Genomic DNA, 109,809 nt, shown 5'->3' on the forward strand with positions numbered 1-109,809 from the left:
CTTGCCTTTGTTGCCTGAGCGCATCGCGGTCAATGCTGGCGGCGAGTAGCTCCATGTCTGATGCGCTGACACGCTGTGCTGCGAAGTGCGCAGCCCATTGGTCAACGGTGGTGGCCACCTGCCGCACCAGCTCAACGGCGCGGGGCATTTTGATACCGTATTCGTTGATTTGGGTGAGGGCGTTGTCAATGCTGGACTCTGCGCCCATGGTGCCGACGATCAGTTGTTGATAGCCAAGGTTTTGCAGGCTGGGCACAACGTCATACGCAGGGGTGAGGTCGTAGTAGCCGTCTGCCAGGTTCAGGCTGATGCTGTGGTTGCGCTCGTGGTCGTCGGTGTTGTCCATGAGGATGTTGAAGACCATGCGTTTGAACAGTTCTTCGCGCATGGCGGCTTGCCGGTCTGGGTGGCCCAGGCGCAGCAAGATGGTGGCCAGGTTGCTGTAGCTTTGCTCCAGCCCGGCAGCGCGCAGGGCGGTGTGGGCAGACTGGCAGTGCACACGGTAAGGGCCAAGGCGGTCAAACCGCTCAATGGTGAGGGCATGGCGCAATTTGCCGTGGCGCATGGGCAGCGGCAGCACGGCAGTGTTGGCGACGTACAGGCCAGCTTGGGCAGCCAGCGTCATGGTGGCGTGCTCAATGAGCGGGGTGTCTACGGGGTCGTCAACCTCACTGAATTTGATGACGCAGGGGCCGTTGTCAGTTTGCAGCAGCGCCTTGGGGCGTGCGCCGCCCAGTGAGACGCCGGGCTGAATCAGCCGTAGTATTTCTGCGGTGATCGGGGTTTGGCTTTGCACGTCTTCGACTGCGCTGGCCAGTTGTGCCAGATCCGCAAGCTGCGGGTAGGGGCTGAAATAGCGCGGCGTGTAGTCCTCTGCCGAGGTGGAGATGCCCAGCGCGCCAAAGCGGTCGTCGCCGGCGAAGAGCAGCATTTCCAGTATGGACAGGCGCGCGGGGCGGTCGATGTGGCGGATGATGCGCTCGCCCCAGCGGTCAGGGCGGGCATCGTCAATGGCGCCGGGGGCGGTGTTTTTCTGGCCGGTGGTGAAGGTTTGCCCTTGGATAAGGGGCAGGTCTTCGCTGAGGGCAAAGTTCCACCACTCCGGCGCGTAGGTGAAGGTGGCGCAATCAGAGACGAGCTGCGACAGGCCTACCTCGCCCACCAAAGTGGGCGCAGCAGGGTTGACCATGGCCCATACGTAGAGCCGGTCTTGGGGCACATAGGTGCGGGGCGATACGGTGTTGGGTTGGGTCATTTCTTTTTAGGGTCTGACTTGGCGAGGAGGGCGGCTAGGCCTGCGGAGTTTTTATGCATTTCCGCGATCTGCCGCCCTGTCGGTGAATTTTGGAAGTCCATTACGGCCTTCACGCCGGGGGGGAGGGCTCTGCCAAGCTGAACGGCAGGCATCCTTGCTATCGCTTGTCCAAGTTGCAAAGCAGGCAAGTTCTTCATAACGTTGTCTACCTGGACGCTAGGCATTCTTTGCACGACAGGCAGCGCATGCTCAGTGGAAATTGCAGGAGCTTGCGTGGACTTTGCTGGTAAGACCTCAGGCTTTTTCTTTGTTCGCACCTTGGCCACTTCCTTCTCCAGCGCCGCATGGTCGTGCTGCGGTGCGATCAGGTCGGCCAGTCCGCCAGCTTGGTTGATGAGCCACATGCACATTACGTACGAAGCCATGGCCACGGATGGATCACCCCGCTCAATGCGCGCCATGGTGGGTTGCGAGATGCCTAGCTTTTTGGCCCATTGCGCCTGCGACTCTCCACGCCGTTTGCGGGCGATGACGATGTTTTGCGCCAGCTGCTCAATTTGCTGGAGCACGGCTTGTGGGTAGTCGGCAGGTGATGTGTTTTGTCGTGGCATGCATAGATGTTAGTGTTTTATCAAAAACATGCAAATCTATGAATTATTTATTGTTGTGATGCACGTTGATGCTTCGGCTTTAAGTTGAAATTAAATTCATAGATGTATTGGTATTTCATAAATAAATTCATCTATGAATAAAACTATTAAGCGCTTATGCCTTCAGTGGCATGGTGGCCGTAGCGTTGCAACTCATGCCAGTGGGTTAGCACCAGGTGCTGCAGGTGGCCCACGTCTGCAATGTTGTGCAGGTTGAGGTCGGCTTGGATTTGCAGGTGCTCGGTGCTGGTGGCGTGGGTGGTGTGCTGTTCGTGGCCGGGGCGTTCGATGCGCCAGATGGTGCCGCCCAGGCTACGTATCAATGCTGCCTCGTTGTGCTTGTACACATCGGCCAGCACGATGGGGCGGCGGCAGTTGTGGGTGCGGTAGTGGTTGATACGCTGCTGGGTGTGTTTGACCCAGTAAGCGGGGTCTTGCGCACGGCGGTATTCGCTGCCCCACCATTCCAGAATTTGACGTGGGGTGCGGGGTGTTTGCAGGTCGCCTTCTGCGTGGGCTTGCACGCATTGCACAAAGTCTTTGTCTGCACAGTGTTGCAGGGCCAGCATGCGCTGGGGTTGGGTTTTGCCAAGGCGGCTGGCCAAGTCCAGGATGCTGCAGCCAAAGGCTTGGGCTACTTCGGCATAGATGCCGTCGCTGAACGCCATGGCGCGGGCGGCTGCGTGCGTTTCCAGCAGTTGGGCCACGGTAGTTTTGCCGGTGTTGTGGTGGCCGGTAATACCAAGAACGATGGGGCGTTGGGCAGTGCTATTGGGCATGGTGTTGTCTGAATTTGTGAGCACGTTGTGTGCGTTGGTGCTCGACTTCGAAGTAGTTCTGGATGGAAGTGCTTGCACCAAAAGCGCTAGCAGCTCTTTTTTCAATAGCGTTCAGCACGGCGCTGCGGCGGCGGTCCTGGCGGGCCATGGCGGCCAGCACCTCATCCAGCGCGGTGGGTGTGGAGGGGCTTGGTGCTGACGCTGCGGGCCCAGGGGTAGATCCTGAGGGCGTAGGTGGCTGCGGCCGCGCCGTTGCGCTGCTGGGTGGTGAAGCGGGTGTGCTTGCCGCCGTCGAGAACGGTGACTTGGTAGGTGCGCAATGTGCGGGCCATGGCGTTGCTCCTGCGGGTGTTGCGGTGGGGGTGGACGGGTTCATAGGCTGGGCAGCACCAGGGGCTGCCCCAGGCCGGCGCGCACGCGGCGCGGTGGGGCTGGGGGCACGCCGGGCAGTGCGGGTTGGGCCTGGGCTGCGGTCAGCCGCTGCTGCAGTGCCTCTTGCGCCTGCAGGTGCCGGGCGCGCTGCAGGGTGGTGCGTATGTCGGTGGCGGTACTGTTGGTGTAGACAAAGGCCCGGTCCGTCAGCCAAACGCGGGGCAGGGTCAGGCGGCCGGGTGGGTGCTGGTGCATGTCGAGGCTCCGGTGCGTGGACGAAAGAAAGCCCGCTCGGCGGCGGGCTGGCGGGAAGAAAAAGCCGGTGCCTTGCGGCGCGCTGGGGGAAGCGGTTGAGGGAGGGAGGAGAAGCCCCCAGGCCCGGCTGGAAAGTGGTGCATGCAAACCCAAACACCCTGCGGCCAGGGTGCTTGGGTTTTCCCTCTGCTGTCGTACAGAGGGCCACGCCGCTTACGCGGTGGGATTTGCTGATCTTGGCAACCCGGTTTGCCTCACCCTTTGACCGTGTACGCACTTTGGCGGCTGGATACAGCGGGACACTGCGCGGAGCACCCGCCTTGCCGGGTGACGCTATGAAGCCGGACGAACCCCAAACTTTGGCTGGGGAGCAACATCGGCGGTGCAGGGCGAGAGTGGATAGGGAAGGGTGCGCGCTAGGTAGGCGGTAAGGGTGGGTGGAGTCCGCTCTCTGCAATACATTTGAGGTTCCAACTTCACAAACTTCTCGCAGGAGGGACTCCATGACTATGAGCACGCAGCGGCCAGAACCTTTTACCCAAGTGCCTTTGCACCGGCCGCCGCCACCGCCACAACCTTCCAAGTAATAAGGGGTAAGCATGGAGCGCTATCAGATTGAATACGACGTCCACTTTGGCTACTGGTACAACGTGCTGTGCGAGAAGTTCTATGCACGGTGCGATTTGGTCTTCAATCTGATTCAACTGGTTGGAGGCAGCGCAGCGGCTGCAGGCGTCGTCGCCGCCAAACCAGTGTTGATCACTGCCAGCGGCATCATGCTGGCCGTTGCTGCTGCTTTCTCTTTGGCGTGGCAACCGGGCATCAAGGCGGAGCGGCACCGTCAGGCCAAAGATTGCTGGTTGGACCTGAAAGCTGAAATGCTGGAATTGACAGACAAACAGCTTGTCGCCGCATGCGCCCGTTTACAAAAGCATGAAACGGGGATGACTTCCTTGAACCTGCCAGCGGCCAATGCCGCCATACGTTCGCTGGGGCATAAGGATGGCTTTGCAGAGCTGACAGCATGGCAGCGCTTTGTGCAGCGCTTGGCCATGTAACCCTTCCCTATCCACTCTCTTGTTAAAGACCGGGGGCCAAGCCCCGGTCAATGCCGTGGCGCCCATCGCGGGTGCACCTTGCTGCGCGCCGTGGGGCGCTAGACCTTCCTCTTGCATCGATTCGGTACGGGGCGGATCGCTTCCCCAGGGTCATGTCGCGTGGTGCTGCGATGGATGTATTAAACATTGTGTTTATCGATGTGTCAAACATTTTGTTTAAACAAAGTGTTGTAGGTTGCGCAGTGTTGCCGCTCATCCGACAAGCGGAATGATGGGATTGGGCTACAACTCTGAGAGGAGGTCACAGCCATGCAGATGCAACCCAGAGAAACCCGCAAGGAGCAAGAACCCAAGCCCGAGCCAATTGACCCGCCGAGCGATGCTCCGCCGGTTGAGCTACCGGGTGATCCGATGGATAAGCCAAATATTTAGGCGTAAAAAAGCCCGCTTAGTAACGGGCTTTACTTGTGAAATAGTGTGCTATTTAGGAGTCTGTGCTGCTTGCAGTTGCTTGATGAGATCAGCCATTTCTTTGTTCCACGTTGTACCAATCGTTTCAAGTTGGCCGTTGCCATTCGTTAGAGAAATTATGATTTGTTTTGCTAGTTCAGCAAGGCCTAAAGTCGGTAAAACAATTTCAGTAGCTATAAAGTGCGTGACCTCAGAACCATCCGCAGAATGTTGAGAAGGCTGGCTATTAAAAATTAAACGCGAGACTGGGTAGCCCACTGCAATTTGGGACAAGCCTTCACAAAAAACGGGCTGATGGCTTGGCGCAGTGAATTTATGGATTGGTTGAACAGAATGTGTAGAAGGCTGCTTCTGTTCGGTCTGGGATTTTTGGGCGGTCATTGAGCTTATCTCTTATGTCAGCAGTGTTGATGGTATGGAGGTATTGACGTTGCTGAAAATGGCTTTCTGCAATAACGTTGGAAGTCAAAACCCGTGTACTGTTTGACTGGAGTGTCTTTGCTTGCACTGTCAGTGTGTTTTCGGTATCTCTGCGCTGTATAGGGGTGTAGAACACAACATCCCTTGCTTCATCTTCAAAGCTAGATACGTGACGTGCTGCCTCATCAGGCTTATAGGTAGCAGCTAGCATCGTTAGTGTAGAAACAAACTCTACGCGCAGCCCCGTATCAAAAGCGCGGCTCAGCTTGAACAAAGTCTGCAGGCTCAACTGTCCATAGCTAGGGTCTTCCAGGCGCGAGATTGCAGCCTGGGTGGTTTTCATTTGCTTAGCCAGTTCGGATTGACTAAGGTTGCGATCCATGCGAATGGCGCGGATTTGGTGTGCAAGCGCAGTGGTGATCTCTGCTTCTACATAGGCGTCGCGTACTTCCTTATTCCTCTTCATCTTCAGGAAAGTCCTCTCCATCAATTTGGAGAGGGCGACTGGATGCTTGCCCTTCTTTGTGCGCTTTGAAACGCTCGAAGGCGATGTCGAAGGCGTTAGCTGGGTCATAGATCTTTTGCTTATGGTTGCAGATAAGGAGGATGACAAATGTGCTTTTTCCTTCAGGGAAGTAGCCAAAAGCTCTTTCGGCACGGTTATTTGCTTTGTAGCGGATTTCATAGAGTTTGAAGACTGCCGATTTGTACTTGTTGTCGCTTGGTGTGACGTCTTTGGCCTGTGGCTCATTCCATTGAATTCGTGGTGTTACAGCAAGGTGCTCTACCGCACGTTCGAAAGTCATATTGTCTTTTGTGTTGTAGCCATCTATAGCTTTTTGGCTATCGCAACGACCGCTTGCACTTACGAAAACTTCAAACTTCCAAAGCATCATATCAATTTTGCGATATTTATTTGTAGTGATTAACCTGATGTATTGCTTTGGAGAAGGTCTTGCTGCAAGTCGCGCTTACAACTTCTTCCCATTCCACGCCCAAACAACACGCCCCAGTACGTTCAGCTGGTGATCGCCGTTGAGGACGTCCACGGTCTTGATGTTGATGTTGTCTGAACTGACTTCCATAGCCCCATCCATACGGATGCGCACACGCTTGATGTAAAGCTGGCTGCGCACCTCCAGTACGTACACGCCTTCAATGCTGGATGGGTCGCGTGAGCCTATGTCCACCAGCAGCACATCACCATCACTGAAGGTGGGTGCCATGCTTTCGCCGTGAGCGTGGATGAATTTCAGCTCTCGAATATTGCTGGGCCTGATGTGCTGGTTGATCCAGTGCGAGGACAGTGCCAAGTCGCCCACCACATAGTCTGCATCCAGCGCGTCATTGCCCGGGCCCATGCTGCCGCAGTTGGCCAGCAGAGGGATTCGGATCAGGTCTTCAGACTCCGTCATTGCTTGTGTCTGGCGGATAACGGCTGGAGTAGGCGAGCCCGCAGTCATTGAACCTTCGCCCGTGAGTAGCCAAGCAGCGCGAACGCCAATCACGGTTTCTGCAGTCATGGCCCCGGCGCGCGAAACGCCGCGTGTTTCCCAATTTTTCACCGTCTGAGGCGATTCGTTGAGAAGACGAGCAACCGCCGACTGGCCGGAGACGTCTCGCATTTGCTTGGCTGCTTGGTACAGCCGTTCAGTAGAAGCGTGCATGTGTGAAATTTTCTGTTTAGTAAACAAAATGTTGTTAAACGAAATGTTTGACTTTTGTTTAAACTGAATGTTTAATTTGCGCATGCATCAAGACGAACAACTCATCTCTCGGCTCGGCGGCGTAGTGAAGTTCGCAACGCGCTTGGGTCTCGACCCCAAAAAAGGCGGCGCCCAGCGCGTCCAGAACTGGAAGAGCCGTGGCATCCCCGCAGCTATCGAGCGCGATAACCCGTGGATTGCTCAAGAGCGCTGCTTGATGCGCAGCAGTGCCTACCTGCGCGATGCCCCCTTGCCCCAAGCGATGCAGGAGGTGGCGCATGGGCTGGGTTGATCCTCAAAAAGAAAAAGAAGCCTGGGGCTCGCTGATTGCTGGTGGATTCAGCTTGTCACCTCAGACAGCCATTTGCGCATGTGCTCTATCCCAATCAGGCGGCTCTCAGGTACTGCCTCGTGAAGAAGTGCGGTCTCAACGGATTGAAGACGGGCCAATCCAGCTTCACGGAACTGATGTTTGTCCATCGTGCTGCCAGCCACTGCAAGCACAAGTGCAGTTAGCGCATCAATCTGACCGTGGAGGTAGTGAATGTCTTCGTTAAGTGGCTTCTCAGTTGACATGGTCGCTCCTTTTATTTGGGGAATAGATATGAGTGAGAAGAAAGCTGGCGTGCGTATTTATGCCCTGTTGGGCGATGCCCCCTCGCCCCAAGCGATGCAGGAGGTGGCGCATGGCTAACAAGACCACAGCAGCCCAGCGCAGAAAGCGGTTTGCCCTGTCTGTGCCCGATGTGTGGGTGCTGCGTCCGCCTTATCCCAACCAGTTTCTTGCACTGCGGCTGAAACGTGGCCGCAAGGTGATGCAGCGCACGCTGTCGAAAGACGAAGTGGATTTTTTGGTGTGGCAGTTGGGCGGCCTGCTCTGGATGGACGTGCCGGGTGCTGCAGATGAAAAAGAAGCATTGCAGCAAGCCTGTGACCGTTGCTGGAACAAAGCGCTTGGGCGTTAAGGCAGGGGTGATCGCCATGCATTTATTGCGTTTGATTTTTCAGGGTGTCTACGCGTTCACGGATGCCTTTGAGCGGGCTGTAGCGCATTTCTCGCATAACGCCTTCGGCGCCGCCCTGTGCGGTTTGGTGTCTGCGCTCACTGAAGTAGATGGCAGCGCGGGTGGTCAGTTTGTTGGCTTGGTCGGTGATGTAGCTGTCTTGTCCGGCCATTCGCAGAGCGATAGCTCGTACTTGCTGGAGCTTGCTGGGGTCTGCACCGGGTGCGGCGGTGCGCAGCAGTTCTTCGACTTTGTCGCAGTTCGAAAGGATGGTTTGCAGTGACTGAGGCATATCTGACTCCAAGTTCTGTGCGTGTGGAAGAGGTGGTACTGGTGCAAATATGGCGTGGCGGTGGCGATTTGTTTCGCCCGGTGTTGCGTGTGTATTCCAAGTCGGGCGAGTTTCTGGCCGAGCACGATGGCGTGCACCGTGACCCGGAGTACGCCTCGTACTACCTGCGTGATCACGCCCGACATGATTGGTTGGTGCAGCAAGAGCGCGAGCCAGATCCTGCCCAAGCGATGCAGGAGGTGGGGCATGGCTGAAGCTTTGTCAGTTCACCTTGCAGGGCTTGAGCAGCTGCAAGCTGATTTGCAGTTGCTAGCGCAGGCCGCCCAGCGATCGCTTGAGATCCGCCAAGCTCTTGTCGATTGCTTTGGCGCTGGCGTCGAGACTTCGGGCGTCGATATCCAGCGCAGCTCCACATCCACGGCAAATGAGCTTTGGATTGAGGCGAAGCTTTGCGATCGTCTCGCTGCTTTTGTGGCTGCACTTCGGGCAGGGAATGTCGATGCGCTGTGAGTCGAGGATGCCCATGGTTTGGTCCGCCCTTCTTGGTGATGTTGGCTGTGTGAGAGCGTCCATCGTAGCCAAGCCACGGGCGGGCCCCCTTAGCAAGGTGACGGGCGGTGCGCATGCCGGTTACCCCACCACGATGCGCTGCAGTCTGCGCAGGGCTTGCACCTCTTCGAGCGTGGCGCTTTTGGTCATTTGCATTTTGGCAGTGGTCATGTCCAGCCAGGCGTTCATGCGGTCAGCGGTAAAGCCTCTGCGCTCGCACTCAAGGATGGTGGCCATCTGGGCCAAGAACTCTTCCAGAGCAGTGACACGCAGTTTGAGGATGGTGAATTCTTCGGCGGTGGGTGCTGGTGCTTGGTTATGCATGCGGGCTCCTGAACAGGGGGTGTGGCAGTGACGGGGTTCAGTTTCTCAGCCGCTGCTTTCCCTGGCTATGGCGAAAAGCATGCGCACGCCGACATTGCCCGCGGCATGGATGTTTTGGATGCAGCATTTCTGATTGCGCAAGAGACGCCGGGTGGTGTGCAGGTGCTGGCGAACAGGATGGGCGTGTCTCCAAACACGTTGCAGCACAAGTTGAACCCCAACAACGTTTCGCACCATTTGTCTTTGAAAGAGGCGGTGGCTTTGCAGACGGTGTCTGGCTTGCCATATGTGCTGTATGCGATGTCTGCAGCCCTTGACCATGTTTGCCTGCGCTCTCGACCTGATGTAGCGGAGGGCGATGCCTGGGAGGCTTTCCGCTTTTTGCAGCAGTCAATGGGTGAATTGACGGCAGCAGCTGCAGATGCATTGCGTGGTGATGGCGCTGTGAGTGCCAATGCGCAGCGCCGTGTAGAGCATCAGGCCAATGAGTTGATTGCGGGTGTAAGTGCCTTGGTGAATGCCGTGGCAGCCCGCTCACCCAAGCGAGAGGCCTGAGATGCACATTCATTTGAGCGCCAGCGTCATAAATCAGGCCGAGGTGCTTAAGCAGTTGCACGGACTGACTGGCCAGCAGGCTGCACGTGCCTACGCCAAGGCACTAAATGACACGGGGTTTGAAATCCGCCGCGCTATGCAGGAGGAGATGCGGACCGTGTTTGACCGGCCCACCAACTACATCTTGCGCAGTCCGCGTGTACGTATGGCCAAGCCCGATAAGTTGAGCGTGACGATTGAGCCGGCCTACATGGGTGGCAAGGGTATTGATCCGCAAAAGATTCTGGATGCGCAGGCCTGGGGCGGCCGCCGGCGTGACAAGCGCAGTGAGGTGGCTTTGCGCCGTGCGGGTTATCTGCCCAATGGATACCAGACCGCCATACCGGATGAAGCCCGAGGCGGGCCGTACCCCGGCAGTGATGACGGCAAAGGCAATTTGCGCGGGGCATTTCTTGTGCAACTGCTGAGTTACTTCAAAGCGTTTGGAGAGCAGGGCTACAAGGCCAACATGACTTCCAAGGGCTATCAGCGTATGCACCGTGGAACAAAAAAGCAGACAGGCCGGCGCTACTTCGTGGCGTATGGCGCTTTGCGCGGTGGCAACAGGTTGACCGCAAAGGGTGAGGTTGATGAGCGCACATCCCATTTGCAGCCCGGTATCTGGGCCGTCACCGGCACTGGAGGGGCTGATCTGCGCCCTGTGCTGCTGTTTGTCAAGCAAGGCACGTACCAGCCACGGCTGGACATGGACAAGGTGGCCCAAAGGGCCGATGCCGAGGCGTATCTGTCGCGGCGCATTCGTTACCGCTTGCGGGAGGCCGCTGGCGTGTAGCCGGCGCCTGCCCAGATATCGAGAGGAGATTAACTATGCAACACACCACTGTGACAGGGCGTGACACCAGCGCTGCAGCGTTTGCCGCGCTTGGCAACGAAGGGCGTCGCCGCCTGAATGAGCGGCTTTACGAATCCCTGCGCCATGCCCACCAGTACGGCACACGTGACATGAGCCGCCGTGAGCTGCGCGAGTACCACCACAAGCAGACCGGGGAGTGGCTGGAGCTGTCTAGCGTGGCCAGCACCGTCAACGCTTTGCTGGCCGCAGGCAAGTTGGAAGAGGGCGAGGTGCGCATGTGCAGCTTGTCTACCCGCCAGCGAGAGATCAAGCCCGTGCGCTGCAAGGCGCGACAGACCCGGCTGGACTGATATCGAAAGCGATAGCTATGAGCACCATCATCATGTCGGCCTGTTGGCCGCTGCAGGGTATGTCGCCCTCGCAAAAAGCAGTTCTGATATCGCTAGCCGATCAGGCCAATGACGACGGCTATTGCTGGCCTTCCATCAAGACCATTGGCATCCGTACGTGCCTGTCTGACCGGGCTGTGCAAGGTGCTATCAAGTGGCTGATTGCTGCCCGGTTGCTGCGCACAAGTACGCGCAGCGGCACGTCCACCGTCTACCAGTTGACCCCCGCAGCATATGCACCCCCGCAGGAAATGCGCCCCGCAGATGCTGCACCCAGGGGTGCAGGAAATGCACCCCCACCCCCGCAGCTCCTGCACCCCACCCCCGCAGATGCTGCACCCAAACCATCAATGAACCGTAATTTGAACCATCAAGGAACCAAACCTCCGCGACGGCGCGCGGAGCCCGTTCCCAAACCCGACGACGTGAACGAGCAGGTCTGGAGCGACTGGCAGCAGCTGCGCAAGGCCAAACGGGCACCGGTGACGGACACGGTGGTGCATGGCGCAAGGGCTGAAGCGGACAAGGCCGGCATGGCGCTGGAGGCCTTCCTGCAGCTGTGGTGCATTCGTGGCTCGCAAGGGCTGCAGGCGGAATGGCTCAAGCCCTCGGAACTGCCGCAGGGCAAGCGCTTGCCTGTGGCAAACACCCACAAGCACGCTGCTGCGGCAGCTACGATTTTTGATGGAGTTTGGGATGCATAACGTGGCAACGTTGACGGCTGAGGCCATCCAGCAAGCACAGGCTCGGGCTGCGGATCCGGGTATGGATACGGCAGCAGAGGGCATGCAGATCAGCACCGTGGTGCGCAAGCTGTTCGTGCTGCTGCAGGGCAGCTACGGCAGCCTGTTCGTGAGCAAGTTCGCCACCGGGCTGAAGGACGGGCAGGGCCGTGACAAGGGCATGCGTGCAGCCATGTCGGTCTGGCAATCGCGCTTGGGCCACTTCCCTGCCGATGTGGTGGAAACCGCAGCCTACCGAGTCGTGGCAGAGAACCCCAATTTTCCGCCCAACCTGCCGCAGATCGAGGCAGTGTGCCAAGCCGTCATGCCACGCCAGTCCTATGCGCAGGAGCAGGGGCTCACAGCGTTGCCACCACCTGCACCAGCCAAGCCCGTGCAAGTCAGCCTGCAACAGCGCAACGATGGCAAAGACTGGGCACGCCGCATCCTGGCACGTCTGAAGAACGGCGACACCAGCATCTCCCGCTATGCCGCCATGTCCGCACGCATGGCGCTGGGTATGGAGGCCAAGCTGTGATGGGTGTCGGCTGCATCCATCAGCCTGTGTGCCGCAGTGCTTGCGGGTCCTTCCCAGCCAGTCCAGAAGCGGGTAATTCGAGCCGCGATGTTGGACTGTTCAGTGAGTTTCATAAGGGGGTTGTATTGTGATGAACGTGCTAGATAGCAAGCCTACGCAACAAGAGTTTGCTATGGTAGTTGGAGTGACGCAGCAGAATATCAGCGCGTTGACTGCTGAGGGTAAGCTGCCCAAAGACGCCACATTGCGTGAGCTGCTCAAGGCCTATTGCGCGCAACTGCGCAGGGCTGCAAGTGGTCAGGCCACGTCGCCAGAAAAGGTGGAGCTGGATCGCCAGAAAACCCTGCTGGTCAGAGCTCAGACCGAAGCCCAAGACCTCAAAAACGCCGTCGCCCGTGGCGAATACGCCCCCATCGGCATCCTGGCTGATGTGCTGGCGCTGGCCAGCTCTGCCATCGTTGATCGGCTGGACCAGCTCGAAGGCCAGTTGCGCAAAGCCTGCCCAGACCTGCCCGAAGAAGCGCGCATGGTCATCCTCCGTGTGATTGCCGATGCGCGCAACGAGTGGATCCGCTCCACCTCCAAGCTGGTGGCCGACTCGTTAGACCGCATGGCCCAGTCAGAGGCAGATGAGGCCGACGCACTTGATATCAGCGAAGGTGCAGTTTGACCGTATCGTTCCCGCCAGAAGCTATGGCCGCCATGCAAACCGCCGCAGAGCTGGGCCTCTCCAGCCTGCGCGCTGAAGTGCCGCAAACCCTCAGCGAGTGGGCGGCTGCGCACTTCATCCTGGCGGGCGAATCCAGCCACCAAAAGGGCGGCTGGGTGGGCTGGCCCTTTCAGCAAGGCATTCTGGACTTCATGAGTGACGACCGCATCGAAGAGCTGGCCGTCAAAAAGTCCAAGCGCGTGGGCTACACCAAAATGATCACCGCCTTCGTCGCCTACAACATCGCCCACCGCCGCCGCAAACAAGCCTTGTGGCAGCCCACCGATGACGACCGCGACAGCTACGTCAAAAGCGAGATTGAGCCGGTGCTGGATGGCGTGGCCGCCGTGCAAGCCGCCCGCCGCCAAGGCAAAGGTGTGGAAGACACCATCAAATACAAACCCTTTCGCGACAGCGTGCTGCACCTGCTGGGCGGCAAGGCAGCGCGCGCGTACCGGCGCATCACCGTGGCCGTGTCCATTCTTGATGAGTGGAGTGCCTTTGACCAGACCATTGAAAAGTCCGGCGACCCCGGCACCCTCGCCAAAGGCCGCCTGGAAGGCGCGCCGTACCCCAAGTTTGTGGGCGGCAGCACACCCCGCGTCAAAGGCCTGTGCCACGTAGAGCGTGCGTGTGAAGAGTCAGACGCCAGCGTGCAATATCACATCGACTGCCCGCACTGCGGTGCAGACCACCCGCTGGTGTGGGGCGGCCAGCACCTGCCCTACGGCTTCAAATGGCAAAAGGGCAGGCCAGACACCGTGCACCACATCTGCCCCCACTGCCACCAAAGCATCACGCAGGCAGACTACCTGCCCGGCGGCTGGCCCCTCACCGGCACATGGGTGTGCAAAAAAACCGGCATGCGCTACGGCACAGACCGCATCTGGCGCAACGCCACGGCCCAGCCCTGCAAACCACCCCGCACACTGGGCGTACACGTCTGGGCCGCCTACAGCCCCCAGCGCACATGGGCAAGCATTGTTGATGAGTTTGAGAAAGCCCACCGCGCCCTGCAAGCCGGTGACATGGCCCCCATGACCGGCTTCACCAACGAAACGCTGGGCGACACGTGGGAGGTGAAGGGCGACAGCAGCGACGAACACGCCCTGCAAGCTCGGGCAGAAGACTACCGCCTCGGCATCGTCCCCCAGGGCGCGCTGCTGCTCACCGCAGGGGTGGACGTACAGCGCGACCGTTGGGAAGTCACCGTCTGGGGCTGGGCCCGTGGGCTGGAAAGCTGGGTGGTGGCGCACGAAGTGCTCTACGGCAACCCCGCCAGCGATGCCGACTGGCAGCCGCTGGAGCAATACCTCCTCCAGCGCTTCCCCCAGGCGTGGCACGGCGGCAGCCTGGGCATCAGCGCCGTCAGCATCGACTCATCCGACCAAACCCAAAGCGTCTACAACTGGGTGCGCAGCGCCCAAACACGCATCCCCGGCCTGCGCGCCATCAAGGGCGACAACAACGACAGCCGCGCCATCGTCGGCCCCAGCAGCCTGCAAGAAGTCAACCACCGTGGCCGCAAAATCAAACACGGCATCAAGCTCTGGCTGGTGGGTGTAGACAACGCCAAAGACCTGCTGCTAGGCCAGCTTGCCATTACTGAGGCTGGCCCCGGCTACGTGCACACCAGCACAGACCTCAAGCGCGAGTGGTACGAACAGCTCACCGCAGAGCAACGCATCCTCACCAAACTCAACGGCAAAGACACCTACAAATGGGTCAAGCGGCGCCCGCGCAACGAAGTGTTGGACTGCCGCAACTACTCCCTGCACGCCGCCATGTGCCTTGGCATCCACAAATGGCCCGAATCCAAATGGCTGCAACTGGAGCAAACCGTGCAGCCCCCGCAAGACCTGTTCAGCACACCGCCAGCGCAAGAGCATGGCGCACCACCATCAACGCCCGCCGCCCCCGCACCGCTTGCCGTGGCGCAGTCAGCCACCACGGCAGAAGACGACATATTTGCCCCAATCAGCCTGCAATGACCGCCACACCTGCGCAACCAGCTATCAAAACAATGAACACCCGCACCAGCACTATGAATAACGCAACCCCCACCCCCTCAGTTTCCAGCAACAAGCTAGACCCCATTGCCGTGCTGCGCGAAGAACTGGCCGCCGCTGCCGTGTGCCACGGCGTAGAGCGGGTGGAGGATTTGACCGAGGCACTGGTCACCCGCGTGGTGCAGAGGCTGGGTGGCACCACGGTTTATGTGCGCAACCCCCGGGTGATGGAGCGTGAGCGCTTGGCGCAAGAAGTCCGCGCCAAGTTCAATGGCCGCAACACCCGCGCCCTGGCGCGAGAGTACGGGGTGAGCGTGCGGTGGGTGCAGAGGTTGTTGGAGGCGTAAGTTGGTGTTAACACTAATTAAAGATCTTGTAGATTGAATAAAAGCACATGCTATGTTACAAGAAGTGTTTTTGGAGGGGTTATGAAAAGAAAAGCACTTCTTATTGGTAATAGCAGAGGTTTGCAGGGTGTGCCGTCCGATTTACTGCAAACTAGAAAATTTTTACAATCGTCTCTTGGCGGTGAGTGGTATTCGAGCGAAATCGAGCAACTCCTTAACCCTAGAAAATCAGATTTACTTAATAAGTTAGATGACCTGAAAAGACAAAAAAATGATTTCTCATTTGTTTTATTCACTGGTCATGGAGCACATTTAAGAAATACTATATTGGAGCTTAATTCCCAAGAGACAATTTCTGAAAATGACTTAATTGGCTTGTCTGAGAGGCAGATTTCAATCTTTGATTGTTGTCGAAATATCGTTCAAGACGAAATTGTTAAATCCTATGCTGTTGCAATGGATTCATTTCGTGAGTCATTTTCAACAGTTCGAAGTAGATACAACAATAGAATTATGCAGTCGATTCCCCAGCAAGCAAAACTTTATTCTTGTGCAATTGGTGAAAGCTCGTATGACGACAATGGGGCAGTATATTTAGGTAATTTACTGAGTTGCGCGAAAAATATTGGCTACGCTAAGGATTTTAAATTATTGTCTGAAGCGCATACTGAAGCGGCAGTGCTTACTAGTAGGCATGTACTAGATAAGTTTAAGAGCCATCAGAGTCCAATTGCTTCTTTGCCAAAATGCTTGGCATCACAAGAGTTAATTATTTCAATAAGATAGTGAAAATTCTAAAAGATTTTAAAAGTCTTTTATTTCCTTCTTGCAGAGAGCACTACTCTTTGAGGGAAGGAGATTTTGACGCGGAATTGAATAAAAAAGTAGAGGTTTTAATAATCAATGATGATAATTTTATAATATATCTTGATGATTTATATGACATTCAGTGGAGGTGTAATGATGACTTTGTAGAAGCTGGCCATTGCGGTGAGATCTTAAGCAGTGTTGCGATTTTGCAAGCTAAGTCTAATTTCATTGAAAATAAGAAGATTCTAAGATTTATAAGGCTTCAAATAGCTGAAGCACTGGCTCGTTGTTTTGCGGGGCAATCCATAGAAAGTTCAAGAGAAATACTGAAAGAAGTTGAAAATCAAATTGCTGCAAGAAATTACGAAGTAGCGTGGCGATGGTATTTTTGTTCAGCTCTTGAGTGGGCAGCTTATATATTGGCGCCAGTCTTATTGTGTTGGATATTTAAAAATGAACTTTCAGTAATAATTGGTGAGAAATGTACTGAAATTATTTGGGTGGCTGGCGCTGGTGTTTTAGGTGCGTTATCCTCAGTGCGATTGCGTGCAAATAGGATTGTGATGGATGCAAACGCTGGAAAAGATATTCATGAATTAGAAGGTTTTTCTAGAGTTTTGGCAGGGCTAATTGCTGCAATTCTTGCCGCTGTAATTTATAAGAGTGAAATTTTCTCAGCTGTATTGAAGAGTACTAATAATGAATTATTGTTTTTAATTGTTATTGGTTTCTTTGCTGGTTTGAGCGAGAGATTTATCCCATCGCTTGTTAGTGCAATAGATGAGAAAAATTCATCTTCTTGATATTTCTGGGTTTTGCAAAAACATTGAACTTGGCATAGAATCTGTGCATCACGCCAGTAAGCGTGATCTGGGCTTGGTCGCCCGGTAACCAAGGCGCAGCAGCCGCGCCCATACAAACATGGTTGCGGCTTTTTTGCTTGCATAAGCATGCCTGCGCGCACATGGCACCGTTTTACGATGGGCCGTGTGGGGACACCCGCAAGGGTGTGCCGGCTCCTTGGTCCGGTCGACCAACCCTGCACGGTCCATCACCTTCTCTTGGTCGGGGAGGAGATGGCTCTCATCTTCGTCACCAAGGAGCCTGTCATGGCTGGCATTTCTACTGCTTCGTCTTCTGTTGTCGTATCAGCTCAACCTGAGCTTTCTGTTCACGACGGCCACGTCACTACCACCAGCTTGCAAGTCGCGCAGTTTTTCAATAAGCGCCATCGCGACGTAATGCGTGCAATCAAAAACTTGCTCGCTGAGCTACCTGAGTCAGATGCGCGCAATTTTGCGCAGACCAGCGTAGAAACCAAAATCGAAGGTGCTGCGAATACGCAGGGTGCAAAGCGGCAAGACCCTGCATACCGCATGACCCGCGAAGGCTTCATGCTCCTCGCCATGGGCTTCACCGGCAAAGAGGCGCTGCGCTGGAAGCTGGCCTTCATCGCCGCCTTCAACCGCATGGAGGCCGAGCTGCAAAAGCCCGCCTACGACCCCGCCCGCATCCAGCTGGCCCACAGCCTGGCCGCCCAGGCCGCCGCGCAAGTCACCCAGACCGTGTTCGATGCCATCGCCTCCGGCCGCGACAGCGACTGGCGCCGCGTGCGCTACCTGCTCAGCTTCGGCTACGACCGCGACGGCCAGCCCACCATTCCCCAGGCGCAGGTGGTGGGGGACGACCAGATGGTCACCTCCCTGAACGCGCTCGTCCAGCACATCACCAAGCACGACGTCATCCCCTCCGACGCGCAACTGGCCGCGCTGGTCACCGCCTGCGCCCAGCAACTCTCCGAACGCGCCCAGGTGCGCGAGTTGCGCTCTGCCGCTAAGGCCAACGCCGCAGCTCCCGCAACCACCGCCGTTGCAGCTCCCATACCACCCCACATCGGCACCGATGGCAAGCCGCTGCCCCCCGGTACCTTCCGCGCCGTGTTTGTGTGAGTGCGCCGCAAGCAGTTACGGTTTTGATAGCTGCTAGCGCTTGATGGGTAAGCGCTAGCGGGTGATTTGGCTTGAAATTGAGGGGGTGGAGAAATGCTGACTGAACCAAAGCATGTGCTGGACGTTTCCTGCGGCAGCCGCATGATGTGGCTAGACAAGCAAGACCCGCGCGCGGTGTTTGCGGATTGCAGGGCTGAAACGATCACGGTGACGGACAACTCGCGCGGAAATCGATCTGGCCAGCGTGTGCTGATGATTGAGCCAGACTTTGTGATGGACTTCCGCGCGCTGCCGTTTCCGGATGGTGCGTTCAAGCTGGTGGCGTTTGACCCGCCTCATCTTGTGCATGCGGGGCCGCGATCTTGGTTGGCCGCCAAGTACGGCAGGCTTGGGCCTGATTGGCGAGAGGATTTGCGCCAAGGGTTTGCAGAGTGCTTCCGCGTGCTGGAGGCGGGCGGTACGCTGGTGTTCAAGTGGAACGAAACCCAGGTGAAGCTGAAAGAGGTTTTGGCGCTGACACCTGAGAAGCCGCTATTCGGTCAGGTCAGTGGCCGCAACGGGCTGACGCATTGGCTGGTGTTTATGAAGCGTGCAGCTTTGGTCGCATAGTTGCAAAAAAGCCCCTGCTGGCGTTGGCTGGCAGGGGCTTTTTGATTGACGCATTGCTTATTGGTTGAGTGCATTTGGTCGTTGGCGCACAGCCGCTGCACGTAGGCGCCGTGGTTCAGTTTTGACAGGTTCGTGTAGATCGACTAATGCATTGACCATGTAGTTAAGCGCAAGCTTCTCAGCTGCTTTGCTCCAACCGAGCCTGAGTAGCCATTCCATGACCTTGCCGCTGAGCACGCGGTAAGCGAGGCGGCAGATGTAAACTGAAAAGTGAAAAAGTGCTGCGATGAAAGCGCATAGGAAGAGTAGAAAGGGTAGGTGGCCTGATGCGACCAGATCGAAGAAGGCTGTGTTGCCTACGGAGTTGGCAATCAGCGCACCGATCAAGCCAATTGCTCCTAGCAAGATTGCTATCAAGCGAGACTTTGAGTCTGGGTGAAAGATGCTGCTCCAGAATCCAAGATCAGGCTGTGCAAATAATTTTTTAGTTGCCCGAAGCTCTGCAATTTCTTGAGCTACGGCTAGGAAGTTGGATGCCCGTTGCCCGAGTAGATCCTCAAGCTCTTTGCGTTTGGCATGTTGAAGCTGCTCTGTAACGTCTGGGCCTTTGAGCTTGAAGCGTTGGTTTTGGTTTTTATTTTTGTAGTCATCAATTGCATTATTGGTGACTAAAAAGCCTATTTCTGCGGCGAGCATCAATCCGCCAAAGAAGAATGACCAGCCATGTGAAGTAGTTGTACCAACGACGTACAAAAACACGCCAGCAGCGGCGATGAAGTCGAGCGCGTAGGCCACCCAAGCAACCCAGATCCAGCTTTTTAGGTTGGGGTAAAGGTCTGCACCCTCGAAGCGAGAATGGAATTTTTTGGCGATATTTGTGTACTTGAGCACGTTGACGTTGTTGTGAGGTTTACTTCTGCTTTTTCAAAGTTAGCTAACTAGAGAACGGGGCCATAAAGACCCTGTTTCTGCTCATACAAACTTAGCCTTTGATCGATCGTGGATCTGAACCGTGGCTGTCTTTCTGTGCGATGCGGCCATCCTTGTTGTGGATGAGAAGCTCAGAGCCTTGGTTGCGGCTAATCGTGCGCGCAACGCTGACGGCTTCTTGCTTAGTGGGTGTGTGCTTGATGGCTCGTTCTCCGCCGCCAACTTTGACATTCCAGCCGCCGCCGGCGGCAGGCACAACGTGATGTGTTTTGGCCATGGTTATGGCTCCTATAAAGCTTAGGTTTAAAAATCTGAGCGCGTTGTGCGCCCAGACTCAACCCCGCCGAGTAGGGCGGGCACCAGCTTTTCAGCCGGGCAGACTACAGGTGCAAGCGTGCTTAGAACAGCTCAGCTTGACCTGGGGACGAGCGCCAGTGCGAGCACACAAACTCCAGGCGACCCTTGCGGGTGCGCACGTATGAGCACACATGGACGTCCTTATGGCGGCGATATGTCATGGCCGACCTCCGAAACGTTTTCTCCCGCCGCTAATCCAGGCGGCCAGGAGTAGTTAAAGGGTTTTTGGTTGCCCTACACGTTCCGGAGTGGTAGTCTTCCGGCGTCCTAGACAGACAAACGTGGAGGTGGAGAGGTATACCCTTGTCACCTTCCCCAAAGGCTCTCAAAGTGTTGGTACCACTTTGGGAGCTTTTTTCTTAAAGCTCGCCATGTTTTCGCAGCTCCGATAAGCGTCGGTTCGCAGCTGCATTTGAAACTCCGAAGAACTTTGAAATTGCTTCTACAGTGCGCAGTCCGTGTTGGTGAATATCTAGCAATGGCATGATGAGTTCTGCCGAAAAGGTATCCGCTTGCCATTCACTATTGCAGTAAATCGGAACGTCTTTGGTCAGGCGATTCAACGTCCGTTGATGTGCCAGCAAAGCATGCCCGAGTTCATGTCCCATGGTGAAACCAGCTCTTTGACCTCCGACAGCTAATTGTTCGAACACGCTGTCTCTGATGTAAATAGTCATATCAGCAGGGACAAAGCAAGCTTCAACTTCCATTGGTACTGGAGCTGAGAACTTGTCAAAAATGTCGTAATGGATGCCGTATTTAGCGGAGAGTAAATCTAGCAGTAGCAGCCATTTCAACTTTCCTGCAGGAAGACTCAGAACCTCTCGTGCGTTTTGAGCTGCTGCGCGGATATGCACCCGTTTTCTTGGCGCTACGGGGAAGCCTTCGTGCAGTGGCATGGTTATTCAGGTTCTTTCTTCTTGATGCTAGAGAGTAGTTGTTGGAATCGGGTCAACTCTGAATCTGACATGTTGACTCGGGCAAACCCTGCGACCAGCATTTGCTGGGCGGGGTCGAGGCCGTCTAGATTGACGGATTTGTTGGCGACATCTGCAAACTCACGCAAGCGAACGCTGACGCCTTTACGGGCGAAGTAACTTTCAATGTTCGATACCCACGCATCTGGTATTTTTTTTCGGCCCATTTCCATCGCACTAAGAAAACTTGGCGTGGTTTGAAGCTCTTCGGCCATCGATGCGAGAGTTACGTCGGCATCGATTCGAGCCTTACGAACTGCCTTTCCGAACTCTGTGATTGCCATGTGGGGACTCCTAGTGATGCTGATAACTTACAAACTAGAGTGAATTCTATCAGCGGTTCAAATAATGAACCATTTTGGTTGTGATTGCAATAGGAGATTGGTGTTGGTTTTTTTGAAAACTAGTCTTTGTTGTCGGTTTGCTACTAAATTGATTGCCCGCTTCATTGCTGCATAAGCCCTAGCAGCCTGCGACAAAATTTAGAGAACTAGTTCGTCTGGTTTGTTCGCAGCACCCCGCCGACCATCGGCGCATGGGTATTTACAGCCACCTCACCACCGAACAGCTCCAAGCCAAGCGCGACACCTACTTGGCCGCGCTGGAAGCGCGCCTGACGCTGCCCACCACGGCCAGTGGGGAAGGGCGCTCGGTTCAGTTTGGCCAAGCCCCTGCAGACATTGAGCGGCAATTGCGTGCCGTGAATGAAGAGTTGGCACGCCGCTCTGGCGGTGTCACCCGTGGCCCCATTTACCTGGCGTAAGCACATGGGGCGCAACAGCAAACAACACCACCGCCGCCAGCGTGCCGCTGCGTCTGTTACCGCAGGTGCAGGCATGACGGCGTACCAGGGCGCATCGCACTCTGACCTGGCGTTGCGTGACTGGCAGCCGTTTGCGGGCAGCCCTGATGCTGATTTGCTGCCCGAGCTGGACACGCTGACAAGCCGCAGCCGTGATCTGGCCCGCAACGATGGGCTGATGGCCGGTGGCCTGCAAACCCACCGCGACAACATTGTGGGCGCGGTGCTGCGCCTGTCGGCCGTGCCTGATTACCGTCTGCTGGGCTGGTCGCCCGAGCAAGCCCGGGAATGGGGCAACAAGGTAGAGGCGCACTTTCGCAGCTGGGCCGACACGACGGATTGCGATGCCGCCCGCACGTTGGATTTGCTGGGCCTCACGGTGCTGGCCCTGGGCGGCGAGATGGTGAACGGCGATGCCGTAGCCATTCCCAAATGGTTGCCGCGCCCAGACAGCCCTTGGGCTACGCGCCTGAGCCTGATGGAGTCTGACCGCCTGCAAACGCCCCCGTACTTGGAGGGCATGGCCCGCATTCGCCGTGGCGTGGAGTTTGACCGCGATGGCGCGCCGCTGGCTTACCACTTTCAGGCCGCGCACCCCGGTGATGCGCTGTACCTGCGTGGTGATGAGGTGCAAGACCTGAACCGCTGGGAGCGTGTGCCCGCCTTTACGCCATGGGGGCGCCGCCGCGTGATTCACCTGCACGCCAAAGAGCGCACGGGCCAAACCCGTGGCCGCCCGATTGTGAGCGCGGTGATGCGTGAGTTCCACATGGCGGGCAAGTACGCGCAAAACGAGTTGCAGGCCAGCTTGGCCAATTCGCTGGTAGCGGCGTTTTTGGAGTCGGATTTAGACCCGGAATCTGCATCAGCCTTGTTTGGTGCGGAGCCACGTGATGCGTGGTCTAAGTCCGTCAAGCAGGCACAAAACATTGGCAAGTTGCAGGGGGCAGCAGTTATCCCGCTGCCCGTGGGGGCGCGCATGAACAGCTTTACGCCGGGCCGCCCCAATGTGGCGTTTGACGCCTTCATGCTGGCGGTGGAGCGGCGCATTGCTGCTGGCATGAACCTGCCGTATGAGCTATTTGCCAAAGACTTTAGCCGCGTCAACTACAGCAGCGCCCGTGCGGCACTGCTTGAGGCGTGGCGCTACTTTCATGGCCGCCGCCGCTGGCTAACAGCCAACTGGCTCAAGCCCATTTATGAGCTGTGGCTGGAAGAGGCCGTAAACGCAGGCGTGATTGACGCCCCCGGCTTTTACGCCAACCGCTACGCCTACACGCGCTGCCGCTTTGTGTTTGGTGGCAAGGGTTGGGTAGACCCGGTGAAAGAAATCACTGCCGCCAAGCTGCGGCTGGAGATTGGTGTCTCCACCCTGGAGCAAGAGTGCGCAGAGCAGGGCTTGGACTGGGAAGAGGTGCTGCACCAGCAGCGCATCGAAGCGCAACGCCGTGCAGAGCTGGGCCTGCAAGCACCCGCGCAGGCCGCATGGGTGGTAAGCCCCAACGCACCGGATGCGCCCGACCAAGACGATCAAGACAACAAAGAGCGCCGCGATAGCGGTGCAGGCGCAAAGGGCCAAGCATGAGCAGCCGCACCTATCCCCACTTGGCAGACCGTCTGCTGAACACGCCGCTGCTGCTGCACCCGCAAAAGCTGGACGCCATCATTGCCGGGCTGGGTGGCCGCCTGCTGGGTGTGGATGGTTTGCAGATCGATGCGGCTGAGTTGAGTGCCCGCGCCGCGTTGCCTGCTGAGATGTTTACCACCCGCCGTGGCGAGCGCACTGAGCGCGGCTACCGCGTGGTGGATGGCGTGGCGGTGATTAGTGCCATGGGCGGGCTGGTGCACCGCACCAAGCTGGCCGCCGACAGCAGTCTGCTGATTGGCTACAACGACCTGGCCGCAGACGTGGAAGACGCGCTGGGCAAAAGCGACGTGCACGCCATTGCCCTGGTGATGGACAGCCCCGGCGGTGAAGTGGCTGGCGCGTTTGAGCTGGCCGAGCGCATTTACGCCGCCCGTGGCCGCAAATCCATTGTGGCCGTGGCCGACGGCATGGCCGCCAGCGCTGCCTACCTGGCTGCAAGTGCGGCAGATGAGGTGGTACTTACCAACACCTCATACGTCGGCTCCATTGGCGTGGTCATGCGGCATGTGGACTTTAGCCGTGCGCTGGCCAATGACGGCATCACCGTATCGCACATCTTTGCTGGCGAACACAAGATCGACGGCAACCCCTACCAGCCCTTGCCAGATGCCGTGCGCGCTGCGCTGCAGGCAGACATTGAGGGGCTGTACCAAATGTTTGTTCAAACCGTGGCCAAGCACCGCGGCATGAGCGAGCAAGCCGTGCGCGACACCCGCGCCGGCGTTTACCGGGGCGTAGCCGCTGTGGCTGCGCGTTTGGCTGACCGCATTGGCACTGTCGATGCGGTGGTGGCTGAACTGGCGGCCCGGCGTAACTCCGCAGTAGCAACTGCTGCGGGCTTTTCACTCCAACCTTGGGAAACCTCCATGTCTGAAGCATCCGCGAATGCAGCGGCCGCAGCTCCTGCTGCGCCCGCTGGTGCCACCACCACCGCTGCCACCACCACGGCAGCAGCCACTACGCAGGCCGATCTGGATAAGGCGCATGCAGAGGGCGCTGCCGCCGAGCGTGCCCGCGTCACGGCCATTACCAGCCATGCCAATGCGTCAGCCAACCCGGCCATTACCCAGCAATGCATTGCCACAGGCCTGAGTGCAGAGCAGGCCAAAGGCTTTTTGGATGCCGCGCCTGCCGCTGGGGCTGCTGCGTCTGCCGTCAGCAACCAGTTCGCGGCTGCCATGGCCGCTATGGGCAACCCCAACGTCTCAGGCGTAGAAGCCGCAGCCCCGCAAGGCGGCGCAGCCGAAGCGCAAGCCAGCGGCGCGGGTTGGGACAAGGCCTTTGGCGTGTCTAGCCACTAAAGCACACCTCGTTCAAAAGGAGCGCAAATCATGGATCAACAACAACCCGGCACGGCTTGCTACCTGGTGAGCGAAGCCAATGGCACACGCTCGCGCGATGTGGTCACGCTAGCTGAAGGCGTAGTACGCAACCCCGGCACGGTGCTGGGCAAGGTCACGGCCACCGGCAAATACGTGCCCGTGGATCCAACCAATGGATCAGGCCAAGGCGAAACACCTGACGGCAGCCAGATCGCCGTGGCCGTGCTGTTTGCTGCGGTGGATGCCACTGCAGGTGACAAGCCCGCCGTCATCACAGCCCGTGATGCCGAAGTGGAGGCCGCAGCCCTGATCTGGCCCGCAGCTATCACCACCAACCAAAAAACCGCAGCACTGGGCCAGTTGGCAGCAGTGGGCATCGTGGCGCGCTGATTGCGCCGGAAAGACAAAAGGTACACCACATGGCAGACCTCGCACTCTTGGCATCGCACGCCGCTTTCAGTATGACGTCACTGTCTGCGGCCATTCAAAAAGCACCTTATGTGCCGCAACTTTTGGGGCAGATGAACATCTTCACCCCAGACCGTTCACGCACCACCACCATTGCGGTGGAGGAAAAAGGCGGCGTGCTGTCGCTGATTCCCATCAGCGAACGTGGTGCACCGCTGGAAGAAGGCAAGGGTGAGCAGCGCACCATCAAGCACTTTGCCACCAACCGCATTGCGCGTGGCAAGACCTTGTATGCCCACGAACTGCAGAACATTCGCGCCTTTGGCGAAACCAGCGAACTGCAGGGTGTGCAGAACCAGATTGCCGACATGATGAACGGCACAACGGGCTTGCGCGCTGCGGTAGAGCTGACGCATGAGCACATGCGCCTGGGTGCCGTGCAGGGCAAGGTGATGGACGCTGCAGGTAATGAGCTGCATGACTGGTTTGCCGAGTTTGGTATTGCCCGCCCAGCCACCATCGATTTCGACTTTGCGAGCGCTGATGACAAGCAGGGCAAGGTGCGTGTGAAGTGCAATGAAGTGATCCGCACCATGATGCGCGGCAGCCATGGCGCTTGGTTGCCCGGTATGACCCGTGCCGTGGCTCTGTGCGGTGACAAGTTCTTTGACGACTTGGTCAGCAATGCAGAAACACGCAGCACTTACCTGCAGCAGCAAGGTGCTAGTGAACTGCGCAACGATGTGGGTCAGGCGTTTGGCAGCTTTCGATACGGCAACATTGACTTCATCAACTACCGGGGCACGGACGATAAGAGCACCGTAGCTATCAATGACGACGAGTGCCAGTTCTTCCCAGTGGGTGCGCCGGATGCATTCAAGGTGGGTTTCTCGCCGGCAGAGTTTCTGCCCTTTGTGAACACCCCCGGCCAGGACGTGTACGCCATGGTGGTGGTTGATAAAGACCGCCAAGCCTGGGCGCGTCCTGAGGTGTACAGCTACCCGCTGTTCATGTGCACCCGCCCCGGGATGCTGCAACGCGGCAAGCGCAAGGCCTAAGCGAGCAGGCACTTCATGACGCACAACCTTGCTCCCTTTGCTGCGGTTGAGGCCCTGATTAATCAGGGCGTGAGCCAGCTGCTGTCTAACGCCACGGCAACGTGGCAAGGCGGTGGCCATGCCTTTGGCGTGATCTTTAAGCGCGGCGCAGATGAGGGCTACATGCCTGAGGCGGTGACTGCAATCACGCACACCGTCTCCATGTGCATAGCCAACGCGCCTGGCATTGCAGAGGGGAGTAAGGGGCTGTGCATCAACGGCCAGCACTGTGAAGTGAGTGGGCCTGTAGTGCCCGACGCCTCGGGTTGGGCCACTTTCCCCATCTTCTTTGGGCAGGCTGTCTGATGCTGGCGCTTGAGCAAGTCATCCAAGAAAGGCTGCGCGCCTTGCCTGCCTTTACGGGTTGGCAAGTGCGTGGTGCCACGGTCTCCGCTGATAGACGCGGCGTCCCTGCGGTGGACGTACGCATGGCGGGTGCCAGCGTGCCACAGGTGCGAAAGCCTGCAGTGACGTTGCAGCCTGAGTGGTCAGTCACGTTGGTCGTGCAGCGCGGGGATGCGGCAGCAGGTCAGCTGGATGCCGCACTGGATGCCGTCATTGGAAGTCTGCACAACTGGCGCCCTGTGCATGCAACGCGCAGCTGGACTGAGCTGCAGGTAGGCCGTGTGTCCGAAGCCGCATTCAGCGAAGCTGGCTTGGTCGGCTACGAAATCACTTTCACCACGGCGGCTGTCTTTGACGGTCAGCCATAACCATCTTTCTGGAGCACCGCGATGCCCATTCTTCACGAAAAAAGCCAGTACCTGATCGCACGTGGCCGTGTGTACTTTGATCCCTATGACGCCAGCGAGCAGCTGACCGGCGAAATTGATTTGGGCAACTGCCCGGGGGTAACCCTCACCATCAACACCGAGAAGGCTGAGCACTTCTCCAGCCAGGGTGGCCTGCGTGAAAAAGATGGTGCTTGGGTAGTTCAAGTGGACCGCACGGGCACGCTGACCTGCGACAACTTCAGCCCCAAGAATGCTGCGCTGTGGCTGTCTGGCGTGCATGAAGTCAAGTCTCAAGCCGCAACTCCTGTAGTTGACGAAGAGCGCAAGGTGTTGCCTGGCCGTCAGTACCAGTTGGGTGCAACAGCCTCTAACCCCTTGGGTGTACGCAATGTGTCGGCCGTAACGGCGAAATTGAAAACGGGTGGCACAGCGTTGGTGGCTGGTACCGATTTCAACGTGGAGCTGGCCACAGGGCGCGTGCAGATTCTGGAAGGTGCTGCCATCACTGCTTCCACTGAGGTGCTGTTTGGCTATACGCCTGTGGCTGGTTCGTATGAGGCGGTCAAGTCTGGCGCCTCTGCAGAGTTGACCGGCGCGCTGCGCATCGTGTCCGACAACGCAGCCGGTGGTGACCGCGACTGGTACCTGCCCAAGGTAACGCTGACCCCCAACGGTGATTTGCCACTGATTGCCGAGGGCACCGATGTGGTGGCGATGGAGTTTGGACTGGAAGCGCTCAAGCCTGCCAATGGCGAAGCCATCTACTGCAACGGTCGCCCCGTAGCCCCTTAATCCACCCCTTGCACAACCGCCCGGCATGGCCGGGGCGGTTTGCCCTGTGGCCGTTATGGCTGCAGCGCAAACCGTAAGTCATCACTTGCTACCAAACACATGGCCTTCAAACCTATTCAGATTGTCATCAACGCCAAGGACAACGCGTCTGCGGTGTTTGGCCGCTTAGAAGGCAAGATCAAAGCCGTAGGGATTGCCGTTGCGGGGTACTTTGGCATCAAGGCATTTGCGGGTGGCATTCAGGGCGCTGCAGAGTTTGAAGCCGCCATGAGCCGTGTAAAGGCGGCCACTGACGGCACGGCTGAGGAAATGCAGCTGCTGACCAAGGCTGCGCAAGGTGCTGGCACTAATACTAAGTACACCAGCGTAGAGGCAGCGGGCGCGCTGGAGAATCTTGCCAAGGCCGGCCTGAGTGCGGGTGACTCCATCAAGGCGCTGCCTGCTGTATTGGCGCTGGCGCAGGCTGGTGATGTGGAGCTGGCAACTGCAAGCGAGTATGTGACCAAGGCCGTTATGGGTATGGGCTTGGCCTTCGATGATGCCGGGCGCGTAGCGGACGTGCTGGCCAAGGGTGCCAACGCTACCAACACCAGCGTGGAAGGACTGGCGCAGGCGCTGAGCTACGCCGCACCTGTGGCCAATTCGCTGGGCTTGAGCCTGGAGAGCACGGTCGCCATGATGGGCAAGCTGGCTGATGCTGGCATTGATGCCAGCCGTGCAGGTACGGCGCTCAACAGCGTCTTGAGCCAGTTTCAAAACCCGGCCACCAAGTTCCGGCAAGAGCTTGGTGCACTTGGTATCGTCACCAATAACTTCGATGATGCGTTGCGTCAGCTGGCTTTGAAGGGGCCCGCAGGGGCTAAGGCCATCAATGCGGTGGGTCTGGAGGCGGGGCCTGCATTGCGCGCCTTGCTCAACCAGGGCATGGGTGCGCTCGATGAGCTGACCGAAAAGTTGCGCAATGCTGAGGGTAGTGCGGCCGCTGCAGCCAAGACCATGCAAGACAACTTCAGTGGCTCGGTGCTGGGGCTCAAAAGTGTCTGGCAGTCTGCGGTGGAAGTGCTCAACACCCCTGTGCTGCCTGTGCTACGCAAAGGGGTGGATGAGCTGACGGCTGCCATCCGCCGGGGGCTTGAAGATGGCACGGTAGCGAAGTTTGGCCAGATACTGGCTACGGCATTTGAGACGGGCATCAAAGCCTTCCGCGAGTTTGTTGCGACTTTTGATGTGAACGTCATTGTGCAGCGTGCGCAGGTCATGGCCAGCGACGTGGGCGGCGCCTTCGAGCGCATTGCGGCAGCAGCACGGCAGGCAGGCTTCGGTGTGCAGACGGCCTGGGGGATCATGTCGGCGGGTGCCAGTGGCGTGTTGACCGTGATCTACGGTCTGGGTAGCGCAGTCACTGCGGTATTCAGTGGTATCCAGCATGGGCTGGCTTTGCTGTATGAGGGGCTTAGCAAGATCACTTTCGGTGAAATCTCGCGGGCCTATGCGCAAGCCGCCAATGATGTACGGGTGTCTGCAGAGGCCACGTGGGCAGCGGCTGAGGCCCTGGTGGAGAAATCCAATCAGTCCATTGGTGCCATGGCTGAGTCGGCAGAATCGGCACGTGCAGGCTGGGCAGGGCTGACCGAGGCAGCGCAGGAGTCAGAGCAGCAGCTGACAAAAACGGTGGGCGCGGTGGGGCAGCTGGGAGAGGCAACGCGGCAAGAGGCTGAGGCTGCTTTCCTTGCGATAGAAGCGCAGGACAAAAAACGCGAGAGCGATGAGGCTGCCGCCAAGTCTGCAGAGGATGCCAAAGCCGCCGTGGCAAAACTCAAGCAAGAGTATGAAGCGCTCATGCAATCCGGCAGCCTGCATGACGCTGCCCAGAAGCTGCAGGAGATTGACCGTGCCCAGCAGGCGCTGTCCAAGTCCGGTGTGCAGGCCGCAGATGCAGCAGCGCTGCTGGAGCAGGCCTACAAGGACCTGGGCCTGAAAACCAATGCCGAGCTGCAAGAGGCCGCTGACAAAGCCCGCAGTGCTTTTGAACAGCTGGCCAAAGATGGCACCCAGCCCCCGCAGCGCATTGCCGAGGCCTGGAAGGTCATGGCTGAACGTGTGATTGCAGCCAACGGTGATATTGCCCCGACGTGGCTAAAGACGGAGGCTGCTGTCAAGGGCTACGAAATCTCTTTGGACCGTGCCGGCAAAGCTGTGGTGAATACGGAAAAGGCCACTGCGCGTGCAGCAGGGCGCATGGTCAATGACTTTGACAAAGTGGGGCGTGCAGCAGACCGGGCAGGAAAGCGTATTGCTGGCATGCATAGCGCGGTTGACTATCGCGGCCCCGGAGATCAAGGACGTTCTGCTTTTGGCTCGCCCAATATTGCCCAAAGAGGAACTACCAGTCCCATTCAAAACTTGGTGCCCGTTTTTCAGACGGAAGAAGAGCTGGATGGCTGGTGGAAGGAATGGCAGCGTCAGTACAAAGAGCAAAACCCCTTTGACACCAAGAGCCGTGGTCAGCTTGGCAACTACCAATATGACACCACCAAGTTTGCGATGGAGGGGGCACGCAAGCAAATCAAGCTGAAACAAGCAGCCAATGCTGGCAAGCAACCGTCGCCACGAGCAGAGGTGCAGTCCCCACAGGAGACCACGGCGCAGCAGCTGGTAACGCAGGTTCACCGCCATGAGATCTCTATAGGTGGGCGTGAGTTAGGTGCAATCAAAACGGATGAAGTAGGCAGCAATGTGCTGCAGCAGCTGATGGGTGAGCTGGAGCGCAGCGCCAAATTAACTGGAGCAGCGTTCTGATGGCATCTCACTTCTTGAATGGTATTGCTTTGCCCAGCGGCATGCTGTGGGTGGATGAATTCGTCTGGGTATCGGCGCAGCGCAGCGTAGAGCGCAGTATCACCGGCGCACAAATTATTGATCTCGCGCCCAAGGTGGGTGGTCGTCCCATCACCTTGCAAGGCGCCCAGGATCAGGGGTGGATTCGCCGCGCCACTTTGCTAGCTGTGCGTGAGCTCGCGGACGATCCAGAAGGCCGTTATGAGCTGACGCTTGCTACGGGCGAACAGTTCTTGGTGATGTTTGCGCCAGAGGACGCCATCGAGGCCCAGCCTATTAGCAGGCCTGAGTTGCCTGCTCATACCAACCCTTATGTCGCCACGCTGCGACTGATTACGGTTTAAGAACGAGGACAGGCGTGCAATGACCAGCATTCAAGATGGCGATATCAAGCTGCTCAAATCTAAAGTCATGGATGACGTGCCAGAGGGCGGCGGCGGCCCCTCTGGGAACGTCATTGGATGGGGGCAGAGTAATGACGTTTTTGAAGACATCACTGAAGTAGCGCGTGCTGGTGGGCAGGTCAGTATTCGCCAACTGTTTGGTGCTGTACAGACTGGCAATACAGATCCGCTGATGGATGCCAACATCATCATCGACCAGCCTGCCACCGACACCAATGTCAGTGTCACTATTGCAGCGTGTGGCCCCTTTGCCAAGCGCAGCGAGATTGCCTCTGCCATTGCCAACTATCTCATTGCAGGTACCGAATGGAATGGCATCTTGCTGGGCAACCATGTGCTGGGCCAGGGGAACATTCAGATCTTCCACCGCGTAGGTACGTCTGCGCCGCCTATTGGTCGCACGCTGGTGTTGGTGCAGGACGAAGGGAAATCGACGGAAAAGCGCCAGTTTGTGCGTATCACACGCTCGGAGACTGAAGAGCGCACGTTCTCTTACTCTTCTGGCTCTGGTGAGGTCAAAGACTTTCAGGCCATGGTCACCACTTGCGAAATTGGTAGCCGCCTTGCCAATGCGTTCATTGGCAGTGAGCCCAATCGTATGTTCGCGCGCACTGCAGGTGCCACCATGATCCGTGACACCACTGTGGCTGATGCCATCCAGTTTTACGGTGCATCCCCCATGACAGCGGCATACACCTTGGGTGACCCGTTGCGACAGGTAAAAGTGTCCAGCATCTACACCCAATTGGTGCCCAGCAGCCGCACTGAACGCGTCAGCCTGGATCAGCGCCCTGCTGCCATGCGCAGCATCACGCTGGCAACAGGGCCGCGTGAGGTGACAGTGCCCATCACGCCACATACCTACCGTTTCAAGGTGGGCCAAGAAAACAGGGGGTATAGCTGGACGGCCATCTTGCGCCCTTTCCCCAGCCCTGGCACGGTGGTGGTGAGCTTCATGGTGCTGGGTACCTGGTACACCTGCCAAGACAATGGTGCAGGCGAGTTGGTTGGTGATGCCGTGGGCACCATCAACTACACCAATGGCTCTATAGCTATCACGTTGCCTGCGTTGCCTGATGTGGGCTCAGCCATCTTGTTTCAGTGGGGCGAGACCACAGGCTTTGTCAATCGCAGCAGTACCTTGCTGCAAGTGCGTCAGCCTGAATACATGCTGCAGTTAGATCATGCAGGTATCAAACCCGGCACGCTGCAGATTCAGTGGGAAAGTAGCGGCCAGCTTAAAACTGCGACTGACACTCTGGGTGTGCTGACCGGTGATGCTGCTGGTGAGATCAACTACGCCAGCGGAGAGCTGTTGATCAAGCCAGTGCTGGCGGCCTGGATCGATGCGCAAGGCGAATTCAGCATCACTTACCAGTACGCCACCATCATTACCAAGAATGTGGTGGCCAGCACCGATGCGGCAGGCTTCGCCACCATCGGACTGGACAGCGTGCCCGCAGCGGGCAGCGTCATGGTGCAGTGGGTGACGGCACGTAATGTCACCGCCAGCAGTGGTGGCAGTAGCACGGGGGCATCTGCGGGCAAAGGAAGTGGCAAGCACATTGGGGCTTTGGCCCAAGGCAGTGGCGGTTTTAAGCCCTTGGTGCGCCAGTACGGCATTCCTAACGGAGTCAGTCAGCAGGCGGTCTACAGCACCAGCACGGTGGCCAGCAGCAAAACGCAAGAGCTGCAGACGCATTCGCTCACCGATGATGCAGCGGGCAGCTTTGGGCCGCGCGGAACCATCAACTACGCGGGCAAGAGCTTGACGTTGAAGCTGGTTGATCTAGATGCCAGCACCGATGGCTATCAGAGCAGCTACGAAAACAGTACAGACTTTGAAAACGCCACCATGAACGGCGGCAGTGTCAGCAACAGCTCCGCACAAAAAGGTGGGCAAAGCACCACCGTGACCGTGTCTGAGCAGGTACTGGCAGCCAGTACGGTACAAGTCACGTATGCAGAAAGCTTTGCCAGTCCGCTCACGGCCGTGCAGTCGTGGCAGCCGCCTGCGGTGAGTATTGACCTGTGTCCCTACACCAGCCAGTACGTGGTTCCCGGCAGCGTGCAGTTCACCTGGATGGGCCACAGCTATATGGATGTGGATGGAGACATCATTCGAGACCGCACCTCTAGCAACCCCGGCACAGTTGCGGGGCGTATGGACTATGCCGCAGGCATTGCCTATTTGAATGACTATGTCGTCACGACTGCAGCCCCGCTGGTGTTGGATAGCCTTTGGACCAGCCGCAAGGACTGGACGGCAGGCAGTGTGTTCTTTCGCACCCCGGCTGCGCCTGTGGCTGTGCAGGGCATCACGCTGAACCTGTCTGATGCACAAGGCAACGCACTCACCCTTACACCGGATCTGGAGGGCTACTTCAATACCTCGCAAAGCCGTGGCCGGATTGACTACCAGGCAGGACTGACGGAAATCCAGTTTGGTGCTTTTGTGGATGTCGCCACGCTCACTGATGCCGAGCGTGCCGAGTGGTGGTTCGACCAGGCGGACGTGGGTGCTGTGCAAGCGGGCAAGATCTGGAAGCCGCTGCCCGTTGACCCAACCACACTGCGATTTAACAGTGTGACCTATGTGTACCTGCCACTGGATGCAGACATCATTGGCATGGACCCCGTGCGCCTGCCCAGCGATGGGCGTGTGCCGGTGTTTCGCAACGGCTACTACGTGGTGGTCGGTCATACTGGTGTGCTGCCTGCCGCCAGTTTGAGCAATGGCCAGACTATTGACTGCGCCCGAACACGCTTGAGTCGGGTATGGATCGTGGGGGCAGACGGCAAAAAAATCCAGAGCGGCTGGAGCGTTGATCTGGATGCTGGGCTGGTCAGCATTGCAGATGTGAGCGACTGGGTCCAGCCCGTGCGTGTGCACCATCGCATCGAAGAGATGGCACGGGTATCAGACGTGCAGATCAACGGCACGCTCACGCTGACCAAGGCGTTGAGTCACCACTTCCCCGCAGGCAGTGTGGTCAGCAGTGCGCTGTACACCGGCACCATCCGTGCTCGTGTGAGCCATCTGTTTGACCAAGCCACCATTGATGCTGTCACCTGGTCTGACACCGTGGTGGGCAACCAGGCTGCTGCGCAATACAACGACACGGCTTTCCCTGTGGTGGTGACCAATGCAGGGGCATTGTCTGAGCGCTGGCTGCTCAAGTTCACCAACGCCAACACTGTGGAGGTTGTTGGTGAGCACGTGGGCAATCTGGGCACCTTCCCCATTTCGGCAGACATTGCACCCATCAACCCCAACACCAAGACAGAGAGCTTTGCGGGTGTGCCTTATTTCACAGTCAAAGCTGGTGGCTGGGGCGCGGGCTGGGCTGTAGGCAACGGTCTGCGCATCAACACAGTGGGTGCCATGCAGCCCTTTGCCTGCATTCGCACCGTGCAGCCCAGCGAGGCGGCGGGCACTGACTACACCTTTGGCCTGACAGTGCGCGGCGATATTGACCGCGTTTCACAACCTTGATCAGAAGAGGAAATATGCAATCTTCTCGCAGTCCTAAAGACACCAGCGTCAAGCTCTTTACCAGCGAAATGGTTGGTGCGCCTAGCTTGACTCAGGCGGCAGGTACTTTGATTGACGTGTTGTCCGCATGCCTGGTCAATGGGTTCGGCATGCAGCAAGTCAGCAGCTTTGTAGTGACACAAGGCGTGGGTCAAATCACAGTGCCTGTTGCCACTGGTTGGGAGCCGATGTGCGTCATTGATGTCGCCGGTTGTACCGACACCAGCTACAACGGCGAATACAAGCTGACAGAAGTTTCTGCTGACGGTCTGCGTGTGAGCTTTCCTATCGACGCACCTGACAGCGTAGTGTTGGGGGCGACCATCACGGTCAAACTGGCACCGGCGGGATGGCTGCTGCGTTTTGCTGATCCTGCAACCAACAAGGCGGTGTACATGCCGAGCACCCCTCAGTGGGCTGGGCATTGTTTGAAGGTTGAGGATTTGGCAGGCACTCACGCCTATGTGCGTGGGTACGAGTCAATGTCGGGTGTCGACGCAGGCCTAGGTGAGTTCCCCTCGCAGTCGCAAGCTGCCCAAGCAACTTGGGGTAAAGCATTTGGCACCGCTAGACCAAGTAAGTGGATCTTTTGTGCTGACCATAAACTCCTTTATGCAGGCATAGCAGCAGGGTATTCGTCAGCGGAGGGACAAATCTCGTATCTGATGCGTTGGTTTGGTGCATTTAACGCACTCACGCCACAGGATCAGCATGCGATTTCTATATCAATCCAAGTTGGGGTAACTATTACAACTGCCGTCTCTGTGGTCAGTGGCTGTGTAAGTCTTTCCACAGGCAGTGTTCAGACAAACATTTATGCGTCGCGGTCTGCAGATGGCGGTGTCATATCTGTGGCCGGCTTTATCGGCCCTCTGTACCCATACGCGGCAGATAGCGGAAGCGATGGGGGTTGCGGTCCGGCTGTTGGCTTAGGTATTGGGGAACTGGTTTTCGCACAGAAGTTTCTTCGCCACTCGACTGCTTCATACCCGAGAGCGCTAGTTCCCGGAGTTTTGCATTGCATGCATACGAATGCGAGCGGTGTACTCGGGTCCGGAGTCCGAGGACAAATTGGAAATCGCTCGCACCGGTTATTTTTTGGACCTGCGAGCGGTGGATCGAGAGCTGCTGATTACGTGTGCGCATTGGATGCAGAGGGGCCGTGGTCATGATTTGGCAGCCTATTTTCAGTCAGGACCTTCGCGGCGGCCGCGCGATGCTGGGTACACCACGCGGTGTGATCCATGGCACCGTTCAAGCCCAGCAAGGCGAGCTGCTGCAGCACGTGTGGCGGCGTGTGTGCCTGTTCATCCAGCGCGATGGGATGTTTGTTGGTCAGACATGGAGTGACAAGACCACGGGCCAATACCGCTTTGAACGTCTGGACGCTGCAGAAACCTACTTTGTCATTGCCTTTGACCACACGGGAATGCACCGTGCGGTGGCGGCCAATGACTTGTTGCCTGAGGTATCCGCATGAGTGCCGCAGATCCTATCTGGCGGGTGGCCCCGGCATTGCTGCTTGCCCAGCTGCAAGCCACGCTGGTGCGGCTTGATGCTCTTGAGGGGAATGCCAGCATTCGTCTCTACAGCACAGCACGCCCTAGTGAACTGGGGCAAGGCGGCACACCCATGGCCCAGGTGCAACTGGCACGGCCTGCGGGCGTGATAACGGAGGCGGGGCTGTTGCAGCTCACACCGGCAGACCCATCGGGCAGCATGGTGCTGGAATCTGGCACACCCCGCTGGGGTGAGTTGGTGGCCGCTGACGGGGCAGTACTGGCTGACGGTAATGTTACCGACTCGGCGAACGGCGGCTGCTTTCAGGTCAGCGGCGGGCAAACGCCAGAGGGTGATGATGCCCCAGTGTTCTATGCAGGCGGTTTGATCTCGCTGGCTGCAACTGCGCTGGGCTAGGGCAGCACATGGCAGGCACCCCACTTGTCTTTAAACAACAGCGACAAGGCACTGGTAACCCCGTGCAGCTGGTGCTGGGGGCAGATGAAGGCGCGCCCCAGCCAAAGTACTCGCTGGCAGCTGCTGGGCGCATTACGGTGGGTGTGGGCAGTGCGGTGCACGTGGCCACGGTGCAGCGTGTTGCAGCGGTGGGCCGTATCACTGGTGGTCTTCGCGGCAACGTTGCCGTGGGCTGGCATGTGAACGTCTCCCGCCCCAATGCGGCAATGGCTAGTGATTCAGCCCAGCCTGCACAGCCCCTGCGCGCGGGAATGCACGGCGTCTGGCAGCAATCGCAGCGCCAGCAAAGCAATGTGCAGCAGATTTGGAAAGACGCACGCCATGTGTCCGCCCAGGTGCGCAGCCTGTGGCAGCAGACGCAACCGTTGCGTGGCGCGGTGGCCGATGTCATGCAACAAGCCAGCACCGTGCGACACGCAGTGCAAAGCGGGTTTGAGCAGTCCTTGCGCCGCCAAAGCGCTGCTTTGGACACCATGCAAGACGCGCAGGCCATACGTGCCGCTGCCTTGGTGGTCTTGGAACAATCCCTGCGCCTGCGTGGTGACTTGCAAAACCACATGCAGCAAGGTGTTCCATCTGCGGGCCACTGGCTCACCGACTTTAGCCATGGCTTGCCATTGCGGGTGGATTTTGGTGATCGGTACCAAGACGCCACAAATCCAAGCCCCGGCCAGTGGGTGTGGCCACTGCCGCCCAACCCCCAGCCTTGCTATGTACCCGGTTTGCCTGCGGCCTTGGTGTTTGACCAAGCCTTCGCACACGGCCTGCCTGCTGGGCTGGTGTTTCGCTGCCGCAGCAAGACACCCGATCCGCAGCCTACGCCGCACTACGTTATCCCCTTACTGCCAGCCTATATGCAAGTTCACAACCTCACTGCACATCTACTGCCGGGCATGGAACCAGTGCCACTTACAGGCGTGGCCTTGGCTGCGGACGATGATGGATACGGCTGGAGCCTGACTGCCAACGGCCCTGAGCACCTGATGGAGCAGCTGGCACCTGTGGCCGGGTTGCCAGCCCGAGTACGGGTGGAAGTCAACGGAATTGCATTTGTGTTTGCAATTACCAGCACTGCGCGCAGCCGTAGTTTTGAGCGCAAGCGCGTGGCGGTTCAGGGAGTCAGCGTCACGGCCTTGCTGGGCGCACCCTATATGCCTCAGCAAAGCTGGCTCAGTACGGCAGACGCTACTGCGCAGCAGCTTGCAGTGCAGACACTGCAGTTCACTGGCGTAGGCTTGGACTGGCAGATTGCCGACTGGCTGGTCCCTGCAGGCGCATGGAGTTTCCAGGGCACACCCTTGCAAGCAGTGCTGCGTGTGGCTGAAAGCGTGGGCGCCGTTGTGCGAAGCCATCCCACGTCTGAGCAGCTCATCATTGCGCCGCGCTACCCCGTGTTGCCCTGGCACTGGACAGAGGCTGTGCCTGATGTGCAAATGCCTGCTGACGTCATCGTCACCGATGAGCTGAGGCCTGAGCCACGGCCCAACTACAACGCCATCTACGTTACTGGTGGCAGCGTAGGGGGCGTGCAAGGTCACGTGGTGCGCACCTTGAGTGCCCGTGACAAGTTGGCCCCATCGGTCCAAGACGACCTTATCACCCATGCAGATGCTGCCCGCATGCGCGGTCAGTGGGCACTTGCAGCCAGTGGCAACAAGCTGCTGCAAACCATCAGCATGCCCGTACTCACTGGTGGTACCAACCCCGGCATTGTTCGCCCCGGCCAGTTGCTGGAGGTTGCTGATACAGACGGCACCTGGCGTGGACTGGTGCGCGGGGTCAACGTCAGCGCAGCCCTACCCAAAGTGCGCCAGCAACTCACCGTAGAAAGAGTGGTCGTTGCATGAGCACCAACCTTTACAAGCGCCTCAAGAACCTGCTGCCAGATGCCCCAGTACTGACAGGCACCGTCAATGTGATGTTCGCAGATGGCACTGCAGAAATTGCCCAGGACGGTGGCAACGGTCTGCTGCGACTGCGTAACCCATTCCTGCTGGCTAGCGGTGAGCGGGTGTATGTGCAGGGTGGTGCAATCACTGGCCCAGCGCCTGACTTGCCCTACGTATTGATCGAAGTTTGAGCAACGCAAAGCAAACAGTACAGAAAGAGAGGCGCGCATGGACGACTGGGGCGACGAGTTACCGGTGATCAATATTGAGCAAGTCAATCAGCGTTTTGACAAAGGCAGTGAGCGCATGGCCGCCATTGAACGCGGCCTTGATGACACCTCACGTGAACTGGTGCAGAGCACCACTGAACTCGCCAGAGCGCGGCAAGAGCTGCATGAGCTGAAGCTGCAGCTGGCTGACCTGCTGGAATTCTTTGGTGCCATGAAAGGTGCATTCAAAGTCTTGCGCTGGCTGGGCATGCTGGCCAAACCAATGGCTGCCATCGTTGCGCTGGGTGTTGCCCTTGTTGGCGCGTGGAACGCAGCAAAAGGTATCTACCCCAAATGAACTTCAAGCAAAAACTCATCGCAGCCATCGGCACCGCTGCGGCTGTGGCTGTCGTGCCGCTGGTTGCCAAGTACGAAGGCACCGTGCTGCGCAGCTACCGTGACCCCATTGGCATCATCACCGCCTGCACCGGTCACACCGGACCAGAGCTGCGCATGGAGCAAACCTTCACGCGCCAGCAGTGTGAAGAAATGCTCTACCAGGACTTGGCCCTGCACGCCAATGCGTTGCTGTGCATCAGCCAGCCGCTCACTGATGGGCAGCGCGCCGCCTTCCTCAGCTTTGCCTTCAACGTGGGGGAGGGGGCCTTTTGCAAATCAACGCTGGTGCGCAAAGCCAATGCGGGCGACATGCAGGGTGCGTGCGCAGAACTCAGCCGCTGGACGTATGCAGCTGGCCAGCAACTACCCGGCTTGGTTAAACGCCGCGCTGTAGAGCGCCAACTGTGCGAAGGGGGCTTGGCATGAAAACCGCCGCTATCGCACTGGCCGTGGGCTTGGCAGTGGGCAGTAGCGGCGCATGGTGGGTGCAAAGTCTGCGTGCCAATGCCGCTATGGCCAATGCTTTAAACCAACAGTCAAAACAGGATTTAGCCCAGTCAGAGCAAAGGCAAGTAGCTACTGAAAATAAAGCAGTCGTGCTATTGCAACACGCTGCACAGCAACAGGACAACACCCATGCATACACCCAAGAAATTCAGCGGCTGGAAGCTGGCCGCACTGCTGATGCTGCCCGCATTGCAAGCCTGCAGCACAACCTGCGCACCACCGCCACCCAGCACGCCCAGGCTGCAAGCAACGCCGCTGCCTGCAGAGATCTTGCAGATCAACAACAGCAACTCGCAACCAGCCTTGCTGAGGGCGCGGGCGTGGTTGGAGAGCTTGTGGGCCTTGTCCAGCAGCGAGACGCCCAAGTTAACGCCCTGATGGGGCAGGTGCAGCTAGAGAGACGATTGTTGAGAGTGGAATAAAAGAATCCCACATTGCGTGGGATTCTTTCTTTGAGTAAATCTCTTTACCAGCGTGTGGTGTACATCAATCGCAGACCACGCTGAAAGCTGTGGCTGCTGCGTGTGAATTGCATTTCTGCCGCAAACGTACCCATGCGCGACTGAAGCCTGCTACCAAACCCCACCTGTACGCGGTTGCGCCCCATCGTGGTGCTGCTGATGCTGTAGCTTTGTGCAGGCCCGGCCAAGTCCGCATACCCAAGGCGCATATCGGACTGGTGGTCAAAGTCATGTTGCAGCTCCAGGCGGCCAAATGGCAACAGCGTACCCCAGCGGGTGTCATGGCTGATTTCGCCGCGTAAGCCCAGCGATGCAGATGTGCTTGTGATGTTTTGCTTTTCAAAGCGCAGCGCATGCCAGCCTGCTCCTGTTTCCGTGTATGCATCCAGACTGCTGCGGGCAAATTGCAAACGGCCGTAGGGTGAAAGCATCCACTGCTCAGTGCGCCATTCATAGCCAGCAGACAGGGCTGCAAACCACTGAGAGCCATCACGCTCGCCCTGGGCAAACTCTCCTGCATCGGCCGCCCAGCGGCGGGTCTCATAACTCATGCGGCTGTAACCCAGCACGCCGTCCACGAAATAAGCAGGTGCTGGGTTCCAACTGCCATACAGGGCGGTACTCACCCCTTTGCTGCGGTTACTGCTGCCTTCGCTGCCAATCTTTGTGCGGTCATAGGCAAAACCAATGCCCATACCCACCGTCCATTCTTTGCTCAGCAAATAGTCCATACCCATGGTGACGCCGCTGGTGGTAAAGCGCAACCCATCATCTTGACCGGCAGTGGCATCTGCAAAACCCCAATCCACCATGCCAGATGTCCAGTAGGCCAAACGAGGGCGTGTTGCGCTGCCCGGCTCGGCGATGGGGGTGTCTACTGCTTGCAGAGCTGTCATCTGCGCATGCTCAGGTGCCGCCTTCGCCATAAGTTGCTGTGCCACAGACGCAGAGCGGTTGCCGCTGGCAGCACCACCTGCCTCAGAAGGCGGTACATCTTGACCAAATACCTGAGCGCTGGAGGCAAAAGCCCGCTCTGTATTCAAGCCTTGCGCAGCCGCTGCTGCATTGTGCTGCGCGGCGCGGCTCCATCCTGGTGCCAGACTGCCACGCTCCATGCGGCCCTGGTTGGTGACGCACTCTTGCTGCTCCAGCAAACTGGTGGCTCCTCGGCAGTTGCGCACCTGGGTGTTCACCGCCCGGGGCATGGCCAGCTGCAATCCGTTCGTGAATGTGCTGCGCTGAGGGTTGCGCAAGTGTTCCAGCCGCTGGGAGAAGTTCATCAACTGTGTGCCCGCAAAACGCACGGCCGCTTGCTGTTGCGATGTGGTGACACCGCGCACATTCGCATCCGTTGTGGGGTCAGGGCGCGATTGCACCGCAAAGGTGACGAAGCTGGTGCCGGTGCTGCCGCTGGCGGCCAGCAGGCTAAAGCTCACCACCGCGCTGCCGCTGAAGGCCGCAGCCGGGGCAAAGCTCATGGTGAATGGGCCGGCCATGCGGGCGGTGCCCGCCGACGGTGGGCTCACCGACAGCAACGTGGCTGAGGTAAATGGGCCGCCAGTGGCACCGCGGGTCAGATCGACCGTAGCAGTCTGACCCGGCACCACGGTTTCATTGCTTGAAGGCACAACCACCCCCTGGCTCTGCACTTCGAGGCTGTAGAACTTGCTGCCGGTGGCGTTGTGGGCGTCGGTTGAGGAGATCGTGAAATTGAAGGTGCCGACTGTGCTCGGGGTGCCGCTCAGAACGCCGTTGGCCAGGGTCAGCCCGGTCGGCAGTGCACCGCTGGTGTGCAAGTAGCTGTATGGCCCAGTACCGTTAGCAGTGCTCAAGGTCTGGCTGTAGGCGTTGTTGGCGGTCGCGTTGGGCAGCGTGGTCGGGGTGATCGTCAGGCTCGGCGCCGATACGGTGATGGTCACGGTCGCAGGCGCCGAGGTGCCGCTGGCGTTGGAGGCGGTGTAGGTGAAGCTGTCGGAGCCGGAGTACCCGGCGGTCGGGGTGTAGGTAATGCTGGTGCCGCTGGCGGTGGCGGTGCCATGGCTTGCCGCGCTGGCCACGGCGACGCTGGTGGCCGCGCCGCCGCTGATGTTCAGGGTGATCGGCTGGGCGCTGCTGTTGGCGGCGATGGTAGCACTCACGGCGTTGGTCACAGGCGCCTGGGCGTAAATGGTGATTGAGTAGGCTTGGGAGCCGGTGGTGTTGTGGACGTCGGTTGAGGTGATCGTGAAACTGAAGGTGCCGACTGTGCTCGGGGTGCCGCTCAGAACGCCGTTGGCCAGGGTCAGCCCGGTCGGCAGTACACCGCTGGTGTGCAAGTAGCTGTATGGCCCAGTACCGTTAGCAGTGCTCAAGGTCTGGCTGTAGGCGTTGTTGGCGGTCGCGTTGGGCAGCGTGGTCGGGGTGATCGTCAGGCTCGGCGCCGATACGATGATGGACACGGTCGCAGGCGCCGAGGTGCCGCTGGCGTTGCTAGCGGTATAGGTGAAGCTGTCGGAGCCGGAGAACCCGGCGGTCGGTGTGTAGGTAATGCTGGTGCCGCTGGCGGTGGCGGTGCCATGGCTTGCCGCGCTGGCCACGGCGACGCTGGTGGCCGCGCCGCCGCTGATGTTCAGGGTGATCGGCTGGGCGCTGCTGTTGGCGGCGATGGTAGCACTCACGGCGTTGGTCACAGGCGCCTGGGCGACAATGGTGATTGAGTAGGCTCGGGAGCCGGTGGCGCCGTTAGCGTCAGTGGCGGTGACCGTCAGGTTGCGGGTGCCACTGGCGATCGGCGAGCCGCTGATCATGCCAGTGCTGGTATTCAGAAACAGGCCGCTCAGCAGGCTGCCGGCGGTGATGTTGTAGGTGTAGGGCGCGGTGCCGCCGGAGGCGCTGAGGGTTGCGCTATAGGCCATCCCGACGGTGCCGTTGCTCAGGGACCCGGGGATCAGGACGATGCTCGGCGCACTGACGGTGATGCTCACTGTGGCCGGGCTGGACGTGCCGCTGGCGTTGGAGGCGGTGTAGGTGAAGCTGTCGGAGCCGGAGAACCCGGCGGTCGGGGTGTAGGTAATGCTGGTGCCGCTGGCGGTGGCGGTGCCATGGCTTGCCGCGCTGGCCGGGGCGTGAAAGGCCCACAACAGGCATAGCACTGCCAGCGCTTGCAGCAGCTGATGGCCGCAGGCATACAGACAGTCACTGACTAAATGCCTCTTGGCAGGTAAAGGGTGGGAAGCAGCGCCCAGAAGCAGGCCAAGAGGATGAGACATGCAAATTCAGAACAAGATGAATAAAAAAAGCCTGTGGTCGCACAGGCAGTAGCCACTTTTTGTACAGAGAAGCAGTGGCATTTGCCGAGATGCTAGTAACAAAATATCACTTTGGAAATAACTGATTTCAGGTATTTTTCAAAATTTGTATGAACTTTGAGTAGCGGTATTTACAACGTGCGCTAGTTCATATAGACGCAGTTAAGGTAAGCCTGTGTATGGCTGTGCCAGCAGTACCTTCACGCATTCATGCAACCCCTGCCAGTGCAAACCGGCAGGGGTTTTGTGCATAAAAAATGAATGAAATATGCCTCTAGCGCTTACCCGGTAAGCGCTGGTAGCTATTAAATTCAAATATTTAATTACCCGCACATCACACAAACACCGCCCGGAACGTACCGGGGGGCAGGGGCTTGCCGTCGTGGCCAATGTGGGGTGGTAGGGCGACTGTCGTGGTTGACCTGACGGCGGTGGATAGCGGCGCGGCAGGCGTGGTGGCGGGCACCATCGTCACCGCAGTAGCTGCGCAGCGCTCACGGATCTGGGCGCGCTCGGTCAGGCGTTGGGTGCAGGCAGAGGCAAGGGCTGCCAGCTGCGTGTCGCTGGGCATGATGTCGGCTTTGGCAATGTACTGCGTCAGCTCGGGCAGGCTGGCAATCATTTGCCCGTCGGCCACCTCTTTGGTCATGGGCAGGCTGGGCTGGCCGCTTTGGTCGTAACCAAAACTCAGCAAGTAGCGGGCGCGGCGCCAGTCGGCGTTGCTGCCGCTCATCACCGCATCAAACACCGCTTGCATCACTTGCGCACCGGCTTGGCTGGCCAGCGTTTGGGCCAGTTGCAGGCGCTGGGCGTCTTGAGCGGGTTGACTTAACTCTGCCTCCATGCGGTTGAAGGCAGTCAGGTAAGCCACTTTCCACGCCGCAGCCTCTTTGCCGGTGAAGCCCATGGCCAAGAAAACAAAGCCATCACGGGTGATGCGGTAGGCCGGGTCTTGGCGGGTGCGGCCAACTCCCAAATCGGTGATGTTTTGTATGGGTGCAAAATTGCACCCATAGAAATCTGCATCCACCGTGTTGCGCAAATTGCGAATGGCGCGCATCACAATTTTGTGCTCTTTGCCGAAGTGTTTGGCAATCTGGTTGCTGGTGGTGGTGACGTGGCCTTCAAAGACTTGAAGGCTAGGGGCTGCGATGGCAACGGACGTGCCTGTGCTGACTTGCGACATGACTTGCTCCTGTGTGAGACTTTTTAGTGCCTGCCGCAGCGTTCTTACGCACTGCAGTAGGCGGCCGGGAGGTTAAGAACTCGTACACAGCCGAGCGGACTTCTTCCCCTTGCGGGTGTTGTATCCGTCGCCCTCCCGGCCATAAATCAAACATCTGCCAAAGTACAGATGTGCAATGTCCGGACGCAAAAAAACCGCCAAGCTATCGGGTGCGGTTCTTCCGCTGTGTAAAAGGAGTTCTTACGCTCCATCTCTTTCGAGACCGCGCCAGTATAGCGCGAGTGCTTTGGATGGCAAGTGTTGGATTTTGTATCTGTGCACAGCTAATATCCCGTCCTAATAAAACAAGTTTGATAAGAGGGTGGGAACGATGGAGACAGAGAAGCCTCAACAGCCGAAAAAGCCGTTTGGCCGCAGTTTGAGGGATTTTGGGCAGCTAAAGGCTAGTGAGCAAAAGCTGCTGAAAGCGTGCAGGGTGGGTGCGGTGGCAGTGTTCGGTTCCACAGTGCCTGATAAAGCAACCGTTGAGAACTGTATTCGCGCAGAGTTTCTGCGCTTCTTGCTCTTGGGTGGGGATGAGCGGGCACCTGTGCATGAGTGCGGTGTGCAGCTACAAGGTGCTTATGTTGAGAACCAACTTGATTTGAGTGGTTGTAATGTTCCTAGTGCTTTGCGCTTGCATCTATGCAATTTTCCTGAGTTGATTAATTTTAGTGGCGCAAAGGTTGGCGGTGTTTTCTCTTTAATAGGGAGCTTTTTGGCGAAAGGTCTCAGAGCTGAACGCTTGAAATGTACGGAAAGTGTGTTTTTGTGTGGTGGTTTCAAGTCTCACGGAGAAGTGCAGTTACTAAGTGCGCAGATAGATGACAACCTAAGTTGTACCGACGGTAAGTTCGAACATGTCGGTTTTGCATTAAGTGCTGACGGGGCGAAGATTAGGGGTAATTTAAATCTTAATAATGGATTTGAGGCATTAGGTGTTGTGCGGCTTTTGGGGGCGGAGATAGGGGGGGATCTAAACGGTGAAGGTGGTAGTTTCTTGGCTTGCAACAGTTGGTCTTTAAATTTGGAGGGTGCTGTTGTCAAGAGCCGCTTTCTTTTTCGTAGATTATCTCAGCCGGTATGTGTTTGTGCATCACACATGAATGTTGAGGTGCTGATGGACGACGTTAAGGCGTGGAAAAAGGGCAGCGCCTTAGATGGCTTGCGCTACGGTACGTTCGGTGGTGAAGCACAAACTAATGGTGCGGACAGGATTGCATGGTTGGGAATACAGCACGATGATTACCTCGATGTAAATGAATTTCGACCTCAACCATGGCGTCAATTGCAACGTGTGCTGCGCGAAATTGGACATATAGAAGATGCCAAGCAGGTGGGGATTGCCTATGAGAAGCTTCAGCGCAAGATTGGGCGTGTGGGACTTTCTTCAAAAGGTGAAAATCGAATCGTTGCCTTGTGGAGGCGCGTAACCACACGAAGCGCGCACGGAGTATTTGGTCTGCTGGCGGGGTATGGCTATAGACCTATGCGCTTGTTTACTTGGATGCTTGGTATCTGGTTAGGTTGTGCAGGCCTGTATTGGCTATTGGCTCAACAGCCATTTAACGCGGTCGCACCTTCTGACCCATTGGTGTTTCAAAGCTCAAGTTACGAGCAGTGCCGGCCAAATCAGCTACAACCAGTACAAACTGAAGGGTTGGGTAATTGGCCATCGTGCAGCTTGATGCCGGGTGAATATTCCACTTTCAGCCCATTGGCCTATTCGCTTGATCTGCTGTTGCCAGTGGTTAATTTGGGCTTGGAAGATACTTGGGGCGCATACATACCCTCGGAGGATGAAGGCGAATTTCTTAATATGCGCTGGGGCTACGTGGTGCGGTTTATTGCATGGTTTGAAATCTTGTTTGGTTGGATCAGCAGTCTGCTTTTGGTTGCAACGATCTCTGGTTTTTCGCGTCGCAATGATGAGAGCTGAGTCGGGGTATCTGCAAATCTACAACGCACCCAAATTTCTCATGTTCACGTAGTTGGGCGGGTGCAGTGCTTGCCATAAGGGCGCATTGGCACTATCGAGCCCTTGTGCCTGATGGCTGAAACGCAATCACCAAAGAGTCAGGCAATCCGCTTGAAATGGAATTTCAAATGAAAAAAAGACAGCATTAGCTGTCTTTTTGCGCTCCGCAAACGGAGATTGGAAAACGATGGCATGCGGGCTGGATGCCTGTTTAAACATCCAGTAAAGCGGAGCAGAGCACCCCGCAAACCCGCATCAATACTCACTTGCTTGGTGAGCTTAGAAGGCTGTTGCTCTATCCAACTGAGCTAACGCCACCACATAGTGCGCACATTGCCACAAGGCTGATTGCCTGCCTGCAATGTGTGTAGCCCCGAATCATACCGTGCATTGGCCATGCCTCGGGGCTTGCGATGACTTACTCTTCTTCAAAAACGATCTGGGGTGGGGCCACCACACGGGCCGTTTCGTTCAGGTGGCTCAGGATGCCGTGGCTGTAGAAGCTGTAAGGCGTATCGGGCTCCAGTGCTGCTGCGGCCAGGAATGCCAGTGGCTGGTTCATGCTGACGTAGTAGCTGCCAGGTGCGGCTTCAAAGCTGCTGCGCTGCAGGCTGACCTTGGTGGCCTTGCGCTCGGCCTCGGTGCTGGCTCTGTGGTAGGTCTCCGCATCCATGGACGAGAGTTCGGCCACGCGCTGCACATTGACGCCCATCATGCCCAGGCGCTCTGTGGCTTGAACGGCGTTGGCCGAAAGCCAGTATCCGCAGGCATTGCTGCGTGTGCGCGGTGTGCCAATGCTCAGCGCACTGGTCCAGGCCGTGGTTTTTTGCACCAGCTGTGCACTGGGTACATCCACCAGGGTGACGCTGTGCTGCTCTGTGCCTGGCTGGGCTTGCACGACCAGTGGGCTGCGGCAGGCGTGGGAGGCCACATCGCGTGTCACAAAGGTGTTGACCTGGCGCAGGTCGGCTGCGCGGTGGGCGGCGGTCTCCAGTACGGTGGTCATGGCTTTGACGTGGCTGTGCACACGGCGCTGCAAGTGCGTGCGGCCCAGGTCGCTGCCGCGGCTGACAGCCTCCAGGCTCACCACGTTTTTCAAGGCAGCGGTGTTGCGCAGCGTGGTGGGCTCGGTGGTGCCCATGGCAAAGCCGCTTTCGGCGTTGTTGCCGGTGGCTTCAAAGGCCCAGTCCACCCGCATGCCAGCCTGGCTGAGTGCCTGGCTGACGGGCTGGTGCAGCCATTCGCGGGCGGCCTTGGCGACAAACTCGTGGCCATTGGGGGTGACCGCATATTGCAGTCCCATGTCATTGGCGCGCACGGCGTTAAAGCGCTGCAGCGTGGGCTGGATGGCATCGAATTCACCCGCATCCAGCAGCACGCCGGGGCGGTAGTCACGTGCCAGTTTGGCCAGAAAACGCGCTTCCGGTGTCTGAAGCAGCAGGTGGTCAAAGCGCAGGTCGGTGCCATCCGCGGTGGTGGCAACGCCCTTGGCGAATCCATCCGGGTTGGCGCGGGGCACAAAAATGATGTTGATTTTGTCGAGCAGAGGTTCCAGCAAACCGCCTTGCCCCAGCTCTTTGGCCAGCACCAGCACGGCTTCGGTGGCTGCGGTGTCGGTGCCTTGCTGGCCGGCAACGATCATTACGTTGGGGCGGCCGCTTTCATCCAGCGCCAATGGCGTGATGGCCTTGGCTTTGGTGGCAATCAAGGCGTAGATGGGGGTGCCGCTTTGCGCGCTGCCGCTGTTCAGCACGCCCAGGCGTGGTGAGCCGTTCAGGCTTTGCTGGCTCAGTGCGCGCAGCAACTCAGCCAGCTCGCTGTTGGTGGTGAGGCTGCGGCGCCCGTCGGACAGGCCTGGGGTGCTGTAACGCTCGTTGGGGTCTGGGAACAGTGCCGCAATCGCCGCGCTGTACGGCAGCACTTCCAGGTGTGTGTTGGGGGCGACAGGCGTGACGCTGGCGGTAGTGCCTGTCACGGGGGTGCTGCCCGATGGCGCGCGCTGCGGTGTGGGTGCAGGGGCCGACGAAGAAGCGGGCCATTGCGGCAGCGGGGTGCTGGAGCAGGCCGCCAGTGCCAGTGCCGAGCTGATCAGCAGCCAGCGCGCGGAGCGTGCAGTGGGGGCGTAGCCTGGGTGATCCAGATACGGCGCGAAGACAGGGGCGTTGGGCTTTGTCATAGGGCAGTACATCGCAGAAAACCAAGTGGAGATGATGCCTGGTGTGGCGGGCATATCGGGAGCATCAAGCAAAAGTAGCGGTGATGGTAAGCTGCCGCGTTGCTGGATGCTGTCAGCGCAGGGCGCTAGCCTTCTCGGTGCGAGAGGCCAGCGCCGCAGCGCTGGATCAACGGCGCTTAGCGGTTAAAACCACCGCTACCGCCGCGGCGATTGCCGCCGCCGTTACCACCGTTGCCGCCGCGGAAACCGCCGCCATTGCTGCCGCCGCCATTACCACCGCGGAAGCCGCCACCGCCGTTGCGGCGTGGGCGTTCCATCATCAGGTCGATGCTGGTGCGGGTTGGATCAGGCTGGCCGCCGCTGTTGCCACGCGGTGCGCGCGAAACCGGGGTGCCCAGCTGGGTGCCCAGGTGGGCATTGGCGCGTGGCGGCTGATCGTCAAAACGGCTGTGGCCTTCGCCACCGTAAGAGGCGCGTGGCTCACGCGGTTGGCGAGGCTCGCGGGGCTCACGGGGTGGGCGAGGTGCCTGCTGGCCTTCGCTGCCCATGGCGCTAGGGCCACGGTTGGACTCACGCGAAGGGCGCTGACGCGAACGGTTGTAGCCTTGGCCGCTGCGGCGGTTGGCAGCGTCCTGGTCGGGGCGTCCTGCGCGTTCACCGCGCTCTGCACGGTCCATGTTCGGGGCATCGCCACCATCGCGCATCTCAAAGGAGGCTGCTTGTGCATTGCCACGGGGGGCAAAGCCCTGGCGTGCGGGGCGTCGTGGGCCACCGCGGCGGGGGCCTTGGCCGTCCGCTTCAGGGGCTGCACCTTCTGCACGTGGAGCGCGTTGTGGGCGACCACCGCTGCGCTCACCTTGGGTGGCCTTGGTGGTGCGAATGCGGTCCATCATTTCCTGGCGCGCGGCGCGGGCAGCTGCCTGCATCACGTCACGGCTTGGTGGCTTGCCAGCACCGCCCCAGATGGTTTGGCGGCCCATGGCAATGGGCTCTGCCTTTTCACCTTCGTCGGGGCCAAATTCAGGCATGGGCACCACGGGGATTTCCTGCTTGGTGAAGCGTTCAATCTCCATCATGAAGCCTTCTTCGTCCATGCACACCAAGCTGACGGCATGGCCTTCGCGGCCAGCACGGCCGGTACGGCCAATGCGGTGCACATAGTCTTCGGGCACGTTTGGAATTTCGTAGTTCACCACGTGTGGCAACTCGTCGATGTCGATGCCGCGGGCAGCGATGTCGGTCGCCACCAGTGCGCGCAGCTCGCCGGTCTTGAAGCCGGCCAGCGCCTGGGTACGGGCGCTTTGGCTCTTGTTGCCGTGCAGCGCCATGGCGGTCACGCCGTTTTTGGTCAGAAATTCAGCCACATGGTTGGCGCCGAACTTGGTGCGTGTGAACACCAGCACCTGGTTCCACTGGTTCTCATTGATGATGTGCAGCAACACCTGCTTTTTCTTGGCGCGGCCCACGGGGTGGATCACTTGCTTGATGCGTTGCACCGTGGTGTTGCGGGGGGTGACCTGAATGCTCTCGGGGTTCTTGAGCAGGCTGTTGGCCAGGGTGCGAATTTCGTCGCTGAAGGTGGCCGAGAACAGCAGGCTTTGCTTGTCCGAAGGCACCAGTGCCAGCACCTTCTTCACATCATGGATGAAGCCCATGTCCAGCATGCGGTCGGCTTCGTCCAGCACCAGCATTTCAACCTGGGACAGATCCATGAAGCCTTGCTGCTGCAGATCCAGCAGGCGGCCAGGGGTGGCCACCAGAATGTCCACACCCTTGTTGATGCGGTCAATCTGGGGCTTCATGCCCACGCCGCCGAAGATGACCGTGGTGGTCACGTCCAGGTACTTTGCGTAGGAGCGAATGTTTTCTTCAATCTGCGCGGCCAGCTCACGGGTGGGAGTGAGGATCAGGGCGCGGATGCCGCCAGCGGGGGCTTGCGTGCCGCCCTGGGTCAGGCGGTGCAGCATGGGCAGCGAGAACGCCGCCGTCTTGCCGGTGCCGGTCTGTGCGCCAGCCAGCAGGTCTTTGCCGGTCAGCACGGCGGGAATGGCCTGTGCCTGAATGGGCGTAGGGTTTACGTATCCCTGTTCCAGCACCGCTTTCACGATGGCGGGTGCCAAGTTCAATTCTTCAAATGTCATTGTTGTCGATACGCCCATCCGGGCGCGGGGTATCAGCCTGTCGCAGCAACTTATCGTGTTGCCAAGCCAGTCGTAGGCAGATGAGATTCACAGGATTTGGGAGCCGGAATCGCTTGGGTTGGCGAGTCTTTGTCCCCAGCTGAATGCTGATGCCAAGGGGAAACTGGAGCCCCTGACTATGGATATTGTCGCATGCGGAGATAATCAGTGGTTGGGGCGCCTTGAACTGTGCGCCAAATTTTTATTTTTCTACAAGAATTTGCTGACAAACACATGGCTCAATACGTCTTTTCGATGAACCACCTGACCAAGACTGTGCCCCCAAAGCGCCAGATCTTGAAGGACATTTCGCTGAGTTTTTTCCCGGGCGCCAAGATCGGTGTGCTGGGTCTGAACGGCTCGGGTAAGTCTTCGCTGCTGAAAATCATGGCGGGCGTGGACAAGGAGTTCGAAGGCGAAGCCATCCCCATGCAGGGCCTGTCGATTGGCTACCTGCCCCAGGAACCCCAGCTGAACAACGAACACACCGTGCGCCAGGCTGTGGAAGAAGCCATGGCCGAAGTGAACAATGCCAAGGCCCGCCTGGAAGAGGTCTACGCTGCCTACGCCGAAGAAGATGCAGACTTTGATGCCCTGGCTGCCGAGCAAGGCGAGTTGGAAGCCATCATTGCCGCTGCTGGCACTGACTCCGAGCACCAGCTGGAAATCGCGGCCGATGCGCTGCGCCTGCCCGCATGGGATGCCGTGATCGGCAAGCTGTCCGGTGGTGAAAAGCGCCGCGTGGCCCTGTGCAAGCTGCTGCTGTCCAAGCCCGACATGCTGCTGCTGGATGAGCCCACCAACCACTTGGACGCTGAATCTGTGGATTGGTTGGAGCAGTTCCTGCACCGCTTCTCGGGCACCGTGGTGGCCATTACCCACGATCGCTACTTCCTGGACAACGCTGCCGAGTGGATTTTGGAACTGGACCGTGGCCACGGCATTCCCTACAAGGGCAACTACTCCGACTGGCTGACCCAAAAGGGCAACCGTCTGGAAGCCGAACAAAAGGGCGAAGAAGCCCGTGCCAAGGCCTTGAAGAAGGAATTGGAATGGGTGCGCCAGAACGCCAAGGGTCGCCAAGCCAAGTCCAAGGCTCGTATTGCCCGTTTCGAGGAACTGAGCGATTACGAATACCAACAGCGCAACGAAACGCAGGAAATTTTCATTCCTGTGGCCGAGCGTCTGGGCTCCAAGGTTATTGAGTTCAACAACGTCTCCAAGGCTTTTGGCGACCGTCTGCTGATCGACAACCTGTCCATGAACGTGCCTGCGGGCGCGATCGTCGGCATCATCGGCCCCAACGGCGCCGGTAAGTCGACCCTGTTCAAGCTGATCGCTGGCAAGGAACAACCCGATTCCGGTACCGTGGATATCGGTTCGACCGTGAAGATGGCCTTTGTGGACCAGCACCGCGATGCACTGTCCGACGAAAAGACCGTCTGGGAAGACATCTCCGGTGGTCTGGACATGATCAACGTGGGCAAGTTCACCATGGCCTCGCGTGCCTACGCCGGCCGCTTCAACTTCAACGGCCAAGACCAGCAAAAGAAGGTCGGCATGCTCTCCGGTGGTGAGCGCGGCCGTCTGCACTTGGCCAAGACCCTGATTCAGGGCGGCAACGTGCTGCTGCTGGACGAACCCTCGAACGACTTGGACGTGGAAACCTTGCGCGCGCTGGAAGATGCGCTGCTGGAATACGCGGGTACCGTGATGGTGATCTCGCACGATCGCTGGTTCCTGGACCGTATCGCCACGCACATCCTGGCTGCCGAAGGCGATTCGCAGTGGGTGTTCTTCGACGGTAACTACCAAGAGTACGAAGCCGACAAGAAGAAGCGCCTGGGCGAAGAGGGCGCTGCGCCCAAGCGCTTCCGCTACAAGGCCCTCAAGTAATTGCAGCGGCTTGCGTGAAAAGGCTCCTTTGGGAGCCTTTTTTGTTTCTGGTGTTGATTTGGTGCAGCTTTGTTGCGTGTTGGCGGGGTGAGGCATCGCACTCGGTGTGCACTTCGGCGGGGTAAACCCCCTCGGACCAGCCCGGGGTGGATTTGTATAAACGTAGTCCTTGATCTGGGTCACGCCTGCCAGGAGAGCGGCGCGCCCAGCCCCCCGATGTTTAGGAGAGATTCCCATGCGCTTTGCTTTTTCACCGTCCCGCCGTTGGTACGCTTCACTGGGTGTGGGGGCACTGGCGTGTGCCACCTTGGGCAGCAGCTGGGCATCGGGCTACCCCAGCAAGCCCGTGCGCGTGGTGGTGGGCTTTTCGGCGGGCGGCACCACCGACGTGGTGGCGCGCATCATGGCCAAAGAGCTGACAGAAGCCCTGGGCCAGAGCTTTGTGGTGGACAACCGTGCGGGCGGCGGCAGCAATATTGCCACCGAAGCCGTCAAGGCCGCGCCGGCCGATGGCTACACGCTGCTGTTTGTGGCGGTCACCAGCGCCATCAACCAGTCGCTGTACCCCAAAATCAAGTTTGACCTGATGCGCGACTTTGACGCGGTGGCGCTGGGCGCCAAAGTGCCCAATATTTTGGTGGTACACCCCAGCGTGCCAGCCAAGAACGTCAAGGAATTCATTGAATGGGCGCGCGCCAACAATGACCAGATTTCCTACGCCTCGTCGGGCAGCGGCACTTCGATTCACATGGCGGGCGAGATGTTCAAGGTGCGCACAGGCCTGCAAACCCAGCACGTACCCTACAAGGGCAGCGCGCCAGCGGTGACGGATCTGATTGGTGGCCAGGTGCAGTTCATGTTCGACAACATGCCCGCCTCGTGGCCGCATGTGCAGTCGGGCAAGCTCAAGGCGCTGGCCGTCACCACCAAGACGCGCTCGCCCTCGGCCCCCGATGTGCCCACGCTGGAGGAAAGCGGTGTGGCCCCGTTCGATGTGACTTCGTGGTTTGGCCTGATCGCACCCAAGGGCACGCCCAAGGATGTCATCGACAAGCTCAACAAGGCCATGAATGCGGCGTTTGACAAGCCCGAGGTGCAGCAGGCCTATGCCAAGCTGGGCGCGGTGTCGCAGAAGAACACGCCGCAGGATTTCAGCAACTTCATCCGCCAAGAGGTGCAGACCTGGGCACCGGTGGTCAAGGCCTCGGGCGCCACGGTCGATTGAACTTGCCGCACTGATTGCTGAAAAAATAGGAGCTGCCAGCGACTGATATGCCTAGGATTGCGATGTAAAACCATCGCAGTCCGAGGGCAGATAGGCGCAGGCAGCTCACTTTTTTTGGATCTACGTCTGCCATGCCGTTTCCTTCTTCTGCACCGTCCGATGTGGCAGCGCCGCCCAAGCCAACCGCTGCTGCGGATGGGCCGCCGGCAGACCCGCTTTCTCCGCAGGGCTTGACGACTGCCGAGCAGGACTTGCTGCGGCGCTACCAGCAGCTCGATGCCACGCCGCGCCGTAGCGCGCAGTTGTTGGCTGTGGAACTGCTGCCGCCGCTGGCTTTGGTAGCCCTGTGGGCCTGGAGCGGGCACGCCGTGTTTTTGCTGGCGCTGATCACCGTGCAAGTGGGCTTTAACGTGCTGCGGGTGCTGCGCCAGCGCCGCAGCTTGCGGCAGTTGCAGCGCATTGCCAGCAAGACGCTGCCACCCTAGCCGTTGCTGCCGGCGCGGGCACAAACCTCAGCGCTGTTGCTGCCAGTCGCTCCAGCTGGGCAGCCGGTCTTGCCCGGCCACTTCCACCGACTGCGCCAGCAGCACGGCCCGCGCCGTAGCAATGGCCACAGCTTCGGCAGCCAAGGTGCTCAGCGTCATCATGCCCAGCGTTTTGCCGGCTTGGCCGGTACCCAGCGCGAACAGCGTGTCGCCATCGCTCAGGGTGTGCACGGGGTTGATGGCGCGTGCCAGCCCGTCGTGCGCCGTCACGGCCAGGCGGTGGGCCTGGGCCTTGGTGATCTGTGCGTCGGTGGCTACCACGCCAATCGTGGTGTTGCTGCCCGCCAAAATGCTGCTGGCGTTGTCACCGCGCAGCAGTGCATCCCGGGCGTTCAGCAAGGTGCGGCTGTCGGCGCTGCGCGCTCCGGCCAGCAGCGTGCCGGTGTACGGGTCGTAGACATCGCCCAGCGCATTGCAAGCCACCAGCGCGCCCACGGTCACGCCCTGCACGGTGATGCTGGCCGTGCCAATGCCGCCTTTCATGGCGCGCTGCCAGCCAAACAGCTTGCCGATCACCGCGCCTGCACCAGCCCCCACGCTGCCTTCGGCTGGGCGCTGGGCGCTGGCGGCCTGGCATGCGGTGTAGCCAGCCGCGGCATCAGGGCGGATACGCATATCCCCCAGCATCACATCAAACAGCACGGCCGCTGGCACCAGCGGAATACGGCCTACACCAATGTCCAGGCCCGCGCCTTGCTCTTCCAGCCAGCGCACCGCACCAGTGGCCGCATCCAGCCCCCAGGCGCTGCCGCCCGCCAGCACGATGCCGTGTACCTGCTGCACCAGATTGCTGGGGTGCAGCAGATCGGTCTCGCGCGTGCCGGGGGCGGCGCCGCGCACGTCCACCCCGGCCATGGCCCCTTCGGGGCACAGCACCACCGAGCAGCCGGTAGGGCGGCGCGTGTCGGTGCAATGCCCTACGCGAATGCCTTGCACCAGGCCGATGTGCCCGGTGTGTGCCAGAAGTTGCTTATGCATGCATTGCCTTTGCTGGGTTGTTTCTTATGCTGAATTTGAATAAACAGCTGTCGAAATGATATTTAGGGTATGCCCTGAAAGCGCGCATACTGCTGTCCGATCAACGGTACTGCCCGTGCCACCGCCGCATTGTGGCGCAGTGCCCTCACCCCCTATTTTTCCAGGAGCCTTCATGTCCGATCGCATTTCTTTCCAGGCCGGCCGCCGTGCCGTTGTTGCCACTGCTGTGCTGGCCCTCGCTGGCGTGATGGCGGCACCTGTCATGGCCCAGGACGCGGCCAAGAAAACGCTGAAGATTGGTGCCACCGCTGGCTCCAACTACGACCTGCTGCAAGAAGGCATCGTGCCCCAGCTCAAGGCCAAGGGCTACACCGTCAAGCTCATCGAATTCAACGACTACGTACAGCCCAACCTGGCGCTGGACGATGGCTCGCTGGATGCCAACTTCTTCCAGCACCGTGCCTACTTTGACCAGTTCACCAAAGACCGCAAGCTGGCGCTGAGCGCCATTGCTCAAGGCCCTGTGGCGCCCATGGGCGTGTACTCCAAGAAGTTCAAGAGCGTCAACGACCTCAAGAACGGTGCCCGCGTGGCTTTGCCCAACGACCCCAGTAACCTGGCGCGCGCACTGCTGGTGCTGCAGCAGGCTGGCCTCATCAAGATCAAGGACGGCGTGAGCCCCGCCCGCGTGTCTGAGCTGGATCTGGCCGAAAACAAGCACAAGCTCAAATTCCTGCCCCTGGATGCTGCACACCTGCCCCGTGCCCTGGAAGATGCCGACTTTGTGGTGGTCAACGGCAACTTCGCCATGTCTTCGGGCCTGAAGCTGACGGAAGCCGTGGTGCTGGAAAAAACCCCCGACCTGTATCTGAACGTGGTGGCGGTCAAGAGCAGCAACGAAGCCACGCAATGGGCCAAGGATTTGGCAGCGGCCTACCGCTCGGCAGAGTTCAAGCACGTAGTGGACACCAAGTTTGTCGGTTACGTGAAGCCTGCTTTCCTGCAGTAAACACTGCAGCGGTCCCCCAGCGCCCAGCGCTGGCGGGCCAGCATCCTCTGCGAAGGGCTGCCACAGGGCAGCCCTTTTTGGTGGCGGCAGTGACTGCCTCCCTGCGCGCAGCCCATGCTCTGCATATAAGAAGAAATTTATAAGCAGAACATTTTTTATTATTTTGAGCTTGATGTGCTTGTCGGGATACTGGCTGCACCAACACGGCAGCCATAAGCCGTGTGATGCCTTTCTAACCCGGAGACAAGCACCATGCACCGCATCACCCCCCGCCGCCGCCTGCTGGCCGCGGCACTCACCCTGTCGCTGGCCAGCTGGGCCGCCGTACCTGCGCTGGCCCAAGACGCCAGCAAACCGCAGCTGACCATTGGCGGCACCGCAGGCTCCAACATTGACCAGCTGCAAGCAGGCATCGTGCCGCTGCTCAAGGCCAAGGGCTACAAAGTCAAGCTGGTGGAGTTCAACGACTATGTGCAGCCCAACCTGGCGCTGGCCGATGGCTCACTGGACGCCAACTTCTTCCAGCACGAGGTCTACTTCAACCACTTCAAGGGCGACCGCAAGCTGGACCTGAAAGCCCTGGTGCAAGGTCCCATCGCGCCGATGGGCGTGTACTCCAAACAGCGCAAAAGCCTGGCCGAGCTGAAAGAGGGCGACCGCGTGGCCTTGCCCAACGACGCCAGCAACCTGGCGCGCGGCCTGCTTTTGCTGCAGCAGGCGGGGCTGGTCAAGCTCAAGCCGGGTGTGAACCCGCTGCGCGTGTCAGAGCTGGACCTGGCCGAGAACCCCAAGAAGATCAAGCTGGTGCCGCTGGATGCAGCCCACCTGCCGCGCTCCCTCGATGACGTGCAGTACGCCATCATCAATGGCAACTTTGCCATCTCATCGGGCCTGAAACTGAGCGAAGCCGTACTGCTGGAGAAAACCCCCGACCATTACCTGAACATCGTGGCCGTCAAAACCAAGGACCAGGGCGCGCAATGGGCCAAAGACCTGGAGAGCGCTTTCCGCTCGGCAGCGTTCAAGCAGGTGGTGGACAGCCAGTTTGCTGGCTACGCCAAACCAGCGTTCTTGCAGTAAGCCTGTCGCGTGCACCGCGCACGCCACGCTGGCCCGCACAAGCAGCCCATGGGCTGCTTTTTTGTGTGCCAGCGTTTCGTGCCAGAGGGCTCCTGCGGTGCGGTCGCTCGATCCCTACCGCTATTCCTGCCGGTGTAAGTGGGTCAGGAGCTTTAGAGGAAATAGCCAGTTATCGCCGATGCAGCCAGTGCTTGGTGCTACTAAAAAATAAGCAACCCCGCGCAGACGGGTGGCTGTACAGCGTAGCGCCCTGCGTTGCTAGGGAATAGTTGGCTGTTTGTTGCAAGGTGTAAATATTGGATACCATTGGCACAACCGTTCGTCAGGGTTGAGGGTGGCCGATGAGCGGTTTCTGCGGCCTCGCGCGCTTTTTCGCAGATTGTTTGATATGAACCGCATCTACCACCACATTTGGAACGCCACGCTGGGAACTTGGGTGGCCGCGCCAGAAACCGCGCGCGCCGGGAGGGCTGGCCAGCGCAGGGTGCGCCCGTCGCGGCGCTGCCTGGCATGTGGGGGGGCAGGCGGGGCACCGCTGGCTGTCGCCATGGCGCTGGGGCTGGCAAGCTCGGGGGCCATGGCCTACTCGCCGCCCTCTATCAATGTGGCGGCGGAGGTGAGCGAGTCCATGAGCAATTTGACCTACCCCGTCAATACTTTCTCCGGTGGGGAGATCGCTGCGAATGGAACGCTGGACATCACCTCCAGCTATATCCTGAACAATAACTGGGGCACCCTGAATAACCGGGGCACGCTGAACAACGCGGGCACCCTGAATAACCTGAGCACCCTGAATAACCTGAGCACCCTGGTGAACGGCAATTTCAGCATGCTGAAAAACAGCGGGGCCTTGAACAACGCCCTTGCGCTGGACAATTACGGCACGCTGAACAATGACCAGAGCGGTGTTTTGAACAACAGCAGACAGTTGGTTAACTATGGCAAGCTGACCAACGCGGGGGCATTGCTCAACTTTGGCACCCTCGGCAATTCCAGCGAATCACAGCTCAACCCGGATGACGGTCTGACGAATGCGGGCAGCTTGCACAACTATGGTGTGCTGAACAATGACAGCCGCAGTGTTTTGACGAACCTGGCCGGGGCCGAGCTGGTCAACGAAGTGAATGGTGTGCTGAATAACTGGGGGATGTTGGTCAACAACGGGACGTTGATCAACAAGGGCACGCTGCAGATGGGGACTGGTGGTATGGCCGGGACTTTGCAGGGCAACCTCACCAATGATGGCCTCCTGGAGTTTATGCACCAAGATACATCGCGCTTTGAAGGCCAAATCACCGGTACTGGAAGTGTGAACAAAAAAGGCAGTGGCACCTTGGTTCTGAGTGGGAACAGCAGCAGCTTTGCTGGCAACACGCTGGTTGCTGCAGGGACTTTGGTGCTCAATGGCTCAGCCAAGCTGGGCGGGCGGGTGACCGTTAGCAGTGGCGGCACGCTGGCCGGGACGGGCAGTGTAGGCAGCGCCGGCATCACCACCACCGTGTTGGGGGGGGGCACCATTGCGACGGGGCTGATGACCACGGCCGGGACACCCTACGGCACGCTGCGCGTGCTGGGAGATTTGGTGATGTCTGCAGGCTCCACCTACCAGGTCCAGGCCGACCCCAATTCCACCACCAGCAGTCTGATCAAGGTGGCGGGCAAGGCCACGTTGGCGGGCAGTGTGGTGCATGTGGGCGTCTCATCGAATGCGGCGACGGACTTTCAGCTGGGCCAGCGCTACACCATCTTGGAGGCCAGCCAGATCGAGGGTCAGTTTGATACACAGGCCACGCGCTATGCCTACCTGAATGCCTTGCTGCACTACACCGACCACGCGGTGATGCTGGAGTTGACGCGCAAGGCCAGCATCGGTTTTGCCGATCTGTCCGCCAGCCCTAACCAGGCTGCCGTGGCCCGTGTGATCGAGCAACTGCCTGCCAGCAGTGCGCTCTACCAATTCGTGCAGTCGCTGCCAGCGGGCACACCAGCGGCCGTGTTTGCCAGCCTTTCAGGAGATACCCAAGCCAGCGTGGTGGGCAGTCTGGCGGGGCTGGGGGCTTTGGCGCCCAGCATCAGCCAGCAGCACCTGCGCAGCAATATGACGGCTGGCTGGCGTGCTGGTGCACCGATTGCGCAAAGCGATGGTCCGTTGCCCGCTTCGGCCTGGCCTTCGTCCAAGGCCTTGCCGGCATGGGCTGAGGTGGTGGGTCATTGGCAAAGCTACGACGGTGATGGCAATGCCGCGCGCTTGAAACAGCGCACCACGGGCCTGTTTCTGGGGATGGACGAGGAAGTGGGTGAGCGTGGCTGGCGCGTGGGGGGCTCGCTGGGTTACACCCAGGCCGACGGCCAGGTGGCGGACCGATCTTCTGCATCCGATGTGAGTAGTTACAGCGCCGCCGTGTATGGCGGCAAGACCTTGGGGTCCGGAACGGGGCCGCGCATTAATCTGCTGGGGGGGCTGGCCTACACCTGGCACCACATCGAGACGCGCCGCAGCGTGGCCAGCCTGAACCAGACACTGCAGGCCAACTACAGCGCCAACACCGCCCAGATGTTTGCCGAAGTGGGCTATGCCATCGGTCAATACGATGCGGTGGGTTTTGAGCCCTTTGTGGGCGTGAGTCTGGGCGAACTGCGCACCCGCAGCTTCCAGGAGCGCGGCGGTTTTGCCGCACTGCATAGCGCGTCCAGCCGTGGCAGCATGGCCAGCACCACACTGGGCCTGCGGGCGCACCGCGATGTCAGCGTGGCAGGCAAGGAAGGCTGCGTGCGTGCCACATTTGGCTGGCGCCATGCGCTGGGTGATGTGACCACCAGCAAGACGATGGCGTTTGAAGGCGGGCAGAACTTCACCGTGGCCGGTGTGCCACTGGCGCGCAACACGGCGCTGCTGGGGCTGGAAGGAGAGCTGGCCTTGCACCGTGGTGCAGCCGTGGTGCTGGGCTACCAAGGCGAGCTGGGCAGCGGTCAGCACGACCATGCCGTGAATGTGAAGCTGCGCTGGGCGTTCTGAGTCCCGCCCACGCGCTGCGACAAAGCCCTGCCCGTGTGAACGGGCAGGGCTTTTATTTTTGGGTGAAAAAGGCTGCTAGCCCTTTGTTGGAAAGCGCTGGCAGCTATGGAAATAAAAGTGCGCCCGGTGTGTTCACCCGGGCGCACGCACGCCGGCGGCGCAAAAGGCCTTGTCCGCCTAGCGGTAGCTGGTGAATACCGTGGTGCTGACGCCGCTGCCCATCAGGTGCTTGGTGACCAGCAGCACGTCATATGGGTCTTTGCGCCCGCCATACACCGCACCGTCCATGCCGGGGCTGCCAATGGGCATGCCGGGCACGGTAATGCCCAAGGCTTTGGGTTTGGCTTGCAGCAGCTTGCGCACATCGGTGGCTGGCACATGGCCTTCCACCACATAGCCACCCACCAACGCGGTGTGGCACGAACCCAGCGCGACCGGCAGGCCCAGCCGGGCGCGCACGGCGGCATTGCCACCGTTGTGCACCTGCACGCTAAAGCCGTTGGCTTGCATGTGGTCGATCCAGTCCTGGCAGCAGCCGCAGCTGGCGTCTTTCCAGACTTCCACGGCCATGCTGGCGGGGCCAGGCGCGACTGCCGGGCTGGCCGCCCAGAGGGCGGGTGGGGTGCCCAGTACGGCGGCACTGGCGCCCAGGCGCAGCAGGGCGGTGCGGCGGGACAGGGTGGGGGTGGTGGAAGCGGTGGTCATGGTGCAATCCTGGTGGTGGCGCTGGCTGGGGCGGTGCTGGCGGGGGTGACAGTGATGCTGCCGCGCATGCCCGCCTGGTAGTGCCCGGCAATCAGGCAGGCAAAGTCAAAGGTGCCGGGGCGGTTGAAGGTCCAGATCAGCTCGCCCTGGCGCTGGGGCTGCACGTGGGCCATGAAGGCGTCGCCGTGCTGCATGTCGGCGTGCTGGAGCATGGCCTGGGCATGCGCATCCAGCGTGGCGGCGGTGCCCAGCACAATTTCATGCAGGATCTGGCCCGCATTTTCCACGCGCAGGCGCACGGTCTCGCCTTGCGCCACGGTCAGCTGGCTGGGGGTAAAGCGCATGTCATCGCTCATGCGCAAGGTGATGGTGCGCGTGACGGCGGCGGGCTGGCCCGCGATGCCCCATGGCTGTTGCACGGGCGCAGCCGGTGCCGACGGGTGCGTGCCGTGGTGGCCAGGCATGGTGTGTCCGGCGTGGTGATCGGCTTCGGGTGTATGCGCAAAAACGGCGCTAGCGCTTAACAGTAAAGCGCTGGCAGCTATGAATTGTGAAATGCTTTTCATGACAAAGAGGTCCATTGAGCGGAGCATAGGCCTGCCTGTGGTGGGGCAGCTGCAAGGGAGGAATACGCCGCAAGGGCGTCAGCGCTCAGGCAATGGGGGGCTTGATGGGGCTGCGCAGCGGTGCGCTGGCCAGTGCAACGGCCTGCTCAGCCGGGCGTGTGCCGGGGGCTGCGGCCGGGATGGGGGGCAGCATGTGGGTGGTGCAGCCCGGGGTGTGGCACATCAGGCAACTGCTGCAGGCGCTGTCGTCCGCAGTGTGGCTGCCGTCGTCGGGCAGGGTAGCGTCAGCGTTGGCGCAGTGGGCACTGGCGGGGTGCGCCGTGATCGCTGTGGCCGCAGCAGGTGCTGCAGCCATCTGCGTGCCGGTCTGGCCCCTGGCGTGGGGGGCAGCCTGGTGGGGTGAATGGGCGATATGGGCGCTCTGGCTGACGGCGGCCACCACGGGCGGTGGCAGCAGCTCCATGGCCATGGCATCGCCCAGCAGGCCGCGCAGGGCCAGCAGTGCCACCATGAACCAGGATAAATAAGAACGCATCACTGCATGATGCCGCGATGGGGGCAGAAGTTCCCCGGTCAGGTGGGCGATGCCCTGCAGCCAGATCAAGCTTTGTGCGTGCTGGCGGGTGTCAGCCACCGTAGCGGCCGGGGCGGTGGTTCATGGACAGCACCTGGTTGAGTGTGAGGGCGGCCAGAATCGACCACAGCGCGCGCTCCACATCCACAATGAAGAAGGCGCTCAGCAGGATCAGGCAGTCCAGCGCCATCTGCACATAACCGGCACGCCAGCCGTAGCGCTGCTGCAGGTACAGCGCGGCAATGCCCAGCCCGCCCATGGAGCAGCGGTGGCGAAACAGCACCAGCATGCCCACGCCCATGAGCATGCCGCCGACGACAGCCGCGTAGGGCGCCTGGATGGTGGCCAGCTGGAAAAAGCGCGGCTGCAGCTCTGTCACCAGCGACAGCAGGCCCACGGTGCAGAAGGTTTTGAGGGTGAAGGCCCAGCCCATTTTGCGGATGGCCAGCCAGTAAAACGGCAGGTTCAGCAAGAAGAACCACACGCCAAAGCCGATGCCGGTGGCGTAGTACAGGGCAAAGCCCAGACCGGCCATGCCGCCGGTAACCAGCCCCGCCTGCTTGAAAAATGCCACGCCCACCGACACCAGCAGCACGCCGGTGATGATGGCGGCCACGTCTTCGAGGGTGGTGTGTGGTGGGGGGGCGGGGGGCTGGCGGTGGGCGGGGGAAGGAGAACTCATGAAGGGCAATCGGTGCGCGGGCAATGCGAAGCGCACCGATTATGCAGCGCCATCTTTCAGGAAGCTGATTTTTTGCGGACGCCGCTGCGCAGACGCAGCCCATTGGCGACGACCAGCAGGCTCACCCCCATATCGGCCAGCACGGCCAGCCACATGCTGGCGGTACCGGTGATGGCCAGGCCAAAAAACGCAGCCTTGATGCCCAGCGCCAACGCAATGTTCTGCCACAGCACGCGGTGGGCGCGCTGCGACAGACGGATGGTGTCGGGGATGCGGCGCAGGTCATCGTGCATGAGCACCACATCGGCTGTCTCCATGGCCATGCCGGTGCTGTGTGCACCGCCCATGGCAAAGCCCATGTCGGCCTGGGCCAGGGCGGGCGCATCGTTGATGCCGTCACCCACCATGCCGACGGGACCCTGCGCTTGCAGCTGGTGCAGGCGCTGGAGCTTGTCTTCGGGCAGCAGCCCGCCTTCGGCCTGGGTGATGCCCGCTTGCGCGGCCATGGCGCGCGCAGCGTCGGGGTGGTCGCCGCTGAGCATGACGGGCGTCACGCCCATGGCTTGCAGCTGCTGCACGGCTTCGCGGGCGTGGGAGCGCAATGTATCGGCCACGGCAAACACGGCCAGCACCTGCTGCGCCGTGGCCAGCAGGCTGACGCTGCGGCCCTGGCTGCTGTGGGCCAGCACGGCCGCTTGCACACTGGCGCTGTCCAGCTGCTGCTCCTGCGCCCAGCGCAGATTGACCAGAAAGTAGCGGGTACCATCAATTTCTGCCTGCACGCCCCGCCCAGGCAAAGCCTGCAGATCCTGGGCCTGGGCAGCGCCATCGGTGCCGGCCAGGGCTTGCACCTCGGCCTGCAGACCCTGGGCAATGGCATGCGAGACCGGGTGGTTAGAGCGCACGGCAATCTGCCAGGCCAGCAGGGCTGCTGTGTGGGGTGCCAGGGCGTTGCCCTGCACCTGCCAATCCACCAGTACGGGCTGGCCTGTGGTGAGGGTGCCGGTCTTGTCCAGCGCCACACTGCGCAGATGGCGTGCCCCTTCCAGTGCGCTGCCGCCTTTGAGCAGCACGCCCTGGCGCGCTGCCGCCGTCAAGGCGCTGACCACGGTGACGGGCGTAGACAGCACCAGCGCGCAGGGGCAGGCAATGACCAGCAGCGCCAGCGCTTGGTAGAGCGCATCCATCCAGGCCCAGCCCAGCAGCAGCGGGGCCAGCACGGCCAGCGCAATGGCCAGCACCATGACGATGGGGGTGTAGATGGCGGCAAAGCGGTCGACAAAGCGTTGCGTGGGCGCTTTGTGCGCTTGCGCCTGTTCCACCGCCTGAACGATGCGGGCGAGCATGGAGTCGGCGGTGGCCGCGCTGACTTGCAGCTGCAGCTCGGACTGCTGGTTGATGCTGCCGGCCCAGACGGTATCGCCCGGGGCTTTGTCGACGGGCACGCTTTCGCCGGTGATGGGGGCCTGGTTCACGCTGCTGTGGCCAGCAGTGATGCGCCCGTCCAGTGGAATGCGTGCGCCTGGGGCCACGCGCACGGTGGCACCGGTGGGCACCTCGGCCGTGGGCATGGTGGCGCTGCTGCCGTCGGCTTGCAGCACCTGGGCGGTGTCGGGCGCCAGGCTGAGCAACTGGCGAATGGCCAGGCGCGCGCGGTCCATGGCCTGGTCTTCAATGCGTTCGGCCGCAGCGTACAGCGCCATGACCATGGCGGCCTCGGGCCACTGGCCAATCAGGAAAGCGCCGGTGACGGCCATGGCCATCAGCGCATGAATGCCCAGCTGCAGCTGCAACAGGTTTTTCAGCCCGGCCTTGTAGACACCCAGGCCGGACAGGGCAATCGCCGCGACGGCCAGCGCCATGCCCACATACTCCAGTGCAGGGTATTGCGGGGTGAACCAGTGGGCGGCCTCCGCCAGCAGGGCCAGCACCAGCGCCGCGCTGATGCGCGGCCAGCCGGGCAGCACGCCGTGGTCATGGCCGTGGTCGTGACCAGCGTCGTGTTCGCCATCGGCATGGTTGTGCGCGCCATGGTCGTGGCTGCTGTGGTCGTCCTGCGCGGAGTGTGCAGGCGCATGGGTGGCGGAGGGCGGTGTGCAGCAAGGGCTGTGCGTGTGTCGGGTGTCCATGTCATGATTGGAAAGCTGAAAGTAACTTCAAGGTCAAGCCCATGACAGCCTTGCGCATCGGCGAGGCAGCCCAACGCACTGGCGTGTTGGCTGCCAATATTCGCTACTACGAAAAAGAAGGCCTGCTCAGCCCTGCGCTGCGCCAGGACAACGACTACCGCCTCTACACCGAGAGCGATTTGCACCGGCTGCGCTTTATCCGCATGTGCCGGGCGATGGACATGTCGCTGGGCGAGGTGCGCACCCTGCTGGCGCTGGACTGGCAAAACCCGGCCGATTGCCATGCGGCTACCAGCACCATCGATGCGCATTTGCAGCATGTGCGCCAGCGCCTCAAAGAGCTGCGCGCGCTGGAGCGGGAGCTGCAATCGCTCAAAGCGCTGTGTGATGGCCACCACGCGCCGTGCAACCTGATTGCGGCGCTGCATGCCCAGGCTGATGCCAGCCTGCCGCCAGCGCCGGGCACGCAGGTCAAGCGCCATGTCTGAAAAAAAGAGAGCGCTTAGCGTAGATTGTGAAAGGATTTCACTGCTAAAAGCATGTGATGACGAGCAAGTACGCACGCAAGCAGCTCCTTTTTTTGGAACAGCTGAACGCTCGGCCTTGCGGTGCCGCCCAGCAATCATGTGCGCTGTGCCCGCACAATGGAGGCCATGGCCTGGATGAAAGACGGAATGCAGACAATGGACTGGGGCGGCGTGCGCGCCATGGTGTTTGATATGGACGGTACCTTGCTCAACACCGAGCAGGTGATTGTGCAAGCGGCCAACGAGACGCTGGTGCACCTGGGCCACGCCAGCCTGCCGGCGGGCTACCACATGCCCAATATGTTTGGCACGGCGGCCGACTTGATGGTCGATGTGCTCAAAGACCGCGGCCTGCCCGTGCCGCCCGGTGGACGCGCCGCGACCGGTGCGCTGTTTGAGCGTTTTTACGCCATGCAGCCTGCGGGCGTCGCCCCTTTGTATGAAGGCGTGACGGACTGGCTGCACGCCGCCCATGCGCGCGGCATTCGGCTGGGGGTGTGTACCAACAAGCCGCATGCGCTGGCCCTCAAAGGGCTGGAGGCGGCAGGTATTCTGGAGCTGTTCAGCGCCGTCACTGGGCGCGACAGCTGCGGTGTGGCCAAGCCCGCGCCCGAGCCGCTGTTTCACACGCTGTCGCACTTGCAGGTGGCGGCTGGCGATGCGGTGTTCTTTGGCGACACGCATGTGGATGCCGCCTGCGCCCAGGCCGCTGGTGTGCGCTTTGCGTGGTTCACTTCTGGTTTTGGTACGCCACGGGTGCGAGAGTTTGCGCAGGCGCTGTCGTTTGCACAGTACAGCGAGCTGGCATTGGCTTCTGCATAAGTCGTACCAAGGCTCTGGGGGAGCCTGCGGTTCTGGCCTTTCCGGCTGGCGTTTAGAACCGGAAGGTGGCCCCCAGTAGAGGCCCACCTTGGCTGAAGTCCAGCTGTTTGCCTTGGTCGCGGTAGTTGACCTGGAGGTGGCGGTAGCCGAGCGAGAAGTGAATGTTTTCTCGCCATTGGTAATTGATAGTGCCCAGCATTTGCCATGTGGACTTTGAGCCCACGCCCCAGCCGCCCGTATCGACATACACCAGCGAAGACCACCGGGGGGCAAAGTCATAGCGCCAACGCAGCGCGATGACGGGGTCAACGAACGAGGTGTTGGACTGCGCGGCGGCGATGCCCGGGATGGCGACCGCAGCATTGATATCCCACCAGCGTGCGCCTGCCAAAAGGTCGATGCTGGATTGCGGGCCTGCTTGCCAGTTGTAGCCCCCTGTCAATGTCACCGAGGTTTGCCGCACCTTGGCACGGGCTGCAAGGCCCAGCGGTAGCGCCGCAGACTTTGAGGTCGAGGTGTGGCTGGCATCGCCATGCAGCACCCAGTGCCCGTGGCGCGCCGTGCCTGCAAGGAAGAAGGCTGCGTCCAGGTTCTCCAAAATTTCGGAAAAGGATGGGTTGACGTGTACCTTGGGGGCACTGCGGAAAGGCCGGATATGGCCATCCAGCCCCGTCATCCAGACATAAGGGGTGAGCTGAAAGCGCCATGCTTCATTGGGTTTCGTTTGCGCAGCGGCGAAGCTGTGCCCAACGAGCGCTGCAGCGCAGAGCGCAGTTTTTCCAAGGGGCGAGAAAAAGGGCAACAGCTGATTTTTCATGGCAACAATGAATAATGGGCTGTCGCTATATTAGCCATGGCGCGTCCTGCACAGCACCTGACATTCCCGTGTCAATGCGGCTGGGCAGCTCGGTTTCCCATTCATTGGAGGATGTCGGATGAACATGACTTTCCCGCGTATTCGCCCCCAGCTGGCGGCAATGTTGCTCACTATCTCGGGGGTGGCAGCCGCCTCCAGTGCCTGGGCGTGTACCCGGTTGGTTTTTCATGACGCCGATGGACAGGTGGTGACGGCACGCTCCATGGATTGGAAGAGTGACATCGTCAGCAATCTGTGGGTGCTGCCGCGCGGTATGGCGCGCACGGGCCAAACCGGGGTGCACACGATTCGCTGGACTTCCAAGTACGGCAGCGTGGTGACCTCGGGTTATGACATTTCGACGACCGATGGCGTCAATGAGGCCGGGCTCAACGCCAATTTGCTGTGGTTGGTGGAGTCGGAATATCCCGCCTTTGATGCCAGCAGCAAGCCGGGCTTGACGATTGCGGCGTGGGCACAGTACGTGCTGGACAACTTTGCCACCGTGCAAGAAGCGGTTGATGCGCTGAAAACGCAGCCCTTCACCATCGTTTCCGACAATGTGCCGGGTGAAAACCGGCTGACCACTTTGCACCTGTCCATGTCTGACGCCAGCGGGGACAGCGCCATCGTGGAATACATAGGCGGCAAGCAGGTGATTCACCACAGCCGTGACTACCAAGTCATGACCAACTCTCCGATCTTTGAGGAACAGCTGGCGCTCAATACCTATTGGCAGCAGATCGGGGGAACGACCATGCTGCCGGGCACCAACCGTGCTGCAGATCGCTTCGCGCGGGCATCCTTTTATGTGAATGCCATTCCCAAAGATCAGAGCCTCAATAAAAATCTGGCCAGCGTCTTCAGTGTGATTCGCAATGTCTCCGTGCCTTATGGCATCAGCACACCAGGGCAGCCGAATATTTCATCCACCCGCTGGCGTACGGTGTTTGACCACCAGCGCAAGCTGTATTTTTTTGAGTCGGCACTGACTCCGAATACTTTCTGGGTGGACCTCAAAGAGATTGATTTCAGCCCGCAAAGTGGCAAGGTGCTCAAGCTTGATCTGGGAGCAGATCAAAACCACACCTACGCGGGCAATGCCACGCAGGCCTTCAAGCCTGCCGCGCCGTTCCAGTTCTTGGGTATTTAACTGCGGCCTTCTTGTAGCAAAGCGTTCAGCTTTCTTCTAAGGGTTGAACGGGCGGCGGTGGTTTGAAAACAGCACAGCCCGCGCAAGGCGGGCTGTGGCTGGGGTGAGGGCAGTCTGGGCTGCTTACCGTGTGACCGGGGCTGCACCGCGAAAGCCCAGGGCCTGCGAAATCTCGTAGGCCGTGTTTTGCAGCTTGGGCAGCCAGCCTTCGTCCAGGCGATCGGCCGGGGCGGAGATGGAGAGCGCCGCAATCAGCTTGGCCTGGTCGTCATAAATGCCGGCGGCCATGCAGCGCACGCCCAGTTCTAGCTCTTCGTTGTCGTAGGCTACACCGGTCTCGCGTGCCTTGGTCAGCTCGCGCTCCAGCAAGGGCAGCTGGGTCAGGCTGTTGTGGGTGTTGCCTGCCAGTCCGGTACGCATGGCGTAGGCGCGCACGCGCTGGGGTTCGTCGGCCGCCAGAAACAGCTTGCCGTTGGAGGTCAGGTGCAGGGGAGCGTGGCCGCCAATGGCGCGTACCACCTGCATGCCCGAGCGCTCGCTGTAGGCGCGTTCCACATAGACAATTTCATCGCCTTGGCGCACGCTCAAATTCACGGGTTGCTGAATCTGCTTGTGCAGCAGGCGCATGGCGGGCAGCGCGGTTTCGCGCACGCTCAGTCGGGCTTTGACCAGGTTGCCCAGCTCCAGCAAACGCATGCCCAGGCGGTAGCTGCCAGACTCGGGGCGATCCACAAAACGGCCTGCCGCCAGGTCGTTCAAGATGCGGTGGGCGGTGGAGGGGTGCAAACCCGTTTTTTCGCTGATTTCTTTGAGCGAAACGGCTTCTTCGCGAGAGGCCAGCACGTCGATCAGGACAAACATGCGCTCCAGCACCTGCACACTGGGTTTAGCGGGTACGTCGTGATCGTTCTTCTTCATGGGGAATCCAGTGCCGTAGATGGCCGGATTCTAGCCGCCACTGATCCGTGCTTTGCACATCTTTGGCGCTGAGGGGCACCTTCAGTGGCTCTGGTTAACTTTTGTCGACACGATGCCACAAGTTGTCGCGCAAAACCTCATGCGGATGGAACTGGGCCTTGTAGTGCATTTTGGGTGAGGGCTCGATCCAGTAGCCCAGGTACACATACGGCAACCCCATGCTGCGGGCAAAGGCGATTTGCCACATCACATTGAACGTGCCGTAGCTGGTGTGCGGTGTGGGCTCGTAGAAGGTGTAGACGGCGGACAGCCCGTCTTCCAGGAAGTCAATGATGGAGACCATGCGCAAGGCGTTGCCGTCTTGCGGGTCGCGGAACTCCACCAGGCGCGACTCCACACGGCTTTGCAGCAGGAACTGGGTGTATTGCTCAACGTTGTCCTGGTCCATGCCGCCGCCGCTGTGGCGCGCGTGCTGGTAGCGCTGGTACAGGTCGTAGTGTTCCTGCGAAAAATGCAGGCGCTGCACGCTGATTTCAAGTGCGCCGTGCTGCTTGGCTGCGCGCCGCTGGCTGCGTGTAGGCTGGTAGGTGCCGGTCAGCACGCGCAAGGGCTGGCAGGCTTTGCACTGGCTGCAATAAGGCCGGTAGGTGAACAGGCCACTGCGGCGAAAGCCCTGCGTGACCAAGGCCGAATACACCTCGGCCTGAATCAAATGACTGGGGGCGGCGACCTGCGAGCGCGCTTCCTGCTGCGGCAGGTAGCTGCAGGGGTAGGGGGCAGTGGCATAAAACTGCAAGCTGTAGTGCGGCAGGTCGTTGAGCTGTGTCATGCAGTGAAGGCCTTCAGCAAAGCGAGTCCCAGTATACGGGCTGGAAATTCCAGTCCATCGCCGGGTGTTGCTGCTGGATGGCGGCCTCGGCCAGGAAGTCCGCGCGTGGTTGTTCACGCGCACCCAGGGATGCCAGGTGGGCGGTCGCCTGCTGACAGTCGATTTGGCTGGCCCCGTGGTGGCGGCACAGCGCCACCAGCGCCGCGAGCGCAACTTTGGAGGCGTCGGTAGCGTGGGCAAACATGGACTCGCCATAGACCGCGCGGCCCAAGGCCACGCAGTACAGCCCGCCCACCAGCTTGCCATCCACCCAGGTCTCAACGCTGTGTGCTAGGCCCTGCGCGTGGAGGGCGCAGTAGGCGTCGATGATGCTCGGCACAATCCAGGTGCCGTTTTGTCCAGCACGTGGGGTGTGGGCGCAGTGCTCCATCACCTGGCGAAACTGGGTGTCGATGCGCACGTCGTAGCCGGGTATGCGCATGAACTTGCGCAGCGTCTTGCGCAACGACGGGTGTAGGCGAAAGTCTGTGGTCTTGAGCACCATACGGGGGTCGGGCGACCACCACAAATTGGGCTGTCCCGGACTGAACCAGGGAAAGATGCCGCGCTGGTAGGCTGCTTGCAAATGTGCAGCATCCAGTGCTGCACCGGCAGCCAGCAGTCCGGGCATGGGCGTGTCCGCACCCCAGGCCAGGCTGACGGGGGGGAAATCATCATCAGATTCCAGCCAGATCAAGGTTGGCTCTTGCATTTTTGCTATTGAAACAGTCGTTTTGGTGGGCTTACAGGGCGTCATCATCGGATTGGCGCGTGTGGCAGGGTGCTCCTACACCTATCGCGGCCCTATGGGGACACACGCCGCGATGGTGTGGCGCTATGGTTGCACCAGTACCTGCGAAGGCATTATGTGATGTGGTTTCGGCAGGTGCGGATGAAGGAGGTCGAATCATGTTGTCTATGAGCCTTTTTGGCAGGGAGCCCCGCTACATCCGCCGTGCGCGTGCTTATTTGCAGGAAGCACGCATGGCGATGCTGGAGCACACGATTGCGGCCGAGCATTACCAGGCGTCTGCGGAAATGTATGCCGAGCGTGCCCGGCGCCTGGAAGAGGAAATCGCCAGCTGGGAAGCGGTGAAGAATGGCGTCGAGGTGATGGAGCCTGTGCACGACAGCGCACCTGCAGGCAAGCGCGCAGAGCATGGGCGTCTGGAATCCAACAAGCATGCGATGCACAAAGGCAAGTCTGCCGTGGGGATTGTGCGAGCGGCATGATGGGTGGCCGCCCACGGCGGTAAGCATGCATACCCACGGGCTTCAAGCGAAGCCCGTTTTTTATGCCAGCGCTTGGCTTGGTGGATGCTTTGAACGCGAGATGTAGCGCCCAAGAAAAAAGCCAAGCATTTGCATGCTTGGCTTTGATCTGGCTCCCCGACCTGGGCTCGAACCAGGGACCTGCGGATTAACAGTCCGTCGCTCTACCGACTGAGCTATCAGGGAATAACCGGTATGACCTTGTTGTTTGAAATTGCAAGGCGGCAATTGATGGCTCCCCGACCTGGGCTCGAACCAGGGACCTGCGGATTAACAGTCCGTCGCTCTACCGACTGAGCTATCAGGGAATAACCGGTAAGTTTTGCATGTGCAAAACCAGTAAATCTTGTTGGCTCCCCGACCTGGGCTCGAACCAGGGACCTGCGGATTAACAGTCCGTCGCTCTACCGACTGAGCTATCAGGGAACAAGACCTAGATTATATACATGGATTTTTGGCGCTTTCAGAAGTTGCCGCAAAAAAGTGAAGCGGGGTGCTTATGCGGGCTCAGGGCGCAGCCACAGCCAGGTCAGAACGCCTGCCATGCAGCTGCACGCCAGAATGCGCACCCACATGGGTGTGGGGGTGAACCACAGGATGGCGGCGCACACGGCCATCATGATGCTGGCGCTGCGTTTGGCGCGGCGGCTGACGCAGCCGCCTGCGGCCCAGTTTTGCAGCATGGGGCCGAACAGCCGGTGTTCCCACAGCCACGTGTGCATGCGGGGGGAGCTGCGCATGGCAGCCCAGCCTGCAATCAAGACAAAGACGGTGGTGGGCAGCCCGGGAATGAAAACGCCTGCAATGCCCAACGCCAGCGCGGCGACGGCCAGGGCGCGCAGCAGCCAGCGGGTATACCAGTGGCGGGCGACGACGGCCGCAGGCGGTGGTGCGGGGTGTGGCGCTGGGGTTTCAGGCTGGGCAGGCGAGGACATGGGGTGATTGTGCCTGTACGGCAGGCTGTCTCAGGGCTGGCGTGGGTGGATGCTTTGAAAAGAAGAGCTTCTTGCGCTCGCAGCTCCTTGGGTTCAGTGCATTTGTATATTGAATGGCTTATATATAGAGCGCTACCAGCTATCTTCTTTAAAGAAAGGCTGTGCGGTGCACAAGGAGCGGTGTGTGCAGCGGGCATGAAAAAGGCCTGCGGATGCAGGCCTGAAGCAGGATTCGCGCGTGGACCCGCCTAATGCTTGGTGCTGGTTGCCTGAGATGGCTTGCGGCTGTCGGGGCTGCTTTTGCTGATCTTGCCCATGAAGAGGACTGTGAAGTAAATCCACATGGCGATAACGATCAAGATCACGATCAGGCTCATCAGCCCGTAGTCGGTAGAGATCAAATCGGTGAGCATCTTCATGGCAAACATCCTCCGCAATCAGTCATGGGTTAGTAATGCCTGCACTATCAGGGGCAGGGGGCTGGTGGCGTTTGCGGCACATCAAAGGCGCGGGCTGTACGATTTGCGCTAAAGCAAGGGTCTGGCCGGGCGGGTGGGCCAGGTTTTTGCATACCATCGATGTACAGCCGATGAGCGGCTGAAACCCTTGTTTTCCATGGATAACGACAGATGATCGACCCCTCCAGCGTGACGCACAGCGTGCAATTGGCCGTTGCACCGGTTTTCTTTTTAACGGCAGTGGCCGGCATGATCAGTGCGGTGGCCGGGCGGCTGGCGCGCATCATCGACCGGGCGCGGGTGATGGAGGACCGCGTGCGGGCCAGCACGGATGATGAATTCATTCGCCGCGGCCTGCTGGAGCTGAATTACCTGCGCACACGCGGGCGCATTGCCAACGGGTCGATCGGGTTGCTGACGCTGTGCGGCTTTCTGATTGGTCTGACGATTGTGTTCTTGTTCGTGGGCCAGGCTTGGGTGGCGCAGCAGGGGCACCAGTGGGCGGTGTTCTCGTTCCTGGCCGGAGTGGTGTCATTCATCGCAGCGCTGGCGTGCTTTATGTGGGAGACGGTGCTGGCCACCGATCTGCTCAATTTCAATGTGCTGGAGACGGGGCGGCAAATGCGGCATTGAGGGCGCCTCGACAGTCACCATCCAAAAAAGGAGCCTCAGGCTCCTTTTTTTTGTGATGTGGCTCTTTACCCCTTGGGGTCGATGGGGTCCAGCCACGCCTGGGCAGCGTTGATCACGCATTGCGTCAGGCGCTCCAGCCCTGTTTGGGCGTTGCGTGCATGGGCCCAGTACAGGGGCACGGAGATGCCGCTGTCAGGCACCAGCTCCACCAGCGTGCCGTCAGCCAGGTGTTTCTTGATGAGTACGGTGGGGTGCATGCCCCAGGCCATGCCTTCCAGACTGGCGCGCACAAAGGCGTGCGCAGACGGCACCCAGTGGCGTGGGGGCAGATGGCGCGCATTCACGCCTTGCTGCAGCAGCCACTTGTCTTGCATGGCGTCTTTGCGGTCGTACGTCAGCATGGGCGCTTGCGACAGCGTTTGGGGCGTAATGCCCGCTTCCCCAAAGTGGCGCGCCATGAATGCGGGGCTGGCGGCGGCCACGTAATGCATATTGGCCAGCGGCCAGATGTTGCAGCCCGTGATGTGGCTCGACGATGCCGTGACGGCGGCCATCACATCGCCTTCCTTGATGCGCTTGGCGGTGTGGTCCTGGTCGTCGATGCTGATGTCCAGCAGCTCATTGCCGCCCTGGGTGAAGGCGGCCATGGCATCGACGAACCAGCTGTTGAGCGAGTCGGCATTCACCGCCAGCTTCAGCGTGGGGCGTGCCACCTGGCCCTCAGGCACCAGCTCGGGGTTGTTGCGGCGCAGCTCGTTTTCCAGCAAGGCGACCTGTTCAACGTGCAGGCACAGGCGGCGTCCGGCTTCGGTGCCTGTGCTGGGGTTGCCACGCATCACCAGTACCTGGCCCACACGCTCTTCCAGCAGTTTGATGCGTTGGGAAATGGCCGAGGGCGTGACGTGCAGCTTGCGTGCAGCCCGGTCAAAGCTGCCTTCGCGCAGCACGGCGGCCAGTGCTTCCAGTCCAGCGTAGTCGAGCATGTAGTAAAACTTAATTCAATTGAGATTGTTTAATTTTACTTATGTTGCAGTCCTTTCGACAATTGCGGGTATGTGGACTGCAAATATGACTGCTTCTTGGCTGGCCGGTTTTACCGTGTGCCTGTCACTCATCATCTCGATCGGCGCGCAAAACCTGTACGTGCTGCGCCAGGCCGTGCAAGGTCAGCACGTGCGTGCCTGTGTGGCCTGGTGTGTGGCTTCTGATGCCATTTTGATTGGCCTGGGGGTTGCCGGCATGGCGCAACTGCTCAGCAGCCAGCCGGATGTGGCGCTGTGGCTGGGCTGGGGCGGCGTGCTGTTTTTGCTGGGCTACGGCGGTTTTGCGCTGTGGCGCATGTGCATGGCCCCGGATGCGTCAGTGGTGGCCGATGGCTCGCAGGTTGCGCCACGTGGGCTGCTGGGGGTGCTCAGCGCGCTGGCGGTGATTACCTTGCTCAACCCGCATGTGTATCTGGACACCGTGGTGCTGGTCGGCTCGATTGGCGCGCGCCAGGAGGGCCATCTGAAGTGGCTGTTTGTGCTGGGTGCTGCCTGTGCCAGCCTGGTGTGGTTTGCCATGCTCAGTTTTGCTGCACAGCGCATGCGCCGCGTCTTTGCTCGGCCCATGGCCTGGCGCATTCTGGATGGTTTGACCGGAGCCATGATGCTGGTGCTGGCGTACTGGGTGTGGCAAGGGCTGCCGGGGGCGGCCTGATACAGCGCGACTGCGCAGGCGTAGCCAGCGCTGCACCATCAAAAAAGCCCGTGGCATTTGCCGCGGGCTTTTTGCATGCCAGAGGGAAGAGGGCTCAATCCAGGCGGGCCAGCACTTCCAGCAGCTTCCATTGGTTGGCCAGAATTTGGTAGTGGGCGGTTTCGCCGGTTTTCTGGCTGACGGCCTCGATATAGACCACGTTGCCTTGCGAGCGCGCAGGCTTCATGACGGGCTTGATCTTGTCGTAGTTGTAGCGCTCGGCCAGGTCACCCCGGAAATTCAAGGCGCGATCGCTGCCAGTGGCCAGGTGCCCGGAGAAAAGTTCCAAAGTGCGTGCCAACGTGACTTCACTCAGACCCACTGTGATAGCTTTATCCAAGGAGAGAGGCGCTTGATCGCTCATAAACGTGATCCGGGTGGTAGAAGAGGTGGGCAATGTTGCCGATGTGTGCAGCACCGCATCATGCCGCAGTGCGGTGCTGCTGTATACATATGGAAGCAATTTGCTGGGTCTAGATCTTGCCAAGACGCTAAAACAATGCTTTGAGCCATAAAAAAACGCTACCGAGGTAGCGTTTTTTTATGCAGATGCGGTGCGCATGGGCCATGGCAGCGAAGGCTGCCCGACCCCTGCTGGCATCAGAACGCGGGAACGACCGCGCCCTTGTACTTTTCTTCGATGAACTTCTTGGTGTCGGCCGAGTGCAGGGCCTTCATCAGTTTGGCAATGTCAGCACCATCAGCACGGTCCTTGCGGGCTGCCACGATGTTGGTATAGGGCGAATCCGCGTTTTCGATGAATAGCGCATCCTTGGTGGGGTTGAGCTTGGCTTCGATGGCGTAGTTGGTGTTGATCAGGGCCAGATCCACATCCGCCAGGGCGCGGGGCAGCAAAGGTGCTTCCAGTTCCTTGAACTTCAGCTTCTTGGGGTTCTTGACCACATCCAGGGCGGTGGCGGTCAGGTTGCTGGGGTCCTTGAGTTCGATCAGGCCTTGCTTGGCCAGCAGCAGCAGCGCGCGGCCGCCGTTGGATGGGTCGTTCGGGATAGCCACGGTGGCGCCGTTCTTCAGGTCAGCCAGCTTTTTGATCTTGCTGGAGTAGGCGCCGAAGGGCTCCACGTGGACCTTGCCGTTGGGCACTTGCACCAGGCTGGTCTTGCGGTCTTTGTTGTAGCTGTCCAGGTACGGCTGGTGCTGGAAGAAGTTGGCGTCCAGCTGCTTGTCTTCGACGGCGGCGTTGGGCTGCACGTAGTCGCTGAATTCCTTGACCTGCAGTTCAATGCCGTCGGCTTTGAGCTGGGGCTTGATGAAGTTCAGAATTTCAGCATGGGGCACCGCAGTGGCTGCGACCTTGAGTACGTCAGCAGCATGGGCGGAGAGTGCCAGGGTGGCAATGGCCACGGCGGTCAGAGTCTTCTTCAACATGGTGGATTCAGTTCCTGTGACAGAAAAAATGCGTTCTTGCATCAAGCCCTGCGCCAGGGTTTACAGCGCCAGGGTGTGGTTCAAGTGTAGCCTTGCTGTGTGTATTTGTGTGTAGAAAAAAGAAGTTTGGTTATAAAGAAAGTGGTTTTTATGCAAAATATCGCTGTTTGGATCTGCCGTGCAAGCTGAAGACCTGGAAAAACTGGTGACGACCCGCATGCCGTTTGGCAAGCACCAGGGCGAGCTGATCTGTGATTTGCCTGGCAATTACCTGGCGTGGTTTGCCCGTGAAGGCTTTCCCAAGGGGCAGATGGGTGCACTGCTGCAGCTGATGCACGAGCTGGACCACAACGGTTTGAGCAGCTTGCTGGATCCCTTGAAACAGCGGCGCTGAAAACAACAACGCCCCGCGGCGCAGGCCAGCGGGGCGTTGTTGTGGGGGTGCTGCGCGGATTACAGGGCAGCAGCGCGGGCTGCGTCAGCCTTGGCCTTGGCGGCGTCCAGCTTCTTTTGCAGTTCTGCGGCTTCGGCTTCAGCCGCCTTGGCTTCCGCTTCTGCCTTGGCCTTGGCTTCGGCCTCAGCCTCAGCCTTGGCCTTGTCGTCGCCGCTGAAAGCGCCGGCAATGGCGTTACCCGCCAAAGTGCCGACCACAGCGCCGGTGGCGGTGGCTGCAATGGTGCCCATCATGCCGGAGCCTGCGGGGCGTGCGGCGACGGCCGCAGGGGCTGCGGCGGGTGCAGCAGCAGCAGCGGGTGCGGCTGCTGGAGTAGCGGGCTTGGCTGCTGCGGTCGGTGCAGCAGGTGTGGCGGGCTTGGCCGGTGCCTGGTTGATGGCAGCGGGGCGCACCGACTTGCCACCACCCATGCGCTTGGCGTGTGCCAGCGAAGGCGCGGCCATGGCGGCAATGGTTACGGCGATCACAGAAGCGGTGGTGCGAAAAGAAGTTTTCACTGAGGTTCCTGAAAAAGGAGATCAATCAACAGAAGTCATGCAATGACTGCAGCCCGCAGAGTGTGGGCTGTTAGGGATTACATGGGGGGGAGAGTGCGCATTGCAAGCCTTGGATCCCGTAAGCAGGGGTAAAGCTTGCCGCGCAGGCCGCACACGTTGGTATGTTGGCGTTATAGGTGTGAGGCAGCCATTCTACGGATGCTGCGCGCCATTGGCAGAAAAAATAGCGGCAAGCGATTGAAAATAAAAGGTTTCCCATGAAAACCACGGGAAAGTCCTTGTATCTCCAGCGCTTGCCGCTATTTTTTTAGGGGTGGTGCTGCAGGCTTACTGCACAACTTCCAGCAAACGGTCCAGGCCGCCTTCGTTGATGCACACCTTGGCTTCGGCGCGCACACGGGGCTTGGCGTGGTAGGCCACGGACAGGCCGGCCGCCTGCATCATGGGAATGTCGTTGCTGCCATCGCCCACGGCAATGCACTGGGCGGCATCAATGCCCAGCAGCGACGCCACTTCCAGCAGCGTGCGGCGCTTTTCCGCGCCGTCGCAGATATCGCCCCAGGGCTGCTCGACCAGGCCGCCGGTCAGCACGCCGTGGTGCATCTCCAGCACATTGGCGCGCACAAAGTCGATGCCCAGCAGGCCGCGCACATGTTCGGCAAAGAAGGTAAAGCCGCCAGACACCAACAGCACCTTCAGGCCTGCAGCCTGCGCGGTCTTGACCAGCTTTTCAGCGCCGGGCGACAGCTGCAGGCGCTCTTGCAAGACGCGGGCCATGTCGGCCTCGGTCACGCCCACCAGCTTGCCCACGCGCTGGCGCAGGCTGTCCTTGAAGTCGGTGATCTCGCCGCGCATGGTGGCTTCAGTGATGGCCGCCACTTCGGCCTTCTTGCCCGTCAGGTCAGCAATCTCGTCGATGCACTCGATGGTGATCAGGGTGGAGTCCATGTCAAAAGCGATCAGGCGGTAATCGCTGAGCTTTTGCGGGGCGGTGATGTTCTGAATGGTCAGGCCGGGGGCGAATTCGGTAGCGGGCATGGACTCGGGCAAGCGGTTAGGTGGCACATCGGCCCACAGCCGCTGGGGGGCTGGGGGCCGATGCGGATTATCGCGCTTTCGATGGGGTGGGCGCGCTTATTGCGGTTGCAGCCCTGCGGCTTTGACCAATTCGGCATGCAGCTGGATGTCATGCGCAATCGTCGCCTTGAGCTCGTCCGGGCTGGATGGGGCGGGCTCCATGCCGTTGCTGGCCAGCTTGTCCTTGACCTCGCCTTGCAGCAGGGTGCGCACGGCCTGGTTGAGCTTGGCCACAATGTCAGGTGGCGTCTTGGCAGGCGCCAGCAGCCCCACCCAGGCGGACAGGTTCAGGTCTTTGTAGCCGCTCTCGACCATGGTGGGCACACCGGGCAGCAGGGCTGAGCGCTGGGGGCTCATCAGCCCCAGGGCATGCAGCTTGCCCGACTGGATGTGCGGCAGGGCCTCGGGCAGTACGGCAAACAGCATGTCCACATTGCCGGCCAAGGTGTCGTTGATGGCCGGGGCACCGCCCTTGTAGGGCACGTGCAGCATGTCGGCATGGGTGCGGGTGCTGAACATCAGCGCGCCCAGGTGCTGGGGGCTGCCGTCCCCCGAAGATGCGTAGGTCAGCTTGCCCGGATCGGCCTTGGCTTTGCTCACCACGGTGGCCACATCGGGGAACTTGGCCTTGTCCTTGACCACCAGCACCATGGGTTGGTTCACCAGCTGGGAGATGGGTTGAAAGTCAGCCTGGGGGTCGTAGGGCAGGCTTTTGAAAATGCTCTTGTTGGTGGTGAGGAACGATGCCGGCGAGATGGTCAGCATGTAGCCATCGGGGGCTGCGCGCGCCACCTGCGGCATGCCAATCTGCCCGGAGCCACCGGCCTTGTTTTCCACCACAAACGACTGGCCCAGTTGCTCCCCCAGCTTTTGCCCGACAACGCGGGCAATCATGTCTGCGCTGCCACCTGCAGGCAGGGCCACCATCACCTTGACGGGCTTGTTGGGGTAGGCCGACTGGGCCTGGACACTGCTGCACAGGCCCAGTGCAAACACTGCACCAGCCAGGGGGGACAAAAGGGAGCGAGCAAACATGGTGCATTCCTTGGTGTGACTGCGCCAGCCAATGGGCTGAGGTGCCGCAGTACAAAAGGTGTATGCAATATCAATGCCTGCTGTCTCTGGGTGTTGGTGGCAGGTGCGTGCCAGCGGCAGGCACTGGGCCGAACATCGGTGGTGTAGGCTTCTTCAGAATGGATAGCTGCTAGCGCTTATCAGATAAGGGGTTAAGGCTGTTTTTGGTGTAAATACAGATCGTCCGACCAGGTGGCCAGCCACTGTGGCCGGTAGGCGACAAATACGGCGCACAGCATGCCGGTGACCACTGCATCGCCCCAGGCCATGAGCCAGCGCGCGATGGTGGACAGATCGTCATCCACCCCCGGCAGCCCATAGCCCAGCGCTGCCGACAACCAGCCTGCGGCAAACAGACTGAGCACCGAGCCGACAAAGCCCCGCCCGAAGATATAGACGAACACCCGAGTGCCCAGCATGCGGCGCAGCAGCGCGCCCCAGAGCATGGCGAAGGTGGCAGGCACCAGCCCGTGCCACACCGTCAGGCGCAGGGCTTCGGTCGCATCCAGACCCGGGGAGAGCACGCAGGCAATGATCCCCACGGCGCACAGCACGGGCACCGCCAGCGGCCAGCCCAGACACAGCATGACCAGGCAGGCGCCTGACCACTGCAGCTGCAGCGGCATCCGGTGCAGCGTGGCCAGCAGGGGTGTCCACAGCGGGGCGCTGTCACCGTGCGTTTGCGTCACCAGCGCCTGGCGATTGGCCAGCAGCCGCCAGGGGCGCAGGGCAGCGGCTATGGACAGGGCAAGGCAAAGCAGGGCGATTTCCAGCATGCCGCGATTGTGCGGCGCAGGGGCTTGGCGCACCAGCCGCTGGGCGGCCAGGGCTTGATCTGCCTCAAGCCCTGGAGCTGCTGCCTCAGGCCTTGCTGGGCTGGCCCAGGCTGCGCAGCACATCGCGCACCATCTGTGCGCGGGCCTTGGGGTCGGGCAGCTCGCGCTCAATGCGCAGCTTGTCGTTGCCTGCCAGCTTGATGTGCTTGTTCTTCTGGATCAGGCTGATGATCTGCATCGGCTCAATCGGCGGGTTGGGCTTGAAGGTGATGTTGATCACCCCGGGCGCCGCATCCACCTTGAGCACGCCATAAGGCTCCGACAGCACGCGCAGGCGGTGGGTGTCGATGAGGGTCTGCGCCTGCGCAGGCAGCTTGCCAAAGCGGTCCACAATTTCTTCGAGCAGGTTGTCGATCTGGTCGGTGGTTTTGGCGGTCGCTAGCTTTTTGTAGAACGACAGACGCAGGTGCACATCGCCGCAGTAGTCGTTGGGCAGCAGTGCCGGAGCGTGCAGATTGATTTCGGTGGTGGCCGACAGGGGCGAGAGCAGGTCTGGCTCTTTACCCGCCTTGAGGCTGCGCACTGCTTCGGCCAGCATCTCGTTGTAGAGCTGAAAGCCGATTTCCATCATGTTGCCGCTCTGGTTTTCGCCCAGCACCTCACCGGCACCGCGAATTTCCAGGTCGTGCATGGCCAGGTAGAAACCGCTGCCCAGTTCCTCCATTTGCTGGATGGCCTCCAGGCGCTGCTGGGCCTGTTTGGTCAGGCTCTCCAGGTCCGGTACCATCAGGTAGGCATACGCTTGGTGGTGGCTGCGGCCGACGCGGCCACGCAGCTGGTGCAGCTGGGCCAGGCCGAACTTGTCGGCGCGGCTGATGACGATGGTATTGGCCGAGGGCACGTCAATACCGGTTTCAATGATGGTGGAGCACAGCAGGATGTTGAAGCGCTGGGCCACAAAGTCGCGCATCACCTTTTCCAGCTCGCGCTCGGGCATCTGGCCGTGGGCTACGGCGATGTGGGCCTCGGGCAGGATGGCTTCCAGCGCCTGGCGGCGGTTCTCGATGGTCTCCACCTCGTTGTGCAGGAAGTAGACCTGACCGCCACGCTTCAATTCACGCAGCACGGCCTCGCGGATCACGCCCTGGCTTTCACTGCGCACAAAAGTTTTGATCGCCAGGCGGCGCTGCGGGGCGGTGGCAATCACCGACAGATCGCGCAGCCCTTCCAGCGCCATGCCCATGGTGCGGGGGATGGGCGTGGCCGTCAGCGTCAGCACATCGACTTCGGCGCGCATGGCCTTCATGGCCTCTTTGTGGCGCACGCCAAAACGGTGTTCCTCGTCAATGATGAGCAAACCCAAGTCTTTGAACTGGGTAGAGGGCGACAGCAATTTGTGCGTGCCTACAACGATATCGACCGAGCCTTCACCCAGCCCTTGCAAGGCAGCGTTGACTTCTTTGGTGGTGCGAAAGCGCGAGACCTCGGCAATCTTGATGGGCCACTTGGAAAAGCGATCCACCAGCGTTTGGTAATGCTGCTCGGCCAGCAGCGTGGTGGGCGCGAGGAAGGCCACTTGTTTGCCGCCCATGGCCGCAATGAAGGCGGCACGCAGCGCCACCTCGGTCTTGCCAAAGCCCACGTCGCCGCAGACCAGGCGGTCCATGGGCTGGGGGCTGACCATGTCGTGGATCACAGCGTGAATGGCCGCGTTCTGGTCGGCCGTCTCTTCAAAGCCGAAGTCCTGGGCGAACTGCTCGTAGTCCTGCGGGCTCAGGCGGAAGGCATGGCCCTGGCGTGCCGCACGGCGCGCGTAGATGTTGAGCAGCTCGGCAGCGGCATCGCGCACCTGCTCGGCCGCCTTGCGCTTGGCTTTTTCCCACTGGCCGCTGCCCAGGCTGTGCAGCGGTGCAGATTCAGGGGTCACGCCCGTGTAGCGGCTGATGTGGTGCAACTGGCTGACGGGCACATAGAGCACGGCGTCCTTGGCGTACTCCAGGTGCAAAAACTCCTGCAGCGCTGGTGTGCCATCGTCGTTTTTCTGGCCCACATCCATGTTGATCAGGCCGTGGTAGCGGCCGATGCCGTGCTGGCTGTGCACCACGGGGTCGCCCACCTTCAGCTCGGACAGATCTTTGATCAGCGCATCGACATCGCTGACCTGTTCTTGCTTTTTGCGGCGGCGCGTGGCGCCTGCGGCGGTGGCGAACAGTTCGGTCTCGGTGACGAAGTCAATGCCAGCCTCGATCCAGGCAAAGCCGCGCATCAGGTTGGAGGTGGCAATGCCCAGTGGCTCGTGGGCCGTACTCTGGAACTCAAACAGCGAGTCAAACGCAGGCGGGTTCAGCTGCGAGGCGCGCAGAAAGTCCAGCAGGCTTTCGCGGCGGCCATCGCTTTCGGCCAGCACCAGCACGCGGCGTTTGGCCGATTGCACATGCTGCTGCAGGCGTTGCAAAGGCTCTTCCGCGCCGCGCTGCACCGACAGGTCGGGCAATTGCTGGAAGATGGCGCTGTCTGGCACATCTTCCACACCGGGGCGCAGGGCCAGCTGGGCATAGGCTTTGGCGCTGGTGTAGAACTGGTCGGCGCTCAGGAACAGGCTCTCGGGCGGCAGGGCGGGGCGCTCGGGGTCGCCCTGTACCAGGCGGTAGCGCTCCTTGGTGTCTTGCCAAAAGCGGTGGAAGGCGGGTTCCAGATCGCCGTGCAGCACCAGTGTGGCGTCATCACCCAGGTAATCGAACACGGTGGCCGTGGCATCAAAGAACAGCGGCAGGTAGTACTCAATACCAGCGGTGGCCACACCCAGGCCCATGTCCTTGTAGATACGGCTGCGCGTGGGGTCACCCTCCAGCAGCTCACGCCAGCGGTGGCGGAACTTGGTGCGCGCTTCCTCGTCCATGGGGAACTCGCGCCCGGGCAGCAGGCGCACTTCCTTGACGGTGTCCAGGCTGCGCTGGCTGTCGGGGTCGAACACGCGGATCGAATCGATCTCGTTGTCAAACAGGTCCACGCGGTAGGGCACGTCTGAGCCCATGGGGAACAGGTCGATCAGGCCACCGCGCACGGCGTATTCGCCGTGGCTGACCACTTGCGAGACGTGCTGGTAGCCCGCCAGCGTCAGCTGCGCCTTGAGTTTGCCCTCGTCCAGCTTTTGCCCCTGCCGGAATTCAAAGGTGTAGCCAGCCAGGAAAGCGGGCGGGGCCAGGCGGTACAGCGCTGTGGTGGCGGGCACCAGCACCACATCGGCGCCATGGGCATGGTCGCGCTCGCGAATGCGCCACAGCGTGGCCAGGCGCGCGCTGATCAAATCCTGGTGGGGTGAGAAGGCGTCGTAGGGCAGGGTTTCCCAGTCGGGAAACAGGGCACAGCGCAATTGCGGCGCAAAAAACGCCATTTCATCGATCAGGCGCTGGGCATCGCTGGCGTCGGCGGTCACGATGGCGGTGATACGGCCTTGGCTTTTTTCACGCTTGGCCAGTTTGGCCAGCAGCAGGGCATCGGCACTGCCTACGGGCGTGGGCCAAGAAAAACGTTTACCGGGCGTGAGTTTGGGCAGATCCATGGAGCCAGAAATCCTGTTGCTGCAAGCGCTGGGCCTGCAAAAAGCGCGGAAATGCGGCGCGCAGCCGCGAGGGACAAGCCGTCGATTCTAGAATGCTGCGCATGACAGACTTGCTTGCTGCTGCGAAAGCGCCTGGGTTGCCACAGGGTCGTTTCTGGGGATTGATCCCGTGCGCCGGTGTCGGTGCGCGTGCCATTCCCGCAGGGGCACCCACACCGGATCTGCCCAAACAGTACCACCCCGTGGCGGGCCAGCCACTGGTGTTGCACACGCTGGCGGCGTTTGCCGGCGTGCAGCGCCTGGCGGGCACGCTGGTGGCCGTGGCGCCCCATGACCAGTTTCTGGACAGCTACAGCAGCACCATGTGGTGGCATGCCCCGTGCGGCGGTGCCACCCGTGCAGACACCGTGATCGGTGGGCTGAAAGTGCTGCTGGCTAAAGGTGCAGCGCAGCACGACTGGGTGCTGGTGCACGATGCGGCGCGTTGCTTGGTGACGGCCCGCCAGATTGAGCAGCTGATCGCCGAGTGCGAGGACGATGCCGTGGGCGGCTTGCTGGCGCATAAATTGCCCGACACGCTCAAGACCGCTGTGACGGGTGCCAACGGCGTGCGTGTGTCCGCCACGGTCGACCGCAGCGACAAATGGTTGGCGCAGACGCCGCAGATGTTCCGCCTGGGGCCGCTGCTGGATGCGCTGGGCCGCTTGGGGCCAGCGGCCACCGATGAGGCCAGCGCCATGGAGGCCATGGGCCACCGGCCCAAGCTGGTGCCCGGTGGGGCGCAGAACTTCAAGGTCACGTACCCGGATGACTTTGCCCTGGCAGAGGCCGTACTCACCCAGCGCGGCGGTGGTGCTACGCTGGAGCTGTTCAAAGGCAAGCGCAACACCCCGCAGCCGAGCGGCAATCCTTTTTTCTGATTAAGCAATAAATTGGCCGCTAGCCCGCAAGGGACAAGCGTGAATAGCTATGAATTTTCGTATTGGTGAAGGCTGGGACACCCATGCTCTGGTGGAAGGCCGCAAGCTGATCATCGGCGGGGTGGAAATTCCGCACGACAAGGGCCTGCTGGGGCATTCCGATGCCGACGTGCTGCTGCACGCCATCACCGACGCCATTTTGGGCGCGGCTGGCCTGGGTGATATTGGCCGCCACTTTCCAGATACGGCGGTGGAATTCAAGGGCGCGGATTCCTTCGTGCTGCTGCAGGAAGCCGCCCGTCGCGTGCGCGAGAAGGGCTGGGAGTTTGGCAACATCGACAGCACCGTGATTGCGCAAAAGCCCAAGCTGGCCCCGCACATTCCCGCCATGCAGCAGCGCATTGCGCAGGCCCTGGGTGTGGCGCCAGACCAGGTCAATGTCAAAGCCAAGACGGCGGAGAACATGGGCCCGGTGGGCGAGCTCAAGGCCATGGAGGCCAATGCCGCTGCGCTGATCTATAAGAAATAAAAAAGAGAGCTGCTGGCGCTTGCTGGATAAGCGCTGGCATCATTTTTTGTTTGATTTCTTGCCGCCATGAAAAAAGCCCTGGTGCACCAGCACGCAGGGCTTTTTGTTTTTGGCACCAGGCGCTCAGACCGCGTCAGGCGGCAGCTGGCGCTTGACCTGGGGGCGCTGCAGGCGGTGCTGCGGGTCCTGGCCGTCGGGTACATCGGTCACGCGCTGCAGCTGGATGTTGGAGGCTAGACCGCCCGCGTTGGCGTTGGTGATGGAGAAGATACCACCCATGCGCTGCACCGTCTTGTCCACGATCGACAGGCCCAGCCCCGCGCCAGCGGCGGCGGTGCGCGCCGAGTCGCCGCGGAAGAAGGGCTGCGTAAGGCTGGACAGCTGCTCGGGCGGCACGCCCGGGCCATGATCGCGCAGGCGCATCAGCACCCAGTTTTCACGGGTTTTGATGGAGATGTCGACGTAGGCGGTGTCGGTATCTACGGTCTTGCCGTAGCGGCGAGCGTTTTCCAGCAGGTTGGAGATGACACGCGCCAGCTCCACCTCGTCGGCCATCACGTAGATGTCGTCCGGGATGGACATGGAAATTTGCAGTTCACGGTGGTTTTGCACTGCGTACACGCATGAGGCCACCACGGCGTGCAGGTTGACCACCGTCAGCGTGACGTGGTCGGGACGGGCGTAATCGAGGAATTTGTCGATGGTGGCGTCCAGCTGCACGATGTCGGCGACCATGTGCTCGCGCGCAATATCGTCCTGCACGCTCATCTCGGTCTCCAGACGCAGGCGCGCCAGCGGCGTGCGCAGATCGTGCGAGATACCGGCCAGCATGACGGCGCGCTCTTGCTCCAGCTTGGCCAACTTTTGGGCCATGCGGTTAAAGCCGATGTTCACCTCGCGGATTTCGCTGGTCACGGCCTCTTCATCGAGGCGGCTGGCGGCAAAGTCGCCGTCGCGCACGCGGTTGGCCGCGTAGCTCAGCTGTTTGAGCGGGCGGTTGATCAGGCGGGCGATGACGGCCGCGCCGGCCAGCGACAGCAGACCGGCGGTGCTCAGCCAGATCAGCCAGGTGCGGCCACTGGCGGAGACGAAGCGCGATTGGTCAAGCAGCAGCCAGTTGGGGTCTTCATCGATGGTGAAGCTCACCCACAGCCCGGCTTCACCGTTGACGCTGCGCGCCAGGATGGTGTCAGCGCCCAGGCGCGAGGTCAGCAGCTCTTCCAGGCGCAGGTTCAGCTCTGTCGGGGCCAATGCTTCAAAGCGGTCTTCCGGCTCGCGGGGCTGAATGCGCACGCCTTCCTGGTCGGCCATGGTTTTGATCAGCGATACGCGGGCGATGGCGTCCGAGTGCTGCAGCGCTGCACGGCTGAGGTTGACCAGCGAGGCAATCTGCTGCGCGGTCTGCAGCGTGCGCGGGTCAAACTCCAGCGCACGCAAGGTCTGCAGCCACGCCAGAATGCTGCCCAGCAGCAGCAGTGCCAGCAGGAAGAACGTGCGCCAAAAGAGGTTCAGGCCCACGCGGGAGCGTGTGCCTGTCTCATCGGAATCGCTGGAGCCGTTGCGACTGCCAGCAAGCATAGAGGGGGGGGACATGGCGAAAGGGCGCACCAGGCGCCTTTGTGTGTCTGAGTCAGGGAAAAGCCGTGATCTTAGTTCGTACCATCGGGTACGAACACGTAGCCCACACCCCAGACGGTCTGGATGTAGCGGGGCGCGGCGGCGTCTTCCTCGATCAGCTTGCGCAGGCGCGAGACTTGCACGTCCAGGCTGCGGTCAAACGGCTCAAACTCACGGCCACGGGCCAGCAAAGCCAGTTTTTCACGCGACAGCGGCTGGCGTGGGTGGCGCACCAGTGCCTTGAGCATGGCGAATTCACCGGTCGTCAGTGGCAGCTCTTCTCCATCTTTTTGCAGCACGCGTGTGCCCAGATCAAAGCTGAAGGGGCCGAAGGTGACGGTTTCGTTGTCGCCAGACGGTGCACCCGGGGCTTCCACAGGGGGGCGGCGGCGCAGCACGGCATGAATGCGTGCCAGCAGTTCGCGGGGGTTGAAGGGTTTGCCCAGGTAGTCGTCGGCGCCCACTTCCAGGCCGACGATGCGGTCGACATCTTCGCCCTTGGCGGTGAGCATGATGATGGGCGTGCGGTCATTGGCAGAGCGCAGGCGGCGGCAGATGGACAGGCCATCTTCGCCCGGCATCATCAAGTCCAGCACGATCAAATCGACGGTTTCACGCAGCAAGATGCGGTTGAGCGCCTTGCCATCTTCGGCAATCATGACTTCAAAACCCTCTTGGGTCAGGTAGCGGCGCAGCAAGTCGCGAATGCGTGCGTCATCATCTACGACCAGGATCTTGTCAGTGCGATTGTTGTTGGTTGTGACCATGGATTCACCCCTTGTCCAATTTGTAACAGAGCCAATTCTGACCAGCTTGGCGCGAAAAATTCCCGTTTTTGGCGATGTTTGACACAGTGTTACATGTCTTGCCAAAAAGAGGGAGACGCCTGTCACCCCAAATAGCCCTTGTCTGTCATGCTTTCGGAGGTGTCTGCAAGCACCTGTCGTGTTTTATGGAAAAAAGGAATTCTTCTATGCAGCTTCGAGTTTCAGGCGCACCTTTTTTGCGCCAATCCGTGGGGGTATTGCTGTTGATCGCTGGTGCCGTGGCGGGGGCAGGTGCTGCCCAGGCGCAAAGCCCGGAGGTACTGCGCAATGTGGTGCAGCTGTCAGCATCCGGCAATGTGGAGGTCAACCAGGACTGGCTGCAGATGAATCTGTCCACCACACGGGAAGGCAGTGATGCGACGGCGGTACAAAAGCAGTTGCAGCAGGTGGTGGATGCGGCCATGCGCAGCCTGAAGCCGCAGGCGCAGGGCCAAGACATGCAGGTGCGCAGTGGCAGCTTTGGCGTGTACCCGCGCCATGGCAATGACGGCAAGATCAAGGGCTGGCAAGGGCGCGCCGAGATCGTGCTGGAGGGCAAGGACTTCGCCCGCATCAGCCAGGCGGCAGCGCAGGTTAAGGACATGGCGGTGTCTGGCATGGGCTTTGGCCTGTCCAAGGAAGGGCGCCAGAAGGTGCAGGAGCAGGCGCAAAGCCAGGCGATCGACAACTTCAAGCAGCGCGCCAGCCAGCTGGCCAAGCAGTTTGGCTTTGCCAGCTATACCTTGCGTGAGGTCAGTGTCAACACCCAGGACGGTGGCTACGCCCCGCGCATGCAGCGCGCCAATGTGGCCATGGCCATGTCGTCCAAGATGGAGGCCGCAGACCCTGTGCCGGTGGAAGCCGGTAAAGAGCAGGTGACGGTGAACGTCTCCGGCTCGGTGCAATTGCAATAAGCTTTCATAAAGCTAGCTGCTAGCGCTGGTATTCATTGGGCTAGAAGCCAAAAAGCCTCTGAAGATTTCAGAGGATTTTTGTGGGGTGTTAGCCGGGTGCAGGGCCAGGACGCGGCGGTTGGGTGGCTTATTGGGCGGCCCAGCCACCATCCATATTCCACGCCACACCGCGCACGTTGTTGGCGGCGGCAGAGCAAAAGAATACGGCCAAAGCCCCCAGTTCTTCGGGGGTGGTGAATTGCAGGGAGGGCTCTTTCTCGCCCAGCAATTGTGCGGTGGCAGCTTCCACGCTGATGTGCTGGGCGGCGGCTTTGGCATCGACCTGCTTTTGCACCAGCGGCGTGAGCACCCAGCCCGGGCAAATGGCGTTGCAGGTAATGCCTGTGGTGGCATTTTCCAGCGCAGTGACCTTGGTCAGTCCGACGAGGCCATGCTTGGCCGCGACATAGGCCGATTTCTGCGCCGAGGCCACCAGCCCGTGCACCGAGGCTACGTTGATGATGCGCCCCCAGTTGGCCTTTTGCATGGCTGGCAGAGCCAGCCGTGTGGTGTGGAAGGCGCTGCTGAGGTTGATGGCCAAGATGGCATCCCACTTTTCGGCAGGGAAGTCCTCAATCGGGGCCACATGCTGAATGCCCGCGTTGTTCACCACAATGTCCAGGCGGCCAAAGCGCTCGGCGCCGAAGGCCATCATGGCGGCAATCTCAGCAGGCTGGCTCATGTCGGCGCCGTGGTAGTCCACCTGGATGCCATGGGCCTGGCCTGCGGCCATGACCTGGGCTTTGGCTGCATCGACATCGCCAAAGCCATTGAGCAAAATATGCGCGCCCTGTGCCGCCAGTGCTTGCGCAATCCCTAAACCAATGCCGCTGGTGGAACCCGTGACCAGCGCTGTCTTGCCCTTGAGCATCTTGGTGTCTCCGCTGAAATATGAATTAGGATGGAATCCACCGCATTATCCAGCGGTCAGATGAGGCTGTGCACCCATGATTGAACCTACGCTGAACTACGTAACCTGCCCGGGCGCAGCGCGGCATGGCACTGAACAGCACCGCATGGCGTACTGGGAGTGGAACCAGACGGGCAACCCCTGGCATCCGCATGTGGTGGTGTGCGTACACGGCCTCACCAGGCAAGGGCGAGATTTCGATGTGTTGGCACGGGCCCTCAGTCTGCATGCCCGTGTCATCTGCCCCGATGTGGTGGGGCGGGGGCACAGTGACTGGCTGGCGCAGCCCATGCACTATGGTGTGCCGCAATACAGTCTGGATATGCTGGCCTTGCTGCAGCAGGTGCATGCGGCGGCGCCGATCCAGGTGCTGGACTGGGTGGGCACCAGCATGGGGGGCTTGATTGGCATGGCGATTGCGGGCAACCCGTCGCTGCAGTTGCCGGTACCTGTGCGCAAGCTGCTGCTCAACGATGTGGGGCCCGTGCTGGAGTGGCCCGCCCTGCAGCGCATTGCGGCCTATGTGGGTCAGTCTGCGCATTTTGAGACGGAGCAGCAGGCCGCCGATGCCTTGCAGCTGCTGTCGGCAGGTTTTGGTCCCCATACGCCGCAGGCGTGGCTGGCGCTGTCGAAGCCCATGCTGCGTCCCGCGCAGGGTGGTGGTTTTCAGCTCCACTACGACCCTGCGATTGCCCAGCCCATGCAGGGCATGACGCAAGCACAGTCCGAGCAGGGTCAGGAGGTGCTGTGGGCGCTGTATGACGCGATCCGGGCGCAGACTTTGCTTGTTCGTGGAACGCAGTCAGATTTGGTGACACAAAACACCGCACGAGCCATGCAAGCGCGTGGACCTCTTGCACAATGGATAGACCTTGAAGGTGTGGGTCATGCCCCCACTTTTGTGGCAGATGACCAGGTGGCCATCGCACGGAATTTCTTGTTGGGTGATGAATGAAAAAAGAACGAAAGACCCTGTCGCACGCGCCGCAAGTGCTGGGCTGGAGTCTGCACGGGGGGCAAGTATGCGCAGCGTGACGTCATTGCCCCCTACCACGGGTGAATATGGTGTGGTGCCCACGGGGCTGCGCCCTGGGGCGGTAGAGATGCCCCATTTGCTGGCTGCCACGGCAGGCAATATTCCGGATCAGGTGGATGCCTTGCGCCGCGCGCGCGCCTTCGCCGAGCCTTTGCTCGTGGGAGAAGAGCTGTCTTCAGGTGAAAACACCTTGGCCCACGCAGATGCCACAGCGGCCATCTTGCAAGGCATTGGTGGCTCAGAGGCCATGCAGGCCGCCTGCTATCTGGTGTACGCCAGCATGCACCTGAACAAGCCTTTGGATGTGCTGACCAAAGCGTTCGGCCCTAATTTTGCGGAGCTAGCGGTGGAGACCACCAAGCTGATGCATTTTCAGCAGCAGGCGCGCGGCGGTGATGCCAGCGCCCGCGTGGATGACCCCGCCACCCAAACCGAGACGGTGCGCAAGATGCTGCTGGGTTTTTCGCGCGATGTGCGCGTGGTGTTGCTGCGCTTGGCATCGCGCCTGCAGACACTGCGCTGGTATGCCGCAAGCAAGCGTGCAGTCTCTCCCAGCATGGCCTACGAGGCACTGCATGTGTTTGCCCCTTTGGCCAACCGCTTGGGTATCTGGCAGATCAAGTGGGAGCTGGAGGACTTGTCGTTCCGCTTCCTAGAGCCAGAAACCTACCGCAATATTGCCAAGCTGCTTGACGAGAAACGTGCCGAGCGCGAGGTCTACATGGAGCAGCTGCGCGCACGTCTGGAGTCAGGCTTGCGTGGCTACAGCATCAGTGCCACGGTCTCGGGGCGGCCCAAGCACATCTACAGCATCATCAAGAAGATGCGCGGCAAGTCGCTGAACTTTGACCAGCTGTTTGATATTCGCGCGCTGCGGGTGGTGGTGCCCAATGTCAAGGATTGCTACACCGCGCTGTCGTGGGTGCATGAAAACTTTCAGCCGATTGAGTCGGAGTTTGATGACTACATCGCCAAGCCCAAACCCAATGGGTATCAGTCGCTGCATACCGTTGTGCGCGATGAGCAGGGCAAGGCGATTGAAATCCAAATCCGCACGCAAGCCATGCACGACCATGCTGAAAATGGCGTTGCAGCGCACTGGGCGTACAAGGAAGCAGGCACCAAGGGGTATGCGGGCGTCAGTGCCACTGGCGAATACGACGCCAAGATTGCTGTGCTGCGCCAGCTGCTGGCCTGGGGTAAGGATTTGTCCGAGAACCCCTCGCACCGTGGCCTGTTTGATGACCGTATCTATGTGCTGACGCCGGATGCTGCCGTGATCGAGTTGCCCCAGGGCGCGACGCCGGTGGATTTTGCGTACTCGGTGCACACCAACTTGGGCCACCGCTGCCGGGGTGCCCGGGTGGACGGCAACATGGTGACGCTCAACACCCCTCTGCAAAGTGGGCAGACGGTGGAAATTACCACCGTCAAGGAAGGCCGCCCTTCGCGCGACTGGCTCAACCCTGAGCTGGGTTACTTGGTCAGCAACCGGGCCAAAGCCAAGGTGCGTGCCTGGTTCAATGCCCAGGCCATGAACGAGACAGTGACGCGGGGGCGCGAGGCGGTAGAAAAACTGCTGCAGCGTGAAGGCAAGACGGCCATCAAGCTGGACGATCTGGCGGTGCAGCTGGGCTTCAAGTCTGCCGATGCGCTGTTTGAAGTGGTGGGCAAGGATGAATATTCCCTGCGCAACATTGAAGTGGTGCTGCGCCCAGCCGAGCCTGCAGAGCCCGAAGAAGACATCCAGTCCATGGTGCGCAAACCGCGCGCCAACAATGCGGCCCATAAAGGGGGCGTGCTGGTCGTGGGCATTGACTCGCTGATGACCCAACTGGCCAAGTGCTGCAAACCCGCACCGCCGGATGACATTGGCGGCTTTGTCACGCGGGGCAAGGGCGTGAGCGTGCACCGCTCGGACTGCAGCAACTTCCGTGAAATGGCCGCTCGCAATGAGGAGCGTGTCATCGACGTGGCCTGGGGCTTGCCCAAGGCAGAGAAGGTGGCTGCGGTCTACCCCGTGGATGTCTCGGTGGAGGCGACCGACCGCCAGGGCCTGCTGCGCGATATCTCTGACGTGTTTGCCAAAGAGAAAACCAATGTGATCGGTGTGCAGACGCAGTCCGTGAAAGGCACGGCGTGGATGACGTTCACAGTGGAGGTTTCTGATTCCGGGCGCCTGAACAAGGTGCTGGGTATTGTGGCCAGCGTGGCTGGGGTGCGTTCTGCGCGCAGACGCTAATTTTGCAAACTTGAGTTTGGCCTGAAAAATTAATGCTACAATCGATGCTTCTGATTTTTCAGGCGCGTAGCTCAGTTGGTTAGAGCACCACCTTGACATGGTGGGGGTCGTTGGTTCGAATCCAATCGCGCCTACCAAATACTCAAAGCCCAGTTCTTCCTAAGAACTGGGCTTTTTTGTTGCCTGCTTCAATGGAAGTGGCGGTAAAGCGCGGTGATCCACGTGCCCGCGCACAACAGCAGTGCGAGCAACACTGCTGCGCTGCCAAAGTCTTTGGCTTTTTTGGACAGTTCGTGCCACTGCAAGCCAATGCGGTCCACGGTGGCTTCGATGCCAGAGTTGAGCAGCTCGACGATCAAGACCAGGCAGGCCGTGGCGATCAGCGCCAGCGTCTCCAGCCAAGTCTGCCCCAGCCAGAAGGCGCTGGGTAGCATCAAGGCTGCGGCACAGGCCTCTTGGCGGAAGGCTTTTTCATGCCAGGCTGCACGCAGGCCCTGCAGGGAATAGCGCGTGGCATGCCAAAGGCGCGAAAAGCCCGTGCGGTGTTTTTTCGGATTGGCTGGCAGGTCGGTATGGCTCAGCGCTGTGCCATGTGCGGGGTTACATGGGCCCCCCGAAGTTGGTGTCTGGATCATGCGTGACAGGTTCAGCTGATTTTCAGAGGGGCAGAGGTTCTGCAGCTTTGCAGAACGTCGAGCGAGCTGTTGTAGCTGCTGCTGTGCACATCCATCAGGCCCAAGACGGTGTGATAGAAGTTATCGTGGGTCAGCGCCTGATCCAGGTGATTGCGCACACAGGTTTCATTGACCTGTGTGCGTGCCAGCAAAGTCCCTGGCCACATGACCCACGGCACGTGTTTTTGTGTTTCTGGCGCGATCACATAGGGCAGTCCGTGTAGATAAAGCCCGTTTTCACCCAAGGATTCCCCGTGGTCTGCCAGATAAATCAGGCCTGTTTCATAGGTGTCTTGCTGGGCCTTGAGCCAGTCAATCGTGCGCGCGATGAACAGATCGGTCTCCACCATGCTGTTGTCATAAACGTTCACCAGCTGGCTGCGGCTGCAGTCGGAGGTGACATGGGTGGTGCACTCCGGCTGAAAGTGCTTGCTGGGTTCGGAAGAGCGGCGGTAGTACGCCGGGCCGTGGCTGCCCATCTGGTGCAGCACCAAGACCGCACCTTGGTCATTGCCGCCGTGGCTGATCGCTTGGAGCCGCTGGTCCAGCAAGGTGACCATGATTTGGTCCAGGCACTCGTCGTCCTTGCACCAGCGGTGAATGGCCTCTTTGCTGGCGATCTGATCAGCCTGCGCATGCGAGATGCGGTTGCAGACATCTTTGCAGCCTGCTTGGTTGTCCAGCCAGTCGACATTCAAGCCTGCGGTGTGCAGCACGTCCAGCAGGTTCTCGTACTCAAAGTTGCGTGACTCAAATTTTTCCTTGCCCAGGTGCGAGAACATGCAGGGCACAGAGGCCAGGGTATTTGTGCCACAGGAGTGCACATTGCGCCAATTGATCACATGGCGAGCCTCCATCTCTGGCGCGGTGTTGCGTGGGTAGCCATTGAGTCCAAAGTGATCCGCACGGGTGGTTTCGCCGACGATCAGCACCAGCAGTGGTGGCTTGTGTTCGGTATGGGTGGTGGACACGGGCACCAGCGGATGGCCAGCGTAGCTGCTGCCCAGCTTGGCATCTTCGCTGATGCGTTTGAAAGCCAGCTGGTGCTTGAACAGGGGCTTGAGCGTGACACTGCTGAACGAAACAATGCTGGCCAGCGGATTGATGAGGTAGCGAATTTCCGTGTGATTGCGCACCAGCGGCGCCATAGGCTTGTACAGCAGCAGCCCGCCTCCAATCACCATGCCCAAGCTTGCCAGCACCAGCGCGCCAGAGCGCCACAGGTTACGTTTCCAAGCCGTGGGCTTGAGTTGAATGCCCGCGTAGAGCACGGCAATGGGCAACCCTGCATACACGGCCACATGCAGCAGCAAACCACTGGTGAGCAAAGCCAAGCCTTCGCTGGTGTTGGTTTGCAGTGTGTTGCGCACCATGCTGCTGTCCATGACGATGCCGTAGTGCAGCATGAAGTACTGAACCGATGCCGCCACCAGCAGTGTCATGCTCCAGCCGATGCGGCGCACTTTGGGCCAGGACAGCAGCATGAACCACAGATAGCAGGCCGCAGCCAGAACGAGTGCCGTCAGCACTTGCTGCCAAGGGCTGAGGGCTTGTTCACTGGCCAGCTCAGACAGTTTGTGCCACCAGGCCTGATTGAGGCCGAGTACGCACCAGATGGCCAACAGCCATGCCGCCCAGCGTGGACTGATGGGGTAGCGCGGGAAGCGGGGTCTATGCGGTGCCGTGCTGGGGCTGCTGGCATGGGGCGAAGAAAGCGTGTGCGATTCAGACATGCATCGCACTGTAGGAAGCGTGCATGAATTTCCCCTGAAGGGCCTGTTCAGGCTTTGTTCAGCTTGGCGGCGGTGGTGGCGCAGTTCTACACTGCAGGCTTGATTGGGAGGAGAGCGAAATTGCGAATTCTTTTGGTGGAAGATGATCTGTCTTTGGGGCAGGCGGTACTGGGCTACCTCAAGAGCAAGCAGTTCAGCGTGGATTGGGCGCAAAACTTGCAGCAGGCGCGTGCCTTCGCAGCCACCATGCATTACGCCGCGGTGCTGCTGGACTTGAATTTGCCGGATGGTGAAGGCCTGAGCTTGCTCCCGGTGCTCAATGGCAATGCCAGTGGCACGGATGTGCGCCCGACGGTCATGGTGGTGACGGCGCGTGATCAGGTCAGTGACCGTATTCGCGGTCTGGATGCGGGTGCTGATGATTACCTGGTAAAGCCTTATGACCCTGAAGAGCTGCTAGCGCGTTTGCGTGCGATTGAGCGCCGCCGCGGGGCTCAGAATAGCTCGGTCTTGCAGTGCGGTGATATTGCGATTGATCTGGCCCGAGAGTCTGTACGCAAAGGCATGCTGCCCATTGTCTTGACCCCCAAGGAGTGGGCGCTTTTGCGCGTGCTGGCCAGCAGGCCCGGGCAAATCTTTACACGTGAGCGCTTGCAAGAAGCGCTGTACCAATGGGATGACAGCAGCGACAGCAATACCCTGGAAGTGTTCATCAGCCGTTTGCGCCGCAAGCTGGGCAGCATGCTGATTGAGACAGTGCGTGGAACAGGCTACCGCCTGGTGGTGCAATGAGTCGGCAGGCTTCTACTTCCCTGAGTCTGGTGCAACGCCTGGGGCGGGCGTTAACCACGGCCGTGCTGGCCGTCTGGCTGCTAGGCACCGGCTTGGTGGCCTGGTATGTGGACCACCAGATTCAAGAAAATTTTGATGTGGAGCTGGTGGAGAGTGCCCACCGGCAGCTCTATCCCGCTTTGCTGGAGTTGCAGATGGGACAGCCGCAACCCAACATCGGTGCAGCGCTGGCAGCGGCAGGCAGCGGTGATCCGCAGGTCATGGGGGAGCTGCCGTGCTCTGACCATTCCGAGCCTTTGCTGCTGCAACTGCGCAGCGTCACAGGGCAGGTGCTGCTGAGAAGCAAGGCCACGCCTGCATCGCCTTTCGCGGTGCCGTTGCAGCAGGGTTTTTACGATACGCCGGACTACCGCGTGTTCAGTCTCTATGACGCTCAATACCAGGTCTGGCTGCAATTGGCGGACCCCTTGGAAGAGCGGCGTGAGACCAGCCAACGCACGGTAGCGGGTCTGTCGGTTGTGCTGCTGGTGATGCTGCCGGTGGTGGCGTGGCTGATCACCACAGTGGCGCGCAGGGAGCTGCGCTTTGTGGGCTTGCTGCAGGCACAAATTACGGCGCGTAGTGGGCGCAATTTGCAGCCACTGTCTTTGGCGGGCATGCCGTTGGAGCTGAGCACGGTGGGTGAGGGCGTGAACCAGCTGCTGGAGCGCTTGGGCGAAGCGCTGAATGTAGAGCGCTCTTTGGCGGCCAATGCCGCACATGAATTGCGCACCCCACTGGCCGATGTGCGCTTGCGCCTGCATACGGCCATCGATCAAGCGGCACACGGCGAAAACCAGGCGGCCGGTACACCCCCTGGCGCAGTGCCGGTGGAGGTGGTGAAAGCCGCCCTGCAGTCACTGGAGGTCTTGAGTCACCGCACCGAGCGTTTGCTACAGCTGTCACGCGCCGAAGGGGGGGACCGTGCGCATTTCGCTGCGGTGAATCTGGTGCAGCTGGCGGAGCAGGTGGCCCAGGAGTTCTGGCAGCAAAGCCTGGCGCAAAAACGCCTGGATTGCGTCACGCCGGAGCTGCAGGACGCTGTCTGGGTGTGGGGGGACATCGACAGCCTGGGCATTGTCTTGCGCAACCTGATCGACAACGCATTGCGGCACAGTGATGGCATGGTGGTCCTGCAGGTGCAAGCCGCGCCACAAGCGGCGTTGCTGGTGCGCGATAGCGGTGCAGGATTGACAGCAGCGCAGCTGCAGACGATCCAGCAAAGGCATGCACGCATGGACCGGCAGCATATCGGTTATGGGCTGGGCATGTCGATTGTGCAGACCATTGCGGCCAAACACGGAGCACAGCTGGTACTGACTTCGCCGCCAGCGGGTATGCCGCATGGGCTGGAGGTGGCGCTGCGTTTCACGCAGGCCTTCAATGACCGGCTGACCCTGCAGCAGCAAACGGAGGCGCCATGAAAAAGACCCGCTAAGGCGGGTCGGGGTTGCGGGCTTCAGTGCATTTGCTCATGGTCAGAAGGCTTGGGTTCTGAGCCAATTTGCCGCTTGTTGCACTTGGACTGCTGCTGGCTGTATTTGGGCTCTGTCAGTGGCTGCCCGATTTGCAGCGGCCAGGCTTGTTTGCGTGCATACACGCGGGGTTTCTGGGAGGGGAGGTGTTCCATGAAGGGCACCTTTCAATGTGCACCGCTCAGCGCTGCTGTTGCGGCTTGGTTTTGGGCTGCCCCGCCTGCTGTGGGTTCGGGGCTTGCTGCTGTTGCTGCTTTTCCTTGGCAGCCTTGTCTTGACCCTGCTGGGGGCTGGCTGAATGACGTGATGGGTGTGCCATGAGTGACTCCTTCAAAGGTAGGAAGCAAAACAGGCCAATGGCCTGAATGTCAGTGTGCGCTTGCTGCTTGGGGGGCTTGTAGGAGTCCGTCTGTCACAGCCGTGCGTCGTTGCACTGTGTTTGTCTGACACGGGTTGGGGATGAAAACTGCCTTGCTGTCAGGGTTTTGAGCGTGCTGAAGCCGCTGGCGCTGGAGGGGCTCCAGGCTTGATATGCCTCAAGGCATGGCGGTTTAGACGAACCTGCAGAGCGCTGAGGGCTGTGCAGCGGTGCCTGGCTTTCGACAATGCAGGCATGGGGCACAACACAGCGCACGGCAGGGATGCCAATGTTTGGGGGAAATGGCTGGCCATCGGCTTGGCGCTGCCGTGCCTGGTCAGCGCGGCCAGCGTGGTGCCGCCCCCAACGCGGGTGACTATCGGGGTGCAAATCATTCAGGACCGTGCCGATGAGGTCCAGCAATGGGAGCATTGGGTGGACCAGTGGCGCAGCGCTGTGCCGCATTTGCAGGTGCAGGTGCGCCCCTTGCGCTGGGAAGCCTTGCAGCGCGCCGCTGCAGACGGGCAGCTGCAACTGGTGGTGAGCAGCCCGGGCCACTATGTGGCACTGGAGGCGCGCCAGGGTGCGGTGCGCCTGGCCTCTCAGTTGTCTCGTCGGGGCAGCGATGCAGCGCATGCCGTCGGGTCTGCAGTGGTGGTGGCGGCCGACAGCCCCTGGCGCAGCCTGCATGACTTGAAAGGCCAGACCATTGCGGCCGTGGCCCCGGATGCCTTCGGCGGCTACCAGGTGATGGCCGCACAGTGGAAGCAGCAGGGGCTGGACACCACATCCGACATGCAGATGCAGTTCACCGGCTATTCCATGGAACGTGCCCTGCATGCTGTGCGTGACGGCAGTGCGCAAGCGGCCATTTTGCGGGTGTGCATGCTCGAGCAGATGGTGGCGCATGGTGAAGTCTCTGCGCGTGACTACCGCGTACTGCCTCCGCTGCAGGGGCCTGCGGTCTGGGCAGAGCATTGCCAGTCGTCTTCGCCGCTTTACCCAGGCTGGGCACTGGCAGCGTTGCCGGGAACGCCCCAGGCCATGGCCCATGATGTGTTGGTGGCCGTGCTGATGCACAGCAGTGTCAACGCCCAGGCCGAGGTGCGCTGGACGGTGCCCGCCGACTACCAATCGGTGCATGAGGTGCTGCACACCTTGCAGATCGCGCCCTATGCACCGGTGCCCGCCACGCTGCGTGAATGGCTGTGGCAATACCGCTATTGGGGCTGGGCGGCGCTGCTGCTGGTGCTGGCCACAGTGGCCTACCTGCTGCATGTGGAGACTCTGGTCAAACGCCGCACCGTGGCGCTGGTGCGCAGCCAGCAAGAGCGCGATGGCCTGGCGCAGCAAATGGCGCAGGCCCGCGAAAAAATGGACCACATGGGTCGCCTGTCGGTGCTGGGTGAGCTGTCAGCCACCTTAGCGCATGAAATCAGCCACCCCCTGGCCAGCCTGTCCAACTACGTGGGGGGGCTGCGTCGCCGCAACCAGGAAGGGCGCTTGCAGCCCGAGCAATTGAGCGGGGCATTGGAGGCCATGGACGAGGCCGTCAGCCGCACCCAGCGCGTGCTGGAGAGCGTGCGCGCGCTGGCACGCAAACGCGTGTCTGTGCAGCAAGCTGCAGTGCTGTGGCCCTGGGTGTGCGAGACCGTGGCCCTGTTTCAAGCGACGGCCGCCAACTCGGCCCAGGCTGTGAAGGTGCAGCTGATGTGTGCCAAGGGCTTGCACACCGCGCAGGTGCAGATGGATGCGCTGCAGGTGCAGCAGGTGTTGCTGAATCTGCTGCAGAACGCCCAGGATCTGCACCGTGCCGCGCACTGCCTGCACCGGCCCGTGTTGGTGTCTCTGTCACCGGGGCCTGAGGCGGGGCTGCTGGTGCTGTCCGTGTGCGACCAAGGGCCCACCATGCCGCCCGAAGGTCTGGCGCAATTGTTCGAGCCGTTTTTCACCACCAAACCCGATGGGCTGGGTCTGGGTCTGTCCATTAGCCGCAACATTGCCGAGCTGCACGGCGGCCACCTGCAGGCGCAAGCGCGCAGCGACGGCGCTGGTTTGTGCATGGAGCTGGTCTTGCCACTGGCGGTGCCAGCGTCGGTGTCACAGACGCAGATGCAGACGGCTGCTTTGAATATGAATAAAAACAGCTGCTAACGCAGGTCTACCAAGCGCTGATAGCTATGAAATCCATGAATGCTTTCCCCGAACTCCCGGTCATCCATGTGCTGGATGACGATGCACCGTTCCTGCGCTCGCTGCTGTTCATGGTGGAAGGACTGGGTTTTTCCGTGCATGGCTACGGCTGCGCGCAGACGTTTCTGGCCAGCGCCCCCAACCTGGTGGCGCAGGGCTGCTGCATCCTGAGCGATATCCGCATGCCGCGCATGAGCGGCCTGGAGCTGCAGCGTCGTCTGAATGCCGCGCAGATGGCGCTGCCGCTGGTCTTCATGACCGGCCACGGCGATGTGGAACAGGCCGTGCAGGCCATGCGCGCCGGGGCGGTGCACTTTCTGCAAAAGCCGTTCAAGGAACATGACTTGCTGGATGCGCTGAACCACGCCGTGCAACTGTCGCGTGAGCGCTGGCAGCAGCAGCAACGCGCCCAGGGCGCGCGCGAAATGGTGGACAAGCTGTCCCTGCGGGAATACGACGTGGCGGTGTGGGTGGCCAAGGGCTTGAGCAACAAGGAAGTGGCGCGTGCGCTGGGCATCAGCGACAACACGGTACATGTCCACCGCCAGCGCATCACTGAGAAGCTGGGCTCTGCCCATGCGGCGGATCTTGCGCGCTTGCTGCTGCGCGTGGATGCGCTGTGCCTGGACGCTTAGCGCTCTAAAAAAAATGGCACGCCAGTGTGGCGTGCCCAAGCTCTGTCATACATACATGGTGCCTCGAGTGCGCAAGCTGCCGGTGGTGCCCCTCAGGGGCCACGTGCAGCCCGTCGCTCCTTAAGGTTTGGCGCTGGCCGCCTGCTTGGCCGCTTCGGTTTCTGCCTTGATGCGCGGGGCCATCTGCTTGAGCTTTTCCGCCAGGGGCGGGAAGGGACCATAGCGGTGCTGGTCCGAGTCTGCACCCAGCATGTAGGGCGGGAAGGCCGCATCAATCGGTTTGTTGAAGCGGGCAGGGAAGTCGGCCTCCAGGTTCGCCTTCTTGGGGCGGGGCTTGGACAGCATGAAGGCCGCCACGTCATAAGCTTCATCGGCAGACAGTTGCGGGGCGTCGTGTTGCGCGCCCAGCGGCATGTTGTGCTGGATAAAGCGGGTGGCCATGGTCATGCGGTTCATGCCTGCGCCATCGTTGAAGCTGTCTGGTCCCCACAGTGGCGGGAAGGCATAACCCTGGGCATCACCCACCTGGCCCAGGCGCTGGCCTTGACCATCTGGGCCGTGGCAGACGGCGCACTTGGCTTCATACACCTTGCCACCTGTGGCCACATCGGCACGGCGGTTGGGCATCTTGCTTTGCACCATGCCCTGGCCCTTGACGTCGGCTGCCAGCGGAACCCCCTGACCCAGGAAGTGGATGTAGGTCACAAAGGCCTTCATCTCTTCGGAATCCAGCGGCAGTGTGCGCCCGCTCATGCTGCGCTCCATGCAACCGTTGACGCGCTCTTCCACGGTGCTCACAGCATCTTCGCGGCCACGGTACTGGGGGAAAGTGGCACTCACCCCTTGCCAGGGCATGGCAAACGGTTTGGTCGCACCTTGCTGGTGGCAACTGGCGCAGGCCAGGTTGTTACCCGCAAAGCGCATGGACTGGTCTTTCACCTCCGGGCCAATGTAGGCGAAGGTGCGGTTGGTCAGCTCCTGGCCGTAGCTGACCATTTTTTTGTAATGTCCCTCGGGCAGCTTGGCCACATCGGGCACGGCCCGGCCCACCAGATCCACCACAGCAGGGGCGTCGGCGGCGTGGCTGGCGGCAGCGCACAGCAGGCTGGTCAGTGCCAGCAAGGACAGGGTAGACATTTTGTACTTCATCGTGCTTCTCCTCTTTCACTGAAATACTAGAAAAAAAGGAGCACGCAGATAAGTCACAGATTGGGCTAGTGCCATAGCCTAAACAGGCTATGGACAGGCGCAGGCCTTGGCGCTGGTGAATGCCGGGGGACTAGTTGGCCAGCGGTGCAAACGGCAGCAGGCGGGGTGCCAGTCGCAGCTGAATGCCAGCCTGCGCGGCGCGCGCCTGCAGGTCTTGCAGGGTGCTGGCAAAGTCGTCAAACAGATAGGGCATGGCCTGCTCGGCCTCGTCCAGCGGGCGCCAGAAGTCATCCCAGTGGATGGGTATGACCTGGCGCGCACCAACGGCCAGCACCGTCTCTTGCCACAGTGCACCGCGGTAGGCCGCATCTTTTTTGCCCAGCGTGCCCACGCCCAAAAACACCGTGTCTGCATGCAGATGGCGCAATGCGCCGGGCACATAGCCCGCACTGCCTTGCACCAGCCAGCTTCCACCGCTGTCGTGCTGCACCAGCAAAGACCACACCTGTCCCTCACGCCAGGTGGGTGCGCGCTGGGGCGGGGTGATGGGGGTGGCGATGGTCTCGGTGCTTTGTCCATCGCTGAAGGGGGTTGGGCTGTGCCGGCTGGGGATGAAGTGCAGGGTGAATTGGCCCAGGCGCAGCGCTTGCTGCGCGTGCACCTCCTGCATGCGCGCAGGCGGCAGGCCCCAGCCACGGCCCAGTTGCAGCGTAGATGCATCGCCCAGCAAGCGTGCCCCAGTGCGCTCGGCCACCAGCGGGGCATCCAAGGCATGGTCGTAGTGCGCATGCAGGGTGACCACCGCATTCAGCCGCGTAATGCCCATGGCGCGCAGGCCTTGCTCAACCCGTGCGGGGTTGGGCGCAATCGGCTGCAGCAGCATTTGCCAGAAACTGGGTCGCGAGAAAAAGCCATCGGTGATCCATGCGGTTTCACCATCGTCAAATAGCAGGGTGGAGACCCCGGCAAAGCGCACGCTGACCTGGCCTGCAACGGGTGGGGTCTGCGGCAAAGTGAGTGCTTGGTACGGCTGCAAGGGCGGGTGGCGCTGCAGCTGTACCAGGGCCGCGGTGCCCAGGCACAGCACCACGACCGCCACAACAGCGGCTCCACGTTTGAGCATACGGCGCACGGTCAGGGCTCCCGGTTGGTGCAATGCCGCTGTTGTAGCTGGGCTTCGGGTGCCTGTATCTTGGGAACTTGCCTAATGCCTGTGACCGCAGCGCTTAGTGCAGTGTGCCGCTGTGCGGCGAGCGCGTGAGCAGCATGTGCTGCACGGCTTCAATCTCTTCCATCTCAGGAAAGGCCCGCAGCTGGCAGGTGCGCGGCCCGCGCGGTTGCCCCTGAATCAGGTGAAAAATGGGCAAGGTAAAGTTGGCGCCGTTGAGCAGCACCATCAGCGCCTGGCGCGGGGTGGACTGGCTGTCGGCATTGGGCAGCAAGGCCTCTTGTACGCAGAAGGTGTAGGTGGCTTGAATGCCGTGCTCCTGGTCAATCTGGCGCTGAATGACGGAGCCTTCTTGCAAGGCATCTGCCAGGTATTTGGCCAGCAGGCGCTCACCTTCGTCTTGCAGCAGCAATTGCGCGATGAAATCGCTGGCCACTTCGGCCACATGCATGCGTGCCTGGCCGTCCATGATGGGGGAGGGGCTGACCAGGTAGGCCATGGGCTGCAGGCGCTCGCCGTTTTCAATGCGTGCGGCAGCCTGCGCCGCAATGTTCTGGTGCAGGTGTTTGAGGATGTACCAGGTGTTCTTGTCGAACAAAGGCATAGCGAGAAAAATCCAGTCGGTGTGCACAGGGCACGAATAGACAAAATTAGACCGCAAAGCCTGAGTGAACACTGGGCGCAGGGCTGTGTGTGCAGGGCTTGTTCGCCTGTCAGTCTGCGCAACGCTGGGGATTGCCCACCTCTTGTGATAAAGCATAAAAAGTGCTGAAATGCTTGCTGTACAAGCGCTGTAAGCTCTTATTTTTATAAGATGAACAAGGGGCGTGGCTAGGGTTAGTGCTGCACTGCGGCAAGAAAAGCCTTTCCTACAATGGCTCCTGCACACACCCTTCCTTCCCATCTGATTCAGCCACGAGATTTGCCGATGACCGCCCAAGAAAATACATCGTCCTCTACGACCAGCAACCAGCGCGTCATCAAAAAATACCCCAACCGCCGCTTGTATGACACGGCCACCTCCACCTACATCACCCTGGCGGAAGTCAAACAGCTGGTGATGGAGCGCGAGAACATCGTCGTCAAAGATGCCAAATCCGGGGAAGACCTGACCCGCTCCATCTTCCTGCAGATCATTCTGGAAGAAGAGGCCGGTGGCGCGCCCATGTTCACCGAAGCCATGCTGGCCAACATCATTCGCTTTTATGGCCACACCATGCAGGGCCACATGGGCAGCTTTATTGAAAAGAACGTGCAGATGTTCACCGACTTTCAGGCCAAGATGACCGAGCAGGGCGGTGTGGATGCCTGGGCCAAGATGATGCAAATGCCCAACCCCTTGATGCCTGCGGGCTATGCCGATCAGATGCAAAAAATCCAGGAACAAATGCAAAAGCAGACTGAGCAAATGATGGGGATATTCGGTATCAAGCGCTAAATTCCTGCATGGATTGGGTGGGCAAGCCTGTTTGCCATTGAAGCGGCCCCTGGAGGCCGCTTTTTGTTGCGCCAGCATGGGCTTGGTGGCTTAACGGGCCCTGGATGGCAAGCCGTGCTTTCCATAATGGAACGATGCACTCCATCCTCTATCACAGCAGCTTGGCAGGGCCGGATGCACTTCTGGGCATCGCCAATATTGCGCAAGTTGCTCGCAAGTTCACCGCTGCCAATGACATCAGCGGCTTGCTGATGTTTGATGGGCAGCGGTTTTGCGAATACCTGGAGGGACCCGACGCCCCCATGGCCGCGCTGGTCGCGCGCATACGCGGTGATGCCCGCCACCAGCACATGCACATCCTGCATGAAAGCTTTGACAACAGCCCACGGCTTTTTTCCAAGTGGTCGATGGCATACGTGACCGATGAGTCCGAGCCCTTGCTGCAGATCATCACCTTGTCGGGGCGCGCGGCCATGGACAAAGTGCTCAGCCTGGCTGGCAGTTTTGATACGGCATGAACGCTGCAGCGCTGTGTAAAGCCTAAGTGCGGGCACAAAAAGTGAGGGCTGGCTAAAATCGAGCCATTGCCGCGTCCCCACGCGTGGCCGCCGCGCGAAATACGCGCCGTCTTCCCACACGCATTCACACAATGACAACCGAATACAGCGCCCCCAAGGTGGGCTTTGTGTCTTTGGGCTGCCCCAAAGCACTGACTGACTCTGAACTCATCCTCACGCAACTGAGCGCAGAGGGCTACCAGACCTCCAAAACCTTCGAAGGCGCGGATCTGGTGATCGTCAACACCTGCGGCTTCATTGACGATGCCGTCAAGGAAAGCCTGGACACCATCGGTGAAGCGCTGGCCACCAACGGCAAAGTGATCGTGACGGGTTGCCTGGGTGCCAAGGCGGGCAAGGAAGGCGGCGCCACCATGGTGGCCGAAGTGCACCCCAGCGTGCTGGCCGTCACTGGCCCCCACGCCACGCAAGAGGTGATGGACGCCGTGCACACCCACCTGCCCAAGCCCCACGACCCGTTTGTGGATCTGGTGCCCGGCAGCTTTGGCGATGCCGGTATCAAGCTCACGCCCAAGCATTACGCTTACCTGAAAATCTCCGAAGGCTGCAACCACCGCTGCACCTTCTGCATCATCCCCTCTATGCGCGGCGACCTGGTCAGCCGCCCGATTGGCGATGTACTCAAAGAAGCCAAGGCGCTGTTTGAAGGCGGCGTCAAAGAGCTGCTGGTCATCAGCCAAGACACCTCCGCCTATGGCGTGGACGTGAAGTACCGCACCGGTTTCTGGGATGGCAAACCCGTCAAGACCCGCATGCTGGAGCTGGCCGACGAGCTGGGCAAGCTGGCACAACAACACGGCGCTTGGGTGCGTTTGCACTACGTCTACCCCTATCCCACGGTAGATGCGGTGCTGCCCCTGATGGCCGAAGGCAAAATCTTGCCTTACCTGGATGTGCCGCTGCAGCACAGCCACCCCGATGTGCTCAAGCGCATGAAGCGCCCCGCCAGCGGTGAGAAAAACCTCGACCGCATCCGCGAGTGGCGCAAGATTTGTCCTGAGCTGGTGATCCGCTCCACCTTCATCGCAGGCTTCCCTGGCGAGACCGAAGAAGAGTTTGAGCACCTGCTCAACTTCATCCGCGAAGCCGAAATCGACCGTGCAGGCTGCTTTGCCTATAGCCCTGTCGAAGGCGCGACCGCCAACGATCTGCCCGGCATGCTGCCCGAAGACGTGCGCGAAGCGCGCCGTGCCCGCTTCATGGAAGTGGCTGAAGAAGTCTCCGCCCAGCGCCTGCAGCGCCGCGTGGGCCAGGTCATGAAGGTGCTGGTGGACAAGGCCGTGGGCCTGGGCAAAAAGGGTGGCGTGGGCCGTACCTATGCCGATGCACCAGAGATCGACGGTGTGGTGCACATCCAGCCACCAGAGAAGGCCAGCAAGACCTACAAGACCGGTGACCTGATCTCCGTGCGCATCCTGGCCGCGCAAGGCCACGATCTGGTGGGTATTCCGGTTTAATCAAAAAATAGAGCTGCTAGCGCAGGTACAGCAAGGGTTTTAGCAGGTTTTTATTAGAAAAACCGCACTCCACCTGCTGCCCGCGCAGATCGCAGTTGCCAAAGGCTTCCCTCGGGAAGCCTTTTTTTCGCCCGCACCCTGTGTGGCTGTGTGGCTGTGTGGCTGTTGGGCGCTGCGGATCGGGGTTCGCACCGCAGCGCACCCATCGCAGGGACGGGCAGAGCCCCCTGTAGGGGCGCAGGCCTTTCTGCGCTGCAGCACTTGTGCGGTCCAGCCTGCTGGCAATAATGGGTTGCGCGTGAACTACGCCCACTTAACCCGGAGGTGCTGCATGAGTTTTCCCCTTGACCCGCAAACCGTTGGCCGCAGCTGGTGGCTGATTTTGCTGTTCGGTGTTTTCTCCATCGTGTTTGGCTTGGTCTCCATCTTTGACCCCGTGCGCGCCGGTGCCGGCATGACCTGGGCCATCGGCGTGCTGGCCATCGCCGAAGGGGTGCTGACGGTGATTGCCGCCATGAAGCAAGATGCCCCCGTGGGCAAGGGCTGGATGCTGCTCTACGGCGCCATCTCCCTGGTGTTTGGTGTGCTGGCTGTCATCAACCCCGTGTCCATGGCTGCCTCGTTTGTGATGGTCATGGGCGCCTGGCTCATCATTGCCGGCGTGATGCGCATCACCATGGCCATCCGTGTGCGCAAGGCGATTGACAACGAATGGATGCTCATCCTCAGCGGCGTGCTGGCCGTTGTGCTGGGTGGCCTGATGCTGTTCCTTCCCGTGGCGGGCCTGATTCTGGCCGTCGTCTGGATCGGCGTCGGCGCGCTGGTTTATGGCCTGCTGCAGATTTTTGCGGCGCTGCGTATTCGCAAACTGGTCAAGCAAGCGGCTTGAAATTTTGATAGCTGCCAGCGCTGGTGGAATCAGCGTTTGAGGCAGATTTGGTGTTTTTTCTAAAGAAAAGGAGTTCTGCAGAAATGCAGAACTCCTTTTTTGTGGGGTGTTGACTTGGGGCGGTGATGGCTGTCGTTACGAGGTCGGAGGTGAAGGGTGGCTTTAGGCTGATTGCTGCCGCTGAGATTTGATAAGCCTGTGACTGCCGCCGCCGATACCAGACGTTGATCTGCTACTTGGTCAGACGTCCGCTGCTCACCTCAAACCGGAAGCTGGCTGCATCGCAGTGCACCAAACAACCTGAACGACAGCTCTTCTAAGCTGCGAACTGGTGCTGCAGACCCATCGCAGACATTCGCGTTATCTCACGTTCAATATTTCAATATTTCAGCTATCATTGAAATATGAACGAAGACCTAGTAATCAAAGCGTTGGCTGCACTGGCCCATTCGGTGCGACTGAGGGTGTTTCGAGCCCTGGTGGTGGCGGGTGCACCAGGGCTGACGCCTTCTGCACTCTCTGAACGACTGAGCGTGCCTTCCACGGCACTGTCATTCCACCTCAAAGAGCTGATGCAGGCTGGCCTGGTCTGCCAAGAACGTGTGAGCAGGAATTTGTTTTACCGCGCTGCGTATGACGAGATGAATGCGCTGTTGAGCTATCTCACAGAGAACTGCTGCGCAGGTGCTGATGGCGACACAGCAAATGTTGCGGCTTGCTGCACTCCTGGTACACAGCCTGAAAGCACATAAAGCTAACTTGTCGGATTGGCGCCTCCAACTTTTTTGAATGGGCTGTTGCTGTAGCAATCTCCTTATTCGCTTGCACTCTGGCGCTGCACTGGCCACCGTGGTGGGTGTGCTGGTGAAGGTGCCTGTCATGCTCTCTTTGGTGTCCATGGTGAATGCCTGGCGCCCTGCTCAAACGTAACCTATGTCCTACATCACCATCTACCACAACCCCAACTGCGGCACGTCCCGTAACACCCTCGCCATGATTCGTCAAAGCGGTGTGGAACCCAACATCATCGAATACCTCCAGACTCCGCCGAGCCGTGCAGAACTCAAAGCGCTGCTCCTCGGCGCGGGCATGACAGTGCGCGATGTACTGCGCCAAAAAGGCACGCCCTATGCAGCCCTGGATTTGGCCAACCCGCAATGGACGGACGAACAATTGCTCGACTTTGTCGGCCAGCATCCTATTTTGTTGAATCGTCCAATCGTGGTGACACCGTTGGGTGTACGTTTGTGCCGTCCCTCAGAGGCTGTGCTGGACATATTGCCGAATGCACAGATTGGCCCATTCACTAAAGAGAATGGAGAAGTGGTGAAGCCACGCCCTGCTGCGAGTCCAGCGCCACGAGGCACGGATTTCCCCGCACTGGATACAGCGTCTTTTCAGCCCATGGACGCGCACCAACTGAAAGCACCTGTGCGCAGCAATCATGCACCACGCATCTTGATGCTGTACGGCTCATTACGTGAGCGCTCCTACAGCAAGCTGCTTACGTTGGAGGCTGCCAGACTCCTAGAAGCCATGGGGGCAGAAGTGCGCATCTTTCACCCTGAAGGTTTGCCGCAGCCCGATGCTGCGCCCACGGACCACCCCAAAGTCAAAGAACTGCGTGAGCTGGTGCGCTGGTGTGAGGGCATGGTGTGGACTTCTCCAGAGCGCCACGGGGCCATGACCGGCATCATGAAGAGCCAGATTGACTGGATACCCCTTTCTGAGGGGGCAGTCCGACCCACACAGGGCAAGACGCTGGCGGTCATGCAGGTGAGTGGTGGTTCGCAGTCGTTCAATGCCGTGAACCAACTGCGCATCTTGGGTCGTTGGCTGCGCTTGCTCACTATTCCGAACCAAAGCTCCGTGGCCAAGGCTTACCAAGAGTTCGAAGAAGATGGCCGCATGAAGTCATCGCCCTACTACGACCGCGTGGTCGATGTGATGGAGGAGCTGATGAAGTTCACCTTGCTCACCCGTGACATTGCCCCTTATCTGGTGGACCGCTACAGCGAGCGCAAAGAAGACCTGGCTAAAAAGCATGCGCA

Annotated in this window: 115 protein-coding genes, 4 tRNA genes and 2 pseudogenes (1 of these 121 only partly in view); 67 read left to right on the forward strand and 54 right to left on the reverse strand. The window is 60.1% G+C overall.

Going from position 1 to position 109,809, the window contains the following annotated elements:
* The 5 genes from AC27VO_RS10540 to AC27VO_RS10560 form a co-directional block, all read right to left on the reverse strand.
* On the reverse strand, positions 1-1,255 hold the 5' portion of the coding sequence (locus tag AC27VO_RS10540) for a type II toxin-antitoxin system HipA family toxin (protein WP_488666672.1). It extends 11 nt beyond the left edge of the window; the window shows 1,255 of its 1,266 coding nt (coding positions 1-1,255); its start codon is at positions 1,253-1,255; its stop codon lies beyond the left edge, outside the window.
* Positions 1,252-1,824: a helix-turn-helix domain-containing protein gene (locus AC27VO_RS10545; RefSeq protein ID WP_488666673.1), complete on the reverse strand. Its 573-nt coding sequence runs from the start codon at positions 1,822-1,824 to the stop codon at positions 1,252-1,254. The genes AC27VO_RS10540 and AC27VO_RS10545 overlap by 4 nt, the downstream gene beginning before the upstream one ends.
* 188 nt (positions 1,825-2,012) lie before the next feature.
* Positions 2,013-2,684 carry a nucleoside/nucleotide kinase family protein gene (locus AC27VO_RS10550; RefSeq protein ID WP_488666674.1) on the reverse strand — a complete coding sequence of 224 codons (672 nt, stop codon included), beginning with the start codon at positions 2,682-2,684 and terminating at the stop codon, positions 2,013-2,015.
* 161 nt (positions 2,685-2,845) lie between these two features.
* Positions 2,846-3,016, reverse strand: coding sequence for a hypothetical protein (locus tag AC27VO_RS10555; protein WP_488666675.1), 171 nt, complete (start codon positions 3,014-3,016; stop codon positions 2,846-2,848).
* A gap of 40 nt (positions 3,017-3,056) precedes the next feature.
* Positions 3,057-3,311, reverse strand: coding sequence for a hypothetical protein (locus tag AC27VO_RS10560; protein ID WP_488666676.1), 255 nt, complete (start codon positions 3,309-3,311; stop codon positions 3,057-3,059).
* A 599-nt stretch (positions 3,312-3,910) separates the two neighbouring features.
* Here AC27VO_RS10560 and AC27VO_RS10565 point away from each other — a divergent pair.
* The gene (locus tag AC27VO_RS10565) at positions 3,911-4,369 is read left to right on the forward strand and encodes a hypothetical protein (protein ID WP_488666677.1); all 459 of its coding nucleotides are present in this window, start codon (positions 3,911-3,913) and stop codon (positions 4,367-4,369) included.
* A gap of 480 nt (positions 4,370-4,849) precedes the next feature.
* On the opposite strand, the gene AC27VO_RS10570 is transcribed toward AC27VO_RS10565, so the two are convergent.
* The 4 genes from AC27VO_RS10570 to AC27VO_RS10585 all read right to left on the reverse strand — a co-directional run bounded on the left by AC27VO_RS10570 (position 4,850) and on the right by AC27VO_RS10585 (position 6,927).
* Complete coding sequence (locus AC27VO_RS10570) at positions 4,850-5,221, reverse strand: hypothetical protein (RefSeq protein ID WP_488666788.1); 372 nt, start codon at positions 5,219-5,221, stop codon at positions 4,850-4,852.
* Entirely contained in the window at positions 5,154-5,726 is a 573-nt protein-coding gene (locus tag AC27VO_RS10575; RefSeq protein ID WP_488666678.1) for a helix-turn-helix domain-containing protein, read from the reverse strand. The genes AC27VO_RS10570 and AC27VO_RS10575 overlap by 68 nt, the downstream gene beginning before the upstream one ends.
* Positions 5,713-6,156: a hypothetical protein gene (locus AC27VO_RS10580; RefSeq protein ID WP_488666679.1), complete on the reverse strand. Its 444-nt coding sequence runs from the start codon at positions 6,154-6,156 to the stop codon at positions 5,713-5,715. The genes AC27VO_RS10575 and AC27VO_RS10580 overlap by 14 nt, the downstream gene beginning before the upstream one ends.
* Before the next feature lie 75 nt (positions 6,157-6,231).
* Positions 6,232-6,927, reverse strand: coding sequence for a LexA family transcriptional regulator (locus AC27VO_RS10585; protein ID WP_488666680.1), 696 nt, complete (start codon positions 6,925-6,927; stop codon positions 6,232-6,234).
* An 82-nt stretch (positions 6,928-7,009) separates the two neighbouring features.
* Here AC27VO_RS10585 and AC27VO_RS10590 point away from each other — a divergent pair, with 82 nt between their 5' ends.
* Complete coding sequence (locus AC27VO_RS10590) at positions 7,010-7,258, forward strand: hypothetical protein (protein WP_488666681.1); 249 nt, start codon at positions 7,010-7,012, stop codon at positions 7,256-7,258.
* A 47-nt stretch (positions 7,259-7,305) separates the two neighbouring features.
* Here the strand turns inward: AC27VO_RS10590 and AC27VO_RS10595 are convergent, their stop codons facing one another.
* Positions 7,306-7,542, reverse strand: a complete 237-nt coding sequence (locus AC27VO_RS10595; protein ID WP_488666682.1) for a hypothetical protein — start codon at positions 7,540-7,542, stop codon at positions 7,306-7,308.
* A 110-nt stretch (positions 7,543-7,652) separates the two neighbouring features.
* Between AC27VO_RS10595 and AC27VO_RS10600 the strand changes: the two genes are divergently transcribed.
* Positions 7,653-7,931, forward strand: coding sequence for a hypothetical protein (locus AC27VO_RS10600; RefSeq protein WP_488666683.1), 279 nt, complete (start codon positions 7,653-7,655; stop codon positions 7,929-7,931).
* A gap of 22 nt (positions 7,932-7,953) precedes the next feature.
* Here the strand turns inward: AC27VO_RS10600 and AC27VO_RS10605 are convergent, their stop codons facing one another.
* A complete protein-coding gene (locus tag AC27VO_RS10605; RefSeq protein ID WP_488666684.1) occupies positions 7,954-8,262 on the reverse strand; it encodes a hypothetical protein in 309 nt (102 codons plus the stop codon).
* On the opposite strand from AC27VO_RS10605, the gene AC27VO_RS10610 reads away from it, so the two are divergent.
* On the forward strand, positions 8,250-8,516 hold the full coding sequence (locus tag AC27VO_RS10610; protein ID WP_488666685.1) for a hypothetical protein: 267 nt from the start codon (positions 8,250-8,252) through the stop codon (positions 8,514-8,516). The two genes, AC27VO_RS10605 and AC27VO_RS10610, sit on opposite strands and share 13 nt — an antisense overlap.
* A gap of 55 nt (positions 8,517-8,571) precedes the next feature.
* On the opposite strand, the gene AC27VO_RS10615 is transcribed toward AC27VO_RS10610, so the two are convergent.
* Together AC27VO_RS10615 and AC27VO_RS10620 are read right to left on the reverse strand one after the other, a co-directional pair.
* Positions 8,572-8,835 (reverse strand): YnfU family zinc-binding protein, encoded by a 264-nt coding sequence (locus AC27VO_RS10615; RefSeq protein ID WP_488666686.1) that lies wholly within the window; start codon positions 8,833-8,835, stop codon positions 8,572-8,574.
* A gap of 57 nt (positions 8,836-8,892) precedes the next feature.
* Complete coding sequence (locus AC27VO_RS10620) at positions 8,893-9,135, reverse strand: hypothetical protein (protein ID WP_488666687.1); 243 nt, start codon at positions 9,133-9,135, stop codon at positions 8,893-8,895.
* Between the two features lie 105 nt (positions 9,136-9,240).
* Here AC27VO_RS10620 and AC27VO_RS10625 point away from each other — a divergent pair, with 105 nt between their 5' ends.
* The 12 genes from AC27VO_RS10625 to AC27VO_RS10680 all read left to right on the forward strand — a co-directional run bounded on the left by AC27VO_RS10625 (position 9,241) and on the right by AC27VO_RS10680 (position 18,625).
* On the forward strand, positions 9,241-9,690 hold the full coding sequence (locus AC27VO_RS10625) for a phage regulatory CII family protein (protein ID WP_488666688.1): 450 nt from the start codon (positions 9,241-9,243) through the stop codon (positions 9,688-9,690).
* Position 9,691: 1 nt separating this feature from the next.
* Positions 9,692-10,522, forward strand: coding sequence for a hypothetical protein (locus tag AC27VO_RS10630; RefSeq protein WP_488666689.1), 831 nt, complete (start codon positions 9,692-9,694; stop codon positions 10,520-10,522).
* Between the two features lie 35 nt (positions 10,523-10,557).
* Complete coding sequence (locus AC27VO_RS10635; RefSeq protein ID WP_488666690.1) at positions 10,558-10,893, forward strand: hypothetical protein; 336 nt, start codon at positions 10,558-10,560, stop codon at positions 10,891-10,893.
* 17 nt (positions 10,894-10,910) lie between these two features.
* The gene (locus AC27VO_RS10640; RefSeq protein WP_488666691.1) at positions 10,911-11,636 is read left to right on the forward strand and encodes a helix-turn-helix domain-containing protein; all 726 of its coding nucleotides are present in this window, start codon (positions 10,911-10,913) and stop codon (positions 11,634-11,636) included.
* Positions 11,629-12,192: a hypothetical protein gene (locus AC27VO_RS10645; protein WP_488666692.1), complete on the forward strand. Its 564-nt coding sequence runs from the start codon at positions 11,629-11,631 to the stop codon at positions 12,190-12,192. Before AC27VO_RS10640 ends, AC27VO_RS10645 begins: the two co-directional genes overlap by 8 nt.
* A 172-nt stretch (positions 12,193-12,364) precedes the next feature.
* The gene (locus AC27VO_RS10650) at positions 12,365-12,862 is read left to right on the forward strand and encodes a hypothetical protein (RefSeq protein ID WP_488666693.1); all 498 of its coding nucleotides are present in this window, start codon (positions 12,365-12,367) and stop codon (positions 12,860-12,862) included.
* Positions 12,863-12,885: 23 nt separating this feature from the next.
* On the forward strand, positions 12,886-14,892 hold the full coding sequence (locus AC27VO_RS10655; RefSeq protein WP_488666694.1) for a phage terminase large subunit family protein: 2,007 nt from the start codon (positions 12,886-12,888) through the stop codon (positions 14,890-14,892).
* 53 nt (positions 14,893-14,945) lie between these two features.
* A complete protein-coding gene (locus AC27VO_RS10660; protein ID WP_488666695.1) occupies positions 14,946-15,257 on the forward strand; it encodes a Mor transcription activator family protein in 312 nt (103 codons plus the stop codon).
* An 81-nt stretch (positions 15,258-15,338) separates the two neighbouring features.
* Positions 15,339-16,043 (forward strand): hypothetical protein, encoded by a 705-nt coding sequence (locus AC27VO_RS10665; protein WP_488666696.1) that lies wholly within the window; start codon positions 15,339-15,341, stop codon positions 16,041-16,043.
* Positions 16,004-16,870: a hypothetical protein gene (locus AC27VO_RS10670; RefSeq protein WP_488666697.1), complete on the forward strand. Its 867-nt coding sequence runs from the start codon at positions 16,004-16,006 to the stop codon at positions 16,868-16,870. The genes AC27VO_RS10665 and AC27VO_RS10670 overlap by 40 nt, the downstream gene beginning before the upstream one ends.
* A gap of 306 nt (positions 16,871-17,176) precedes the next feature.
* Positions 17,177-18,016, forward strand: coding sequence for a Rha family transcriptional regulator (locus AC27VO_RS10675; RefSeq protein ID WP_488666698.1), 840 nt, complete (start codon positions 17,177-17,179; stop codon positions 18,014-18,016).
* 93 nt (positions 18,017-18,109) lie between these two features.
* Positions 18,110-18,625: a class I SAM-dependent methyltransferase gene (locus tag AC27VO_RS10680; RefSeq protein ID WP_488666699.1), complete on the forward strand. Its 516-nt coding sequence runs from the start codon at positions 18,110-18,112 to the stop codon at positions 18,623-18,625.
* Between the two features lie 57 nt (positions 18,626-18,682).
* Here AC27VO_RS10680 and AC27VO_RS10685 read toward each other — a convergent pair whose 3' ends face one another.
* The 4 genes from AC27VO_RS10685 to AC27VO_RS10700 form a co-directional block, all read right to left on the reverse strand.
* Positions 18,683-19,516, reverse strand: a complete 834-nt coding sequence (locus AC27VO_RS10685; protein ID WP_488666700.1) for a hypothetical protein — start codon at positions 19,514-19,516, stop codon at positions 18,683-18,685.
* A 91-nt stretch (positions 19,517-19,607) separates the two neighbouring features.
* A complete protein-coding gene (locus tag AC27VO_RS10690; RefSeq protein WP_488666701.1) occupies positions 19,608-19,832 on the reverse strand; it encodes a DUF2188 domain-containing protein in 225 nt (74 codons plus the stop codon).
* A 439-nt stretch (positions 19,833-20,271) separates the two neighbouring features.
* Positions 20,272-20,811, reverse strand: coding sequence for an ImmA/IrrE family metallo-endopeptidase (locus AC27VO_RS10695; protein ID WP_488666702.1), 540 nt, complete (start codon positions 20,809-20,811; stop codon positions 20,272-20,274).
* Between the two features lie 2 nt (positions 20,812-20,813).
* Entirely contained in the window at positions 20,814-21,173 is a 360-nt protein-coding gene (locus AC27VO_RS10700; RefSeq protein WP_488666703.1) for a helix-turn-helix domain-containing protein, read from the reverse strand.
* Between the two features lie 251 nt (positions 21,174-21,424).
* On the opposite strand from AC27VO_RS10700, the gene AC27VO_RS10705 reads away from it, so the two are divergent.
* The 19 genes from AC27VO_RS10705 to AC27VO_RS10795 all read left to right on the forward strand — a co-directional run bounded on the left by AC27VO_RS10705 (position 21,425) and on the right by AC27VO_RS10795 (position 39,872).
* Positions 21,425-21,652: a hypothetical protein gene (locus tag AC27VO_RS10705; protein WP_286997476.1), complete on the forward strand. Its 228-nt coding sequence runs from the start codon at positions 21,425-21,427 to the stop codon at positions 21,650-21,652.
* Between the two features lie 4 nt (positions 21,653-21,656).
* On the forward strand, positions 21,657-23,276 hold the full coding sequence (locus tag AC27VO_RS10710; RefSeq protein ID WP_488666704.1) for a phage portal protein: 1,620 nt from the start codon (positions 21,657-21,659) through the stop codon (positions 23,274-23,276).
* Entirely contained in the window at positions 23,273-24,640 is a 1,368-nt protein-coding gene (locus tag AC27VO_RS10715) for a S49 family peptidase (protein ID WP_488666705.1), read from the forward strand. Before AC27VO_RS10710 ends, AC27VO_RS10715 begins: the two co-directional genes overlap by 4 nt.
* Before the next feature lie 30 nt (positions 24,641-24,670).
* On the forward strand, positions 24,671-25,051 hold the full coding sequence (locus AC27VO_RS10720; RefSeq protein ID WP_488666706.1) for a head decoration protein: 381 nt from the start codon (positions 24,671-24,673) through the stop codon (positions 25,049-25,051).
* A 29-nt stretch (positions 25,052-25,080) separates the two neighbouring features.
* A complete protein-coding gene (locus AC27VO_RS10725; RefSeq protein ID WP_488666707.1) occupies positions 25,081-26,127 on the forward strand; it encodes a major capsid protein in 1,047 nt (348 codons plus the stop codon).
* A 15-nt stretch (positions 26,128-26,142) separates the two neighbouring features.
* Positions 26,143-26,472, forward strand: coding sequence for a hypothetical protein (locus AC27VO_RS10730; protein WP_488666708.1), 330 nt, complete (start codon positions 26,143-26,145; stop codon positions 26,470-26,472).
* 41 nt (positions 26,473-26,513) lie between these two features.
* Positions 26,514-26,879 (forward strand): hypothetical protein, encoded by a 366-nt coding sequence (locus tag AC27VO_RS10735; RefSeq protein ID WP_488666709.1) that lies wholly within the window; start codon positions 26,514-26,516, stop codon positions 26,877-26,879.
* 21 nt (positions 26,880-26,900) lie between these two features.
* On the forward strand, positions 26,901-27,692 hold the full coding sequence (locus AC27VO_RS10740; protein WP_488666710.1) for a phage tail tube protein: 792 nt from the start codon (positions 26,901-26,903) through the stop codon (positions 27,690-27,692).
* 99 nt (positions 27,693-27,791) lie between these two features.
* Positions 27,792-30,491: a phage tail tape measure protein gene (locus AC27VO_RS10745; protein WP_488666711.1), complete on the forward strand. Its 2,700-nt coding sequence runs from the start codon at positions 27,792-27,794 to the stop codon at positions 30,489-30,491.
* Positions 30,491-30,874 carry a hypothetical protein gene (locus AC27VO_RS10750; protein ID WP_488666712.1) on the forward strand — a complete coding sequence of 128 codons (384 nt, stop codon included), beginning with the start codon at positions 30,491-30,493 and terminating at the stop codon, positions 30,872-30,874. Before AC27VO_RS10745 ends, AC27VO_RS10750 begins: the two co-directional genes overlap by 1 nt.
* Before the next feature lie 19 nt (positions 30,875-30,893).
* The gene (locus tag AC27VO_RS10755; RefSeq protein WP_488666713.1) at positions 30,894-34,430 is read left to right on the forward strand and encodes a hypothetical protein; all 3,537 of its coding nucleotides are present in this window, start codon (positions 30,894-30,896) and stop codon (positions 34,428-34,430) included.
* A 14-nt stretch (positions 34,431-34,444) separates the two neighbouring features.
* The gene (locus AC27VO_RS10760) at positions 34,445-35,641 is read left to right on the forward strand and encodes a hypothetical protein (protein ID WP_488666714.1); all 1,197 of its coding nucleotides are present in this window, start codon (positions 34,445-34,447) and stop codon (positions 35,639-35,641) included.
* The gene (locus AC27VO_RS10765) at positions 35,632-35,949 is read left to right on the forward strand and encodes a hypothetical protein (protein ID WP_488666715.1); all 318 of its coding nucleotides are present in this window, start codon (positions 35,632-35,634) and stop codon (positions 35,947-35,949) included. Before AC27VO_RS10760 ends, AC27VO_RS10765 begins: the two co-directional genes overlap by 10 nt.
* Entirely contained in the window at positions 35,946-36,386 is a 441-nt protein-coding gene (locus AC27VO_RS10770) for a hypothetical protein (RefSeq protein WP_488666716.1), read from the forward strand. The genes AC27VO_RS10765 and AC27VO_RS10770 overlap by 4 nt, the downstream gene beginning before the upstream one ends.
* Before the next feature lie 8 nt (positions 36,387-36,394).
* Complete coding sequence (locus AC27VO_RS10775) at positions 36,395-38,293, forward strand: hypothetical protein (RefSeq protein ID WP_488666717.1); 1,899 nt, start codon at positions 36,395-36,397, stop codon at positions 38,291-38,293.
* A complete protein-coding gene (locus AC27VO_RS10780) occupies positions 38,290-38,526 on the forward strand; it encodes a hypothetical protein (protein ID WP_488666718.1) in 237 nt (78 codons plus the stop codon). The genes AC27VO_RS10775 and AC27VO_RS10780 overlap by 4 nt, the downstream gene beginning before the upstream one ends.
* Positions 38,527-38,641: 115 nt before the next feature.
* On the forward strand, positions 38,642-38,902 hold the full coding sequence (locus tag AC27VO_RS10785) for a hypothetical protein (RefSeq protein ID WP_488666719.1): 261 nt from the start codon (positions 38,642-38,644) through the stop codon (positions 38,900-38,902).
* Positions 38,899-39,369, forward strand: a complete 471-nt coding sequence (locus AC27VO_RS10790) for a lysozyme (RefSeq protein WP_488666720.1) — start codon at positions 38,899-38,901, stop codon at positions 39,367-39,369. Before AC27VO_RS10785 ends, AC27VO_RS10790 begins: the two co-directional genes overlap by 4 nt.
* Positions 39,366-39,872 (forward strand): hypothetical protein, encoded by a 507-nt coding sequence (locus AC27VO_RS10795; protein ID WP_488666721.1) that lies wholly within the window; start codon positions 39,366-39,368, stop codon positions 39,870-39,872. The genes AC27VO_RS10790 and AC27VO_RS10795 overlap by 4 nt, the downstream gene beginning before the upstream one ends.
* 44 nt (positions 39,873-39,916) lie before the next feature.
* Here AC27VO_RS10795 and AC27VO_RS10800 read toward each other — a convergent pair whose 3' ends face one another.
* Positions 39,917-43,159, reverse strand: coding sequence for an autotransporter domain-containing protein (locus tag AC27VO_RS10800; protein ID WP_488666722.1), 3,243 nt, complete (start codon positions 43,157-43,159; stop codon positions 39,917-39,919).
* Positions 43,160-43,532: 373 nt separating this feature from the next.
* Positions 43,533-44,384, reverse strand: coding sequence for a Rha family transcriptional regulator (locus tag AC27VO_RS10805; protein ID WP_488666723.1), 852 nt, complete (start codon positions 44,382-44,384; stop codon positions 43,533-43,535).
* A gap of 370 nt (positions 44,385-44,754) precedes the next feature.
* On the opposite strand from AC27VO_RS10805, the gene AC27VO_RS10810 reads away from it, so the two are divergent.
* Positions 44,755-46,362 carry a hypothetical protein gene (locus tag AC27VO_RS10810; RefSeq protein ID WP_488666724.1) on the forward strand — a complete coding sequence of 536 codons (1,608 nt, stop codon included), beginning with the start codon at positions 44,755-44,757 and terminating at the stop codon, positions 46,360-46,362.
* Positions 46,363-46,819: 457 nt separating this feature from the next.
* Here the strand turns inward: AC27VO_RS10810 and AC27VO_RS10815 are convergent, their stop codons facing one another.
* Entirely contained in the window at positions 46,820-48,577 is a 1,758-nt protein-coding gene (locus AC27VO_RS10815) for a M14 family zinc carboxypeptidase (RefSeq protein ID WP_488666725.1), read from the reverse strand.
* A gap of 176 nt (positions 48,578-48,753) precedes the next feature.
* Positions 48,754-50,718: a DEAD/DEAH box helicase gene (locus AC27VO_RS10820; protein ID WP_488666726.1), complete on the reverse strand. Its 1,965-nt coding sequence runs from the start codon at positions 50,716-50,718 to the stop codon at positions 48,754-48,756.
* A 273-nt stretch (positions 50,719-50,991) separates the two neighbouring features.
* Between AC27VO_RS10820 and ettA the strand changes: the two genes are divergently transcribed.
* The 3 genes from ettA to AC27VO_RS10835 all read left to right on the forward strand — a co-directional run bounded on the left by ettA (position 50,992) and on the right by AC27VO_RS10835 (position 54,363).
* A complete protein-coding gene (ettA, locus tag AC27VO_RS10825; protein ID WP_488666727.1) occupies positions 50,992-52,653 on the forward strand; it encodes an energy-dependent translational throttle protein EttA in 1,662 nt (553 codons plus the stop codon).
* A gap of 235 nt (positions 52,654-52,888) precedes the next feature.
* Positions 52,889-53,878, forward strand: coding sequence for a Bug family tripartite tricarboxylate transporter substrate binding protein (locus AC27VO_RS10830; RefSeq protein WP_488666728.1), 990 nt, complete (start codon positions 52,889-52,891; stop codon positions 53,876-53,878).
* Positions 53,879-54,009: 131 nt separating this feature from the next.
* Complete coding sequence (locus tag AC27VO_RS10835) at positions 54,010-54,363, forward strand: hypothetical protein (RefSeq protein ID WP_488666729.1); 354 nt, start codon at positions 54,010-54,012, stop codon at positions 54,361-54,363.
* Positions 54,364-54,390: 27 nt separating this feature from the next.
* Here the strand turns inward: AC27VO_RS10835 and AC27VO_RS10840 are convergent, their stop codons facing one another.
* Positions 54,391-55,401 (reverse strand): P1 family peptidase, encoded by a 1,011-nt coding sequence (locus AC27VO_RS10840; RefSeq protein WP_488666730.1) that lies wholly within the window; start codon positions 55,399-55,401, stop codon positions 54,391-54,393.
* 172 nt (positions 55,402-55,573) lie between these two features.
* Here AC27VO_RS10840 and AC27VO_RS10845 point away from each other — a divergent pair, with 172 nt between their 5' ends.
* The 3 genes from AC27VO_RS10845 to AC27VO_RS10855 all read left to right on the forward strand — a co-directional run bounded on the left by AC27VO_RS10845 (position 55,574) and on the right by AC27VO_RS10855 (position 60,506).
* Entirely contained in the window at positions 55,574-56,410 is an 837-nt protein-coding gene (locus tag AC27VO_RS10845) for a MetQ/NlpA family ABC transporter substrate-binding protein (protein ID WP_488666731.1), read from the forward strand.
* Positions 56,411-56,662: 252 nt separating this feature from the next.
* Positions 56,663-57,490 carry a MetQ/NlpA family ABC transporter substrate-binding protein gene (locus tag AC27VO_RS10850; protein ID WP_488666732.1) on the forward strand — a complete coding sequence of 276 codons (828 nt, stop codon included), beginning with the start codon at positions 56,663-56,665 and terminating at the stop codon, positions 57,488-57,490.
* A gap of 388 nt (positions 57,491-57,878) precedes the next feature.
* On the forward strand, positions 57,879-60,506 hold the full coding sequence (locus tag AC27VO_RS10855) for an autotransporter domain-containing protein (protein ID WP_488666733.1): 2,628 nt from the start codon (positions 57,879-57,881) through the stop codon (positions 60,504-60,506).
* A gap of 177 nt (positions 60,507-60,683) precedes the next feature.
* On the opposite strand, the gene AC27VO_RS10860 is transcribed toward AC27VO_RS10855, so the two are convergent.
* The 5 genes from AC27VO_RS10860 to AC27VO_RS10880 all read right to left on the reverse strand — a co-directional run bounded on the left by AC27VO_RS10860 (position 60,684) and on the right by AC27VO_RS10880 (position 65,162).
* Positions 60,684-61,211: a DUF411 domain-containing protein gene (locus AC27VO_RS10860; RefSeq protein ID WP_488666734.1), complete on the reverse strand. Its 528-nt coding sequence runs from the start codon at positions 61,209-61,211 to the stop codon at positions 60,684-60,686.
* Positions 61,208-61,777, reverse strand: coding sequence for a cupredoxin domain-containing protein (locus AC27VO_RS10865; RefSeq protein ID WP_488666735.1), 570 nt, complete (start codon positions 61,775-61,777; stop codon positions 61,208-61,210). The genes AC27VO_RS10860 and AC27VO_RS10865 overlap by 4 nt, the downstream gene beginning before the upstream one ends.
* 85 nt (positions 61,778-61,862) lie before the next feature.
* A complete protein-coding gene (locus tag AC27VO_RS10870; RefSeq protein ID WP_488666736.1) occupies positions 61,863-62,312 on the reverse strand; it encodes a hypothetical protein in 450 nt (149 codons plus the stop codon).
* 91 nt (positions 62,313-62,403) lie between these two features.
* On the reverse strand, positions 62,404-63,033 hold the full coding sequence (locus tag AC27VO_RS10875; protein ID WP_488666737.1) for a YitT family protein: 630 nt from the start codon (positions 63,031-63,033) through the stop codon (positions 62,404-62,406).
* A gap of 56 nt (positions 63,034-63,089) precedes the next feature.
* Positions 63,090-65,162 carry a heavy metal translocating P-type ATPase gene (locus AC27VO_RS10880; RefSeq protein WP_488666738.1) on the reverse strand — a complete coding sequence of 691 codons (2,073 nt, stop codon included), beginning with the start codon at positions 65,160-65,162 and terminating at the stop codon, positions 63,090-63,092.
* Between the two features lie 41 nt (positions 65,163-65,203).
* On the opposite strand from AC27VO_RS10880, the gene AC27VO_RS10885 reads away from it, so the two are divergent.
* Both AC27VO_RS10885 and AC27VO_RS10890 read left to right on the forward strand, forming a co-directional pair.
* Positions 65,204-65,650, forward strand: a complete 447-nt coding sequence (locus AC27VO_RS10885) for a MerR family transcriptional regulator (protein WP_488666739.1) — start codon at positions 65,204-65,206, stop codon at positions 65,648-65,650.
* 165 nt (positions 65,651-65,815) lie between these two features.
* Positions 65,816-66,511 carry an HAD family hydrolase gene (locus tag AC27VO_RS10890; RefSeq protein ID WP_488666740.1) on the forward strand — a complete coding sequence of 232 codons (696 nt, stop codon included), beginning with the start codon at positions 65,816-65,818 and terminating at the stop codon, positions 66,509-66,511.
* Between the two features lie 52 nt (positions 66,512-66,563).
* Here the strand turns inward: AC27VO_RS10890 and AC27VO_RS10895 are convergent, their stop codons facing one another.
* Complete coding sequence (locus tag AC27VO_RS10895; RefSeq protein WP_488666741.1) at positions 66,564-67,328, reverse strand: porin family protein; 765 nt, start codon at positions 67,326-67,328, stop codon at positions 66,564-66,566.
* Positions 67,329-67,446: 118 nt separating this feature from the next.
* Here AC27VO_RS10895 and AC27VO_RS10900 point away from each other — a divergent pair, with 118 nt between their 5' ends.
* Positions 67,447-68,520 (forward strand): linear amide C-N hydrolase, encoded by a 1,074-nt coding sequence (locus tag AC27VO_RS10900; protein WP_488666742.1) that lies wholly within the window; start codon positions 67,447-67,449, stop codon positions 68,518-68,520.
* 123 nt (positions 68,521-68,643) lie between these two features.
* Here AC27VO_RS10900 and AC27VO_RS10905 read toward each other — a convergent pair whose 3' ends face one another.
* From AC27VO_RS10905 to aat, 3 genes are all read right to left on the reverse strand, one after another.
* Complete coding sequence (locus tag AC27VO_RS10905; protein WP_488666743.1) at positions 68,644-69,438, reverse strand: IclR family transcriptional regulator; 795 nt, start codon at positions 69,436-69,438, stop codon at positions 68,644-68,646.
* Between the two features lie 94 nt (positions 69,439-69,532).
* Positions 69,533-70,267, reverse strand: coding sequence for an arginyltransferase (locus AC27VO_RS10910; RefSeq protein WP_488666744.1), 735 nt, complete (start codon positions 70,265-70,267; stop codon positions 69,533-69,535).
* Positions 70,268-70,280: 13 nt separating this feature from the next.
* Complete coding sequence (gene aat / locus AC27VO_RS10915; protein ID WP_488666745.1) at positions 70,281-71,018, reverse strand: leucyl/phenylalanyl-tRNA--protein transferase; 738 nt, start codon at positions 71,016-71,018, stop codon at positions 70,281-70,283.
* Between the two features lie 197 nt (positions 71,019-71,215).
* On the opposite strand from aat, the gene AC27VO_RS10920 reads away from it, so the two are divergent.
* Positions 71,216-71,539, forward strand: coding sequence for a hypothetical protein (locus AC27VO_RS10920; protein ID WP_488666746.1), 324 nt, complete (start codon positions 71,216-71,218; stop codon positions 71,537-71,539).
* A gap of 149 nt (positions 71,540-71,688) precedes the next feature.
* Here AC27VO_RS10920 and AC27VO_RS10925 read toward each other — a convergent pair.
* From AC27VO_RS10925 to AC27VO_RS10945, 5 genes are all read right to left on the reverse strand, one after another.
* A tRNA-Asn gene (locus AC27VO_RS10925) sits at positions 71,689-71,764 on the reverse strand.
* A 46-nt stretch (positions 71,765-71,810) separates the two neighbouring features.
* A tRNA-Asn gene (locus AC27VO_RS10930) sits at positions 71,811-71,886 on the reverse strand.
* A gap of 42 nt (positions 71,887-71,928) precedes the next feature.
* Positions 71,929-72,004 (reverse strand) — tRNA-Asn (locus AC27VO_RS10935).
* 71 nt (positions 72,005-72,075) lie between these two features.
* On the reverse strand, positions 72,076-72,513 hold the full coding sequence (locus tag AC27VO_RS10940; protein WP_488666747.1) for a YbaN family protein: 438 nt from the start codon (positions 72,511-72,513) through the stop codon (positions 72,076-72,078).
* Positions 72,514-72,761: 248 nt separating this feature from the next.
* A complete protein-coding gene (locus AC27VO_RS10945; protein ID WP_488666748.1) occupies positions 72,762-72,932 on the reverse strand; it encodes a DUF3149 domain-containing protein in 171 nt (56 codons plus the stop codon).
* A gap of 210 nt (positions 72,933-73,142) precedes the next feature.
* Here AC27VO_RS10945 and AC27VO_RS10950 point away from each other — a divergent pair, with 210 nt between their 5' ends.
* Positions 73,143-73,604, forward strand: coding sequence for a DUF2721 domain-containing protein (locus AC27VO_RS10950; RefSeq protein ID WP_488666749.1), 462 nt, complete (start codon positions 73,143-73,145; stop codon positions 73,602-73,604).
* A gap of 65 nt (positions 73,605-73,669) precedes the next feature.
* On the opposite strand, the gene AC27VO_RS10955 is transcribed toward AC27VO_RS10950, so the two are convergent.
* Positions 73,670-74,587 carry an HTH-type transcriptional regulator ArgP gene (locus AC27VO_RS10955; RefSeq protein WP_488666750.1) on the reverse strand — a complete coding sequence of 306 codons (918 nt, stop codon included), beginning with the start codon at positions 74,585-74,587 and terminating at the stop codon, positions 73,670-73,672.
* A gap of 70 nt (positions 74,588-74,657) precedes the next feature.
* Here AC27VO_RS10955 and AC27VO_RS10960 point away from each other — a divergent pair, with 70 nt between their 5' ends.
* Complete coding sequence (locus tag AC27VO_RS10960; RefSeq protein WP_488666751.1) at positions 74,658-75,302, forward strand: LysE/ArgO family amino acid transporter; 645 nt, start codon at positions 74,658-74,660, stop codon at positions 75,300-75,302.
* Positions 75,303-75,396: 94 nt separating this feature from the next.
* Here the strand turns inward: AC27VO_RS10960 and AC27VO_RS10965 are convergent, their stop codons facing one another.
* Both AC27VO_RS10965 and AC27VO_RS10970 read right to left on the reverse strand, forming a co-directional pair.
* On the reverse strand, positions 75,397-75,705 hold the full coding sequence (locus AC27VO_RS10965; RefSeq protein WP_488666752.1) for a hypothetical protein: 309 nt from the start codon (positions 75,703-75,705) through the stop codon (positions 75,397-75,399).
* Positions 75,706-75,941: 236 nt separating this feature from the next.
* Positions 75,942-76,727, reverse strand: coding sequence for a MetQ/NlpA family ABC transporter substrate-binding protein (locus tag AC27VO_RS10970; protein ID WP_488666753.1), 786 nt, complete (start codon positions 76,725-76,727; stop codon positions 75,942-75,944).
* Between the two features lie 178 nt (positions 76,728-76,905).
* Between AC27VO_RS10970 and AC27VO_RS10975 the strand changes: the two genes are divergently transcribed.
* Positions 76,906-77,121, forward strand: coding sequence for a DUF3820 family protein (locus AC27VO_RS10975; protein WP_488666754.1), 216 nt, complete (start codon positions 76,906-76,908; stop codon positions 77,119-77,121).
* Between the two features lie 59 nt (positions 77,122-77,180).
* Here AC27VO_RS10975 and AC27VO_RS10980 read toward each other — a convergent pair whose 3' ends face one another.
* From AC27VO_RS10980 to mfd, 5 genes are all read right to left on the reverse strand, one after another.
* Positions 77,181-77,624: an ABC transporter substrate-binding protein gene (locus AC27VO_RS10980; RefSeq protein WP_488666784.1), complete on the reverse strand. Its 444-nt coding sequence runs from the start codon at positions 77,622-77,624 to the stop codon at positions 77,181-77,183.
* A gap of 381 nt (positions 77,625-78,005) precedes the next feature.
* Positions 78,006-78,716, reverse strand: coding sequence for a phosphoserine phosphatase SerB (gene serB, locus AC27VO_RS10985; protein WP_488666755.1), 711 nt, complete (start codon positions 78,714-78,716; stop codon positions 78,006-78,008).
* 96 nt (positions 78,717-78,812) lie between these two features.
* Positions 78,813-79,790 carry a Bug family tripartite tricarboxylate transporter substrate binding protein gene (locus tag AC27VO_RS10990; protein ID WP_488666756.1) on the reverse strand — a complete coding sequence of 326 codons (978 nt, stop codon included), beginning with the start codon at positions 79,788-79,790 and terminating at the stop codon, positions 78,813-78,815.
* A 191-nt stretch (positions 79,791-79,981) separates the two neighbouring features.
* Positions 79,982-80,605 carry a hypothetical protein gene (locus AC27VO_RS10995; protein WP_488666757.1) on the reverse strand — a complete coding sequence of 208 codons (624 nt, stop codon included), beginning with the start codon at positions 80,603-80,605 and terminating at the stop codon, positions 79,982-79,984.
* 85 nt (positions 80,606-80,690) lie between these two features.
* Positions 80,691-84,167, reverse strand: a complete 3,477-nt coding sequence (mfd, locus tag AC27VO_RS11000; protein ID WP_488666758.1) for a transcription-repair coupling factor — start codon at positions 84,165-84,167, stop codon at positions 80,691-80,693.
* A 101-nt stretch (positions 84,168-84,268) separates the two neighbouring features.
* On the opposite strand from mfd, the gene ispD reads away from it, so the two are divergent.
* The gene (gene ispD, locus AC27VO_RS11005; protein ID WP_488666759.1) at positions 84,269-85,087 is read left to right on the forward strand and encodes a 2-C-methyl-D-erythritol 4-phosphate cytidylyltransferase; all 819 of its coding nucleotides are present in this window, start codon (positions 84,269-84,271) and stop codon (positions 85,085-85,087) included.
* Positions 85,088-85,136: 49 nt separating this feature from the next.
* Positions 85,137-85,616: a 2-C-methyl-D-erythritol 2,4-cyclodiphosphate synthase gene (gene ispF, locus AC27VO_RS11010; RefSeq protein ID WP_488666760.1), complete on the forward strand. Its 480-nt coding sequence runs from the start codon at positions 85,137-85,139 to the stop codon at positions 85,614-85,616.
* A gap of 123 nt (positions 85,617-85,739) precedes the next feature.
* Here the strand turns inward: ispF and AC27VO_RS11015 are convergent, their stop codons facing one another.
* Together AC27VO_RS11015 and ompR are read right to left on the reverse strand one after the other, a co-directional pair.
* A complete protein-coding gene (locus tag AC27VO_RS11015; protein WP_488666785.1) occupies positions 85,740-87,194 on the reverse strand; it encodes a sensor histidine kinase in 1,455 nt (484 codons plus the stop codon).
* Positions 87,195-87,265: 71 nt separating this feature from the next.
* Positions 87,266-88,000 (reverse strand): osmolarity response regulator transcription factor OmpR, encoded by a 735-nt coding sequence (gene ompR / locus AC27VO_RS11020; protein ID WP_488666761.1) that lies wholly within the window; start codon positions 87,998-88,000, stop codon positions 87,266-87,268.
* Between the two features lie 206 nt (positions 88,001-88,206).
* On the opposite strand from ompR, the gene AC27VO_RS11025 reads away from it, so the two are divergent.
* Positions 88,207-88,953: an SIMPL domain-containing protein gene (locus AC27VO_RS11025; RefSeq protein WP_488666762.1), complete on the forward strand. Its 747-nt coding sequence runs from the start codon at positions 88,207-88,209 to the stop codon at positions 88,951-88,953.
* Between the two features lie 127 nt (positions 88,954-89,080).
* Here the strand turns inward: AC27VO_RS11025 and AC27VO_RS11030 are convergent, their stop codons facing one another.
* Entirely contained in the window at positions 89,081-89,863 is a 783-nt protein-coding gene (locus AC27VO_RS11030; protein ID WP_488666763.1) for a 3-hydroxybutyrate dehydrogenase, read from the reverse strand.
* A gap of 76 nt (positions 89,864-89,939) precedes the next feature.
* Here AC27VO_RS11030 and AC27VO_RS11035 point away from each other — a divergent pair, with 76 nt between their 5' ends.
* From AC27VO_RS11035 to AC27VO_RS11045, 3 genes are all read left to right on the forward strand, one after another.
* Complete coding sequence (locus AC27VO_RS11035; RefSeq protein WP_488666764.1) at positions 89,940-90,857, forward strand: alpha/beta fold hydrolase; 918 nt, start codon at positions 89,940-89,942, stop codon at positions 90,855-90,857.
* 148 nt (positions 90,858-91,005) lie between these two features.
* Positions 91,006-93,180, forward strand: a complete 2,175-nt coding sequence (locus tag AC27VO_RS11040; RefSeq protein WP_488666786.1) for a RelA/SpoT family protein — start codon at positions 91,006-91,008, stop codon at positions 93,178-93,180.
* A 60-nt stretch (positions 93,181-93,240) separates the two neighbouring features.
* Positions 93,241-93,317: transfer RNA gene (locus AC27VO_RS11045), tRNA-Val, on the forward strand.
* Positions 93,318-93,368: 51 nt separating this feature from the next.
* Here AC27VO_RS11045 and AC27VO_RS11050 read toward each other — a convergent pair.
* Both AC27VO_RS11050 and AC27VO_RS11055 read right to left on the reverse strand, forming a co-directional pair.
* Positions 93,369-93,815, reverse strand: a complete 447-nt coding sequence (locus AC27VO_RS11050) for a diacylglycerol kinase (RefSeq protein ID WP_488666765.1) — start codon at positions 93,813-93,815, stop codon at positions 93,369-93,371.
* 11 nt (positions 93,816-93,826) lie between these two features.
* Positions 93,827-95,587, reverse strand: coding sequence for a phosphoethanolamine transferase (locus AC27VO_RS11055; protein ID WP_488666766.1), 1,761 nt, complete (start codon positions 95,585-95,587; stop codon positions 93,827-93,829).
* 120 nt (positions 95,588-95,707) lie between these two features.
* Between AC27VO_RS11055 and AC27VO_RS11060 the strand changes: the two genes are divergently transcribed.
* Both AC27VO_RS11060 and AC27VO_RS11065 read left to right on the forward strand, forming a co-directional pair.
* Positions 95,708-96,379: a winged helix-turn-helix domain-containing protein gene (locus AC27VO_RS11060; protein WP_488666767.1), complete on the forward strand. Its 672-nt coding sequence runs from the start codon at positions 95,708-95,710 to the stop codon at positions 96,377-96,379.
* Positions 96,376-97,842, forward strand: coding sequence for a sensor histidine kinase (locus AC27VO_RS11065; RefSeq protein WP_488666768.1), 1,467 nt, complete (start codon positions 96,376-96,378; stop codon positions 97,840-97,842). Before AC27VO_RS11060 ends, AC27VO_RS11065 begins: the two co-directional genes overlap by 4 nt.
* Before the next feature lie 35 nt (positions 97,843-97,877).
* Here the strand turns inward: AC27VO_RS11065 and AC27VO_RS11070 are convergent, their stop codons facing one another.
* Positions 97,878-98,048 carry a hypothetical protein gene (locus AC27VO_RS11070; RefSeq protein WP_488666769.1) on the reverse strand — a complete coding sequence of 57 codons (171 nt, stop codon included), beginning with the start codon at positions 98,046-98,048 and terminating at the stop codon, positions 97,878-97,880.
* Positions 98,049-98,074: 26 nt separating this feature from the next.
* Entirely contained in the window at positions 98,075-98,212 is a 138-nt protein-coding gene (locus AC27VO_RS11075) for a hypothetical protein (protein ID WP_488666770.1), read from the reverse strand.
* A 294-nt stretch (positions 98,213-98,506) separates the two neighbouring features.
* Between AC27VO_RS11075 and AC27VO_RS11080 the strand changes: the two genes are divergently transcribed.
* Together AC27VO_RS11080 and AC27VO_RS11085 are read left to right on the forward strand one after the other, a co-directional pair.
* The gene (locus tag AC27VO_RS11080; RefSeq protein WP_488666771.1) at positions 98,507-100,405 is read left to right on the forward strand and encodes a sensor histidine kinase; all 1,899 of its coding nucleotides are present in this window, start codon (positions 98,507-98,509) and stop codon (positions 100,403-100,405) included.
* 26 nt (positions 100,406-100,431) lie between these two features.
* Entirely contained in the window at positions 100,432-101,079 is a 648-nt protein-coding gene (locus AC27VO_RS11085; protein ID WP_488666772.1) for a response regulator transcription factor, read from the forward strand.
* 120 nt (positions 101,080-101,199) lie between these two features.
* Here the strand turns inward: AC27VO_RS11085 and AC27VO_RS11090 are convergent, their stop codons facing one another.
* From AC27VO_RS11090 to AC27VO_RS11100, 3 genes are all read right to left on the reverse strand, one after another.
* Complete coding sequence (locus AC27VO_RS11090; protein WP_488666773.1) at positions 101,200-102,228, reverse strand: c-type cytochrome; 1,029 nt, start codon at positions 102,226-102,228, stop codon at positions 101,200-101,202.
* 130 nt (positions 102,229-102,358) lie between these two features.
* On the reverse strand, positions 102,359-103,351 hold the full coding sequence (locus AC27VO_RS11095) for an MBL fold metallo-hydrolase (RefSeq protein ID WP_488666774.1): 993 nt from the start codon (positions 103,349-103,351) through the stop codon (positions 102,359-102,361).
* A 103-nt stretch (positions 103,352-103,454) separates the two neighbouring features.
* Entirely contained in the window at positions 103,455-104,000 is a 546-nt protein-coding gene (locus tag AC27VO_RS11100; protein ID WP_488666775.1) for a hypothetical protein, read from the reverse strand.
* 324 nt (positions 104,001-104,324) lie between these two features.
* Between AC27VO_RS11100 and phaR the strand changes: the two genes are divergently transcribed.
* From phaR to arsH, 8 genes and pseudogenes are all read left to right on the forward strand, one after another.
* Positions 104,325-104,834 carry a polyhydroxyalkanoate synthesis repressor PhaR gene (phaR, locus tag AC27VO_RS11105; protein WP_488666776.1) on the forward strand — a complete coding sequence of 170 codons (510 nt, stop codon included), beginning with the start codon at positions 104,325-104,327 and terminating at the stop codon, positions 104,832-104,834.
* A gap of 134 nt (positions 104,835-104,968) precedes the next feature.
* Complete coding sequence (locus AC27VO_RS11110; protein ID WP_488666777.1) at positions 104,969-105,352, forward strand: BLUF domain-containing protein; 384 nt, start codon at positions 104,969-104,971, stop codon at positions 105,350-105,352.
* A 131-nt stretch (positions 105,353-105,483) separates the two neighbouring features.
* On the forward strand, positions 105,484-106,869 hold the full coding sequence (rimO, locus tag AC27VO_RS11115) for a 30S ribosomal protein S12 methylthiotransferase RimO (protein WP_488666778.1): 1,386 nt from the start codon (positions 105,484-105,486) through the stop codon (positions 106,867-106,869).
* A gap of 331 nt (positions 106,870-107,200) precedes the next feature.
* Positions 107,201-107,758: an HdeD family acid-resistance protein gene (locus tag AC27VO_RS11120; RefSeq protein WP_488666779.1), complete on the forward strand. Its 558-nt coding sequence runs from the start codon at positions 107,201-107,203 to the stop codon at positions 107,756-107,758.
* A 404-nt stretch (positions 107,759-108,162) separates the two neighbouring features.
* Positions 108,163-108,510 carry an ArsR/SmtB family transcription factor gene (locus AC27VO_RS11125; protein WP_488666780.1) on the forward strand — a complete coding sequence of 116 codons (348 nt, stop codon included), beginning with the start codon at positions 108,163-108,165 and terminating at the stop codon, positions 108,508-108,510.
* 14 nt (positions 108,511-108,524) lie between these two features.
* Positions 108,525-108,688, forward strand: a pseudogene (locus AC27VO_RS11130) (arsenical-resistance protein); the annotation flags it as partial.
* Positions 108,689-108,751: 63 nt separating this feature from the next.
* A pseudogene (locus tag AC27VO_RS11135) lies at positions 108,752-108,979 on the forward strand (ArsC/Spx/MgsR family protein); the annotation flags it as partial.
* A gap of 183 nt (positions 108,980-109,162) precedes the next feature.
* A partial coding sequence (arsH, locus tag AC27VO_RS11140; RefSeq protein ID WP_488666787.1) for an arsenical resistance protein ArsH occupies positions 109,163-109,809 on the forward strand: 647 nt, incomplete at its 3' end.

Source organism: Comamonas sp. 14P8.1.4, assembly GCF_057799285.1.

Coding starts and splice junctions, on each gene's coding strand:
- AC27VO_RS10640 (WP_488666691.1), top strand. CDS start 10,911: ATGAGCACCATCATCATGTCGGCCTGTTGGCCGCTGCAGGGTATGTCG.
- AC27VO_RS11050 (WP_488666765.1), bottom strand. CDS start 93,815: ATGATCCAGACACCAACTTCGGGGGGCCCATGTAACCCCGCACATGGC.
- AC27VO_RS10860 (WP_488666734.1), bottom strand. CDS start 61,211: ATGACCACCGCTTCCACCACCCCCACCCTGTCCCGCCGCACCGCCCTG.
- AC27VO_RS10910 (WP_488666744.1), bottom strand. CDS start 70,267: ATGACACAGCTCAACGACCTGCCGCACTACAGCTTGCAGTTTTATGCC.
- AC27VO_RS10595 (WP_488666682.1), bottom strand. CDS start 7,542: ATGTCAACTGAGAAGCCACTTAACGAAGACATTCACTACCTCCACGGT.
- AC27VO_RS10900 (WP_488666742.1), top strand. CDS start 67,447: ATGAACATGACTTTCCCGCGTATTCGCCCCCAGCTGGCGGCAATGTTG.
- AC27VO_RS10770 (WP_488666716.1), top strand. CDS start 35,946: ATGAGTGCCGCAGATCCTATCTGGCGGGTGGCCCCGGCATTGCTGCTT.
- AC27VO_RS10755 (WP_488666713.1), top strand. CDS start 30,894: ATGACCAGCATTCAAGATGGCGATATCAAGCTGCTCAAATCTAAAGTC.
- AC27VO_RS11090 (WP_488666773.1), bottom strand. CDS start 102,228: ATGAAGTACAAAATGTCTACCCTGTCCTTGCTGGCACTGACCAGCCTG.
- AC27VO_RS10565 (WP_488666677.1), top strand. CDS start 3,911: ATGGAGCGCTATCAGATTGAATACGACGTCCACTTTGGCTACTGGTAC.
- AC27VO_RS11075 (WP_488666770.1), bottom strand. CDS start 98,212: ATGGCACACCCATCACGTCATTCAGCCAGCCCCCAGCAGGGTCAAGAC.
- AC27VO_RS10670 (WP_488666697.1), top strand. CDS start 16,004: ATGCTTGGCATCACAAGAGTTAATTATTTCAATAAGATAGTGAAAATT.
- AC27VO_RS10880 (WP_488666738.1), bottom strand. CDS start 65,162: ATGGACACCCGACACACGCACAGCCCTTGCTGCACACCGCCCTCCGCC.
- AC27VO_RS10700 (WP_488666703.1), bottom strand. CDS start 21,173: ATGGCAATCACAGAGTTCGGAAAGGCAGTTCGTAAGGCTCGAATCGAT.
- AC27VO_RS11040 (WP_488666786.1), top strand. CDS start 91,006: ATGCCCCATTTGCTGGCTGCCACGGCAGGCAATATTCCGGATCAGGTG.
- AC27VO_RS10715 (WP_488666705.1), top strand. CDS start 23,273: ATGAGCAGCCGCACCTATCCCCACTTGGCAGACCGTCTGCTGAACACG.
- AC27VO_RS10570 (WP_488666788.1), bottom strand. CDS start 5,221: ATGACCGCCCAAAAATCCCAGACCGAACAGAAGCAGCCTTCTACACAT.
- AC27VO_RS11125 (WP_488666780.1), top strand. CDS start 108,163: ATGAACGAAGACCTAGTAATCAAAGCGTTGGCTGCACTGGCCCATTCG.
- AC27VO_RS10550 (WP_488666674.1), bottom strand. CDS start 2,684: ATGCCCAATAGCACTGCCCAACGCCCCATCGTTCTTGGTATTACCGGC.
- AC27VO_RS10710 (WP_488666704.1), top strand. CDS start 21,657: ATGGGGCGCAACAGCAAACAACACCACCGCCGCCAGCGTGCCGCTGCG.
- AC27VO_RS10675 (WP_488666698.1), top strand. CDS start 17,177: ATGGCTGGCATTTCTACTGCTTCGTCTTCTGTTGTCGTATCAGCTCAA.
- AC27VO_RS10830 (WP_488666728.1), top strand. CDS start 52,889: ATGCGCTTTGCTTTTTCACCGTCCCGCCGTTGGTACGCTTCACTGGGT.
- AC27VO_RS10615 (WP_488666686.1), bottom strand. CDS start 8,835: ATGGACGCTCTCACACAGCCAACATCACCAAGAAGGGCGGACCAAACC.
- AC27VO_RS10785 (WP_488666719.1), top strand. CDS start 38,642: ATGGCCGCCATTGAACGCGGCCTTGATGACACCTCACGTGAACTGGTG.
- AC27VO_RS10760 (WP_488666714.1), top strand. CDS start 34,445: ATGCAATCTTCTCGCAGTCCTAAAGACACCAGCGTCAAGCTCTTTACC.
- AC27VO_RS10840 (WP_488666730.1), bottom strand. CDS start 55,401: ATGCATAAGCAACTTCTGGCACACACCGGGCACATCGGCCTGGTGCAA.
- AC27VO_RS10940 (WP_488666747.1), bottom strand. CDS start 72,513: ATGTCCTCGCCTGCCCAGCCTGAAACCCCAGCGCCACACCCCGCACCA.
- AC27VO_RS11120 (WP_488666779.1), top strand. CDS start 107,201: ATGAGTTTTCCCCTTGACCCGCAAACCGTTGGCCGCAGCTGGTGGCTG.
- AC27VO_RS10990 (WP_488666756.1), bottom strand. CDS start 79,790: ATGTTTGCTCGCTCCCTTTTGTCCCCCCTGGCTGGTGCAGTGTTTGCA.
- AC27VO_RS10590 (WP_488666681.1), top strand. CDS start 7,010: ATGCATCAAGACGAACAACTCATCTCTCGGCTCGGCGGCGTAGTGAAG.
- AC27VO_RS10655 (WP_488666694.1), top strand. CDS start 12,886: ATGGCCGCCATGCAAACCGCCGCAGAGCTGGGCCTCTCCAGCCTGCGC.
- AC27VO_RS10895 (WP_488666741.1), bottom strand. CDS start 67,328: ATGAAAAATCAGCTGTTGCCCTTTTTCTCGCCCCTTGGAAAAACTGCG.
- AC27VO_RS10795 (WP_488666721.1), top strand. CDS start 39,366: ATGAAAACCGCCGCTATCGCACTGGCCGTGGGCTTGGCAGTGGGCAGT.
- AC27VO_RS10805 (WP_488666723.1), bottom strand. CDS start 44,384: ATGTCGCAAGTCAGCACAGGCACGTCCGTTGCCATCGCAGCCCCTAGC.
- AC27VO_RS10820 (WP_488666726.1), bottom strand. CDS start 50,718: ATGACATTTGAAGAATTGAACTTGGCACCCGCCATCGTGAAAGCGGTG.
- AC27VO_RS10575 (WP_488666678.1), bottom strand. CDS start 5,726: ATGAAGAGGAATAAGGAAGTACGCGACGCCTATGTAGAAGCAGAGATC.
- AC27VO_RS10740 (WP_488666710.1), top strand. CDS start 26,901: ATGCCCATTCTTCACGAAAAAAGCCAGTACCTGATCGCACGTGGCCGT.
- ettA (WP_488666727.1), top strand. CDS start 50,992: ATGGCTCAATACGTCTTTTCGATGAACCACCTGACCAAGACTGTGCCC.
- serB (WP_488666755.1), bottom strand. CDS start 78,716: ATGCCCGCTACCGAATTCGCCCCCGGCCTGACCATTCAGAACATCACC.
- AC27VO_RS11035 (WP_488666764.1), top strand. CDS start 89,940: ATGATTGAACCTACGCTGAACTACGTAACCTGCCCGGGCGCAGCGCGG.
- AC27VO_RS10890 (WP_488666740.1), top strand. CDS start 65,816: ATGGCCTGGATGAAAGACGGAATGCAGACAATGGACTGGGGCGGCGTG.
- AC27VO_RS11085 (WP_488666772.1), top strand. CDS start 100,432: ATGAAATCCATGAATGCTTTCCCCGAACTCCCGGTCATCCATGTGCTG.
- AC27VO_RS10790 (WP_488666720.1), top strand. CDS start 38,899: ATGAACTTCAAGCAAAAACTCATCGCAGCCATCGGCACCGCTGCGGCT.
- AC27VO_RS10905 (WP_488666743.1), bottom strand. CDS start 69,438: ATGAAGAAGAACGATCACGACGTACCCGCTAAACCCAGTGTGCAGGTG.
- AC27VO_RS10865 (WP_488666735.1), bottom strand. CDS start 61,777: ATGAAAAGCATTTCACAATTCATAGCTGCCAGCGCTTTACTGTTAAGC.
- AC27VO_RS10800 (WP_488666722.1), bottom strand. CDS start 43,159: ATGTCTCATCCTCTTGGCCTGCTTCTGGGCGCTGCTTCCCACCCTTTA.
- ispD (WP_488666759.1), top strand. CDS start 84,269: ATGACAGACTTGCTTGCTGCTGCGAAAGCGCCTGGGTTGCCACAGGGT.
- rimO (WP_488666778.1), top strand. CDS start 105,484: ATGACAACCGAATACAGCGCCCCCAAGGTGGGCTTTGTGTCTTTGGGC.
- AC27VO_RS10845 (WP_488666731.1), top strand. CDS start 55,574: ATGTCCGATCGCATTTCTTTCCAGGCCGGCCGCCGTGCCGTTGTTGCC.
- AC27VO_RS10695 (WP_488666702.1), bottom strand. CDS start 20,811: ATGCCACTGCACGAAGGCTTCCCCGTAGCGCCAAGAAAACGGGTGCAT.
- AC27VO_RS10625 (WP_488666688.1), top strand. CDS start 9,241: ATGGATGTTTTGGATGCAGCATTTCTGATTGCGCAAGAGACGCCGGGT.
- AC27VO_RS10810 (WP_488666724.1), top strand. CDS start 44,755: ATGGAGACAGAGAAGCCTCAACAGCCGAAAAAGCCGTTTGGCCGCAGT.
- AC27VO_RS10960 (WP_488666751.1), top strand. CDS start 74,658: ATGTGGACTGCAAATATGACTGCTTCTTGGCTGGCCGGTTTTACCGTG.
- AC27VO_RS11110 (WP_488666777.1), top strand. CDS start 104,969: ATGCACTCCATCCTCTATCACAGCAGCTTGGCAGGGCCGGATGCACTT.
- AC27VO_RS10945 (WP_488666748.1), bottom strand. CDS start 72,932: ATGAAGATGCTCACCGATTTGATCTCTACCGACTACGGGCTGATGAGC.
- AC27VO_RS10885 (WP_488666739.1), top strand. CDS start 65,204: ATGACAGCCTTGCGCATCGGCGAGGCAGCCCAACGCACTGGCGTGTTG.
- AC27VO_RS10855 (WP_488666733.1), top strand. CDS start 57,879: ATGAACCGCATCTACCACCACATTTGGAACGCCACGCTGGGAACTTGG.
- AC27VO_RS10680 (WP_488666699.1), top strand. CDS start 18,110: ATGCTGACTGAACCAAAGCATGTGCTGGACGTTTCCTGCGGCAGCCGC.
- AC27VO_RS10720 (WP_488666706.1), top strand. CDS start 24,671: ATGGATCAACAACAACCCGGCACGGCTTGCTACCTGGTGAGCGAAGCC.
- AC27VO_RS10950 (WP_488666749.1), top strand. CDS start 73,143: ATGATCGACCCCTCCAGCGTGACGCACAGCGTGCAATTGGCCGTTGCA.
- AC27VO_RS10730 (WP_488666708.1), top strand. CDS start 26,143: ATGACGCACAACCTTGCTCCCTTTGCTGCGGTTGAGGCCCTGATTAAT.
- AC27VO_RS10965 (WP_488666752.1), bottom strand. CDS start 75,705: ATGAGCGATCAAGCGCCTCTCTCCTTGGATAAAGCTATCACAGTGGGT.
- AC27VO_RS10580 (WP_488666679.1), bottom strand. CDS start 6,156: ATGATGCTTTGGAAGTTTGAAGTTTTCGTAAGTGCAAGCGGTCGTTGC.
- AC27VO_RS10690 (WP_488666701.1), bottom strand. CDS start 19,832: ATGGCCAAAACACATCACGTTGTGCCTGCCGCCGGCGGCGGCTGGAAT.
- AC27VO_RS10620 (WP_488666687.1), bottom strand. CDS start 9,135: ATGCATAACCAAGCACCAGCACCCACCGCCGAAGAATTCACCATCCTC.
- AC27VO_RS10835 (WP_488666729.1), top strand. CDS start 54,010: ATGCCGTTTCCTTCTTCTGCACCGTCCGATGTGGCAGCGCCGCCCAAG.
- AC27VO_RS11070 (WP_488666769.1), bottom strand. CDS start 98,048: ATGGAACACCTCCCCTCCCAGAAACCCCGCGTGTATGCACGCAAACAA.
- aat (WP_488666745.1), bottom strand. CDS start 71,018: ATGCAAGAGCCAACCTTGATCTGGCTGGAATCTGATGATGATTTCCCC.
- AC27VO_RS11065 (WP_488666768.1), top strand. CDS start 96,376: ATGAGTCGGCAGGCTTCTACTTCCCTGAGTCTGGTGCAACGCCTGGGG.
- AC27VO_RS10980 (WP_488666784.1), bottom strand. CDS start 77,624: ATGGCCGCGCCTTCGCTGGCACACGCCAAGCGCATGGGTGGTGGCAAG.
- AC27VO_RS11055 (WP_488666766.1), bottom strand. CDS start 95,587: ATGTCTGAATCGCACACGCTTTCTTCGCCCCATGCCAGCAGCCCCAGC.
- AC27VO_RS10780 (WP_488666718.1), top strand. CDS start 38,290: ATGAGCACCAACCTTTACAAGCGCCTCAAGAACCTGCTGCCAGATGCC.
- AC27VO_RS10555 (WP_488666675.1), bottom strand. CDS start 3,016: ATGGCCCGCACATTGCGCACCTACCAAGTCACCGTTCTCGACGGCGGC.
- AC27VO_RS10920 (WP_488666746.1), top strand. CDS start 71,216: ATGTTGTCTATGAGCCTTTTTGGCAGGGAGCCCCGCTACATCCGCCGT.
- AC27VO_RS11015 (WP_488666785.1), bottom strand. CDS start 87,194: ATGCTTGCTGGCAGTCGCAACGGCTCCAGCGATTCCGATGAGACAGGC.
- AC27VO_RS10995 (WP_488666757.1), bottom strand. CDS start 80,605: ATGCTGGAAATCGCCCTGCTTTGCCTTGCCCTGTCCATAGCCGCTGCC.
- AC27VO_RS10645 (WP_488666692.1), top strand. CDS start 11,629: ATGCATAACGTGGCAACGTTGACGGCTGAGGCCATCCAGCAAGCACAG.
- AC27VO_RS10605 (WP_488666684.1), bottom strand. CDS start 8,262: ATGCCTCAGTCACTGCAAACCATCCTTTCGAACTGCGACAAAGTCGAA.
- AC27VO_RS10775 (WP_488666717.1), top strand. CDS start 36,395: ATGGCAGGCACCCCACTTGTCTTTAAACAACAGCGACAAGGCACTGGT.
- AC27VO_RS10660 (WP_488666695.1), top strand. CDS start 14,946: ATGAATAACGCAACCCCCACCCCCTCAGTTTCCAGCAACAAGCTAGAC.
- AC27VO_RS10750 (WP_488666712.1), top strand. CDS start 30,491: ATGGCATCTCACTTCTTGAATGGTATTGCTTTGCCCAGCGGCATGCTG.
- AC27VO_RS11080 (WP_488666771.1), top strand. CDS start 98,507: ATGGGGCACAACACAGCGCACGGCAGGGATGCCAATGTTTGGGGGAAA.
- AC27VO_RS11025 (WP_488666762.1), top strand. CDS start 88,207: ATGCAGCTTCGAGTTTCAGGCGCACCTTTTTTGCGCCAATCCGTGGGG.
- AC27VO_RS10815 (WP_488666725.1), bottom strand. CDS start 48,577: ATGACAAAGCCCAACGCCCCTGTCTTCGCGCCGTATCTGGATCACCCA.
- AC27VO_RS10870 (WP_488666736.1), bottom strand. CDS start 62,312: ATGCGTTCTTATTTATCCTGGTTCATGGTGGCACTGCTGGCCCTGCGC.
- mfd (WP_488666758.1), bottom strand. CDS start 84,167: ATGGATCTGCCCAAACTCACGCCCGGTAAACGTTTTTCTTGGCCCACG.
- AC27VO_RS10635 (WP_488666690.1), top strand. CDS start 10,558: ATGCAACACACCACTGTGACAGGGCGTGACACCAGCGCTGCAGCGTTT.
- AC27VO_RS11100 (WP_488666775.1), bottom strand. CDS start 104,000: ATGCCTTTGTTCGACAAGAACACCTGGTACATCCTCAAACACCTGCAC.
- AC27VO_RS10650 (WP_488666693.1), top strand. CDS start 12,365: ATGGTAGTTGGAGTGACGCAGCAGAATATCAGCGCGTTGACTGCTGAG.
- AC27VO_RS10955 (WP_488666750.1), bottom strand. CDS start 74,587: ATGCTCGACTACGCTGGACTGGAAGCACTGGCCGCCGTGCTGCGCGAA.
- AC27VO_RS10875 (WP_488666737.1), bottom strand. CDS start 63,033: ATGAGTTCTCCTTCCCCCGCCCACCGCCAGCCCCCCGCCCCCCCACCA.
- AC27VO_RS11095 (WP_488666774.1), bottom strand. CDS start 103,351: ATGCTCAAACGTGGAGCCGCTGTTGTGGCGGTCGTGGTGCTGTGCCTG.
- AC27VO_RS10745 (WP_488666711.1), top strand. CDS start 27,792: ATGGCCTTCAAACCTATTCAGATTGTCATCAACGCCAAGGACAACGCG.
- AC27VO_RS10600 (WP_488666683.1), top strand. CDS start 7,653: ATGGCTAACAAGACCACAGCAGCCCAGCGCAGAAAGCGGTTTGCCCTG.
- AC27VO_RS10725 (WP_488666707.1), top strand. CDS start 25,081: ATGGCAGACCTCGCACTCTTGGCATCGCACGCCGCTTTCAGTATGACG.
- AC27VO_RS10560 (WP_488666676.1), bottom strand. CDS start 3,311: ATGCACCAGCACCCACCCGGCCGCCTGACCCTGCCCCGCGTTTGGCTG.
- phaR (WP_488666776.1), top strand. CDS start 104,325: ATGACCGCCCAAGAAAATACATCGTCCTCTACGACCAGCAACCAGCGC.
- AC27VO_RS10850 (WP_488666732.1), top strand. CDS start 56,663: ATGCACCGCATCACCCCCCGCCGCCGCCTGCTGGCCGCGGCACTCACC.
- AC27VO_RS10585 (WP_488666680.1), bottom strand. CDS start 6,927: ATGCACGCTTCTACTGAACGGCTGTACCAAGCAGCCAAGCAAATGCGA.
- AC27VO_RS10665 (WP_488666696.1), top strand. CDS start 15,339: ATGAAAAGAAAAGCACTTCTTATTGGTAATAGCAGAGGTTTGCAGGGT.
- ompR (WP_488666761.1), bottom strand. CDS start 88,000: ATGGTCACAACCAACAACAATCGCACTGACAAGATCCTGGTCGTAGAT.
- AC27VO_RS10970 (WP_488666753.1), bottom strand. CDS start 76,727: ATGTTGAAGAAGACTCTGACCGCCGTGGCCATTGCCACCCTGGCACTC.
- AC27VO_RS11030 (WP_488666763.1), bottom strand. CDS start 89,863: ATGCTCAAGGGCAAGACAGCGCTGGTCACGGGTTCCACCAGCGGCATT.
- AC27VO_RS10630 (WP_488666689.1), top strand. CDS start 9,692: ATGCACATTCATTTGAGCGCCAGCGTCATAAATCAGGCCGAGGTGCTT.
- ispF (WP_488666760.1), top strand. CDS start 85,137: ATGAATTTTCGTATTGGTGAAGGCTGGGACACCCATGCTCTGGTGGAA.
- AC27VO_RS10705 (WP_286997476.1), top strand. CDS start 21,425: ATGGGTATTTACAGCCACCTCACCACCGAACAGCTCCAAGCCAAGCGC.